This window comes from Albidovulum sediminicola, assembly GCF_025751575.1.
Lineage (GTDB): Bacteria > Pseudomonadota > Alphaproteobacteria > Rhodobacterales > Rhodobacteraceae > Albidovulum > Albidovulum sediminicola.
In genome coordinates this window covers 55,762-166,443 of the sequence record NZ_JAOWLA010000010.1, presented here as the reverse complement: position 1 = coordinate 166,443, position 110,682 = coordinate 55,762, and the positions used below count along the sequence as shown (strand labels likewise).

Genomic DNA, 110,682 nt, shown 5'->3' with positions numbered 1-110,682 from the left:
GGCGGTGACGTCCTGGATCTCCTCGTCGGTGAGCCCGTGACGCATCGCCTGCGCGATCAGACGCAGACGGTCCGGGGTCTGGCCCGAGATCGCCTTGACGATGGCGGTGCGTTCCGGCGCACCGGGGATCGCGATTTCGTCAAAACCGGTCAGCCCGGTTTCGAGCGAGGCGAGCGCCTTTTGCAGCGATTCATGGATCGTCCGACCGATGGCCATGGCCTCGCCCACCGACTTCATCGCGGTGGTGAGCTCGGGCTTCGATCCGGGGAACTTCTCGAAGGCGAAGCGCGGGATCTTGGTCACGACGTAGTCGATGGTCGGCTCGAAGCTTGCCGGCGTGACCTTGGTGATGTCGTTGTCGAGTTCGTCGAGCGTGTAGCCCACGGCCAGCTTCGCCGCGATCTTGGCAATGGGGAAGCCCGTGGCCTTTGACGCCAGCGCCGAAGAGCGCGACACCCGCGGGTTCATCTCGATCACGACCATGCGGCCGTCCTTGGGGTTGATCGCCCACTGGACGTTGGAGCCGCCGGTTTCCACCCCGATCTCGCGCAGCACGGCGATCGAGCCGTTGCGCATGATCTGGTATTCCTTGTCGGTCAGCGTCAGCGCCGGAGCGACGGTGATCGAATCCCCGGTGTGCACGCCCATCGGGTCCACGTTCTCGATGGAGCAGACGATGATGGCGTTGTCCGCGCGGTCGCGAACCACCTCCATCTCGTATTCCTTCCAGCCGAGCAGGCTTTCGTCGATCAGAACCTGCGCCACGGGCGAGGCATCGAGGCCCGAGCGCACGATCGCCTCATAGTCGTCCCGGTTGTAGGCGACGCCACCGCCGGTGCCGCCAAGCGTGAAGGCCGGGCGGATGATTGCGGGCAGGCCGATATGCTCCAGGTCCCCGATGGCCTGCGCCACGCCCGCGTTGATGTCATACTTGCCATTGGGCAGTTTCGGCGCGGCGACGATTGTCGCCTTGGGGTTTTCCAGCCCGATCCGGTCCATCGCCTCGCGGAAAAGCTTCCGGTCTTCGGCCATCTCGATGGCCTCACGATTCGCGCCGATCAGCTCGACATTGAATTTCTCAAGCACGCCCATGTCGGCGAGCGCGAGCGAGGTGTTGAGGCCCGTCTGGCCACCCATCGTCGGCAGAAGCGCGTCAGGGCGCTCCTTCTCGATGATCTTGGCGACGACCTCGGGGGTGATCGGCTCGATGTAAGTCGCGTCCGCAAGGCCCGGATCGGTCATGATTGTCGCGGGGTTGGAGTTCACCAGGACGACCCGGTACCCCTCTTCGCGCAGCGCCTTGCAGGCCTGGGCGCCAGAGTAGTCGAACTCGCAAGCCTGTCCGATGACAATGGGGCCTGCGCCGATGATCATGATTGATTTGATATCGGTTCTTTTCGGCATCGTCCCGGACCCCTCATGCGCAAATTGTCGGGGGTTATAGTCAAGACGCGCCGGGGCGCAAGAGCGGATGGCGGATTCAGTCCGCGCGTTCGGGCGCTCTTTGCCCGGCCAAGACCCAGATCAGCGCCAGAACCAGAAGCCAGACCACGGAAACCGTGATGTTCATGACGGTCCAGTCCCAGCCGAAAACCACGACCGAATTGATGTAGAGCGTCGAGGAGGTGAGCGCGCCGAACACCACGAGGGCCAGAATCGCCACCCGCGGCGACGCCCTGAACGCAAGCTGCGGCAGGAGAAGCAGGCTGATCGTGTAGTAATGCAGCCAGCCCACCGGGCTGAAAAGCGCGATGAGGACCGACAGCGCGAGCAGCCCGTAGGCCCGGCGCGTCCGTGGCGGCAGCGGCCATAGGCGGTAGGCGAACATCAGGGCCGCCGCCAGGAAGGCGATCCGCGCGGCCAGAGCCACGACCGGCACGGCCGGGAAAACCTGCGGCGACAGATAGGCCCCCACCCCCGTGATCGGGAGCGTGATGACCCCGAGCTTGTGCAGCAAAAGCAGGACCGACACCTGCACGGAGGCATTCGAAGGCACCACGGGCAGCGATGTTTCCACCCTGTCGACGGCCTCAAGGAACTCGGCGTGCAGCTCCGGACCGGCCAGAAGGAAGCTGAGCGCCACCAGCGCGCCCACGGTCGCGGCGAAGGCCGCGACAGCGTGCCAGCGCCGCTCGTAGAAAAATAGGAGAACGAAGACCCCCGGCAGGATCTTGATGGCGGCGGCCAGCCCCAGAAGTACGCCCGCCGTCCGATCCTGCCCCGCCTGAAGCCTTTCGAAGGCTAGCAGCGTCAGGAACATCACCGTGATCTGCGGTTGGTTGAAATAAAGCGCGGTTTGGGAAAAGACCGAGGTCTGGATCAGCGCGAGCGAGACCGCGACCCAGATCAGCGGCCGCACCCCCGCAGGCCGCGCGAGCCGCGCAGCCAGAACCACCGCACCCGCCAGCAGGCTTACCTGCAGGACCATCGCGGCGCGGGTGAAGGCAAAAGGCCCGACATGGGGCGTCACATAGGACAGAAGCTTCGCCCAGATCGGCGGATAGATATAGGGAAAGGCATCCTTCCAGGGCTGGCCCATGGCCGCGACGGTCTCCAGCCATTCCGCCGGGGTGCCGCCAACCAAGTGCGGCGGCGCCGAGTAGACCAGCTCCGGGCGCCCTTCGGCGAGGAAATGCCCCGCGAGGTAAAGTGGCGCGAGATCGGAAGATGGGCTCTGCCAGTGACCGGACAACGCCGCAAGCACCCAAAGCGTCAGCAGGAGGACGCAGAACCCCACGTCACGCGTGCCGTTCTGCGCGGAAAAGCCGGTCACGCCGATCCCCGCGACGGGGCCTCTTCACCGGCGATCCACCATAGCGTGGCCAGGACGGCGCCCCAGAAGATCACGAGCACAGAATTCGCGATCGGCCAAAGCAAGCCGAAGTCGACGATCGTGCTGAAGAACAGTTCGAATGACAGCAGGGTTAGAAGCGCCGCGAAAATCGCGGCCGAGCGGAGACTGTACCACCTGTCCAGAAGGACGGGCAGCATCATGACGGGAAGCAGATAGTAGTGCAGCCAGCCAATCGGGCTGAACAGAGGCAGGAGGATCGACAAGACCAGAACCGAAAGCGCGATCCTTTTCTGAAGCGGAAGCGGGCGCACCCGCACGAAGAACGACGCGGTGAGCGCAACAAGGCAAAACCGCGCGCCCCAGTTGATCAGCGGCAGCGAAGGCGTGTTGAGCTGCGTCAGGATTTCCCTGTTAGAGATATCGACCGAGGTGAGGACGCCCCACTGGTGCAACACGAAGGTTGCCACAAGCTGGGCGCTTCCGTTCACGGGCACCGCCGCCAGCTTGCCTGAAACCTTGGAAAGCGCTGCTAGGAAATCGCGGTGCAGGTCCGGCCCGGCAAGCAGGATGCTGGCGGCGAGCAGCGCGATCCCGGTCAAGGCGAAGGACCCGGCAGCGCGCCAGCGCCGCTCGGCAAGCATGATGATCACGAAGACGCCGGGCATGATCTTCATTGCCGCGCCAAGCGCCAGCAATGCCCCGGCGCTCTTGTCGGCGCCCGCCAGAAGGCGCTCGAAGGCCAGCAGGATCAGGAATGTCACCACGATCTGCGGCTGGTTGAAAAACAGGGCCGCGTAGGAAAAGACGGAGAACAGGAGGAGCGCGCCGGCCGTGACGCACCACAGCGGGAGCGACAATCTGACGGGCCGCACAAGACGCGCCGCGATAAGAACCGACAGCGCGCAAAGTGCGATGTTCACGATCAGGAATGCACGGCCGAACGCCTGCGGAGAGATATGCGGCGTGACCCATGACATGATCCAGGCCCAGATCGGCGGGTAGATGTAGGGGAACGCGGTATCGCTGGGCAGATCAAGCGCCGCCACCACCGCACCCCACTCCGGCGCGGTGCCGCCGAAGAACCCGTCGGGCGAGGCGTAGACGAGGTGCGGCTGCCCCTCGGCGATGAAATGGCCTGCCACATACAAAGCCCAAAGGTCGGAGCCTGGGGATAGCCAGTGGATATAGAGCGCGATGCAAGCCCAAACGATGACAATGGCCAGCACGGCCTGGGGGTTGCGGCGCGCCGGGTCGCCGAGGCGGTGGAAAAACTCGGACCACATGTCTTTTCGCGCAATCCCTCGTCGGCCGCGGCCTTCTTCCCGATCGAGCGCACTGTGGCCCGGATGAGACAGAAAGCCAAGGCCCACGCCGCGCCCGGGCCTTGACTTCGCGCGCGTCCCGCTGTGTATCGGCGCGGACCACGGGAACTCGCCTCTTGAAAGGGGATGCTCATGCACGCCTATCGCAGCCACACCTGCGCCGATCTCAATAAGTCCCATGCCGGGCAGACCGTCCGGCTCGCGGGCTGGGTCCACCGGGTGCGCGATCACGGCGGCGTTCTCTTCATCGACCTGCGCGACCACTACGGCATGACGCAGGTGCTGGCGGATAGCGACAGCCCGGCCTTCGCCGCGATCGAGAAGCTGCGCGCGGAAACCGTGATCCGTGTCGATGGCCGCGTGAAGGCGCGCGACGCAAGCCTCGTGAACCCCAAGCTCCCGACGGGCGAGATCGAGGTCTATGTGACCGAGGTCGAGGTTCTGGGCCCGGCCGAGGAACTGCCGCTGCCGGTCTTCGGCGATCTCGACTACCCGGAAGAGACGCGGCTGACCTACCGCTTCCTCGACCTGCGCCGTGACAGCCTGCATCACAACATGATGCTGCGCTCGAACGTGGTGCGGTCGCTGCGCAACCGCATGTGGGATATCGGCTTCAACGAGTTCCAGACGCCGATCATCACCGCGTCCTCTCCCGAAGGCGCGCGCGACTTCCTGGTGCCTTCGCGTCTTCATCCGGGCAAGTTCTACGCGCTGCCGCAGGCGCCGCAGCAGTTCAAGCAGATGATCATGGTCGCGGGCTTCGACCGCTACTTCCAGATCGCGCCCTGCTTCCGCGACGAAGACCCGCGCGCCGACCGCTCGCCCACCGACTTCTACCAGCTTGACGTGGAAATGAGCTTCGTCACGCAGGAGGATGTCTTCGCCGCCGTCCAGCCGGTCATCCAAGGCGTGTTCGAGGAATTCGGTTGCGGCCGCCCGGTTGATCCGGAATGGCCGCTGATCTCCTACGCGGATTCCGCGCTTTGGTATGGCACCGACAAGCCCGACCTGCGCAACCCGATCAAGATGCAGGTCGTGAGCGAGCATTTCCGCGGCTCGGGCTTCGCGATCTTCGCGAAACTCTTGGAAAATGAAGGGACCGAGATCCGCGCGATCCCCGCCCCCACCGGCGGCAGCCGCAAGTTCTGCGACCGCATGAACGCCTTTGCGCAGAAGGAAGGCCTGCCGGGGATGGGCTACATCTTCTGGCGCAAGGGCGAGGACGGCGCGATGGAAGCCGCAGGGCCGCTCGCCAAGAACATCGGGCCCGAACGGACCGAGGCGATCCGCGTGCAGCTTTGCCTGGGCGAGGGCGACGCGGCCTTCTTCCTCGGCGGCAAGCCCGAGGCCTTCGAGGGCGTCGCGGGCCGCGCGCGCACCGAGATCGGCCGCGAACTGGGGCTGACGGAGGAAAACTGCTTCAAGTTTGCCTGGATCGTCGACTTCCCGATGTACGAGAAAGACGCCGAAACCGGCCGGATCGATTTCAGCCACAACCCCTTCTCGATGCCGCAGGGGGGCATGGCGGCGCTTGAGGGCGATCCGCTGAAGGTGCTTGGCTACCAGTACGACCTGGCCTGCAACGGCTACGAACTGGTGTCCGGCGCGATCCGCAACCACAAGCCGGAGATCATGTTCAAGGCCTTCGAACTGGCGGGCTACGGCAAGGACGAGGTCGAGAAGCGCTTTGGCGGCATGGTCAAGGCGTTCCGCTACGGCGCGCCCCCGCATGGCGGCTGCGCGGCCGGGATCGACCGCATCGTGATGCTGCTGGCGGACACCGCGAACATCCGCGAGGTCATCATGTTCCCGATGAACCAGCGGGCTGAGGACCTTCTGATGGGCGCGCCGAGCGAACCCACCAACGAGCAGTTGCGCGAGCTTCGCCTGCGGGTTCTTCCGAAGGAGTGATCAGGGCGCGTTCAGCGCATCGACCTCTTGTTTCAGCCAGGTGCCGAAGGCGGCGATCCTGGGGTCCGCGACCGATGCCTTGGGCCAGACCAGGAAGGTGCCGTTGGTGCCGCTGACGGTTTCGGGATGCAACTGCACGAGGTGGCCGGCGGCCAGTTCGATGGCCACGAAGCGCAGATCGGCGAGCGCGGCCCCGGCCCCCGACAGCAGGTAGTCCAGGACCACCGCGCGGTTTTCCAGCGCGATCGGTTGGGGGCGCGCGGGGTTTTCCCGCCCCCGCGCGCGGAACCACCTGCGCCAGTCCCGGTTCGCCCCCGGGGAAACGGCATAGGGGAGTGCTGCGATTTCGTCATCGCCAAGCGGAAGCGGGCGGCCGGCCAGCAGGGCGGGGCTGGCCATCGGCGCCAGCAGGTCGCGAAAGATCAGCATCCCGTCGAGCCCCGGCCACGTTCCGGCGCCGTAGCGCAGCGCCGCGTCGAACCCCTCGCCGCCCAGGTCCGCAAGACCGGCATGCAGTTCGATCTCCACCTCGATCTTGGGAAATGCCTCGCGGAACTGTCCCAGCCGGGGCAGCACGAAGCGATACCCGAAGGCGGGCACCGCGGAGATGCGGATCACCCCCTCCGCCCGCGCATCCCGGACCAGGGCGGCCGCCTCCGCGATCCGGTCGAAGCTGATCCCCAGGCTTTGCGCGAACGCCGCCGCATCCGGGGCAAGTTCCACCTTGCGCGTGAGCCGATGAAACAGCGGTCGCCCGAGGTCTTCCTCCAGCGCCTTGATCTGGTGGCTGATCGCGGCGTGGGTGACGTGCAGTTCCTCGGCCGCGCTCTTGAAGCTCAGGTGCCGGGCCGCAGCCTCGAAGGCGCGAAGCTGGTTGAGGTTGGGCAGGCGGCGGTTCATCGCGCCCCCCTGACACGTTATCTTTCCTAACCGATGATGTGAGAAACCGTCGTTTGTTGTCAACGCGGCTGGGGCGTTATCCTGCATTCAACGGAACGCTCAAGCCATGGGAGGAAACGATGGCACCGCACCGCGAGACCCCGAAAATGACGGAACTGGACCTGCTGCTGCTCTGCGAGGGGGTTCACAGCTATTCCGACATGATGGCCCACTGCGAGGCGGCGGCCGCCGCCGATCCCGGTGAGACCCTGCGCCATCGCATCGCGGAGATGCTGCACGGGCTTGCGCAGCGCATAGATGGCGATTCAAGCGGCCCTGCGGCGGGACACCATTCCTGACCCGTGCGTGATGTCAGAAGGCCGAAGCCGCCGTTGCAAGAACGGAGAAGGCAAGCGTTCCCGCGCAGACCGCGAAGAAGGCCCAACCGACCGCCGGCTTTTCCACGATCTCAAGCACGCGCTGCTTCATCCCTTCACCCCGGCCCCGTGGCTCCCTTGTGTAAGGACGGACAATCCCCCAGAAATGCGGCAGGAATCTGATCCGAATGGTTCGGGAAAGGGGCGAAGATGGCAGAGGTGCGCGATATCGGTGAGCGTGTGCAGGGCTGGCGCCCGCCGGTCTGGCCAGGGTCTGCGGTGCTTGAGGGGCGCCATGCCCGGCTCGAACGCCTGACGGTCGCGCATGCGGAGGAGCTTGACGCTGCGGCGCGTGCGACCGATGCAGTCTGGGACTACATGCCCTATGGCCCCTTTGCCTCTTCAGCGGCCTATGGCGATTGGGTTGCGGGCATGGCCGCCAAACCGGACCCCTGGTTCTACGCGATCCGCAACCTCGACACCGGGCGGGCCGAAGGTGTCGCAAGCTGGCTGCGCATCACGCCCGAGGCGGGCTCCATCGAGGTCGGGCACATCCTGTTTTCACCTGCGCTGCAACGCACACGCGCCGCGACCGAGGCAATGTTCCTGATGATGGCGTGGGTCTTCGAGGCGGGCTACCGGCGTTACGAATGGAAGTGCAACGCCCAGAACCTGGCATCGCGCCGCGCGGCGGAGCGCTTCGGCTTCAGCTACGAAGGCATCTTTCGCCAGGCGGCGGTGATCAAGGGCCGCAACCGCGACACGGCGTGGTTCGCTGCGATCGACCGGGACTGGCCCGCCTTGCGGACGGCCTATCAAGCCTGGCTGAACCCCTCGAATTTCGATGCCGAGGGGCGCCAGAAGCAGTCGCTCGCGGCGCTGACGCGCCCGGTACTCGTCGCGCGCGATCCGCTTTTGACCCCCGCCTAGGTTTGGCCCCCGCCTAGGCGCCCGCGCGCAGCCGCGCGGTGACGAGCGCGCGCACCGCGCCGACACGGCGCGCGGCCTCCGCTGGTGGGACACCGCGCAGGGACTTGGCGGCGTCGAGAAGGTCGCTGTCGCTGGAACCCCGGCCGAGCCCGGCCAGGAACTGCGCGATATAGTCGAGCCGCGCGCCGCCCCCGGCCATCGAAAGCTGCCGGTCCGCCATCGCCAGATCTTCGTGCAACGTCAGCGGGTCGGGGCGGATTGTCACCTCCCGCACCGCGCGCCGGGACTTGCGGGCGTGGAGCGGCAGGGCCTCGATCACGGCGGACTGGAACGCCGCGAGGCTGTGGAGCGGCTTTGGCAGAAACCCCTGCGCCCCCGCGATACGGGCGGGCGTCTCCGCCGCCGGATCGCCACTGGTCGCGAGGATCACCGGAACCCGCGGCACCAGCGCGTCCAGCCCCCGGATCAGATCGAGGCCCGAACCGTCCGGCAGGCCGGGGTCGACGATCACGACCGAGGGGCGATAGGTCGCTAGGTGCCGCTCGGCCGAGCGCAGGCAATCGGCCCGGCGGATGCGCGCGCCGGAGCGCAGGCACATCAGGCGCAGCGCCTCGGAGGCGAAGCGGCTGTCTTCCACGACAAGAACCGTCAGCCCGGCCAGCGGGGCCTCTGCCGTGGGGCGGTGGAGCGGCCGGAAGGCATCGCATCCGTCTGTCATTCTCTTCCTCCTGCCATCATGTGGACGACTCATGGGGGAAGTGTCGGACCATCAAGGCTAACACCGGGTAAACGGGTTCCCGATGCGGCGCCCTGACGCTTGCGCGCGCCGTCCGCGCGCCCCATAAGGACTGCGAAGCGCCAGAGGAGATCCCCATGATCGGACGTTTGAACCATGTCGCCATCGCCGTTCCGGACCTGGAGGCCGCCGCGGCGCAATACCGCGACACGCTGGGCGCCAAGGTCGGCGCGCCGCAGGACGAACCCGATCACGGCGTGACTGTCGTCTTCATCGAACTGCCGAACACGAAGATCGAATTGCTCTACCCGCTGGGCGACAACTCTCCGATCAAGGGGTTCCTCGACAAGAACCCCGCCGGGGGCATCCACCACATCTGCTATGAGGTCGAGGATATCCTGGCCGCGCGCGACCGGCTGAAGGACCAGGGCGCCCGCGTCCTTGGGACGGGCGAGCCCAAGATCGGCGCCCATGGCAAGCCGGTCCTGTTCCTGCATCCCAAGGATTTCAACGGCTGCCTCGTGGAACTGGAGCAGGTCTGATGAACATCACGGGGGGCATCGTCCTTTTTGCGGTGATCTGGTTTCTGGTCTTTTACATCGTCCTTCAGATCCGCCCCGGCAGCCAGGCCGAATCCGGCGAGGTGACGCCGGGTACGCCCGCCAGCGCGCCCAGTGACGCGAAGATCCTCCGCAAGGCCAAGATCACCACGGTGATCACCATCGTCCTGTGGTCGGCGATCGCCGGGATCATCCTGTCGGGATGGGTGACGATCTACGACCTCGACTGGTTCGGACGGCTGCCCCCGCCTGCGAACTGAGGCACTCGCGCTTTGAGGCGGGGAGCCTCAGTTCGGCGTCCCGTTCAGGCGGTGGAAGATGTGGGTGAAGGTCGCGGCCCCCAGGACCGGGATGAAGAGGTTGACGATCGGCACCGTGAGCGGCGCCGCCATCAGCATTCCGGCGGCCAAAATGGTCAGCCGGTTGTCGCGGCGCAACTGGCGCGCCGCCTGCCGCCCGATCCGGCGCATCGCTGCCAGCTGGAAGTATTCCCGACCGATCAGGTAACCGTTCAGGGCCCAGAACACGAAGGGCGCGAACGGTCCGACGACGAACCACAGCATCAAGGCCAGCGCGTTCACCCCGATCAGCACGCCGGTGAAGTTCACGGCGTCGATGACGGCATCGCCCATCGGAACCTTGGGCGCGGGGGGCAGGTGCGGATAGTGGCGCGCCTCGACCGCCTCGGCCACGGCGTCGAGGAAGATCCCCGAAAAGGCGGCCGCGACCGGCACCATCAGGAAGATCGAAAGCACGATCATGACCAGCAACGACCCCCAGCCGAGCAGGGTGTGCAGCCCGTCGATCTCCCCCACCCAGGGAAGCGCGAAGCTGTCCGGGGTGAAGGTGTCGATCACCAGGATCAGCCCGCCGTAGAATGCCACCAGAAGCGCAGTTGAAAGCGCAACGCCCAAAAGCACCACGCGCAGGAAGCGCCGGTCGCCAAGCTGACCGAGGGCATCGAGGAAGGCGGTGAAGATCACGCCGCGACCCATTCGGTGATGGCGGCAATGTCGGGGCGGGGCCGGTCGGGCGGGGTGTTGGTTTCGGTCCCGATATGGATCATGCCCGCGACCCATTCATCGGCGGCAAGACCGAGGGCTTCCTGGCAGAAGGCCGCATCGTGAACGTGCCAGCCCGTCAGCCAGCTTGCCCCCCAGCCCGAGGCCAGCGCCGCGTTCAGAAGCCCCAGGCAGACCGCCCCGGCCGAGAGCGTCTGCTCGATCTCCGGCACCTTGACGGTGTCGCGTGGCACCTTCACGACCGCAACCGCGAGATGTGCGTCCGCGAACTGCAGGGCGCCCTTTTCGATCCGCTCCGGCTCCATCCCCATCTCGGCGCCGCGACGGCGGGCGGCATCGGCAAGGCGCAGAAGTGCGCTCCGTTCCAGGACGATGAAGCGCCAGGGTTCCAGCTTCCCGTGGTCAGGGACACGAGCCGCCGCAGTCAGGATCGGCATCAGATCCTCGCGCGTGGGGACCGGGGTCGTCAGGATCTTGGCGGGCCGGGAGCGGCGGGTCAGGAAGAACTCCATCGCGGCGGGATTGGGGGCGGGCATCTCGGTCTCCTCTATCGCATGCCTTCATGTCGGGCGCGCAGCGATCGGGGTCAAGGGCAGATGTCCGGCGGTTGGCCCTATCGGCCCGCGTAGCGCCGCCAGATCGCCACAGAGAGCGCAAGATCGCCAAGCGCGTGGCCGCGAAACAGGAAGGCCGTGCGGTCCTGCGGCGTGCGGCGCCCGGCGATGCGTCCCTGCACCAGTCCGGCCAGATCGCCGGAAACCCAGTCCGTTGGCGCCAGCGGGGTCGGCATGACCCGTTCCTGTTCCAGATCGTCGATAACGAGGCAGTCGAAGGCGGCAAGGCTCGACGGCTCCCAGGCGCGGCCAAGATCGACCATCGTGACGAAGGCGCCAGGCGCCAACAGCCGGGCATCGAGGCGCGGGGCGAAATCGCCCGAATGGGGGACCGAGCTGACGATGATCTCCGCCCCCTCGACCGCCTCGCGCGCGGTCGTGGCGGTGGTTGCCCGCAGGCCGAGGCTCTCGGCGAGGGTGTTGAAGGCGCGGGTGTTCTCGGCGCCCCGGCCGAAGGCGCGGACCTCGGTGAGGCCAAAGAGCGCGGCGAAGGCCGCGAGGTGACTGCGCCCCTGCACGCCGGTGCCGATGAAGGCGGCGCGGGTTGCGCCGGGCAGGGCTATCCGCCTTGCCGCACAGGCGCTTAGCGCGGCGGTGCGGACCGCCGTCACCCAGTTCCCGTCAAGCGTTGCCAGCGGCAGCCCCGTGCGGCTGTCGAGAAGCGTCACCACCGCGTTGATCGGCGCCAGTCCGTGGGCCGCGTTTTCCTGATTCAGGACCAGCGATTTGACCGCGAGCACCGGGGGATCGTCCGAGGCGGCGAGCGTCGCCATGATGTAGCGCCCGTCTGGCGTCTGTATCGTCGCCTTGGGCGCGGTCTGGACAGTTCCGGCCGCGGCGTTCCGAATGGCTTCTTCGATGCTGTCCACCGCTTCGGCGGGCGAGATGGCGAGCTTTTCCAGCGTTTCGGCGTCAAGATGGGGGATCGTGCTGCTCATCCGCTTCGCCCCCTCTCTACGGTAGGAAGTAGCTCGCCAGCGCGGCGATATGGGCCGAGACATGGGCCTGCCAGGCCGCCCCCGGCTGGCGCTTGCGCAAGGTCTCTGCCAGCGGGTCGGGGGCATGGGCGGCGCTGCCCGACATCTCCTCAAGCGCGGCGTGACCGCAGAAGGGGACATGCAGTTCGGAATAGCCGCCCTCATGCACCAGGACCAGCCGTCCGCCGCAGAGATCGCGCGCGGCCCCCATGACCTGGCGTGTCATCAGGCGGAAGGTTTCCGCCGTCGCCAGCATCCGCCCCAGCGGGTCCATGGCCGAGGCGTCATAGCCCGAGGCGACGATGATCGCCTCTGGCCGGAAGCGCGCCAGCGCGGGCAGCACGATCCGCTCCATCGCCTCAAGATAGCTCGCATGGCCGGTGCCCGGGGGCAGCGGCACGTTGATGTTGAAGCCGTGGCCCTTGCCCTCGCCCCGCACCTCGGCCCCGCCGGTGTCGAGCGGATAGTTGTGTTCCTGATGGAGCGAGATTGTCAGCACCTCGGGGTCGGAGATGAAGATCGCCTCGGTTCCGTTGCCGTGATGCACGTCCCAGTCGATGACCGCGATGCGGCGCGCAAGCCCCGCCGCCTGCGCCGCACGGATCGCGATGGCGATGTTGGCCAGAAGGCAGAAGCCGTTCGGCCAGTCTGGCAGGCAGTGGTGGCCCGGCGGGCGTGAGAGCGCATAGGCATTCTCCGCCTCGCCCTTCAGCACGGCGAAAAGCGCCCCCTTCGCCAGCCCGGCCGACAGCGCCGCGATCTCGTACCCGCCGGGGCCGAAGGGGGTGCGCAGGCCCAACTCGCCCCCGCCCGCGTCGGAGGCGGCCTTGAACGTGTCCAGATAGCTGGCCGGGTGGACCCGCAGCAGATCCTCGCGGGTGGCTTCCGGGGCGCTTTGGATGGCCAGATCGCGGGCGAGGCCCGAAACCTCGATCAGATTGCGCAGGCGCCGCTTGGTTTCGGGCGACTCGGGCAGCCCGCCGCCCGGCTCGACCAGCCCGCCCACGGGAACGGTCAGCACATAGTTGCCCCCGCCATGCCAGAAGCTGCGCTCGTCGGTGAAGAAGGCGGTGGTCATGGCGGGCTCCCTCTCGGTCGCGCGCAGTTTGACCGAAGGCGCGCGCCCGGCGCAAGGGCGGCAAGGCCGTGGCCGGTTGGAAATCAGGCGCCGTCGTGCCAGACAGGGCGCATGGACGACCTGACGCATATGGCCCGGCCCGGGGCCGAGATATCGGTCCGCGTAACGCCCCGCGCCTCACGCAATGCCGTCGTGGTCGAGGATGGCGCGATCCGCGTCTATGTCACCGTCGTTCCCGAAAGCGGCAAGGCCAACGAGGCGGTGCGCAAGCTTCTGGCGAAAGAGTTGGGGGTGGCGAAGTCTCGGCTGGTGCTGGTGCGCGGCCAGACGGCGCGCGACAAGATCTTTCGCCTCGCCGAATAAGGCGGAACCGGTCCTTTGGTCGCATAGGTCAAAGGCCCGGCAAGGCTTGACCGTTCGGGCCGATCTGCCAGCATGGGGCCACCGCAGGGGGGAGCCAGCGCAAGGTGACACGCATACCCGAATCCATCGAGGCCGTCGAACGGCTGCTGTCGGAGCAGGACTATGTCTGCGGACGCGCGCTGGCGACGGTCGTGTTCCTGTCGCTGAAGCTCGGCCGGCCGCTGTTCCTGGAAGGCGAGGCCGGCGTCGGCAAGACCGAGATCGCCAAGGCCGTCGCGGCCGCGCTCGGGCGCCGCCTGATCCGGCTTCAGTGTTACGAAGGGCTCGATGCGGCCTCCGCCGTCTGCGACTGGAACTTCGCGGCCCAGATGATCGCGATCCGCACGGCCGAGGCGGGGGGCGGGGCCGACCGTGACGCGCTGCGGACGGAACTTTTTACCGAGGACTACCTGATCGAGCGCCCGCTTCTGGCCGCGATGCGCCCCCAGCCGGGTGGCGCGCCGGTTCTGTTGATCGATGAGCTTGACCGCACCGACGAACCCTTCGAAGCCTTCCTGCTGGAGGCTCTGTCGGACTTCCAGGTCACGATCCCCGAGCTTGGCACGATCAAGGCGCCTGAGCCGCCGATCGTGATCCTGACCTCGAACCGCACGCGGGAGGTCCATGACGCGCTCAAGCGGCGGTGCCTCTACCACTGGGTCGATTACCCGAACTTCGAGCGCGAGATGCAGATCGTCCACGCCCGCGCCCCGGAGGCCACCGACCGGCTGAGCCGCGAGGTCGTGGCCTTCGTCCAGAAGCTTCGGACCGAGGACCTGTTCAAGAAGCCCGGCGTGGCCGAGACCATCGACTGGGCCAAGTGCCTGCTCGCGCTCGACGTGATCGCGCTCTCGCCCGAGGTCATCGCCGATACGCTGGGCGCGATCCTGAAGTATCAGGACGACATCCAGAAGATCGCCGGATCGCCCGCCAAGAAGATCCTCGACGAGGTGCGGGCCGAGGCCGCTGCCGTATAGGGGGCGGACATGACCGCAGGACGGCTCCTCGACATTCCCGAAAACGGGCGGCTGGCCGACAACATCACCCATTTCGCCCGCGCCCTGCGCAAGGCGGGGCTGAAGGTCGGACCGGGCCGCGTCGTCGATGCCATCCGCGCGGTGGAGGCGGCGGGCTTCACCGAGCGGCGCGATTTCTACTGGGTGCTGCACGCGGCCTTCGTCTCGCGCCCCGAGGAGCGGGCGGTTTTCGCGCAGATCTTCCGGCTCTACTGGCGCGATCCGCAATACCTCGAACACATGATGAGCCTGCTTCTGCCCAGCCTGAAGGGCGTGCAGGACGAACGCCTGGCCGCCGCCGCCGAAAAGCGCGCAGCCGAGGCGCTGCTGGACGGAATCGACCGTCCCCCGCCACCCCCGCAGGATGACCGCGGAGATGACATCCAGATCGACGTGGACGCCAGCGGAACCCAGTCCGAGCGGGAGCGCCTGCGCAGGCTCGATTTCGAGCAGATGTCGGTCGCGGAGATCGCCGAGGCCAAGCGGATGATCGCCCGGCTTTCGCTGCCGGTGCGCCCGATCCAGTCGCGCCGCAGCCAGGCCGATCCGCGCGGGCAACTGGCCGACTGGCGCGCGACGATGCGCGCCGCCCTGCGCCGGGGCGGAGAGGTTCCGGCCCTGTCGCTGCGCCGCCGCCGGACCCGCTGGCCCAATCTTGTTGTACTTTGCGACATCTCCGGGTCGATGTCGCAATACAGCCGCATGGTGCTGCATTTCCTGCATGCAGTGGCCAACCACAAGGGGGCGGGCTGGGCCAGGGTTCATGCCTTCACCTTCGGCACACGGCTGACGAACATCACCCGGCACCTCGCAGAGCGCGATGTGGATGCGGCGCTGGCCGCCGCCGGGGCCGAGGCGCAGGATTGGAAGGGCGGCACGCGTATCGGGTCCTGCCTGCATGCGTTCAACCGCGACTGGTCGCGCCGGGTGATGGGGCAGGGGGCGGTGGTCCTGCTGGTCTCGGACGGCCTCGACCGCGACGCGGAGGCCGATCTTGGTCGCGAGATGGAGCGGCTGCATCTGTCCGCCCGCCGTCTGGTCTGGGTGAACCCTCTCCTACGCTGGGACGGTTTCGTGCCCAAGGCCCGTGGCATCCGCGCGATGCTGCCGCATGTGGACGCCTTCCGCGCGGGCCATTCCATCGCCTCGCTGGAGGCGCTGGGCCGGGCCATTTCCGATCCGGGCGACCGGGGCGAAAAGGACCGCCTGATGCGCCTGCTGGGCGGCGGGGGATAGCCGGTGCCCCCGACCTTTTGCCACTGGCGGGCCGCTGGCGCCGGGCACATACTGGCCATCGGAGGTACGCCATGACCGAGCTGTCCCACGACGACATTCCCGAAATCGCGCTGACCTGGCATCGCGAAGGCCGCGGTGCGGCGCTGGCGACGGTGATGGAGACCTGGGGATCGGCCCCGCGCCCCACGGGCAGTCAGCTTGTCGTGTCGGGGCGGGGGGAGATGATGGGCTCGGTCTCCGGTGGCTGCGTCGAAGGCGCGGTGGTCGAGGAAGCGATCGCGGCGCTCGGCGACGGACGCCCGCGCGTCCTCAGCTTCGGCGTAAGCGATGAGGAGGCCTTTGCGGTCGGGCTGGCCTGTGGTGGCAAGATCAGCGTGCTGGTCGAACCCGTCGGCGCCGCGCTGCCCGAGGCGCTGCTGGCCGGGCTTGTGGCCGCGCGCGCCGCGCGCCAGCCTGTCGCCTATGTCGTCGATCTGGAAAGCTGGGACCGCCGCCTTGCAGGGCCCGGCGACGGTCTGGCCCCCCGGTTCCGCGCCGACAAGTCGGGGGTGGAAGAGGGCCGCTTCATCGCGATCCACAATCCGCCGCTGCGCCTTGCGGTCGTGGGCGCTGTCCACATTGCGCAGGCATTGGTGCCGATGGCCCGCGCCTGCGGCTACGACTGCCTGGTCATCGACCCGCGCGAGGCCTTCGGATCGCAGGCCCGGTTCCCGGGTGAAAACCTGTCCCACGACTGGCCGGACGAGGCGTTGGCGGCCTTTGGTCTCGATGCGCGCACGGCGGTGGTGACGCTGACCCACGACGCCAAGCTCGACGATCCCGCGATCCGCGCGGCGCTGGGGGCGGAGGTCTTCTACCTCGGCTGCCTGGGATCGACGCGAACCCATGCGAAACGGGTCGCACGCCTGACCGAGGCGGGGTTCGGGCCAGACCAGATTGCCCGGATCCACGCGCCCGTGGGTCTGGATATCGGTGCGAAGTCGCCGGCAGAGATCGCGGTGTCCGTGATGGCGCAGATCACGAAAGTGCTGAGGCAGGGCTGATGCGGTTCGGACCGGTCGCGAGCGATCAGGCGGAAGGGGCGGTGCTGGCCCATTCCATGCAGTTGAACGGACGAAAGCTGCCCAAAGGCACGCTGCTTGAGGCCGGGCATGTGGCGGATATCCTGGCGGCGGGGATCCAGGCGGTGACGGTGGCGCGGCTCGACCCCGGCGATGTGGGCGAGGACGCGGCGGCGGCGGCCCTTGCCTCGGCGCTGGTCCCTGACCCCGAGGCGGCGGGACTGACGCTCTCGCGCCCCCATGCCGGCCGCGTCAACCTGAACGCGGCGCGGCCGGGGATCGTCGAGATGGATGCCGCCGCCATCCACGCGATGAACCGCCTCGACCCGGCGATCACGCTCGCCACCCTCGCCCCGCTGACGCGGGTGACGCCGGGCATGCTGGTGGGCACGGTCAAGATCATCACCTACGCGGCGCCGGGTGCGGCACTTGAGGCCGCCTGCGCGGCGGCGGCCGGAACGATCCGCGTGCGCCCGGTCGAAATCGCCTCTGCCGGGTTGATCCTGACCGAGGTTTCGGGCGAGGACGGAAAGCTTGCGCGCAAGGCCGAGGCCACCGTGGCCGGGCGGCTCGACGCGCTGGGCATTGCACTGGAGGAGGTGCGCGCGGTCCCCCATCGGGAAGAGGCGATCGCCGAGGCGCTGGGCGTCATCGCCGGGGGGATGGTGCTGATCCTGACCGAGGCGGCGACCTCCGACCTTTACGACACGGCGCCGCAGGCCCTGCGCCGGGCCGGGGGGGCGGTGGCGCGCTTCGGCATGCCCGTCGATCCGGGCAACCTGCTGTTCCACGGCCGGCTGGGATCGCGCCCGGTGATCGGCCTGCCGGGCTGCGCGCGCTCGCCCGCGCTCAACGGGGCGGACTGGGTGCTGGAGCGGATCGCCTGCGGGCTTGAACTGTCCACCGACGACATCGCCGCCATGGGCGTGGGTGGCCTGCTGAAGGAGATCCCGATCCGGCCCCAGCCGCGTGAGGCCCGCCGCCGGGGATGATGGCGCCTAGTCCGCACCCAGGACGAAGGCCGCCAGCGCCGCCGCATCCACCGGCTTGCGCAGGATCGTGACGCCGGCCGCGGCACAGACCGCCTCCAGCGCCTGGGATCGCACGGCGGTGAGCAGGCGGGCGGAGACGGGGCCGTAGCGGTCCCGAAGCTGGCTCAGCAGCGCGAGCCCGTCGATGCCATCCCCCAGGTCGTGGTCGATCAGGAACCGATCCGGCAGGATGCCGATTTCATCGAGAAGCGACAGCGCCTCCTCTCCGGTTTCCAGGTCGATGACCTCAAGGCGCCATTTCTCAAGAAGGTGGCATAGGGCGCGACGCATGTCGGGGTCGTTCTCGACCAGGCAGACGATGCGCCCGTCGGGGTTCAGCGCGCCGTCGTCCGGGATGTCGGGCAGGGGGCTCCCGACCGGGTAGTCGGCCACCGCGCGCGGCAGCGTGAGGGTGAAGCGCGTGCCCCGCCCGGGCGCTGAGCGCAGCGTCAGAGGATGGCCCAGAAGGGTCGCGGCGCGTTCCACGATGGCCAGCCCCAGGCCCATCCCCTCGGAGGCCGAGGCGCGGGCGTTCAGGCGGTGAAACTCGCGAAAGACATTGGCTTGTTCGGCCTCGGGGATGCCCGGTCCGGTGTCGGCCACCTCGATCCTCAGGCCGCCCCCGGAGGGGCGCGCGCCCACCAGGACCCGGCCCCGCTCGGTGTAGCGGATCGCGTTGCCGATCAGGTTTTGCAGGATGCGGCGCAGGTAGGTCGGGTCCGAGGTCACGGTCGCGTTGCTGGGGCGGACCGTCAGGCGCAGCCCCTTGGCGGCGGCAAGGGGGGCGAATTCGTCCGCCAGCCGCGCAAGGATCTGGCCCACCGGAACCGGACCCACATCGACGGAGGCGCGACCGGATTCGAGCTTGGAGATGTCAAGGAGCGCGTCAAGGATCCCCTCGACGCTCAGAAGCGCGTTCTCGGCCTTGGCCAATGTCGCCTGCGCCTCGGGCGAAAGGCCCACATCGGTCAGTGAGGCCAGGAAGAGCTTGGCGGCGGAGAGCGGTTGCAGAAGGTCGTGGCTGGCTGCGGCGACGAAACGGGCGCGCGCGGCATTGGCCTGTTCGGCGCGGCCCAATGCCTCGGCCAGTTCCGCAGTTCGGCCCACGACACGGCGTTCGAGCGTTTCGTTCGCCTCCGCGATGTCGCGCAGCGCGCGCCGTTCGGCGGTGATGTCCGAAAAGCTCATCACGAAGCCGCCGTCGGGCATTTCCTCCGCCAGCACCGCCAGGACGATCTCCGCGCCGCCACGCAGTTCGAAGGTCAGCGCGGACCGGGGGCGCGATCCGTGGACCCAGGCCGCGATGCGCTCAAGCGTCATCCCGTCGTTGAGCGAAAACTGCGCCCCCAGCGCTTCGGACAGGGTGTCGAAGGAAACACCGATCCGGAACCGCCCAGCGGGAACGGCAAGCAGCGCCCCCAGCCGCCCGTTCCAGCCGACCAGCCGTGCCTGCGCGTCGAAGATGCCGACGCCCTGGCTGATGTGCTCAAGCGTCGCGCGGATCATCCGGGCCTGGTCGTCCAGAAGCTTTCCACGCTCCTGCCGTTCCAGCCGGATGATGTCGGTCACGTCGGTCTGAAGGATGACCGTCCCGCCATCCTGGGTGCGGTGTTCCGAGACCTGGAGCCAGCGGTCGCCGACGGTCTGGACGTTGAACATGACGTGGCGGTCGGCATGGCGCCGCATGCGCCCCACCGCCCAGCTTTCCGCGCTTTCGCCCGGCGGCAATTCCAGGAAGGCCGAGCGGCTGGCCAGTTCGACAAAGCGCGCGAAGGTGAGGCCCGGCACCAGATGGTCGCGCAGGTCGGACATGTGCATGCCGAAGCGCGAATTGCACATCACCAACCGGTCTTCGGCGTCAAACAGCGCAAAGCCTTCCTGCACCGTCTCGATCGCGGAAGCGAGGTTCTGGCGCGCGGCCTCAGCCTCCGCCGTCGCCTCGGCCAGGCGCGCGTTGGTCGCGTTCAGAAGGTCCAGCGCGCGTTCCAGTTCGCGTGTGCGCTCGCGCACCTCGTCCTCAAGCAGCACGGCCCGCTGGAACTGCTGATAGGCCCGCCCGCCGTCGTCGGTTTCCTGCTCGACCCGGCGCATCAGCACATCGACGATCTGAAGCAGCTTCTGGCGCTGCCGGTCGGGCGGGTCGGCGGGGTTGATAAGGGGATGGGTCACGGGCCGTCCCCCAAGGGCGGATAGATCGCGACGCCTGTCATGGTCTGGTTGACATGCATCGCACCCAACTGTTCGCCATAGGTCGAAAAGCCCACCACCCGGTTGTCGCGCAGAAGATCCGAGATGCGCCCGAACATCTGGCGATCCTGCGCCTCGATCCGGCGCAGGATGCAATCGCAGGCCAGGATCGCGGCCGGGGGCCCCGGCTCCGCCAGCCGGCGCAGCTCTCCGGCCAGGTGGTCAACCATGTCGCTGGGTTCGGCGAGCGTCAGCACCAGCCCCTCGTCGATGGCCGAGAAGAAGACCAGGTCGCCGTTCGGCAGCATCCGCTGGATCGAGCGGACGTGATGGCGCCCGCCGATGCGCACAACGACCGGATGGGCGGCGAAGGTAAAGGTGGTCAGCTGCGCGGGGTCCTTGCCCAGCAGGCGCGCGTATTCGAGCGCGGCAGGCTCAGCGTTGATCTGGCGGACGATGCGGCGGGCGGGGTCGGCCTCCGTCACGACCATGCGGGTGCGTGTCGGTTGCAGGTGATCCAGGCTGAAGACCTTCACCGGGCAGGCCGTGCGCACGAAGGTCAGCACCGCGGCGTTCTGAAGCGCGCGGCTGTCGTGAAACACGAAGGTTTCGCGAAATCGGGTCCCGTCGCCGGCGGAGCCGCCGAAAAGCGGTACCGGACCCAGGCCGGGCGCGATCGCGGCGGCCAGTTCGTCCTCTCGGATGGAAAGACCGTCAACCATGAGGAAGGCGAACTCCCCCTGCCAGTCGGGATGGGCGCGGGCGAGGCGCTGGCGCGCGCGGATCAGGAGCCCGGTCAGATGCTCGGCCTCCAGCCGATGCAAGTCCTCGATAAGGATCGACTCGGCGGCGAAGTGCTGGCTTGGCAGGGCGAGTGCGACGATCTCGCCCTCGCAGTAGCCCTGGGATGAGATTTCTCCGGCCGTGGTGCAGCCAATAACGGGAGTGCCCGCGAAGACGCTGGAGGCGCGCGCGGGCAGCGCAAGTGGCCCCGCCTCGGACGCGGCGAAGAGCAGGATGAGCGCAAAGGGCCCCGGACCCAGCTGGGCGGCGATCCGTTCCAGCGCATCGGGCGCGCCGGAAGGGGCGTGCGCGCTTGCCACGACGGGCAAGCCGCCATGCCCAAGCGCGATGGCATCTTTCAGCGTCGTCATCGGTGCCTCCCTTGCCGGAACGCTAGGGTCGGGCCGGTCCCGAGGCAAGGGGTGCGACGGACGCAAGCCGGGCCGCCGGGTTTCGGCCGTGTCAAGCGCCCGGACCCTGCTCCGTCAGAAGCGCCGCGAAATCGACCTCCTTGGCGATGAGGACCGCCTGCGTGCGGCTGAAGACGCCCAGTTTGCGCATGATCGCGGTGACATGGGCCTTCACGGTGGTCTCCGCGATCGACAGCTCCCATGCGATCTGCTTGTTGAGCTTGCCCTCGCAGATCAGTTGCAGGATGCGCGCCTGCTGCCGGGTCAGCAGCGACAGGCGCTTCAATGCCTCCTCCTGCGGCGTGTCGGAGCCGCTGTCGGCGACATGTACATAGGTTTCGGGCGTGTAGGGCCGCCCTTCCGCGATCGCGTCGAAAGCCGCGCGGAAGACCTCGCGCTGGCTGTGCTTGGGCACGAAGCCGGCCGCCCCCGCCTTCATCGCCGCGCCGATCACGCGAGCGTCGGCCATCGAGGAAACGACCACCACCGGGACCGCGCCCGCGACCCGGCGGATGCGCACCAGCCCCTCCATCCCGTTCACGTCCGGCAGGTTCAGGTCCAGGACAACGACATCGGGCAGCGCCCCTTCGCCCAGCCGGTCGATCGCCTGTTCAAGGCGGTCCGCCGTCTCGATCCGGCCGATGCCGACAAAGGCCTTGAGCGTCATGGCGAGCGCATCGCAGAACAGGGGGTGATCGTCGATGATCAGCGCCGAATGCATGGTCATGGCTTGCTTCCCGGCTGTGTTACCGGATCAGGATAGCAGTGCGGCTTGCCGCTGTAACCCGCGCCATTGGTCTTAGGGGACTACGACCATGGTCAGATAGCCAGCCCGCGCCGGCCGGACTATCGTGGGCCGGGAAGGGGAGGACGACATGGAACTCAAAGACACTCGTGCCATCGCCGCGCCGCCGGAGCAGGTCTGGGCGGCCATCCTTGACCCGGAGGTCCTGAAAGCCTGCATCCCGGGATGCGAAAGCATCAGCGGCTCTGCCGATGAAGGGTTCGAGGCGGTGGTCGTGCAGAAGGTCGGCCCGGTCAAGGCACGCTTCACCGGCGTCGTGACATTCTCCGACGTGGTCGCGGGCCAGAGCCTGACGATCAGCGGCGAGGGCAAGGGCGGCCCCGCGGGGTTTGCCAAGGGTGGCGCCAAGGTTCGGCTTGATCCCGAGGGCGAGGGCACTAATCTCAGCTACGAGGTCCAGGCGGCCGTGGGCGGCAAGCTCGCCCAGCTTGGCAGCCGGATCATCGACGGGTTCGCCCGCAAGCTGGCCGATGAGTTCTTCGCGCGCCTTCAGGGGGCGGTCGAAGCCCCCGCTACGGATGAGCCCGCGGCAGAGGGTGGGGCTGGCGAGGACGCGGCCGAGGGCGGCGAGAAGAAGAAAGGCTGGTTCCGGCGCCTGACCGGCGCCTGAGCCCGAAGCGACACAAAGGGAGGAAGGAATGACGAAGGTCACGATGACCGTGAACGGCCGTGCCGTTTCCGGTGAGGTGGAGGGGCGCACGCTCCTGTCCGCCTTTCTGCGCGAGGGGCTGGGCCTGACCGGCACCCATGTCGGCTGCGACACGTCCCAATGCGGCGCCTGCGTGGTGCATGTGGACGGGCAGCCGGTGAAAAGCTGCACCGTCTTTGCCTCGGACGTGGAGGGCGCCTCGGTCACGACGATCGAGGGGATGGCCAATCCCGACGGGACGCTGGGCCGTGTGCAGCAGGCGTTCCAGGATCATCACGGGCTTCAGTGCGGCTTCTGCACGCCCGGCATGGTGATGTCGGCGGCCGCCCTTCTGGCCGAAAACCCCAAGCCCACCGAGGCCGATGTGCGCCACTATCTTGAGGGCAACATCTGCCGCTGCACGGGCTACCACAACATCGTCAAGGCGGTGCTTGCCGCGTCCGGTCAGGACGTGAGCGGCCTGGCCGCCGAGTAAGGGAGGGGAGAACATGCCGAAGGATCATGGCATCGGCGCCAGCGTGAAGCGGCGCGAGGACGTGCGCTTCCTGATGGGGCTCGGAAACTATACCGACGACATGGCGATCGCGGGGCAGGCGCATGCCGTCTTCGTCCGCAGCCAGGTCGCGCACGGACGTATCAACAAGATCGACACCGCGGACGCGGCCGCGATGCCGGGTGTACTGGCGGTGTTGACGGGCGAGGATTTCAAGGACGTGGGCGGCAACCCGACCGGGTGGCTGATCAATTCGCGCGACGGCACGCCCATGCGCGAGCCCAAGCGCCCCGCCTTGGCCCACGGCAAGGTCCGCCACGTCGGCGACGCCTATGCCGTCGTCATCGCGGAGACCTATGCCCAGGCCAAGGAAGCCGCCGAGGCGATCGTGGCCGATATCGAGGAACTCCCGGCGATCGTCGATATGGCGGCCGCCGTGGCCGACCCCTCGAACCGGGTCCATGAGGAGATCCCCGACAACCTCTGCTACGACTGGGGCTGGATCGAGGACAACCGCGCCGCCGTGGACGAGGCGATCAAGAACGCGCCGCATGTCACCACGCTGGAGCTGGTCAACAACCGGCTGGTCCCGAACGCGATGGAGCCGCGCGCCTCGATCGGGGAATATTTCCCTGGCACGGGCGACTATAAGCTGACCACCACCAGCCAGAACCCGCACCTGACGCGGCTGCTGATCGCGGCCTTTGTTCTTGGCATCCCGGAAAACAAGCTGACCGTGGTCGCCCCCGACGTGGGCGGCGGTTTCGGGTCGAAGATCTATCACTACGGCGAAGAGGCGGTGGTGCTGACGGCGGCCAAGAAGCTGGGCCGGGCGGTTCGCTGGACGGCGGAGCGGTCCGAAAGCTTCCTTTCGGACGCGCATGGCCGTGACCATGTGACCAGGATCGAGCTTGCCTGCGAAAAGGACGGCACCTTCATCGCCTTCCGTACCGAGACGATGGCGAATGTCGGCGCTTACCTGTCTAACTTCGCCACCGTGACGCCGACCTTCCTGCACGGCACGCTGATGGCGGGACCTTACAAGGTGCCGAACGTCTACGTGAACGTGAAGACGGTCTTCACCAACACCGCCCCCGTCGATGCCTACCGCGGTGCGGGGCGGCCAGAGGCCACCTATTCGCTGGAACGCGTGATCGACAAGATGTGCCGGGAACTTGGCCTCGACCCGTTCGAGGTCCGGCGCAAGAACTTCATCACGACGGACATGTTCCCCTACACCACGCCCGTCGGGCTTGCCTATGACACCGGCGACTACCATGCCACGCTCGACAAGGCGATGGCGATGGCCGATGTCGCGGGCTTCGAGGCGCGCCGGGCGGCCAGCGCTGCCAAGGGCAAGCTGCGCGGCATGGGGCTTTCGACCTGGATCGAGGCCTGCGGCATCGCGCCCTCGCACCTCGTCGGCATCCTCGGCTCCCGCGTGGGGCTCTACGACGCGGCGACCGTGCGGGTGAACGCCACCGGCAACATCAGCGTGATGACGGGCGCCCACAGCCACGGGCAGGGGCATGAGACCGTCTTTGCCCAGATCGTGGCGGACAAGCTCGGCGTGCCGGAAGCTTCCGTCGAGATCGTCCATGGCGACACCTCGAAGATCCCCTTCGGCATGGGCTCCTACGGGTCGCGCTCGCTTGCGGTCTGCGGCTCGGCCGTGACGCGGGCGATCGACAAGATCGTGGCCAAGGGCAAGAAGATCGCCGCCCACATGCTGGAGGCTGCCGAAGAGGACATCGCCTTCGAGAACGGCAGCTTCACGGTGGCCGGGACCGACAAGGCCAAGACCTTTGGCGAGATCGCCTTTTCGGCCTATGTGCCCCACAACTACCCGCTGGAGACGCTGGAGCCGGGGCTGGAGGAGACGGCCTTCTACGACCCCGCCAACTTCACCTACCCGGCGGGCGCCTATATTTGCGAGGTCGAGGTGGACGCAGACACCGGCAAGGTGGACGTGGTCGCCTTCCACTGCGCGGACGACTTCGGCAACATCATGAACCCGATGGTGGTCGAAGGGCAGGTGCATGGCGGCGTGGGCCAGGGGATCGGCCAGGCGCTTTGCGAAAACACGGTCTACGACGAAAACGGCCAGCTGCTGAGCGGATCCTACATGGACTACGCGATGCCGCGCGCCGATGACGTGCCCTTCTACAACGTCGACTATTCCTGCCAGACGCCATGCACGCACAACCCCCTTGGCGCCAAGGGCTGCGGTGAGGCGGGCGCCATCGGGTCACCCCCGGCGGTGGTCAACGCGGTGATCGACGCGCTTCAGCGCGGCGGCCACAGCCATGTCACGCATATCGACATGCCGGTCTCGCCCGCGCGGGTCTGGGCGGCGATTCAAGGGTAAGGAGACGGGCCATGTATGCATTCGACTTCGAAAAACCGAAGACCGTGGCCGAGGCCGTCGAGGCGCTGTCGCGCGAAGACGCCATGGCGCTGGGGGGTGGGCAGACGCTGATCCCCTCGCTGAAGCAGCACCTGGCCGCGCCCTCAGCGCTGGTCAGCCTGACCGGCATCGCCGAGATGCGCGGGGTCTGCACCGGCACTGACGGCGCGCTTTGCGTCGGCGGCGCGACGCCTCATGCGGTGGTCGCGACGGAGGCAGCGGCCAAGTATCCGGCCCTGGCCGCGCTTGCCGGCAACATCGGCGATCCGGCGGTCCGCAACCGCGGCACCATCGGCGGCTCTCTGGCCAACAACGACCCGGCGGCGGACTATCCGGCGGCGGTTCTGGGATCGGGCGCGACGATCGTGACGAACACGCGGTCCATAGCGGCCGATGACTTCTTCGAGGGGCTCTTCACCACCGCCCTTGAGCCCGGAGAGATCATCGTCGAGGTGCGCTTCCCGATCCCGCAGCGCGCGGCCTATGCCAAGTTCCAGCAGCCCGCCTCACGCTTCGCGCTGACAGGCGTCTTCGTGGCCAAGACCGCGAACGGCGTCCGGGTGGCGGTCACCGGGGCGTCCGAAAACGGCGTCTTCCGCTGGAGCGAGGCGGAAGCGGCGCTGTCGGCCGATTTCTCGGCCGAGGCGATCGAGGGCGTGTCGGTCCCGGCGGAGGGCATGGTGGGCGATCTGCACGGCACGCCGGCCTATCGCGCCAACCTCGTGAAGGTGATGACCCAGCGCGCGGTGCGCGCGGCCTGATCCCGGCGCATGAGATCACGCGGCCCCTGCCCGATGGCGGGGGCCGTTTTGCATTGCGGCCCGTGAACCCTAGGGCTTGGGCGCCTTGCGCGGCGAGAGCCGGTAGACCCCTTCGGGTAGATCGAGGGCGGCGGCCAGCTCGCGGACCTGCGCCATCGACATGACGATCTTCACGACCTCATCCTGGCGCGGATCGTATTGCTCGATGGTGACGCATTCCTCAAAGGCCTGGATCGTCACGTCCTCTTCCAGATGAGGGCTGCCCTCATCGACGAGGGTGATCACGGTGGCGTCGAAGTCGTGCTCGATGGTGAACATGGGCCAAGCGTAGCGCGCGCCCCGGGCGGCGGCAATGGCCCTTGCGAGGTTTTGCCGAGGCCGCTGGTCGCCCCTTTCGAAGCGTCCCGCGCGGCGCTATCTACGGCGCCACGACACCATCAGGAGGCGCGGATGCGCGGGCAAGCCTACACTCTCTCGCTGATTGCGGCGCTGGCTCTGTCGGGCTGCATGGGGCCGATGGAAGAGGCCGTCTATCCGGTCGTGCCCGCCGCGCCCGTGGGGGCCCCGCTGGGGGTCGCGGCAGCGCAGGCGAACTTCGCCGAGGTGCTGGCGCGGATGGAGCCGGTGATCGAGGCCGAATGCCGGTCGCGTACGCGCGGGCTGAATTGCGACTACAAGATTTCGGTCGATGCGCGCCCCGGTCAGCCGGCGAACGCCTTCCAGACGCGCGACGGCGCCGGGCGCCCGGTGATCGCCTTCACCTCGGCCTTGATCGCGGAAGCGCGCAATCGCGACGAACTGGCCTTTGTCCTTGGCCACGAGGCTGCCCATCACATGGCCGACCACATTCCGCGCCAGCAGCAGACGACGCTGGCGGGCGCGATGTTCGGCGGGCTGGCGGCCACCTTCGCGGGCGCCAGCCAGGGGACGGTCGAACTGGCGCAGAATCTGGGCGCGACGGTCGGATCGCGGGTCTATTCAAAGAATCATGAGCTTGAGGCCGACGCGCTGGGAACGGTCCTGAGCTGCGCCGCGGGCTACAGCGCCCGCCGCGGGGCGGCCTATTTCGCCCGTATCCCCGATCCGGGCAACCGTTTTCTGGGATCTCACCCGCCTAATGGTCAGAGAATCGCAACAGTCGACCGGGTTTCCACGGATATCGGCTGCCCCTGAGGCTTGATCTGGATCATTGCGGTCATTCGTGGCAGGTTGCTCTTATCATGAGCATGCCTTCGAGGAGGATCGCATGGTGAAGAGTGCAGATGCCCGCGCCCCGCAAAGCTGCGGCCTGCCAGAACTGCCCTATTTCCTGACCCCGGATTTCGCCGAGCGTCATGGCGTCGATCTGGGCGGCGCCATTCACGGCGGGCTGCTGACGGTTGAGGATTTCGTGGCATTGCTGCAATCCTGCCGGGAATGCCAGGACGGTTCAGGCCGGCGCCACGAACACCCCGAAGCCGAGGAGGCCGCGCCCGACTGGTGTGCGAACCGCGCGGTGCTGGAGGGGCTTCGCGGGCTGGTCTGAGGGCCGCGCCCGCTTGAAACGCGGCGCATGACGGTCTATCCGGCCGCCATGCGAGTTCTGGAAAACGTGCTGAGCGACCGCGGGTCGAAATATGCCGTCTCGGGTGGGCCGGTGTCGAACCGTGCGGAGGCTGCGGCCTTTCTTGCCGAACTCAAGCGCACGAAGAAATTCGCCAAGGCCACGCATAACACCTGGGCGGTGCTCTTCGATGATGGTGGGCAGCCCGATCCGCAGAAGAACGACGATGGTGAGGCGGGCGCTGGCGCGGTCATCCTGCGGATGCTTGAGCGTGAAGGGCTGACCAATCACATCATTGTCGTCACGCGCTGGTATGGCGGGGTCAAACTGGGCGGCGACCGCTTCCGGCATGTCGCCGAAGCCGTGCGGATCTACCTTTCCGAAACGCGGTGAGGGGGGCTTGGGCGCCCTATTTGCCGATACGTTTCCGGCGTCCGGCGCCGGGTAATCCGCAAGGAGGATCGGTCGTACCGGGTGAAACCTGCCCGCCTTCCGGCCCGATAAGGCAGAGGCGGACAGGTGGGTGCCCTAGGTGGTCAGGCGTTCTTGAGGACGTTGACGCCGAAGCAGGCCACGCCGATCCAGATCGCGATTTCCGCAATCGGGGCGAGCGGCGCCATCTGGGCCTCCGCGATGTTCCCGGTCAGCAGCAGGATCAGCATGACCAGAAGCACGAGCGCCCCCCCCTGATGCAGCCAGAAATGCGCCTTGGCCAGGACGCCGTTCGCCATCGCAGGAATGACGCGATAGGCAAGGCCGAAGAGCGTCATCAAGGTGAAGCCCAGCAGGTTGATATGGGCATGCGCCGGCGCCAGCGTGTGGTCGCCGGACGCCCCCATGTGCATGCCAATGGCGATGCCGACCAGCAGATAGGCGACCGCGATCGCCAAGAAGTTCTTGGATATGCTCATTTATCTTCCCCTGTTCGCGCGGGCCGGGTTGTCCCGGTCCCTGCGGCGGACGATACACCCGATTACATTTTCGACAACCGCCAAAAGATCCGACGCCGCGGCGACGGGCTGCATTGGGCAGACAAGGGGAGGGCGTACTGCCCGTGCGCCGCTACGGCAGGTCGGAAACGCGGCGCCTCACCGACCACAGGCCCAGCAGCAACAATGCGAACCCTGCCGGCAGGTTGCTGGCGTCGGCGATATTCGGCAGCACCAGCGGCAAGAGCCATAGCGCGGCAAGGCATAGCCGTTCCCCCGGCATCCAACCCTGCCGTTGCGCCTGCCCCGCGATCAGGAGCGTCGCTGCCAGCGTCACGACCATGTCGTAGCGGAACCCGTAGGGCGGCACGAGGAGCGCCGCCATCAGAAGTCCGGCCAGCTTCAACTCGCCCGGGACCCTCGGGTCGCGCCAGAGCCGCCAGACGAAGATCACCGCCAAACCCGCCGAGACCACTTGCAAGGCGGTGGCGAACTCCGCAGGCAGGCCCATCAGCCGTCCGCCCGCGTATATCGTCACCATTTGGACCAGCGTTTCGCGCTCCGCGAAGATCCACCCGGTTTTGGATAGATGCTGGAAAGCCAGCGTCCAGCTTTGGGTCCCGAACACCGCACAAGGCGCGGCGAGGAAGATCAGCGTGACAAGACCGGCCCGCCAGATGAGCCTCCAGTCGCGGGCTGCCAGGAGCGCGACCGGGATAAGGATTGCGAGATGCGGCTTGATCGTGAGTGCCGCGATCAGAACGGCGGCCAGCCATGTCCTACCAGCTGCGCGCGCCGCGAAAGCGCCCAGCATAAGCGCGGCGACGATCGCGCCGTTCTGCCCCTGCACCAGCGTCAACCCCATGACCGGGGCGCCGAGCAGAAGGGCCCAGCCGATGCGGTCCTGCCCTTTGAGGAAAGGACGCGCGGCGAGAGCCAAGCCGCCGATGCCCACGCCTGAAAAGATCACCCAAGCCGCAGGGAAACCGAAGAATCCCAACGGCATGAGGGCGGCAAGGAATGTCGGGGGATAGAACCACGGCAATACGCCGCCACGCAGGATAAGCTCTTCCTGCATCGCGAAATAGATCGAGGGTTCGTAGACCGCTCCGGGTTGGCCCTCGACAGCCAGCCTAGCCGCGGACCAGAAAGCCACGAAATCATGACCGTAGGGAAAACGGCCGAACATGGCCGCGTTGGACCATATCTGGATCAGGTCGAACAACAAAAGCGCCGGGACGATCAGAATGCAGAGGATGCGAATGCGTTCGCGGGTGATCCAGCCTTCGATGGTTTGAATGAAATTCATCGAGATGTCCGTCACCTCAGCGGCAAGCCACGGTTGCTGGGATGGTGCCAGACCCGTGTCCAGCCCGTTTCGGCAGCGATCTTGGCCGCTTCCGGCCGGCAGCGAAAGCGGTCAGTTGCCCGCCCCGCGTTCGCGGGGGGCGATTGGTGTCCTCGTGGCAACGCGGCGCTTCGAAGGCTGTGAACGGAATGCTCAGACGACGCGGCCCCAGAGGTCGTATTCGCTGGCCTCGTCAACCTCGACCGTCACGAGATCGCCGGGGGCAAGTCCCTCGAACCCCTCGTCGATGAAGAGGTTGCCGTCGATCTCCGGCGCGTCGGCCTTGGTGCGGCAAGTGGCACCCTCATCGTCCACGCTGTCCACCAGGACCTCTTGCCGGGTGCCGATCTTGGCGGCGAGCTTGGCTTCCGAAATCGCCTGGGCCTTTTCCATGAACCGTTCCCAGCGGTCCTGCTTGACCTCGTCGGGGACGTGATCGGGCAGCGCGTTCGACCGCGCGCCTTCGACATTCTCGTACTGGAAGCAGCCGACGCGGTCGAGCTGCGCCTCATCCATCCAGTCGAGGAGCGTCTGGAATTCCTCCTCCGTTTCGCCGGGGTAGCCGACGATGAAGGTGGAACGCAGCGTGATCTCGGGGCAGACAGCGCGCCAGGCGACGATTTCGTCCAGCGTCTTCGCGGCTGCGGCGGGCCGGGCCATGCGTTTGAGCGTTTCCGGATGGGCGTGCTGGAAGGGAATGTCGAGATAGGGCAGCACCAGCCCCTCCGCCATCAGCGGGATCAGGTCACGCACATGCGGATAGGGGTAGACGTAATGCAGCCGGACCCAGGCGCCGAGACTGCCAAGGTCGCGCGCGAGGTCGGTGATATGGGCCCGGTGTTCGCGCCCGTCGCGCCCCGAGGAGGCCGCGTGCTTGATGTCCACGCCATAGGCCGAGGTGTCCTGGCTGATGACCAAAAGCTCCCTCACCCCCGCCTCGACCAGCTTTTCGGCCTCGCGCATCACGGCATGGGCGGGGCGGCTGACAAGACGCCCACGCATGTCGGGGATGATGCAGAAGCGGCACTTGTGGTTACAACCCTCGGAGATCTTGAGGTAGCTGTAATGGCGCGGCGTCAGCTTCACCCCGGTCGCGGGCAGAAGATCCACGAAGGGGTCGGGCGAGGGCGGTACGGCGACATGGACCGCGTCGAGCACCTGTTCGTATTGATGCGGGCCGGTGACGGCCATGACCGAAGGGTGGGCGCCGGTGATGTATTCAGGCTCCGCGCCCAGGCAGCCGGTGACGATCACCCGGCCGTTGGCGGCCAGCGCCTCGCCGATCGCCTCAAGGCTTTCGGCCTTGGCGCTGTCGAGGAAGCCGCAGGTGTTCACGATGACCGCGTCCGCGCCGTCATAGTCGGGGCTGATCGCGTAGCCCTCGGCCCGAAGCCGGGTCAGGATGCGTTCGCTATCGACCAGCGCCTTGGGGCAGCCAAGGGACACCATGCCGATCCGGGGCTGTCCGGGGCGGGCAGGGGTATCGAAGACGGGCTTCGGTGCAAGGTCGGGGCGAAGGTTCGGCGGGTTCTGGGACATGCGCGCGATATAGCGCGGCCCGGGCCTGCTGCCTAGGGGGAGGGCGGGGTGGCGGGAACCGCGGCAGCCGTGCGGACGTGATTTTCCCGAGAGCCTGGACTTACCAGGTGGGCGCCAGGTACGCGGACCACGATCCGCGCAGAGCCAGCTCCCTCGGAAATGATTATCGGCCACTGGAAAAGGGCCCGACACGAGAGGGGCAGAACCCGCCATCTGGAAAAGTAGGGCGGCGCGGCGGCGCGCGCAAGCCCCCCCGCGAATGGGGCTGTCGATGATATGCTGCGACGGCGCTGGCCAGATCCTGGCCAGGGGCTAGACAGGTGTTCATGTTTCGTTCATATTTTTTCCATGACCGAGACCTCGTCCCTTTCCGCGCTGCTACCCGGCCAGATCCTGGCGCGAGGCGTTTGCCGCCACCTGCTGCATCACGGCTTCGCGACGGTCGAGGAATTGGTGCCGTCGCCCGGCCTCAGGGTCGATGTGATGGGGCTTGGGCCGAAGGGAGAAATCTGGATCGTGGAGTGCAAGTCGGGCCGGGCCGATTTCACCTCCGACCGCAAGTGGCGCAACTATCTGGAATGGGCGGACCGCTTCTTCTGGGCGGTGGACGCCAATTTTCCGGTGGAGCTTCTGCCGGAGGAAACCGGCCTGATCCTGGCCGACGCCTACGACGCAGAGATCGTCCGGATGCCCGCGCCAAGCCCGCTGGCCGGGGCGCGGCGCAAGGTGATGGTGCAGAAATTCGCCCGCCACGCAGCCCTTCGGCTGCAAGGCTACCGCGATCCGGGCGTCACCGCGTCCGGGGTTTCCCCTTAGCGTCGCCAACGCCCCGCGCCGCCTCTGCCGCCGCGCGCAGTTCCTCGGCGATCTCCTCGGCTTCCTCGGGGTCGAAATCCAGCGGCAGTTCGACGCCTTCCGCCTCGATGTAGATGCGAACCATGCCGAGCGAGGTCGGGCCGATCTGAAGATTGGCGGCGATTTCGCTTTCCTTGTCGATGCCCATCGGGACCCTCCATGTCTTGCCTTGCGTTTAGGGGAGAGGCGCGCGGCAAGGCAAGCGCGGAAATACTTGCGAAACGCAAGTATCTGCGCCAAGCTCGGGCATGGACATCCCTGCCGACGACATCGACCTGGTGCGCGCGCTCAACCGCGACTGGACGCGCGCGCTGGGCCTTCTGGGGCGCAACTACCTCGGCTCGGGCCTCGGTGTGGCCGAGGCGCGCGTTCTGTTCGAACTGGCGCTAGGGGGCGGCGGCTCCGCCCGCGAGGTCTCGGGCCGGTTGGGGATGGATGAGGGCCACATGAGCCGCATCCTGGGCCAGTTCGAGCAGCACGGCTGGCTGTCCCGTCCACCCGATCCGCAGGATGGGCGCCGGCGCACCATCGCGATGACAGATGCCGGGCGTGCCGCGATGGCGCGGCTTGAGGCGGCCTCGCGCGCCGATATCGCCGCCCGGCTGACGCGGATGCCTGAGGCGGGCCGCCTGGTTTTGCTGGACGCCGCCCGCCATGCCGCGCCGATCCGGGCGGAAGAGGTGGCGTTGCGCGATCTTCAAGCCGGGGATGCGGGCTGGATCACCCAGCGTCACGGCACGCTCTACGCGAGGGACGAAGGCTATGACCTCAGCTTCGAGGCGCTGGTGGCCGGAATCGTCGCCGGGTTCCTCACGACGCGCGTTGCCGGACGGGATCGCGCCTGGATCGCCTGCCGGGGCGCGGAGCGTCTGGGCTCGATCTTCTGCGTCCATGAGGATGCGGATACCGCACGGCTGAGGCTCTTCCTGCTGGAGCCCAAGGCAAGGGGAATCGGCCTTGGCCGCCGGATGCTGGAGACCTGCCTGAACCACGCCCGCGCCTTCGGCTACAACCGGATGGTCCTGTGGACGCACAAGAGCCACGCCGCCGCCTGTGGGCTTTACGCCGCCACCGGGTTCCGCATGACGGGGCAACAACCCGCGCAGGCCTTCGGCCGCTCGGTGATCGATCAGATCTGGGAACTGGACTTGTGAGGGTGGCGCCCCCATCTGATGCGGAGAGAGGTGCCGATGGGCATTGGTTCCGATTTTCCGGTTGACCCCGACGCGCGAAAGCCCTAATCGGTCGCGCACCGCACGCCGGTCGTGCCGCCTTAGCTCAGTTGGTTAGAGCACCAGATTGTGGATCTGGGGGTCCCCCGTTCGAGCCGGGGAGGCGGTACCATCCTTCCCCCCGAAATTACATCGCTTTTCCGCGGGTCCGCGACTCGCCTGAGGTCGGGCTCGCGAGAGGGTTCGCTCGGGCGTCCTCGAACGGCTGACTTTCGCATGTGACGTGGCTGAGACCCGTGCCATCTAGCGCCCCAGGCTACCTGTCGCCGCTTTCTGTGTGTCCCATAAGAGCGCAGATGCATGGAACCGCCGAACCAGGTCCGATCGTGGTGTTCTAAGAGGCACCCTTGCCGGCTGGCGGCGCGGTACGCGGCGACGGCCCGCATGAGGACGCCACCCGCGTGAAGATCATACGGAGGCGCGGACGAAAATCTCCGGTTGCGGGTCAGACCTCCTGCCCGCTGCTCAGCATCCGATCTTGCGCCCTGCGGTGAACTGCGTGCAGATCTGCCTTCTTCCGCGCTCGCGGCGCGTAGGCGCCTGCTCAAACATTTCTGCGACAATTGAGTCGGACTCTTTCGGGCGGGGGTGAAGGTCGCGGCAATCGCGGCCGGTGAGTGACTCCCACGGAAGGGAGCTTCACATGGCCTTCGAAGGCAACATTACAAGGTTAGAGATCCATACGGTCGGCCAGGGTTTCTACCAGGGCTTTAACCCCGTTGTGGCGATGGCCACCAAGACGATCACTCTATTTCTGGTCGCGCTGCTTGTGCTTCTTCCAGGGGCCTCGGGCGCGGCGATCGGAACGCTTCGGACGCTGACGCTGAGCCTTTTCGGAGGCTGGTACATCTATCTGATGGCGGCGTTCGTCTTCTTCTGCCTGCTCCTGGTGGTCTTGCCGTCGGCGGGCCGGATCGTGCTTGGACCGGACGGTGCGATCCCCGAACACAGCACCCTTGCCTGGCTTTGCATGATGTTCTGCGCCGGGATCGGCGTCGGCATCCTCGTCTTTTCTGTCAGCGAGCCGGTCTCACATTTCGTCCGGAACCCGGAGAACCTCGGGGCCGCGACTAAGCTGAGCCCGTCGGAGCAAGCCGTCTCGGCGCTGCGCTTCGTCTACCTGCACTGGGGACTGTCGGCCTGGGCCTGCTACGCGGTGACGGGACTGGCGCTGGGGCTCGCCTGCCACAGGTACAACCAGCCGATGACCATGCGCTCCGCGCTGACGCCGCTCTTCGGGCACAGGCTGGAAGGTCCGCTTGGACACCTGATCGACATCATCTCGCTTCTGGCGATCATCGCCGGGATCACGACGACGATCGTGCTGGGGCTGGAGCAGATCTGCTCGGGCCTGTCGGTGTTGACGGGAAGCAGGTTTTTCGCCGATCAAGCCGGAAACCCGCCGCTGACCGCATTGCTGACCGCGCTGGTCGTCGCGATATCCATCGCGATCGCCAGCGTCGTTTCGGGGGTGGAGCGGGGCATCAAATGGACATCTCAGTTCGGAATTGCGCTTGCGTTCTGTGTGCTTACCGTCTTTGTCGCCTTCGGCGGCGGAACGCGGGTCGCCGGTTTGCTTCTTGAGGCCTCGGCCGATTACTTCACGCAACTGCCGGTGCTGATCACGACGCTCTATGATCCGGGCGCCTCTGCCGTCGCGGCAGAGCAGCGCGCCTGGCAGGGCGAGTGGACCATCTTCTACTGGGCCTGGTGGATCGCCTTCGCGCCCTTCGTCGGCGTGTTCCTCGCGCGGATTTCGCGCGGAAGAACCCTGCGGGAGTTCATCCTTGGCGCCATGTTCGTGCCCACCGCGATGTGCTTCGTCTGGTTCGCGGGCACGGGGGGCTCGGCGCTTCTGTTGGAAGGGGACGGAACAGCCGGAGGCAAGATCCTGGCGGCGGAGCATGCTTTCCGCATCTACCAGGCGGTTGACCTGATGCTTGCGCCCGAGGGCGCGCTGGTGATCAAGGCGGTACTCGTCTTTCTGTTCCTCGTCCTGATCGTCGCCTCCACCACCGCCGCGATCATCGCGATCAAGTCGATCGGCGCGGCGGGGAGCGATCTTGCCGAGACGCCGATGCATTCCATGCTCTGGGCGGTGGTGATCGCCGCCATCACGGGCGCGGTCATGGCCGTTGGCGGGGTCGCCTCGATTCGCGATGTGATGATCGTCGGCGCGGTTCCCTTCTCGGCGATCATGGCCTTGATGCTGGTCGCGGTGGTCATGATGATCGGGGCGGCCCGTCGTGGAGGCGAGAGGGCCTGACGGCCCGCCGCTTCCAGCCTGCGCGTTGGGGCAGCTAACCGAAAGGATCGGCGGCCCCTCCCTTTGCGGGGCGACGGGGCCTACGCGGCCTCTTGTAGCACCTGCGGCGACGTGAGAGCCTTCCTTCGTGGACCTCGTTGAGAGTTGCCGAAAGTGCCCCGACCCCTTTCACACGTTGACCTGACATTCCTGCTTCTGACCGTCGCCTTCTTCACCACAGCGGGGTGCGAGCGGATGGTCGATGACTACCACAAGGATCGCGGGATCATGAAGGTCGTGCGCGACCGGGAACTGCGCCTGGTCGAGGAGGCGTTCTAGCGTCGCGCAGTGCCGGGCCGCCACGATCCGTTCGGCTTGTTCCGGCCTGACTCGGCTGATATGCCGATGCGTCTGACGACTTGGGAAGGGCCACCCCATGATGCTCTACGGAATCGCCAACTGCGATACATGCCGGAAAGCGCGCAAAGAGATCGAAGCGGCGGGGTTGTCCGTCACCTTCCGCGATGTCCGCGCCGAACCGCTTGAATCGGCGGATATTTCCCGCTTCCTTGCCGCGTTCGGGGACAGGCTGGCAAACCGCGCCTCGACCACCTGGCGCGCGCTTGGGCCTGAAGAGCGCGAGCGCGATCCCGCGGATTTGCTTGCGGCGCATCCGGCACTGATGAAGCGGCCCGTTCTGGAACGTGACGGGGTCCTCGCGCTTGGCTGGACGCCCGAGAGCAAGGCCCTGATCCTCAAATGAAAGCGGCCCGCCAGGCGGGCCGCTACAAGCCGATTCGTGAAGGTCAGAGAAGCTTCAGGTCCGAGGCCGAGGACCGCCCGTCGCGGCCCGACTGGAGCTCGTAGGAAACCTTCTGGTTGTCGTTCAGCGACTTCAAGCCAGCCCGCTCGACCGCGGAGATATGGACGAAAATGTCCTTCCCGCCATCGTCGGGGGCGATGAAGCCATAACCCTTCGTCGAATTGAACCATTTCACGGTGCCGGTGGCCATCCGTTTACTCCCTGTTTAGTTCTCCGCCTGCGAGATTGCCGGCGGATCGTGCAGCCAGGTCTTTCAGTCAGTCCGGCTGCCCCGAAACGAGGGAGCGGTAGAAAGTCTGCGGTCACGCGGGTGAAGGATGAGCGATTTCGATAAAAAATCAAGGATTTTGACAGCAAAGTCAGTGGCCACTGCGACGGCGCAAAAGCCGGTCCAGCGACAGCGGTCCTGCCCCGAGGAAGACGAGCACCGCGAGCAGGAGCATCCAGAGTGCCCGCTGATCAAGGATCAGCGCATCCGAGGCCGCGTCGAACCAGCGCCCCAGATCGTCGCCCGCGACGTCGTGACCATAAACGTCGGTCAGGCTTTGCACGACGACGAAGCCCATCATCCCAAGCGCCGCCAGCCGGGTGAACAACCCCACCAGAATCAGGGCGGGCAGGGTCAGTTCCGCGAGCGTGCCCGCAAGGACCACGAGGTCATGGAAAAGGCTCAACTGGCTCACATCGTAGCCCACTGCGGCAACCGTCTTGGGAAAGATCTGGATATAGGCCCCGTCTCTGGGGTTCAGAAAACCCAAGGGGCCTTCGCCCAGCTTGCTGCGGGCCGAGGTCCAGAAGTAGACGAGCAAGACCCCCGCAAAGCCGAGGCGGGCGAGCGTCGGCAACGCGCCGGGCGCCAGGCGGTCTAGCAAGGCGGCGGCGCGGTCATGAAGGGCGAGGATGGCTTTCACGGGGCGTCTCCTTCCTGGATCTGGGCGATGGCGCCGCGCGCCATCAGGATCGTCAGGGTTGCGGTCAGATCGAACTCAGGGCCTTGCTCGATCGCTTCACCCAGGCGCGCGCCAGCAAGGAGCGCGGCGACGAAGTTGCCCGCGCCCGGCGGCAGAAGGACCGGTTCCGGGTCGTAGGAGGGGCGCGTGATCAGCGTGTCCTGCGGCGTTGCGGCGGTGGGCGGGGCCTCTCCCCTGGCGTTCGCGGCCCAGATCGCATGAACGGGCCAGCGCGACCGGATCAGACGCACGGCGGGGACGAAGACGATCCGGGCGCGCATCAGGCGATCAGGTCCCAGCGCGCCGAACAGTTCGGAAGGCATCGGGGGCGCTTCCGCCGCGTGGTAGGACTGCCGCAGGGCCAGTTCGAGGCGCGCGACGTCGGGAAGATATCCCAGGTGCCGGACCGGCGCGAACCCTTCAAGGAATGCGGGCATGTCCTCGCCGTAGAACATCAGAAGCGGCGACCGGGGCGGGTGCGCGCGCAGATGAACCTGCGCCATGGCGGTAAAGAATTCCTCCCCCACAAGGGCGCGGACGACGGGAAACGCCTGCCGCAACGCCTCGGTCAGGGATACGGTGACATTGTTGCGGTAGACGTTGAAACGCTTTGGCGCCGGACGCCCTTCCGGGTCGGTAAGGCCGGCCGGAAGCGGACCCTCGGGATCAAGGAGGGCCGCGCGGAACTCGGACTGTGTCATGCGGTCACCCTCTCAAGCACAGGGTCAAGGATTCGGGCCGCGCGGTGGGCCTCTGTCGCGAGAACCGGCCAGTCGGGCACATCATTGTCCCATTCAATCAGCGTGGGCTTGGGGCCGCCGAGTTCGATCGTGCGCGCGTAAAGCTGCCAAACGGGATCGACCACCTCTGACCCATGGGCGTCGATCAGCAAAGGCCGGCCGGAATCGTCGCGATCCTCGTCATGGCCGCCCAAGTGGATCTCTCCGACCAAGGCGTGCGGAAAGCGGTCGATGTAGTCCTCGGGGCTGGTGCACCGGTTGGTGCAGGACACGTAGACGTTGTTCACATCCAAGAGGAGGCCGCAGCCGGTGCGGCGGGCAAGTTCGCCCAGAAACTCGATCTCATCGAGGTGGGAGCCGCTGAAGGACAGGTAAACCGAGGGGTTTTCCAGAAGCATCCTGCGCCCCAGAGCCTCCTGGACCTCGTCGATGTGATCGGCGACACGCGTCAGCGTCGCCTCGGTATAGGGCAGCGGCAGGAGATCGTTCAGGAACTCCGCCCCGTGGGTGGACCATGCGAGGTGCTCGGAGAAACTCGCCGGGTTCAGCCAGTCGTTCAGGTGCCTGTGCCGGGCCAGATGCTCCCGGTCGAGCGGCCCTTCACCGCCGATCGACAGGCCGACACCGTGAACCGAGATCGGAAAGCGTTCGGCCAGGTGGCGCAGCTGGGCGATGGGGCGCCCGCCGTCGCCCATGTAGTTTTCTGCGTGGATCTCAAGCCATTTGACCGGGTCTGCACCGGCAATAATGTTCGAAAAGTGCTGGGGCTTGTAGCCAACACCGGGGCGCTGCGGGAGGTGGCGGGTTGTCGGGTCCATCGCGTCGGCCCCCTTTCGTTCGCGGACGGCCCCCCGCGCCGGGACGCGGGGGGAACGTGGTCAGCCCTGTGGCAGGTCGCGGTCGAGCGCTTCGAGAGAGCCCATGCGGCCGTCCGGAAGTTCCATCGTGGCGCAGGTGCCAGCGGGAACGAGCTTCCAGGAATTGCCCTGGTAATCCACCTTCGCGGTGCCAGCGCAGGTCGTGCCGGGGCCGGCTGCGCAATCGTTCTGCCCGGCGAGTGCTACGCCAAAGCACTTTTCCATCTCTTCGGCGGCGGCGGGCGTCGCGAACTGCGCGGCAAGCGCGGCCGCAAACGAACTGGCGACGGCGAGCGTTTTCATGGAGTGGGACATCATCTTCCTCTTGCAGTTGTTTTGCGTCGTTTCGTGTTCGACATGAGAGTCCTAGCCGCTCCGCATCGTCACGCGCCAGTAACGAGGCCGTGGCCCACGCGCGTGTGACCGGCTGAAACAAAGCCCAGGCACGGGTCACCTTTCGCAGGGGTCAAAAAAAGCGCCCCGTTTCGGAGGCGCTTTTATGTGTTCGTCAGTGCCGGGTCAGGTCCGGCGGGGACGCTTCGGCGACCAGCCCGGTCAGAGCGTCCTCCAACGAAAGGGTCTCGGTGCGCGTTTCGCCGAGACGGCGCAGGGAGACGGTCCGCTCCGCCACTTCCTTCATCCCGATGGCGAGGATCACGGGAACCTTGCCCAGCGAGTGTTCGCGGACCTTGTAGTTGATCTTTTCGTTTCGCGTGTCGGCTTCGGCGCGGATGCCCGCGTCGCGCAGTTTCGCGGCGACCTCGTTCACATACTCGTCCGCGTCCGAGACGATGGAGGCGACGACGACCTGGCGCGGCGCGAGCCAGAAGGGCATCTTGCCCGCATAGTTCTCGATCAGGATGCCGATGAAGCGTTCGAAGCTGCCCAGGATCGCGCGGTGCAGCATCACGGGGCGGTGCTTGGCCCCATCCTCACCCACATATTCCGCACCAAGGCGCACCGGCAGGTTGAAATCGGCCTGGAAGGTGCCGCACTGCCATTCGCGACCGATCGCGTCGGTCAGCTTGAAGTCGAGCTTCGGGCCGTAGAAGGCGCCTTCGCCGGGGTCGATCTCATAATCGTTCGTGACCTTGCGCACGGCGTTCTCCAGCGCCGCCTCGGCCTTGTCCCAGATCTCGTCCGAGCCCACGCGCACGTCGGGGCGCGTGGAGAGCTTCACGTCGAACTTGGTGAAGCCCAGATCCTGGTAGATGGAGGAGAGGAGCCCGATGAAGTCCGCGCATTCCTGCTCGATCTGGTCCTCTGTGCAGAAAATATGGGCGTCGTCTTGGGTGAAGCCGCGCACGCGCATCAGCCCATGCATCGACCCGGAGGATTCGTAGCGGTGGCACGACCCGAACTCCGCAAGGCGCAGCGGCAGGTCGCGGTAGGACTTCAGACCCTGGTTGTAGACCTGAACGTGGCAGGGGCAGTTCATCGGCTTGAGCGCGTTGATCCGCTTTTCCTTCGCGCCTTCCTCGTCCACCTCGACGATGAACATGTTCTCGCGGTAGGCCTCCCAGTGGCCTGAGCGTTCCCAAAGGATGCGGTCCACGACCTGCGGGGTCTTGATTTCCTTGTAGTTCGCGCGGCGCAGGCGGCGGCGCATGTAGTCTTCGAGCGTGCGGTAGACCGTCCATCCGTTCGGGTGCCAGAAGACCATGCCCGGGGCTTCTTCCTGCAGGTGGAAGAGCTCCATTTCGCGGCCAAGCTTGCGGTGGTCGCGTTTGGCGGCCTCTTCCAGCATGGTGAGGTAGGCCTTGAGGTCGTCGCGGTTCTTGAAGGCGACGCCGTAGATGCGCTGAAGCTGCTTCTTGGTGTGGTCGCCGCGCCAGTAGGCCCCGGCGACCGACATCAGCTTGAAGGCGTCGGCTGGAAGCTGGCCGGTGTGTTGAAGGTGCGGACCGCGGCAGAGGTCTTGCCAGTGGCCGTGCCAATACATGCGCAGCGGTTCGTCACCGGGGATCGCCTCGATCAACTCGACCTTGAAGGGCTCGTTCTTGCGAATGTAGTGCTCGATCGCGCGGGACCGCTCCCAAACCTCGGTCTTGACGGCGTCGCGTTCGTTGATGATCGCGCGCATTTCCTTTTCGATCGCGCCCAGATCCTCGGGGGTGAAGGGCGCGTCCCGGTCAAAGTCGTAGTACCAGCCGTTCTCGATCACCGGGCCGATGGTGACCTTGACCTCGGGCCAGAGCTTCTGGACCGCGCGCGCCATCACATGGGCGAAGTCGTGCCGGATCAGTTCGAGCGCCTGGGCGTCGTCCTTCATCGTGTGGATGGCGATCTGCGCGTCGGCCTCGATCGGCCATTGCAGGTCCCAGTGCTTGCCGTCGATGCTGGCCGAGATGGCGGCCTTGGCGAGCGAGGGGGCGATGGATTGCGCGACTTCGGCGGCGGTCACGCCACGGGCGTAATCGCGTTTGCTGCCATCGGGAAAGGTCAGGGAAATCTGGCTCATGGCCGGCTCCTCGTCGGTTTGGCGCCCACGGAACGCCCGGTTGCGGGTGATGTCGCGCCTTATTCCTCAATCGCGGCGGGGAAGTCAATCGCCGGGGGTTCCACCCCCGGACCCCCGGGGGTATTTGTCGCAATGAAGAAGCGGGGGGGCGGAATGAGCGAGTTTCTTGAGACAAGGCAGGGCCGGCGGATCGCCTATGACCGGCTGGAGGGGGCGGGGCCGGGGGTCGTCTTCCTGGGCGGATTCAAGTCCGACAAGGAAGGCACCAAGGCGCTGGCGCTGGAGGCGTGGTGCAAGGCGCGCGGGCGGGCCTTTCTGCGTTTCGACTATTCCGGGCATGGGGCGTCATCGGGCGATTTCCTGGATGGGGCGATCGGCGATTGGTTCGAGGATGCCTGCGCGGCGATCCTTGGCCTGACGGAGGGGCCGCAGATCCTGGTGGGGTCGTCCATGGGGGGGTGGATATCGCTTCTGGTCGCGCGGGCGCATCCGGAGAAGGTGGCGGGCCTTGTGACCATCGCCGCCGCGCCGGATTTCACCGAAACCCTGTGGGCAGGGCTGAGCGAGGTGGAGCGGCAGGGCGTCCTGGAATACGGGCGGTTGGAGCGGCCGTCGGAGTATTCGCCCGAGCCCTACATCTTTACCCGGCGGTTGATCGAGGAGGGGCGGTCGCGGTTGATCTTCGATCGACCGCTCGGCCTTGGCATGCCAGTTCGGATGTTGCAGGGCACCGCGGACGCGGATGTTCCGGTCGCCCTGGCCATGCGGCTTCTGGATCATATGGCGGGCCCCGACATCCGCCTGACCCTGGTCAAGGGCGCGGATCACCGGTTTTCGACGCCGGATTGCCTGAAACTGATCGAGGCGACCGTACTGAAGGTCGGCAACCGCGCGGCTTAGACCGCGCGGACGCTCGCCTTGCGCGTGGCCGAATTCGTGTCGATGAAGTCAAGCACCAGCGGCCGGATGTTGTCGCGCCAGGACTTGCCGGCGAAGATGCCGTAGTGGCCGGCATCCGGTTCGAGGTGCTGGGCCTTCTTTTCATCGGCAAGCCCGGTCAGCAGGTCGAGCGCGGCAAGACATTGGCCGGGGGCGGAGATGTCGTCCTTCTCGCCCTCGACGATCTTGACGGCGACATCGGTGATCTTGCCGAAATCGACCTTCTTGCCCGCGACGGTGAAGTCGTTGCGGGCGATTTCCCGATTCTTGAAGACCCGCTCCACCGTCGAGAGGTAGAATTCCGCAGTCATGTCCATGACCGACAGGTATTCGTCATAGAAGCGGTTGTGTGCGTCGCGCTCCGATGCCTCGCCCTTGGCCGCGCGCAGGATCTGTTCGCCAAACGCGGTGGTGTGGCGGTCCATGTTCATCGAGATGAAGGACGCAAGCTGCATCAGCCCGGGATAGACGAGACGGCCGGCGCCGCCGTATTTGAAGCCCACGCGCTGGATGACCATGTGTTCGAGCTGGCCCATCGTCACGCGGCGGCCGAAGTCGGTGACCTCGGTCGGGGCAGCATCGGGATCGATCGGGCCGCCGATCAGGGTCAGCGTCTTGGGCTGCGCGGCGGGGTCTTCGCCGGCGAGATAGGCCGTTGCCGCCAGCGTCAGCGGCACCGGCTGGCAGACCGCGACGATGTTCAGGTCGGGGCCGAGGACGCGGATGAAATCCACGAGGTAGAGGGTGTAGTCCTCGATGTCGAACTTACCCTCGGACACGGGAATGTCGCGGGCGTTCTTCCAGTCCGTCACATAGACTTCACAGTCCGGAAGCAAGCTTTTGACCGTGGAGCGAAGGAGCGTGGAGTAATGGCCCGACATCGGCGCGACCAGAAGGACGCGGCGCTTCATCGGTGCGCGCCCTTGGACGCGGAAATGGATCAGGTCGCCGAAAGCCCGGGTGACGAGCGTCTCGACCTCCACGATGTGGTCGCGCCCGTCGGGGCCGACGATCGTGCGGATGCCCCAGTCGGGTTTGATGACCATGCGCGCGAAAGAACGTTCGGTGATCCGGCCCCAGGCGGACATGACCTTGAACATCGGATGAGGTACCAGCCCCCAGACCGGGTAGGAAGCCATCGCGCGCGCGCTCGCGCCGAGCCATTCGTTCGTGTTGCGAATGCTTTCCATAAGGTCGTAGGTGGCCATTCCCTTCATCGTACCTCCTTTGCGGGGACTGGCCCTGCGGATATCATTGCTTTCGCGTTCTTTCCGGCGGCGTTATGCTGCACTGCGATAAAGATTAGGAGGAAGCGATAGGGATGACAACAGAAGTTACGGAATCCTCGCGCAACCTGGAGAAATTTACTTCGAATCTTGCGAAAATAGAGGACCTGACGCAACGTCTTATTGCTGCATTGCAGCATAAACGGATGCGAACCCCCGCCCTGGAGGCGCCCGGCCAGGAGCTTTACGGCAAGGCGGCAAGCGCATTCTGGGCCGAAGCGATGGCGAATCCCACCCGGATTCTGGAGCAGCAGGCCGAATTCTGGGGCAAGTCGTTCGAACACTACGTCGAGATGCAGAAGGCGATCGCGGGCCAGGCGGCCGAGGCACCGGAGGCCGGACAAGGACCGAAGGATCGACGCTTTGCCAATCCTCTTTGGCAAACCAATCCCTATTTCAACTTCGTCAAGCGGCAGTATGAGACCAATGTCGAGGCGATGGAGAAGGCCGTGCAGGGGCTGGAAGGGCTCGCGCCTTCGGACAAGCGGCGGATCGAATACTTCACGCACCAGATTATCGACATGATGGCGCCGACGAACTTTCTGGCCACGAACCCCGACGCGCTCGAACGCGCGGTCGCGACCGAGGGCGACAGCCTGGTGAAGGGCTTGGAAAACCTCGTGCGCGATGTCGAGGCGAATCACGGGGATCTTCTGGTTACGCTGTCGGACAAGGACGCCTTCGCGGTCGGCACCAACATCGGGACATCCGAGGGCGGCGTCGTCTTCCGCAACCGGATGTTCGAACTGATCCAGTATGCGCCGACGACGGAAAAGGTGCACAAGACCCCGCTGATCGTCTTCCCGCCCTGGATCAACAAGTTCTACATCCTGGACCTGAAGCCCGCGAACTCGCTGATCAAGTGGATCGTCGACCAGGGGTTCACGCTGTTCGTCGTCAGCTGGAAGAACCCTGACGCGAGCTATGCCGACGTCGGCATGGATGATTATGTGCGCGATGGTTACCTGGCCGCGATCGAGCAGGTGAAGCAGATCACCGGCGAGCCCAAGGTCAACGCGGTGGGCTACTGCATAGCCGGGACGACCCTGACCGCGACGCTGGGCCTGATGAACAAGCGCGGCGACAAGTCGGTGAACTCCGCCACCTTCTTCACGACGCTCACCGACTTTTCCGAACCCGGAGAGATTGGGGTTTTCCTCGATGACGACTTCGTCGGCGGGATCGAGGAAACGATCGCGAAAGAGGGCTATCTCGACAAGTTCTTCATGGCGCGGACGTTCTCTTTCCTGCGTGCGAACGATCTGATCTACACCCCCGCCATCCGCAGCTACATGCTGGGCGAGGCGCCGCCCGCGTTCGACCTGCTTTACTGGAACGGCGACGGAACCAACCTGCCGGGGCGGATGTGCGTGGAATACCTGCGCCAGCTTTGCCAGCAGAACCACCTGATCGCGCCGGGGTTCGATGTCGACGGGGAGCGCGTGACCGTCAAGGACGTTAAGGTTCCCGTCTGCGCGATCGCCTGTGAGACCGACCACATCGCGCCCTGGAAGTCCTCCTACAACGGCATCCGGCAGTTCGGCTCACGGGACAAGACCTTCATCCTGTCCGAAAGCGGCCATATCGCCGGCATCGTCAATCCGCCCGGCAAGGACAAGTACGGCCACTACACCAACGAGGGGCCGATGCGCCCAGTCGAGGAGTGGAAGGAGGGCGCTGGCTATCACAAGGGCAGCTGGTGGCCCCGCTGGCGTGACTGGCTTGCGGCGCGGTCCGGCCGGATGGTTCCGGCGCGTGCCTTGGGCGATTCGAAGCACAAGGTCCTTGCCCCGGCCCCCGGCACCTATGTGAGCGAGGTTCCGGCTTCATAGGCTTCGCAAAATTTTTTTCTGCAGCGCAGCAATCTTTACTTGAAATGCTGCGCTGCAGCATGTATCTAGGCTCCAGAAGCGAATGACATCCCCCGTCGCAAATGGAGTGACCACCATGACGAAGCAGCAAGATATCTCGAAAGTCCTTCAGGACATGGTTTCCTCGTTCCCGGTTGACACCGCCGCCCTGAAAGATGCCTACAAGAACTCCGCTGTCCTCAGCGAAAAGATGACCAAGGTTGCGCTCGAAGCCGCCGAGAAGTCGAGCGACATCTCCTCGAAGTGGACCAAGGAAGCTATCGCGAAGTTCGGCGAGCTGTCGAAAGCCAAGGCCGAGCCGGCCGACTACAGCAAGGCTTTCAGCGATTTCGCCTCGGCGACCGCCGAACTGGCCGCTGAAAACCTGGCCGCTTTCGCCGAAGTTGCGAAGAAAGCCCAGACCGAAACCGTCGAGCTGATGCTGGCCGCCGGCAAGGACTTCTCCGAAGAGGCGACCGCCGCCGTGAAGAAGGCCACCGCCGACGTGCAGACCGCCGCGAAGAAGGCCGCGACCGTCGCGACCTCCGCTGCGAAGTGAACTGACTGACCACGGCCGTTATCCTCCCCAACGGCAAGGTCGCACTGGCGGGCCCCTCGGGGCCCGCTTTTCTTTGCGGATGCAGCATCCCGGGGTTTTTCGGATGTTGTTTTTTTCGTGCCGCAGCTTAATCTTGCTGCAGCGCCAAAAAACGACCCCTTGGGAGGATTGCATGGCCGAAGATGCCAAGCCGCTGCTGATCAAGCGCTACGCGAGCCGGCGGCTCTACAATACCGAGACAAGCGATTATGTGACGCTTGAGGATATCGCGACATTCATCCGCGACGGCCGAGAGGTCCAGATTGTCGATCTGAAGACCGGCGACGACCTGACGCGCCAATACCTTTTGCAGATCATCGCTGAACACGAAAGCCGGGGCGAAAACGTGCTCCCGGTGGATGTGCTGACCGATCTTGTGCGCAGCTACACCACGAGCGCCCAAAGTGTCGTTCCGCAGTTCCTCGCCGCCTCGTTCGAGATGCTGCGTGAAGGGCAGTCGAAGCTGATGGAGAACATGAGCCATCTGCCGAATCCCATGGCCTCCATGCCTGGGTTTGAGGCGATGCAGCGCCAGCAGCAGGCCTTCCTGAAGTCGATGATGAGCGGTTGGACCCGCGGCGGGGACGAGGCCGGGGAGGCCGAAGAGCCCGCGAAGACCAAGGGAAAGTCGCGCGACGACGACGATCTGGCCGCGATCCGGAAGCAGTTGGCGGAGTTGCAGGCCAAGCTCTCGAAGCTGTGACAAGGGCCCCTCGGGGCCCTTTCTCATATCCCGAGGCGGTCGCGAAGGGAAAACCAGGTCATGGCAAGCACCAGAAGCGGCCATCGCATCGAGGGCCCACCGGGGAAGCGCGGCAGGTTGAGGTCCGAAAGGATGTCGAAGCGCCCGGCCTGGCCGCCGATGGCCTCCGCCATGATCTTCCCCGCGAGCGTCGCCATCGCGACGCCGTGGCCCGAATAGCCGGAGGCTGAAAGCACGTTTTCGGCGGGCCGAAGGAAGCAGGGCATGCGGTTCATGGTGATCGCGAGCGTGCCGCCCCAGGCGTAGTCGATCCGCACATCCGCAAGCCCAGGGTAAACCTTGAGCATCGGCGGCCGTACGGTCCGGATCACATCGGGAAAGCGGTAGCCATAGCTTTCCCCGCCCCCGAACAAAAGCCGCTTGTCGTCTGACAGGCGCCAGTAGTTGACCACGAATTTCGTGTCGCACGCGGCCACGTCTTGAGCCAGGACCTCGGCCGCGCGATCGCCGAGCGGCTCCGTCGCGATCACGAAGTTGTTGATCGGCATGACCCGCGCCGAGACCTTGCCGTCCAGCCCGCCGAGGTAGCCGTTGCAGGCCAGGACGACGTGGCCGCAGACGACCCGACCGCCCTCGGTTTCAACGACGGGGCGGGGGCCGGGCCGGACCGCGGTGACAAGGCTGTCCTCACAGATCCGCGCGCCCTTTGCAGCTGCCGCGCGCGCAAGGCCGATGGTGAAGTTCAGTGGATGGACATGGCCGGCGCCCCTGTCGATGTCGCCGCCCTTGTAGACGCCGGAGGGAATAAGGGCGGCCAGCCCTTCCTCATCAAGCGTTTCGACCTGATCGTAGCCGTAATCGCGCGCGAGCTTCTCGGCATAGGCATGGGAATGGCGCACCTCGCTGTCGTGCCAGCAGGCATGGGCGATGCCGGGCTTGAAGGTGCAGGGCATGTCATGCGTCGCGATCAGGTCGCGAACCAGCTGCTTGGACTCCTCCGCGAAGGTCCAGAGGCTGCGGGCTGTATCCAGCCCGTACATCCGCTCCAGCGCATCCTGTTCCAACCGCTGGCCGCTGCTGACCTGCCCGCCGTTGCGGCCAGAGGCGCCGAAGCCCACGCGGTGCGCCTCCAGCACGACGACGGAAAGACCCGCCTCCGCAAGGTGCAGCGCTGCGGAAAGCCCGGTGAAACCCGCCCCCACCACGCAGACATCGGCCTGCACCTCACCCCTGAGCTTGGCAAAGCGCTCGATCGGGGCTGCGGTGGCGGCATAGTAGCTCTGCGGGTATTCCCCGCGGCGGTCGTTGGCAAAGAGCAGATTCATACGTTCAAAAGCAGGTGCTCGCGTTCCCAAGGGCTGATGACCTGCAGGAACTCCTTGTATTCGTTGCGCTTGACCGCCTCGTAAATATCGCAGAACTCAGGCGAGAGCACGTCGCGCACCGGCTGGCACTCCGAGAAGAGGTCGAGCGCGTCGCCAAGGTTCGTGGGCAATTCGTCCGAGTCGATATAGGCGTTCCCGACCTTCTCGGGCCGGGGCATCTTCTTGTCCCGAAGGCCCAGGTAGCCGCAGACCATGGTGGCGACCATGCCTAGGTAGGGGTTGCAGTCCATCCCGGGCAGCCGGTTTTCCAGCCGCCGCGCGTGCGGCTCCGAGATCGGCACCCGCAGGCCCGTGGTGCGGTTGTCGCGGCCCCATTCCAGGTTAATCGGCGCGGCAAAGTCCGGCACGTAGCGGCGGTAGGAGTTCACATAGGGCGCCATCAGCGCGACGACCGCCGGAAGATAGGTCTGCATGCCCGCGATGAAGTGGAAGAATTCGGGCGTCTCCTGCCCGTTCTCATCGCAGAAGATGTTCGCGCCGGTCTTCATATCGACGACCGACTGGTGGATGTGCATGGCGGAGCCCGGTTCGCCCTCGATCGGCTTCGCCATGAAAGTGGCAAAGCAGTCGTGGCGCAAGGCGGCCTCGCGGATCAGACGCTTGAAATAGAAAACCTCGTCGGCCAGTTCGACCGGGTCGCCGTGGCTCAGGTTCAGTTCGACCTGGCCCGCGCCGCCTTCCTGCACGATGCCGTCGATCTCAAGCCCCTGGGCTTCGGCGAAGTCGTAGATGTCATCGACGACCTTGCCATATTCATCCACGGCCGACATGGAGTAGGCCTGATTGGCCATCACCCGGCGGCCTGAACGGCCAACCGGCGGGATGATCGGCTGGTTCGGATCGACGTTGCGGGCGACGATGTAGAACTCCATCTCCGGCGCGACGATGGGACGCCAGCCTTGCTCGGCGTAAAGCTGCACCATGCGCTTGAGCACGTTGCGCGGCGCCATCTTCACGGGTTCGCCCTTCTGGTCGTTCACGTCGTGGATCACTTGAAGGGTGATGTCGGCCGTCCAGGGCACCGCGGTCGCGGTGGTGAAGTCGGGCACCAGCACCATATCGGGTTCCGTGAACTCGCTTTCATCGGGCATGTCGGCGTAGTCGCCGGTAATGGTCTGGGCAAAGATCGAGTTCGGAAGGTGAAAGAACTTCTGCTTGCCGAACTTGGAGGCAGGCATGGCCTTGCCCTTGGCAACGCCGGCAAGATCGGAGACGAGGCATTCGACCTCGTCCAGCCTGCGGCCGGCAATATAGTCCCGTGCTGCTTCGGGCAGTTTTTCGGTCCAGTCGGACATGGGATCACGCTTTTTCAGTTACGGGTTTGCTTGAAGAAATCCGCGATACGGTCGGCGATCGCGGTCGAGGAGTTACGGTCGGAGAAGCGGGCGCGCGCCTCCTCCATCAACTGGTCGGGCACGAGGCCCTTGCCCCGGGTGCGCATCAGCCCGTCGATGAAGTCATCGCCGTACTCGGGATGCGCCTGCACCGTATAGGCGCGGTCGTCGTAAAGCAGCGCCGCGTTCTCGCAAAAGGCGTTGGTGCCGATCCGTTCGGCCGCTGCGGGACGTTCGACCACCTGGTCCTGGTGCCAGGCGTTCAGCTTCACCGTTTCGCCGCCGAAGTCGTAATCCTGCGGGCCGACAGCCCAGCCGCCCTTGAACTTCTCGACCTTGCCGCCGAGGGCCTGGGCGATGATCTGGTGGCCGAAGCAAATGCCGACGACGGGAACCCGCTCGGCATAGGCCTTGCGGATGAAGTCCTCCAGCGGCTTGATGAAGGGATGATCCTCATAGGCGCCGTGGCGCGACCCGGTGATCAGCCAGCCATCGCAGTCGTGAACGCCGGAGGGAAACTCCATCCCCTCCACATGGAAGGTCTTGAAGGTCAGCCCGCGGTCGGCGAGCAGGCGCATGAACATATCTGGGTAGTCGCCCATTGCGGTCCTGAGGACGTCGGGCGCCTGTCCGGTCTGGAGGATGCCGATCAGCATGGCTGTCTCTTGTTGGCTTTGATCAAACTAGGCCGCCCCCCGCCACCTGGCAAGGGGCGGTGCGGGTTACACGGTGTCGAGGTAGATCTCGGTCTGTTCGACGGGCGTCAGTTCGGCCATGTAGTGCATTTCCTGCCGCTTCGTCATGACGAGGTTGCGGATCAGCTCCGGCGCAAAGATCTGCGGCATGATCGTGCTTTTCTCGAAAGCGTCGATGGCGTCGGCCCAGTTGTCGTGGATCAGGGGCAGGTCCATCGCGTAGGCGTTGCCCGTGATCGGCGGGGGCGGCGTCAGCTCCTGCTCGATCCCCAGGAGGCCCGCGCCCAGGATCGCGGCCAGCATCAGGTAGGGATTGACGTCCCCGCCCGCGACGCGATGTTCGATCCGGCGCGCGGCCGGATTGCCCGAGGGGACGCGGATCGCTGCCGTGCGGTTCTCATAGGCCCAGCAGAGCGCGTTCGGCGCATGCGCCTCGGGCACCAGGCGGTCGTAGCTGTTGGCATGAGGGGCGAAGATCAGCGTCGAATCCGACATCGCGTTCAGACAGCCGGCAATCGCCTGGCGCAGCTTCGGCGATCCCTCCGGTCCGCCGTTCGAGAAGATGTTGCGCCCGTCCCGGTCGAGGACCGAGAAATGCGTGTGAAGCCCGTTGCCGGAATATTCCGGATAGGGCTTGGCCATGAAGCTCGCCGCGAAGCCGTGGCGGCGGGCCAGGCCCTTGACCAGCAGCTTGAAAAGCCAGGCGTCATCGGCCGCGCGCAGCGCGTCTTCCTGGTGCATCAGGTTGATTTCGAACTGGCCAAGCCCGGATTCCGAGATCGCGGTGTCGGCCGGAATGTCCATCTCCTCACAGGCGTCATAGAGGTCGGTGAAGAAGGTGTCGAAGGCGTCGAGCGCCCGGATCGACATGATCTCCGCCGCCTTGCGCCGCTTGCCCGATCGCGGGCTCGGCGGCACCTGGAGCGTCTTGCCGCTGTCGTCGATCAGGAAGAATTCCAGCTCCATCGCCGCGACGGGCGTCAGGCCGTGCGCCTTGTAGCGGTCGACCACACGGGCCAGCGCATGGCGCGGGTCGCCTTCGTAGGGTTTGCCGTTCTCACGGTACATCCAGATCGGCAGGAGCGCGGTCGGCGCCTCCAGCCAGGGCATGGGCATGTAGCCACGCTCGGTGGGCTTCAGGACGCCATCTGCATCGCCGGTGTCGAAGACAAGCGGGCTGTCCTCGATGTCCTCACCCCAGATGTCGAGGTTCAGAACCGAGAAGGGAAAGCGCGTTCCCTCCGCCGTGATCTTTTCCGCGAAGCGGGTGGGGATCCGCTTGCCGCGGGGTTGTCCGTTCAGGTCTGCCGCGGCTACACGGATCGTGCGCACCTGCGGGTGTTTTCTGAGCCAGTCCTTCATCATCGCACCGGGAGACCTGGGCATTCGGAGCGCCCCGCACTGGCCCCGTAGGGCAGGGGGCGGAATGGCCCGGTCTTTATCCTTCCGTTTATCTGATCAAATCGCGATCGGGTGGCCGACATGGCAGCCCATGGCCCATTTGTGCCACGGAAACTTCACCCGAAGAATTTGATCAAATAAGAGATACTACCGGACCAGCATCGGACGCAAGCGAATTTTGCCGCGCTGGGTTTGGGGCAGGTGCCGGTTCAATCGCCGGTTCACTGTGCCGAACAATCCGATGACGGTCAGGGTCAGCGCGATGAAGTAGCAGGCCAGGATCGGATAAGGGATGAAGGGGTTGAAGGTCTTGTCCGCGAAATAGTTCGCGTAATAAAGCGCGTCCCCCATCTGTTGCGTGGCCGGAAAGCCCGAGAAAAACACCAGCGCCGTGGCGTGGAAGAGGAAGATCGCCTCGTTCGTATAGGCGGGCCAGGCGAGCCGCAGCATGGTCGGCCAGATGATCCGGTGGAAACGTGGCCAGCCCGACATGCCATAGGCGTCCGCGGCCTCGATGTCGCCCTTGGGGATGGACTGCATTGCGCCGTAGAAGATTTCGGCCGAGTAGGCGGAGGTGTTGAAGAACAGCACCACCAGCGCCCCCGCCCAAGCGGACGTCAGGGGCGAAAAGACCGGAAACACGCCCTTGAGGCTCAGAAACAGGAAGTAGGCGAAGAAGAACTGGATGAAAAGCGGCGAGCCGCGGAAAACGAAGATGAACCACTCCGCCGGCTTGCGCAGCAGGGGCGAGTGCGCGGCCTTGGCCATGGCGAGCGCGGTTGCGAGGAAGAACCCCGACAAGAGTGCCAGAACGCCGAAATAGATGTTCCAGATCATGCCCGAGCCGATCAGCGTGATCTGCTGGCAGATGGTGAAATCGGCCCTCGGAAGAAGCCTTTCGCCGATGCCCACGCTGCGCAGCGCATAGTCGGCGACCGTGTCCCAGCAGCTCATGCGGCGGCCTTTCGTTGCGCTTCACCAGCCATGGTCGCCTGACCGCGCGTCAGGCGACGCATGATCCGGTCAAGCACGACCTCGGAGACCTTGGTGAAGAGAAGGTAGAAGATCAGAAGCGCCGCGAAATACCACATGCGCCAGTCGCCATGGGGATAGTCGGTGAACTTCGGCGTCTTGGTTCCGCCAAGCTCGCGCGCCCAGTAGACGATATCCTCGACCCCCAGAAGGAACAGCAGCGGCGTCGCCTTGATCAGCACCATCCAGAGATTCGAGAGGCCGGGCAGCGCGTAGACCCACATCTGCGGCACCAGGATGCGCCAGAAGGCCTGACGGTGCGACATGCCATAGGCCTCCGCGGTCTCGATCTGCGCCCGCGGGACCGCCTGCATGGCGCCGTAAAGCACGTTCGCGGCAAAGGCGCCGAAGATGATGGAGAAGGTCAGCACCGCCAGGAGGAAGCCATAGACCTCATGCACCCATTGCGCGGCGTCGCCCAGCGGCAGTTTCGCCGCCGCGCAGACGACGAAATCGTTGCCCTGCCGGATCGGCTGGTCCCAGTCCGGGCATTTGATCTTGTGGCGCACCCACTCGAACCCCTGGTCCAGCGCGATGACGAAGAACAGGAAGAACGCGATGTCCGGAACTCCGCGCACGATCCCGATATAGGCCTTGCCCAGCCAGGACAGCGGCGCGAAGCGCGACCGGGCCGCGCTGGCGCCGCCGAAGCCGAAGACAAGCGCGACAGGCGCCGTGATCGCCAGAAGGGTCAACACCGTCCCGAAGGACAGGTAAAGCGAGGTGTGCTTGCCGGTGGTCAGGTAGCAGGACAGCCACGTCAGGCCGGAAAGCGCATCAGGTTCCGAACAGTATGAAAACATGCGGGTCCGAGGCGGGGTCTGAGCGACCCCGCCTCCCTTTTCCGGTCAGAAGGTTTCGCCGATTTCCCACTTGGTGATCAGTTCGTTCAACGAACCGTCATCCTTCATCGACTGGATCGCGGCGTTGAACTTCTCCTTCAGTTCGGTGTCGGATTCGCGCAGGCCCATGCCCACGCCGCCACCGATCAGGACCGAGTCGCCCGCGAAGTCGAGGTCGGCATCTTCCGCCGCGATCGGCTCAAGGTAGGCCCGGTCGGCCAGAACGGCATCGGCTTCGCCGTTGCGAACGGCGCCGACCGTTTCCTCGGGCGTGGCGAATTCCAGCAGCTTCGCGCCCGATTGCGCCACGAACGAGGCCTGGATCGTGCCGGTTTGCGCCGCGATCACGCCCCCGGTCAGATCGACTTCGGCGCCCGCCTTGGCGAGATAGGCCGAGGGATCGGGCTGCGTGTAGCTCTGGGTGAAGTCGATGACCTCATCACGCTCGTCGGTGATCGACATGCCCGCGATGATCGTGTCGTAGTTGCCCGAGACGAGGTTCGGGATGATCGAATCCCAATCGTTGGTGACCCATTCGCAGGTCAGCTCGGCGCGCTTGCAAAGCTCGTCGCCCAGTTCGCGCTCGAAGCCAGCGACCTGGCCGTTGTCGTCGATGTAGTTGTACGGAGGGTAGGCGCCCTCCGTTCCCATGCGCACGGTCTGCGCCTGTGCCGCACCCGCGGCGAGGGCCGCCGCCGCGATCAGAAGGTATTTCATCGTTTTCTCCTTGTTGGTTGTCGGATTGGTCTTGTTATTCTTCTTGCTTCGGGCCGCGCTTGCGCCGTGGCAAATGGTCCTGCGCGGGGCGTCAGGCCGGGGAGGTCGCGCTCAGGAACTGCCTAAGACGCTCGGTCTTCGGGTTGCCGAACAGCTCCTCGGGGGCGCCTTCCTCCTCGATCAGGCCGCGGTGCAGGAACACCACATGGTCTGATACATCAGCGGCCAGACGCATGTCATGCGTGACGATCAGCATCGTCCGCCCCTCTTCCGCCAGTGCCTTGATGACCTTGACCACTTCTTGTTCCAGTTCGGGATCGAGCGCCGAGGTCGGCTCGTCGAACAGTAGTGCGGTCGGTTCCATGCACAGCGCCCGCGCGATCGCGGCGCGCTGCTGCTGGCCGCCCGAAAGCTGGGCGGGGTAGGCGTCGCACTTGTCTCCGATGCCGACCTTTTCCAGATAGACGCGCGCGGCCTTCTCGACCTCGGCCCGGTCGCGGTGCAGGACCGTCACCGGCGCCTCCATCACGTTTTGCAGGATCGTCATGTGCGACCAGAGGTTGAACTGCTGGAAGACCATCGACAGGTTGGTCCGGATGCGGATGACCTGCGCACGGTCGGCCGGGTGACGTCCAAGACCGTGTCCGCGCCAATGCACGGACTCGCCCTTGAAGATCACGTCGCCCTGCTGGCTGTCCTCCAGCAGGTTGCAGCAGCGCAGCAGCGTGGATTTGCCCGATCCGGAGGAACCGATGAGTGAGATGACCTCACCCTTGTGGGCGGTGATCGACACGCCCTTGAGAACTTCAAGCGGGCCGTAGGATTTGTGCAGGTCCCTGATCTCGATGACCGGTGCTTCTTGTTCTGTCACTGTTCGCCTATCCCCTGGTTGGCGCCCAAGTGTGCGAAAATAACGGCGCCATGCAACGCCCGATGTGGGGCGTTTTGCATGAACTTGTTCAATCCGGATAGAAAAACTGCGCAAAATGTCATTTGCGCTGCGGCACGGGAACACTCATGTAGGCGTCCTTGCCCAATGCGACGAGGCCGGTGAGGCCAAGTGCGGCGCGATCGGCGGGCGAGAGCGCCTCGATGGCCTCGGCAATGGCGCGGGCGATCACGGCGCCGTCGCGGCCTGACGCCGTGATATAGGGCAGGCCCGGGGTCGGGGGGGCGGTGCGCCCCAGCACCCGCAGCGCGGAGGCCATCTCGGGCCGGTGGGCGCTCAGCAACCGCCAGGTCACCGCATCGATCGCGGCGATATCCGCGCGACCTTCGATCACCACGCGCGCGCTTTCCAGATGGGCGCCGGTGGTGACCGTTTCCCCGACCTCGACCCCCAGAGAGGCGGCGAAGTTGAGCGGTGCGGCCCAGCCCGACTGGCTGTCGGTGCCGTTGATGGCAAGCCGGCGGGTCAGCAAATCCGAGAGCGCGCCGGTCTCTTCGGCGCGCGCGACCATCTGAGAGTAGTAATAGCCCGCCGGCGCATCCGGCAGCGCGTAGTCGGGGGTGGCTACCAGAACCACGCGGTCGTGCAGTCGCGTCCGGTAGGGAAAGCCGCAGGTCTGCCCCAGCAGCAGATCGGGGCTTTCCCAGGCCTCCCAAAGGTCCATGTCGCGTGTCAGTGCCTCTGGCGCGTCGATTCCGCGCGTGCGCAGACCGTCCCGGATCAGCATCCAGTAGCGGTCGGTGGCGCCCCGGACTTCGTTCCAGTCGTACATCGGCAGCATGGCGATCATCTGCGGGTCTCCGTTCTTTGGCGCGCCATGGCGCTTTCGGCGTCGGAAACGCCGAGAAGGTTGGTGGCGAGCCGGATCACGGCGTCTTCTTCCGGGGCGCGTTCGCCATCGGCAAGCGCCACCGACCAGAGCGATTCAACAAGCGCGATGCGCGCTTCGTGCGGCACGGCATCCTTCAGCGCACGGGTGAAGCGCACGGTATCAGGGGCCTCGACCTCCAGACCCTCGGCGCTTTGGCGAAGGCTTGCGGCCTCGAAAGGCGAAAGCTGGTGACGGTCGGTCAGCACGCGGTCGATCCGCGTGGCCTCCAGCTGGGTATAGACGCCGTCAGCGCGGGCAATCCGCACCAGCAGCGCCGCGAGAGCCAGACGCGCATCATCCGGGGGAAGCGAGGGAGAGGGCGCCATCAGCGCCGAAAGGAGTTTTCCGAACATGTCCGGCATATAGCGATCCCGAACGTTCGGGAAAAGCGTCTTGACCCTATCGGGAGCCGACGCGCGCCGCGTGGCCGCCGTCCTTGGCCATGGCCTTGGATACGACATGGAGGCCTGCCAGCCCCAGCACCGTGAACACCGCGCCGCCGAAAGACCACAGGAGGAAACCAACCCAGAGCGACGCGCCGTAAACAAGAGTAGCGACCAGCCCCAGGGCCAGCCCCAACGTCCACCCAATGATCAGCATTCCCAGATACATTCTGCGCCCCCGCGTCAGGTTGTGATCTTAGTTCAGGTTGCGCGGGGATTTGGGCAAAATTTTGGTCGCCTGCGAAAAAGCGCCTTCCAAACAGGCGCTTTCGGCAAGATGCGGCCTAGAGGGCTTATTTTCGAAGTGGAAACAACATGTTTTCGTCCCGGAAACGCCACGCGTTCATGGTACGTTCCCGTTACCCCGATGCAACACTCCGCCCGCAAAGAGACGTCGGGGCGAAGACGGAGCGTGGCAGGGCGCGATTCAGCACCTTTCAGGCGCCGAATTTCAAATCACTCCGATCGCCGTGGCGCTCGATTTGGGCGCGCGCGGCGCGACCCTCCTGTCCCGTCCGGATTGATCCCCGGGCAGGCCGATCACACCAGCCGTTCGACCTCCTTCGCGGCACGGATGAAATCGGCGAAAAGCGGATGGGGGGCGAAGGGCTTGGACTTCAGTTCCGGATGGAACTGGACGCCGATGAACCACGGGTGGTCCTTCCATTCCACGATTTCAGGCAGCCGGCCGTCGGGGCTCATCCCCGAAAAGATCAGACCGCAGCTTTCCAGCTTGTCGCGGTATTTCACGTCCACCTCGTAGCGATGGCGGTGGCGCTCCTCGATGACCGCGGCGCCGTAAACCTGTTCCACCCGGGAGCCGTCCTTCAGATGCGCGGTATAGGCGCCCAGCCGCATGGTGCCGCCCTTGTCGTCATCGACCTTGCGCGCGACGGTGTGGTTGCCCTGCACCCATTCCTTCAGGTGATAGACGACCGGCTCGAACCGCTTTTCGCCCTTTTCGTGGTCGAATTCCTCGGACCCGGCGCGGGCGACGCCGGCCATGTTCCGCGCCGCCTCGATCACCGCCATCTGCATGCCAAGGCAGATGCCGAGGTAGGGGATGTTCTTTTCGCGGGCGAACTGGGCGGCCTTGATCTTGCCTTCCGTCCCGCGTTCGCCGAAGCCGCCCGGGACCAGGATCGCGTGGAAGCGTTCGAGATACGGGGCCGGGTCCTCGCGCTCGAAGATCTCCGCGTCGATCCATTCCGCCTTGACGCGGACGCGGTTGGCCATGCCGCCATGGGTCAGCGCCTCGGCGATGGATTTGTAGGCATCCTCAAGCTGGGTGTACTTGCCGACGATCGCGACGCGCACCTCGCCCTCGGCGTTCTCCAGCCGGTCCATCACGTCTTCCCAGCGTTCCATATTGGGTCTGGGCGCGGGGGCGATGCCGAAGGCGTCGAGCACGGCCTGGTCAAGGCCGACCCGATGGTAGGCCAGGGGCGCCTCGTAGATCGACTTCAGGTCATAGGCCGGGATGACCGCGTCCTTGCGGACGTTGCAGAAGAGCGCGATCTTTTCCCGTTCGCGATCCGGGATCGGGTGTTCAGACCGGCAAACCAGCACGTCGGGCGCCAGGCCGATCGATTGAAGTTCCTTCACCGAATGCTGGGTCGGCTTGGTCTTCAACTCACCACTGGCCGCGAGGTAGGGCAGAAGCGTCAGGTGCATCAGGATCGACTGGCCGCGGGGGCGTTCGTGGATGAACTGGCGGATGGCCTCGAAGAAGGGCAGGCCCTCGATGTCGCCGACGGTGCCGCCGATCTCGCACAGCATGAAGTCGACCTCCTCCTCGCCGATGCGGAGGAAGTCCTTGATCTCGTTGGTGACGTGGGGAATGACCTGGATCGTCTTGCCCAGGTAGTCGCCGCGGCGCTCCTTCTCCAGCACGTTGGAATAGATCCGGCCAGAGGAGATGGAATCGGTCTTGCGTGCGTGGACCCCGGTGAAACGCTCGTAATGGCCGAGGTCGAGGTCGGTTTCCGCCCCGTCGTCGGTCACGAAGACCTCGCCGTGTTCGAAGGGCGACATCGTGCCGGGATCGACGTTCAGATAGGGGTCAAGCTTGCGCAGCCGCACGGAATAGCCGCGGGCCTGCAACAGCGCGCCAAGCGCCGCCGAGGCGAGGCCCTTGCCAAGCGAGGAAACCACACCGCCGGTGATGAAAACGTAACGCGCCATGGTTCGGATGCCCCCGTGAATGCCTCAAGATTCTTGGATTTGCCAAAGCGTCCGAGCTTCGGCATCACGGGATTCAAGCCTTATCAGATTCGCAGCCTGCCCGCAACAGGACCGCAAGCTCTAGTGGTGCGCCAGGGCGCTGAAATCAGATGTAGTGGTCAGTTGGCCGGCGGCGGTGCCAGCGGCGCATCGTCTGCCGCAGGGGCCTGGCCATCGCCAGCCGAAGCGGGCGGAAGCAGGTCGCCGGTCGGGACGATCGGGGTCACGGGCGCTTCGGCAGGCGCTTCCGTGCCGGGTTGATCGACGACGGAGATTCCCTCGGATTTCTGGGCCGCGACCAGCGTCAGTGCGATCGAGGTGGCGATGAAGGCTACCGCCAGCGCCCAGGTCAGCTTGGTCAGCGCGTTCGCCGCGCCGCGCGCGCTCATCGCGCCACCCCCCGAGAGCAGTCCGCCACCCTCCGACCGCTGAAGCAGCACCACGCCGATAAGCATGAGCGCAAGGATCAGGTGGACGGTAAGAATGACATTTTCCATCGGGACCGGGTCTCGTTTCGGGCTGACGCGCCTATCTAGGCGCATGAGGACCGGGGCGCAAGCCCGGATGCGGAGGGGACTGACCGCCTTCGCGGCAAGAAGCGTCGCTTTCGCGCTTTTGCGCGGAACGCGCTACGGCGATAAGCTTGCACGAAGGAGACCGCCATGTATGTCCTGCACTACGCGCCAGACAACGCCTCATTGATCGTCCGGCTGGCGCTCCTGGAACTCGGGGCGCCGTTCGAGACGGCGCTCGTGGATCGGAGCGTGCGGGCCCAGGACGGCCCGGCCTACCGGCGGCTCAATCCCAACGGGCTCATTCCGGCGCTTGAGACGCCCGAGGGCGCGCTGTTCGAGACCGGGGCGATCCTGCTGTGGCTGTCGGAGCGCCATGGTGCACTGGCGCCTGCGCCGGGAAACCCTGAGCGCGGTCATTTCCTGAAGTGGCTGTTCTTCGTGTCGAACACGCTGCATGCCGATGCGCGGCTTTTCTTCTATGCCGAGCGTCACGCAGGGCAGGGCGCAGATGTCGCGGCCTTCCGCGCAGCCACGCGGGATCGGATCGCGGGCCATCTCGGCCTTCTGGAGGCCATGGCCGCCACCCGCCCGGCGTGGTTTTCGCCCGACACGCCATCGGTCCTGACGCTTTATGTCTGCGGGCTCCTGCGCTGGATCGCGCTTTATCCGGTCGAGATGGCCGGATGGCTCGACCTGGCGCGTTACCCCGCGCTGCGCGCCATCGCCGCCGCGACCGAGGCGCGGCCATCTGCTGCCGAGGCCGCCCGGATGGAAGGGCTTGGCACCACGATCTTCACTCAACCGTCTTATGCCTGCCCGCCAGAGGGCAGCGCGACCTGAAAGGACCGCCCGATGTTTCTGTCTGTCTTCGACATGTTCAAGGTGGGTGTGGGGCCTTCGTCCTCTCACACGATGGGGCCGATGGTCGCCGGGGCGCGGTTCCTTGAGTTGCTGCGCGGGTCGCCCTTCCATCCCGCCGGGCTGAGGGCCTCGCTGCACGGCTCGCTCGCCTTCACCGGCAAGGGGCATGCGACGGATCGGGCGACGATCCTGGGGCTGGCAGGGTTCCTGCCCGAAAGCTACGACCACGAAAAGGCCGAGGCGGCGCTGGCCGCGATCGCGCAGACCGGCACGGTGACCCCCCCGGGCCTGCCGGCGCTGCGCTTCGATCCCGCGAACGACCTGGTTTTCGACTATGGCCCCTCGCTGCCCGGGCACGCCAACGGCATGATCCTGATGGCGACCGACGCCCAGGGCGACGTGATCCTGCAGGAGACCTATTACTCCATCGGTGGCGGTTTCGTGCTGACCGAGGCTGAAAGCGAGAATGCCGGGGCCGTGGCGGCCAAACCCTCCGGCTGCCCCTATCCGTTCCAGAACGCGGCGGAAATGCTGGACATGGCGAAAGCGTCGGGCAAGTCCATCGCCCAGATGAAGCGCGCCAACGAGCTGCATTTCCGGTCCGCGAAGGAACTTGAGGACGGCATGGCGCGGCTCTGGCAGGTGATGAACGACTGCATCGAGCGTGGCCTTGTCACCGACGGCATCCTGCCCGGCGGCCTCAAGGTCCGCCGCCGCGCCAAGGGCATCCATGAGGCGCTTCTGGCCGAACGCGGCATGAACCTGACCGCGCCGCACACGATCAACGACTGGATGAGCGTCTACGCCATGGCGGTGAACGAGGAAAACGCCGCCGGCGGGCAGGTCGTGACCGCCCCCACCAACGGCGCGGCGGGGGTGCTGCCGGCGGTGATCCGCTACTGGCTTGATCATGTGCCGGGCGCCAGCGCCTCCAGGGTCGGGGATTTCCTGCTGACCGCCGCCGCGATCGGGGGGATCTGCAAGCACAACGCCTCGATCTCCGGGGCCGAATGCGGCTGCCAGGCGGAGGTCGGCTCGGCCGCGGCCATGGCGGCGGCGGGGCTTTGCGCGGTCATGGGTGGCACACCTGAACAGGTTGAAAACGCGGCGGAAATCGCGCTGGAACACCATCTTGGCATGACCTGCGACCCGGTGAAGGGCTTGGTTCAGGTGCCCTGCATCGAACGCAACGGGCTTGGCGCGATCAAGGCGGTCAGCGCTGCGTCGCTCGCGCTGCGCGGGGATGGCCAGCACCTCGTGCCGCTGGACGCCGCCATCGAGACGATGTGGCAGACCGGCCGCGACATGCACGAGAAGTACAAGGAAACCTCGCTTGGCGGCTTGGCCGTCAACGTCCCGAACTGCTAAGCGTCCGGGCCGCGCGCTCTTCGACCATGCCGGCGTGGCTGTGCATCAGGACGGCGGCCAGAACGATGGCCCCGCCGCCCCAGGTCAGGAGCGGCGGCCATTCGGCCAGAAGGAGCGCGGCGAGCGCGATGGCCACGGGCACCTCCGCCCCGCCAAGGAAGGCGGCCTCGGCCGGGGGAATGCGCCGCGCGCCTTCGGTCAGCAGGATGGTCGCCAGCGCGAAGGAGGCGCCGAAGCCCGCCAGCAAGGCGACGTCCGGCAACGAGACCGCCAGCGGATTGCCGAACGCAACCCCGGCAAGCGTCAGCGGAATGGCGGCTGCCGCCATGGCGCGCAGCACGGGCACATCGCCGGAGCGTCGGATCAGGATCGTCGTGGCCGCCATGAGGGCCGTCATCACGAGCGCAAGCAGGTCGCCCGCGACCCGTCCCTGACCGAGCCCGCCCGTGACGACCAGCGCCACGCCGAGGCAGGACATCAAGGCCGCCCGCATCACCCTTGCCCTGATGGGCTCCCGGCTTGTCACCCAGTCGAGCGCGGCGGCAGCGAAGGGCGCCGTCGCATAGATCAGCGACACATTGGCGACCGAGGTCAGCCGGAACGCTGACAGGAATGCCACGCTTGCCGCGCCCGAGACACAGGCGAGCAGCCAACCCCGCGCGCGCATCGGCCGCGCACCCTCGCGCCACAGCGCGTAGACCAGGACCAGTCCGCCCCCGATCAGGCCCCGCCAGGCAAGGATCGTCCATATGTCGGTCGTGATCGCCCGCGTGAAGATCCCGGCCAACGCGAAGGGCAGCGTCGAGGCCAGGACCAGAAGCACGCCCGCGCGGTGCCGCGTCATGATCCGCGCTTCCAGTCGCCGGTGGTGTTCCACCAGCGGTTCGGATTGTCGCGGTCGTCGCGCCCCTTGGACCGTGCGGTCAGGATTTCGCTTAGCCGAATGACCGGCTCCTGGTAGCAGTGGGCCTGGAAGATCGTCTCGATCACCTCGGCGAGGGTGTCCTGGCCCGAGGTGAGTTCAAAAATGACACGCACCACGCCGGGTCTTTCCCTCACCTCTTCCTCCACGCCCGCGACGGCGCCTTGGCGCGGGCGGTAGCGTTCGATCCCGGGGCCGGTCAGAAGGGCGTTGTTGTCGTAGGCCGGGGTCATCGCCAGCGGGTCGATCGCGGCAACGGCGGCCAGGATCCGCCGCGCATCGGCTTCCGGTGCCTGAACCTCGATCTGAACCGCCTTGACCATCGCGACCGAGGTTGTCTCGAACGCTGCCAGCATCGCGTGCCTCCCATCTTGCCTCGCCCGCCTCTTGGCACGATCCTGCTGCCATCTAGCTGTCAGTAGGGAATCGCCGGGATAAGTTGATGAAGCCGATCCGCATGCTTGAACTCATTGCGCTTTTCCGTGCCCACCGGCGGGCGCTGACGGCCGCCGAAATCGCCGAGCGCCTCGGCGCCTCGCGCCGCACGATCTATCGCGACATCGCGGGCCTTCAAGCGATGGGGGTGCCGATCGACGGGGCGGCGGGCCTTGGCTACGTGCTGCGGCCGGGCTTCGATCTGCCGCCGCTGAACTTCACGCCGGAAGAGATCGAGGCGATCATCGTCGGCCTGGCGCTGCTGCCGCGCACGGGGGACAAGGGGCTTGTCGCGGCCGCGCAGTCCGTCGCGGCGAAGATCGAGGCGGCGCAGCCTGCCCGCAAGCGGGCCGATGTCGGGGCCTCGGGCTGGCACGCGATGCCACCCGCGCGCACCGAGCCCGCGCTTTTGCGCCGCGCCATCCGGGAAGAGCGGCGGCTTGCCATCGCCTATCGTGACGGGGCGGGTCAACTGACCCACCGCGCGGTCCTGCCGATCGCGCTCATCTACTATGTCGATGCGGTGATCCTCGCGGGGTGGTGCGAGTTGCGTGAGGACTTCCGGCATTTCCGCCTTGACCGGATCGAGGATTGCGTGCTGCCGGGGGGCGGTTTTGCCGGGCGGGGCGAGGCGCTGCGCGCGCAGTGGAATGTGGCCCTCGCTCGCGAGGCCGAGACATGCGGGTCCTGAGGCGCTGGGCGTTCATCGACAAATTCCGGGCTCAGGTCGTTTTCAGGATGGCGCGCGCCCGTCGGCGTTGATAGCGCAAGCGGCATGAGCCTTGCCATGACCCCCAGTGATCGCATCCTGCCCGGTGTCGCGCTGATGATCGCGTTTTGCGTCATCGCGCCGCTGATTGACGTGGCCGCCAAGCTGGCGGCCGCAACCGTATCGGTCGGGGTCATCGCAGTGGCGCGCTTTATTGTTCAGGCGGTCCTGATGTACCCGGTGGTCAAGGCGCTTGGGCTTTCGCTGAGGCTGACGCCGCTGGCGCTGCGGCTGACCGCCATCCGCGCGGCGATGCTGATCCTGTCCACCTACTGTTTCGTCGCCGCGCTTAGGGTCATGCCGATTGCCGATGCGCTGGCGATCGCCTTCGTCGAGCCCTTCGTCATCTTGCTGATCGGGCGGCTCGTCTTCGCCGAGCAGGTGGGCCCGCGCCGCCTGATCGCCTGCGCGGTGGGGTTCGGCGGATCGCTGATGGTCATCCAGCCCTCGTTTGCCGCGTTCGGCGCGGCGGCGCTGTTCCCGCTTGGGACGGCGGTGTCCTTCGCGCTTTACATGCTGGTGACGCGGCGGCTTTCGCGCATCCAGCACCCGGTGACAATGCAGTTCCAAACCGCTCTGGTCGCGGCGCTGGCCTGCCTGCCGCTTCTGGCCCTTGGCACGACGCTCGGTGAAGCATCGCTGACCGTCACGATGCCGCAGGGCATCGTCTGGCTCTGGCTCATCTGTGTCGGGCTGGCCGCGTCGGTGAGCCACATGGCGATGACCTATGCGTTGACCTTCGCGCCGTCTTCGACCCTCGCGCCGCTGCACTATCTTGAGATCGTGACCGCAACGCTCTTCGGTTATGCGGTTTTCGGCGACTTTCCGGGCGGGCTTACCTGGGCGGGGATCGCGGTGGTGGTGGGTTCCGGCCTCTACGTCATCTTCCGCGAACGCCAGCTTGCGCGGCAGGAACGGCTTGCGCGTCGAACCCCGGTCGCAGCGCCGCAATCGCCGCTCTGAGTGCAGCGCGCGGCAGGATCACCAGCATCCCGTCCGTGTCGAACGCCATCGTCACCCGGCCCATGGCCTCGTTCGAGGTGCCGATGCGTCCCCCCGGCGCCAGCGTGAGACCCGCGATGGGCCAGCGCAGACCCTCCGAGCGGCCGGTGATCTCCGTCATCGGGAACAGCGAGACCCGCGTACCGGGAACGAGGTCGAGCGAGAGGCGCGGCGGCGCGTGGAAGATGACGTCATCGCGCCCGACCAGGAGGCAGGCTTGGCCGGGATGCCGGACAAGCGCGTTGCAGGCCGCCAGCGAATGATCGAATCGCAGTCCCGTGAACCCCAACCCCAGGAGGAAGGGCGCCCGGACCCGCATCAGGCATTTTTCGAAGTCCGTCGTTTCCTGTTCGGCGACAAACAGCACACGGGAGGGGTCAAGGTCGGCGATGTTCTGCCGGTCGGCGCTGTCGAGGTCGCCAATCACCCATTCGGGCCGCTGTCCGAAGGCTCGCGCCACATTGGCGCCACCATCCGCCGCTACGATTTGAGGCGCGAGCAGCAGGGCTTCCGCGAAGGCCTCGCGGTCCACTTCGCCCCCTCCGAGGAGCGTCACGGGTTGCGAGAAATGAGGCAATATTGGTGTCATGGCCGCATTGATGACGATTGAGGCGAAGAATGGCCGTTCAGGCCTGAAAGAATCCTTCCTTTCTCCTATATGTCATCATTCTAGGGGATGAGTAGTTGGCGAGTATGCTCCAAGCGCGTTTTGTGTTGGTAGAGAATGTCCATGGTCGGTGCTAACAAGATCCTTACGGTTTCCTACGGAACCTTCTCCTGCACGCTGGAGGGGTTTGAGGAGCCGTTTGGCACGATGCGGGCGATTGCGGAATATTTCCGCGATCTCGCCTCTCAGGATCGTTATTTCGGCGCCGAGCCGCCCACCCCCGATACCGAGATGCTCCACCGGATCGCCGAGCGCCAGTTGCGGGGGCCCGTCGAGGCGCGGGTCGATGCCGACGGCATCACCCTGCGCGCCGCGCAGCCCGAGCCTGAGGCGCTGCCGCAGGAAGAGTCCGCGCCAGAGGCGGAGGCCGCAGTGATGCAGGCCGCGCCGGAGCCCGACGCCGCCCCCGAACCGGAACCCGAGGTGGAACCGGAGCCCGAGGTGGAACTGGAATCCGAGGCGGAACCGGAGCCTGAAGCGGTGCCGGCTCCGGTCGAGGCCAGCCGGGAAACCCCCGCAGAAACTCCGGCGGAGCGGATCAGGCGCCTGCGCGCTGCGCTTGCCGAGGCTGAGGCGGAAGCGGAAGCCGAGGCAGCGGCCGCTCGGGACGATTGGTCCGAAAGCCGGGATGGTTACGAGTCCTCGGCGCCAGCTGCGGATTTCGGATTTGAACTGGAGGGCGAAAGCCAGGCGGAGGAGGACGCGCCCGTCGAGCGCGAAGAGGCCGATGCCGAAGAGGTGATCGGCGAGGCCGCAGCGGAATCCTCACCTGCGCCTGCCACCCCGTCCGCGCCCGAGCGCGTCGTGGTGGAGCGTGAGGAGCCTTCCGACCGGACGACGCTTCCCAACCTCGCAGCGCGCCTGCGCGCCTACGAGGCCGAAGCACCCTATCTGCGGGGCGGGCCGCGCCCCCCGGCGACGCCCCGTCCGGCCCCGAAGATCGACGAGGACCTTCTGCGCAAGGTGACGGAGGAAAGCCGGACGCCGCAAGAAGATCGCGCGCCGGAAGGTCAGGCCGAAGACGCCCAGCCCGCACGCTCTATCCTCGAAAAGACCCCCGCCGACGACGAGGCGGCGGTCGCACGCCTGATGAGTGAGGCTCGCAGCAAGCTTGAGGGGCCGGAGAACAAGCGCAAGTTTTCGGCGATCTCGCACCTCAAGGCGGCGGTTGCCGCGACCGTGGCCGACCGCCGCTTGAAGGCCGGTGAGGACTACGAGGAAGATGCGGAGAAGGCCGAGGAAGATACCCAGATGGATCGCTACCGCGAAGATCTGTCGCGCGTGGTGCGCCCGAAGTCCCGCGCGAGCCAATCCGCAGGCGCGCAGAAAGAGGCCGATGCGGCGGCCCTGTCAGCGACGAGCGCGCCCGAAACTGCCGACGAGCCGCCCGCAACACCTGCGGCCGGGGCAGAGATCCCCTCGGGCAAGGGCATTGCCGCCGAAGCTGCAGGGGACCTGGCATCGGAAATGGCCAAGCCGGAGCCTGCCGCGCGCGCCGAGCCCGAGCCGCTCGTCCTGATCTCGGAGCAGAAGGTGCAGAAAGCGCCGCCGCCGGAGGAGCCGGACCGGCCCCGTCGGCGGTCGGAAATGCCGACCCGCATTCTTCAGGAAGACGAATTTGTGGTGCCGCGCCGCCAAGTGCAGCCCAACGATGCCGGAAGCTTCGCCGAGTTTGCCGAAATGCTGGGCGCAACGGGCCTTTCTGAGCTTCTGGAGGCCGCGGCGGCCTATACCGCGGCCATCGAAGGGACGCCGCATTTCTCGCGCCCGCAGCTTCTGCGCAAGGTCGCGGCCGTGGCGGACACGCCCGATTTCAGCCGCGAGGACGGGTTGCGGTCCTTTGGGATGCTCTTGCGTCAGGGAAAGATCCAGAAGGTGCGCCGGGGGCAGTTCATGATCTCCGACGCCTCGCGCTTCCTGGGCGAGGCGCAGCGGAGCGCGCGCTGAGTGAACCTATGGGGCCAGTCTAAGGTACCCGCCCGTGGGGGTCAGTCCTTCGGCGCGTCCGGGTCATCCTTGCCGACGCCGCGGAAGATCGAGCGGAACGGCAGCGCCCAGAGGAAGCCGAGGCCAACGTAAAGCGCGACTTCGGCCCAGATCGGAAGCCGTCCGAAGCGCGCGTCGAGCCAGTTGGCGAGCGTCACCGCTACCACGATGTAAAGCGGCAGCCCGACGAGCAGGATCAAAAGCGACAACCTGCGGCGCGCACGGTAGGACAGCATCGGCTCAGTCCTCGAACGGGTCGGTCACCAGGATGGTGTCGTCGCGCTCCGGGCTGGTGGAGAGCATGGCCACCGGGCACTGGATCAATTCCTCGATCCGCCGGACATACTTGATCGCGGCGGCCGGAAGCTCAGCCCAGCTGCGGGCGCCCTCAGTGCTTTCCTGCCAGCCCTCGATCTCTTCATAGATGGGCACGCAGCGCGCTTGCTGGTCGGCGGCCGTCGGAAGATAGTCCAGCCGCTGGCCGTCGAGGTCGTAACCGACGCAGATCTTGAGCGTGTCGAAGCCGTCCAGAACGTCGAGCTTGGTCAGCGCGATGCCGTTGATGCCGGAGATCGCGCAGGTCTGGCGCACGAGCGCGGCATCGAACCAGCCGCAGCGGCGCTTGCGCCCCGTGACCGTGCCGAATTCATGCCCGCGCGTGCCCAGCCGCTCGCCATCGGCGTCATGCAACTCGGTCGGGAAGGGGCCTTCGCCGACGCGGGTGGTATAGGCCTTGACGATGCCCAGGACGAAGTCGATCGCGTTGGGGCCCAGGCCCACGCCGGTCGCCGCCTGGCCCGCGATCACGTTCGAGGAGGTGACGAACGGGTAGGTGCCGAAGTCGATGTCCAGAAGCGAGCCCTGCGCGCCCTCGAAGAGGATGCGCTTGCCCGCGCGGCGGGCCTCGTTCATCACCTTCCAGACGGGGGCTGCATATTTCAGGATCTCGGGCGCGATCTCGTTCAGCTGCGCCAGAAGCGCGGCGGCGTCGATCGGCTCAAGGCCGAGGCCCGCACGCAGCGCGTTGTGATGAACAAGCGCGCGCTCGATCCGAAGCTCCAGCGTCGCGGCGTCCGCCAGGTCCGCGACCCGGATCACGCGGCGGCCGACCTTGTCCTCGTAGCAGGGGCCAATGCCGCGGCCGGTGGTGCCGATCTTGGCCTTCGACCCGGTCGCCTGCGCCTCGCGCGCGCGGTCAAGCTCGCCGTGGTAGGGCAGGATCAGGGGCGTGTTTTCCGCGATCATCAGGGTGTCGGGAGTGATCTCCACCCCCTGTTCGCGGATCGAGGCGATTTCCTTGACCAGGTGCCAGGGGTCCAGAACCACGCCATTGCCGATGACCGACAGCTTGCCGCCCCGCACCACGCCCGAGGGCAGCGCGTTCAGCTTGTAGACCTTGCCGTTGATGACAAGCGTATGGCCTGCGTTGTGGCCGCCCTGGAAGCGTGCGATCACGTCGGCGCGTTCCGACAGCCAATCGACGATCTTGCCCTTGCCCTCGTCACCCCACTGGGCGCCCACGACAACCACGTTGGCCATGATCCTGTCCTTGCAACTAAGTCAAACCCCGCGTCCTATAGCGGCGGCGACCGCCGGGCGAAACAGCAAAATGGCGGCAGGAGGGCTTCTGGAGATCATGTTTCACTACCTGACAGTCGGGACCAACGATCTGGACCGGGCGCGGCGTTTCTATGACGCGGTCATGCCGACGCTCGGATTCGAGAAGGGCGCGGAGCGGGAGGAGGAGATCGGCTATCGCCGCCCCGGCGAAGCCATGCGCTTTTGGGTGACGCGACCCTTTGACGGGCGCCCCGCCACGGTCGGGAACGGCTCCATGCCCGCGTTCGAGGCGCCCGACCGGGCCGCGGTCGATGCCTTCCATCGCGCGGGCCTGGCGCAGGGGGGAAGCGACGAGGGCGCGCCGGGTGTCAGGCCCTATGGCGCGCATTTCTATGCCTGCTACCTGCGTGATCCCGACGGCAACAAGCTGTCTGCGCTATGCCTGCGGGAAGCGGACGGCTGAGGCCGACAACATCGGGAAGGGGCGGCAGCGCGGATTCCCGGGCTTCCGGCCCGGCGGGCGGCAATTGCCGCTCGCACCCGGCGCCGACATTTTCTATAAGGCCCGCGACACGTTCCAGGAGAATGCCACCATGTCCGATACCCTGTCTCCCATCGATCAGGCCAAGGCAAACGCGGCCCGCAAGGCGGTCGAATTCGTCGAAGACGGCATGAAGGTCGGGCTTGGCACCGGCTCCACCGCCGCCTGGATGGTCCGGCGCCTGGGGGAACGCGTGCGCGAGGAGGGGCTGCGCATCGTCGCCGTGCCGACTTCCAGCCGTACCGCGGCGCTTGCGCGCGAAGTGGGCATCACCGTGATCACCCTCGATGAGGCCAAGTGGCTCGACCTGACCATCGACGGCGCGGATGAGTTCGACGCCGAGATGAACCTGATCAAGGGTGGCGGCGGGGCGCTGTTGCAGGAAAAGATCGTGGCCACCGCCTCGGACCAGATGGTGGTCATTGCGGACTCGGCCAAGGAAGTCGCGCATCTGGGCGCCTTCCCCCTGCCGATCGAGGTCATTCCCTTCGGTGCAGAAGTCACTCGCGGCCTGGTCGAGGAACTGCTGGGCGCCTTCGACGTCATGGGCCGGCGCACGACCGTCCGCATGAGCGGGGCCGCGCCCTTCCGCACGGACGAGGGCAACCTGATCCTTGACCTGCACCTTGGGCGCATCGGCGACCCGCGCCAACTGGCCCTTATGCTCAATCAGGTACCCGGTGTGGTTGAAAGCGGGCTCTTCGTAGATATCTGTGACAGGGTGGTGATCGGACATTCCGATGGCCGGGTCGAGGTGCGCGATATCCACGACCTGTCTGTCAAAGTGATGGAACTTCCGGTTGGGGACACCACGAACATCTTCTCCAACATCGGAGACTGAGGGCTTATGGCATTCGACTACGACCTGTTCGTCATTGGTGGCGGCTCCGGCGGGGTGCGCGCGGCGCGCGTCGCGTCGAGCGAATACGGGGCGAAGGTCGCAATCGCCGAGGAATACCGGATGGGCGGCACCTGCGTCATCCGGGGCTGCGTGCCGAAGAAACTGATGGTCTTCGCCTCGTCCTTCGCCGGTCAGATGGAGGACGCGCGCGCCTATGGCTGGGATGTCTCCAACGGCGGGTTCGATTGGCCGTCCTTCCGTGCCAAGCTCGATGCCGAGCTTGACCGGCTTGAGGCGGTCTACCGAAGGGGTCTGGTGAACGCGGGCGTCACCATTCACGACGACCGCGCCGTGCTGGAGGATGCCCATACCGTGCGCCTTGCCGGTGGCGCGCGCTTCACCGCAAAGCATATCCTGATCGCGACGGGCGGCTTCCCTGCTGTCCCCGAGCCCGCGCGGGCCGCCGGGGTGATGACCTCAAACGACGTGTTCAAGCTGGATCGGCTGCCAAAATCGATCCTGATCGTCGGCGGCGGTTTCATCGCCTGTGAATTCGCCTGCATCCTGAACGGGATGGGGGTCGAGGTCACGCAGTTCTATCGTGGCGAGCAGATCCTGCGGGGCTTCGACGGCGAGGCGCGCGGCCATATCGCGGAGCTTATGCGCGAGTCCGGCGTGAACCTGCATGTCGGCACCGACGTGATCGAGATGCGCAACGATCCGGACGGCACCTGGGTCAAGTCCACCGACGGGCGCGAACGGGTCTTCGAAAAGGTCCTCTACGCAACCGGGCGCGGCCCCAGTACCGCGGGTCTTGGCCTTGCGGAGGCGGGCGTCAAGCTTGGCCGCCGGGGAGAGGTGGTCGTGGACGCGTGGAGCCAGACCTCCGTGCCGTCGATCTATGCCGTGGGCGACGTGACGGATCGCGTCAACCTGACGCCGGTCGCGATCCGGGAAGGCCACGCCTTCGCCGACACCGTCTTCGGCGCCAAGCCGACGAAGCCCGATCACGAGCTTGTCGCCTCTGCCGTTTTTACCCAGCCGGAGTTCGGGACCGTCGGCCTGACCGAAGAGGAAGCCCGCGACAACGGCCCGATCGAAGTCTATGCGACCTCGTTCCGCGCGATGCAGACGGCCTTTGCCGGGCGCGCGGACCGGGTGATGATGAAGCTGATCGTCTGCGCCGACACGCGCCGGGTTCTGGGCTGCCACATCGTCGCGCCCGTCGCCGGAGAGATGATCCAGTTGGCCGCCGTCGCCATAAAGATGGGCGCCACGAAAGAGGATTTCGACCGCACCGTCGCCGTGCATCCGGTGATGGCCGAGGAACTGGTAACATTGCGCAAACCGGTCAGGACGGCTTGATTTTCCTGTCAGAAGTCCCAGTTGGGATGCAAGATGCACGAAATCGCAAGAATAGAGGGTAGGCATAGATGAGTGGAAGCGGAGGCCCCTGGGGGGGTGGCGGATCTGGCGACGGGGATGACGGGGATCGTCCGACCCGCGGACCCCGGCGCCCGGTCGGGGGGGCGCAGATCCCCGAGATTGACGACATCATGCGCAAGGGCTCCGAGCGTCTGCGCGTGCTGATGGGCGGCAAGGGCGGATCGGGCCGGGGGACAGGCGGGGGCGGCGACCACCCGGGCCTGCCGCGCAGCACCTTCGCCCTGGCGGCCTTGGCGGCGCTGGCGCTTTGGTCCTACGAAAGCTTCTATACGGTGAAGCCCGAAGAACGCTCGGTCGAGCTGTTCCTGGGCAAGTGCAACTCTCCCTGTATCGGCGAGCCGGGGCTGAACTTTGCCCCCTGGCCGATCGTCATTCCCGAAAAGGTGCAACTGTCGACCGAACGGACCGAGGATATCGGCGTCGGCCGCGGCGGCAAGGATGACAGCGGGCTGATGCTGACGGGTGATGAAAACATCGTCGACATCGACTTCCAGGTGGTCTGGAACATCTCCGACCCCGAGAAATACCTGTTCAACCTGCGCGACCCGCAACTGACGATCAACGCCGTGGCAGAGTCTTCCATGCGCGAGATCATCGCGCAGTCGCAACTGGCGCCGATCCTGAACCGCGACCGCGGCGCCATCGCGGAACGGCTGAAGGACCTGATCCAGACCACGCTAGACGGCTATGACTCCGGCCTCAACGTGGTGCGCGTGAACTTCGACCGCGCCGACCCCCCGCGCGAGGTGATCGAGGCATTCAAGAACGTGCAGTCCGCCGAACAGGAACGCGACCGTCTTCAGAAAGAGGCCGACGCCTACGCCAACACCGTTGTCGCGGGTGCGCGCGGTCAGGCCGCGCAGCTTCTCGAAGAGGCCGAGGCCTATCGCGCCCAGGTCGTGAACGAGGCCGAGGGCGAGGCGAGCCGCTTCTCCGCCGTTCTGGCCGAATATGAAAAGGCGCCAGAGGTCACGCGCAAGCGTCTTTATCTTGAAACCATGGAAGAAGTGATGGGTCGCGTCGACAAGGTCATCATCGACGAAAACCAGAGCGGCCAGGGCGTGGTGCCCTACCTGCCGCTCAACGAACTGGGCCGCAAGCCGGCTGCGGAGGGCAACTGATGAACCGCGCAGCTCTTATCCTTCCCGTCCTCGTCTTCATAATCGCTGGGGCGCTTTCTTCCGTCTTCATCGTCGATGAAAAGGAAAAGGCGCTGGTCCTTCAGTTCGGCCAGATCAAGGCTGTGCGCGAAGAGCCCGGCTTGTACTTCAAGATCCCGATGGTCCAGGAAGTCGTGCGCTATGACGACCGCATCCTTGGCCTTGATGTCGAGCCGCTGGAGGTCACGCCGCTCGATGACCGCCGGCTGGTGGTGGATGCCTTCGCTCGTTTTCGGATCACCGACGTGCAGCGCTTCCGCCAGGCCGTTGGCGCCTCCGGTCTGACGTTGGCAGAGAACCGCATTGACACCATCCTCCGCGCCCAGACGCGCGAGGTTCTGGGTGGTGTGACCTCGTCCGAAATCCTCTCGGCTGACCGCGCCGCCCTGGCCGCGCGCATCCGGGACGCCTCTCGCAACGAAGCCTCCACCCTCGGGGTGGAAGTCATCGACGTGCGCCTCAAGCGCACCGATCTGCCGGTGCAGAACCTTGACGCGACCTTTGCGCGGATGCGCGCAGAGCGCGAACGCGAAGCTGCCGACGAGGTTGCACGCGGCAAGGAAGCTGCGCAGCGCCTGCGCGCCCAGGCCGACCGCACCAAGGTGGAACTGGTCTCTGACGCCCAACGCCAGTCGGAAATCATCCGCGGTGAGGCCGACGCGCGGCGCAACGCGGTCTTTGCCGAAGCCTATGGCGCGGACCCGGAGTTCTTCGACTTCTACCGCTCGCTCGCGGCATATCGCGCCTCGCTTCTGGGCGGGAACTCGACGATGGTCATGGCGCCGGACAGCGAGTTCTTCAACTACCTCAAGTCCGATCAGAGGCGATAGGCGATGGGGGGCTTTGCTCTCCTGATTCTTGGCTTCGGTCTGGTTCTACTGCTGGAGGGGCTGGCCTTTGCGCTGGCCCCTTCGCGCATCGAGGAGGTGCTGGACCTTCTGCGCCGCCTGCCTGCCGAGACCCGCCGCACCATCGGGATCGCGGCCATGGCCCTTGGTCTTGCGCTCATTTGGCTTGCCCGTCACCTTGGGGCCTGAAACAGTGGCGCCAATCACGCTTGTGTGACGCGGACGGTGTGGGTTTGATTCCGGCGGGGACATGCCTACCTTTTAGAACGCATGAAGGCGGCCCGCAGCGCTGCCGCAAACGACAAGGGGTAACGGGAGTGAGATCTGGGGTGAATAGAGTTGCAGCCGCGCAGGCCGATGCGTCGCTGAACCTGCGGTTTTTCTGGGCATTGGCCACAGGCCTGTTGCTGGCGCTGGCGCTGGCCGTCCAGGCAAGCGCCCGGGCGGCCCCTGACAGCTTCGCCGACCTGGCCGAAAAGGTCAGCCCTGCGGTCGTGAACATCACCACCTCGACCGTCGTCGCCGCGCCGACCGAGGGCAGCCCGCTCGTGCCGGAAGGTTCCCCGTTTGAGGACTTCTTCAAAGACTTCAACGCGCCTGGCCCCAACGGGCCGCGCCGATCCAACGCGCTGGGCTCGGGCTTCGTGATTTCCGAGGATGGCTACATCGTCACCAACAACCATGTGATCGAGGGCGCGGACGAGATCGAGATCGAATTCTTCAACGGCAAGCGCTTGGACGCGCAGCTGGTCGGAACCGACCCCAAGACCGACATCGCGCTGCTGAAAGTCGAAAGCGACGCGCCGCTGCCCTTCGTGAGCTTCGGCGATTCCAACCTGATGCGCGTGGGCGATTGGGTCATGGCGATGGGCAACCCGCTGGGGCAGGGGTTTTCGGTCTCGGCCGGGATCGTCTCGGCCCGCAACCGTGAGCTGAGCGGCACCTACGACGACTTCATCCAGACCGACGCCGCGATCAACCGTGGGAACTCGGGCGGGCCGCTGTTCAACATGGACGGGCAGGTGATCGGGGTGAACACCGCGATCCTCAGCCCCAATGGCGGTTCCATCGGGATCGGGTTCTCGATGGCCGCGAACGTGGTGTCGCGCGTCGTCGATCAGCTGCGCGAATTCGGTGAAACCCGGCGCGGCTGGCTTGGCGTGCGCATTCAGGACGTGACCCCCGACGTGGCCGAGGCGATGGGCCTTGCCCATGCCAAGGGCGCACTGGTCAGCGACGTGCCCGATGGTCCGGCCAAGGACGCAGGCATGCAGCCGGGCGACCTGATCGTCAGCTTCGACGGGCTCGAAGTCGCCGACACGCGCGAACTGGTGCGCCGCGTGGCCGAGGCCGATGTCGGCAAGGCCGTACGCGTGGTCGTCCTGCGTGACGGCAAGAATGAGACGCTCTTGGTCACGCTGGGCCGGCGCGAGGCCGCCGAGGCTGAGGGCGGCGAAGTCCCTGCGGCGCCTGAGAACGCACCCGAGCCGGTTGAAAAGGACCTCCTGGGCCTGACGCTGACGCAGATGACGCCGCAACTGGCCGTTGACCTCGGGCTGCCCGAGGGCAGCACTGGCCTCGTCGTCACCGGTATCGACGAGACCAGCGAGGCTTATGGCAAGGGCCTGCGCTCCGGCGACGTGATCACCGAGGCGGGCCAGCAGGCGGTTGAAAGCCTGTCCGACCTCGAATCCCGGATCGAGGAGGCGAAGGAGGCGGGCCGCAAGTCGCTTCTTCTGCTGATTCGACGCTCCGGCGATCCGCGCTTCGTGGCGCTCTCCGTCGATTGAGGGCTTGTCAGACGATACACCCGGGCGCCCTGGCAGGGGCGCCCGCTTCATTTTGGCCATGACGGGTGGCGCGGCAGCGCTACCGGGGCCCCTTGGGGGCTGGAACCCGGACGGGTCACGGACTAGATAGCCAGAGAAAGCGGTACGAGGAACGCAAGATGGCAAAAATCACCTATGTGGAATTCAGCGGCACGGAGCATGTGGTGGACGTGGCCAACGGCATGACCGTGATGGAAGGGGCCCGCGACAACGGCATTCCGGGGATCGAGGCGGATTGCGGCGGCGCCTGCGCCTGTTCCACCTGCCATGTCTATGTGGATGCTGGCTGGGTCGATCGCGTTCCGGCCAAGGACTCGATGGAAGAGGACATGCTGGACTTCGCCTATGAACCCGATCCGGTCCGTTCGCGCCTGACCTGCCAGATCAAGGTCACCGACGCGCTGGACGGGCTGAAGGTCTTCATGCCGGAAAAGCAGATCTGATGCGCGCGGCGGCGTTTGCCCTTGTCCTGGCAGGCGCCGCAGCGGCCGCTTCGGCTGAGATCGTCGAGGCGAGCTATGAGGCCCCCACGGCGCGCTACGACCATGGCGCATTGGGGGACAAGATCGAATGGGGCGCGCTTGAGCTTCGCACGACCGGGGAACGGTTGCGCGTCACCTTGCCCGAGACGCGCGTGTTTGAGGACACCGCCCCAAGGCTTGCCGACCTGGACGGCGACGGCGCGCCAGAGGTGATCGTCGTCGAAACCGATCTTGCCCGCGGCGCGCGCCTGTCGGTCTACGGTGAGGCCGGACTGATCGCCGCGACGCCCTTCATCGGGCGGACACATCGCTGGCTTGCCCCAGCCGGGATCGCCGATCTGGACGGCGACGGGCAGGCCGAGATCGCCTATGTCGAAACCCCACACCTCGCCATGGTCCTGAAGATCGTTCGCCTGGAAGACGGGAAACTGGTCCCTGTCGCCGCGGCGCGGGGGCTGACCAACCACCGCAACGGGGATGCGTTCATTCAAGGGGGCGCCTTCCGCTGCGGTGGACGCTGGGTGGTCGTCACGGCCGATGCCGGATGGTCGCGTGTAATGGCAACCCAACTCACGGACGGCCGGTTGGTGTCGCGCCCGCTCGGTCCCTATCTTGGACCTGAAAGCCTGGACCGGCCGAAAGGCTGCAACTGATCCCTCAGCCCGCGCTGCGGCGGGCGGCGTCAAGGGCGGCGGGCAAGGCGGCCTCGAAGGCCGCAAGGTCCTCTGCCCGACCGGCGCTCACGCGGATGCAGCGGTCATGGGGGGCGACGAAGGGCATGCGCACGAAGATGTCCCGCGCGATCAGCTCTGCGAGAACCCGGCGCGCGAATGCCCCGTCGCCACCGCAGTCGATGGTCACGAAATTGGTGGCCGAGGGCAGGGGGGCAAGCCCGTTCGCCCGCACGATCGCCGCGATCCTGTCACGGGCTTCGGCGACACGGGTCTGGACCTCGGCCAGCCAGGCCTGGTCGGCCAGCGCTGCAAGGGCCCCGGCCTGGGCGATACGGCTCATGCCGAAATGGTTGCGGATCTTGTTGAAGCCCTCGATCAGGGGCGCCGACCCGATGGCATAGCCGACCCGCGCGCCAGCCATTCCGTATCCCTTGGAGAAGGTTCGCATCCGGATCACGCGCGGGTCCTCGGGGGTGATCGCCGGCGCGGTGCCGGCGGGGGCGAGGTCGACATAGGCCTCGTCCAGCACCAATAGTGCGCCCTCGGGCACCGCCTTGATCATGCGGGCGATGGTGGCGGCATCATGCCAGGACCCCATCGGATTGTCGGGATTGGCCAGATAGATCAGCTTCGCTCCGGTCTCCGCCGCGCGGGTGATCAGCGCGTCGGGGTCTTCGTGGTCGCCCTTGTAGGGAACCTTGTGCAGCACGCCGCCGAATCCCGCCACATGGAAGTTGAAGGTGGGATAGGCCCCCTCCGAGGTCGCGACGGCATCGCCCGGCGCGATCAGCATGCGCACGAGGTAACCCAGAAGCCCGTCGATCCCTTCGCCCACGACGACATTGTCCGCGCCGACGCCGTGGTGCGCGGCGAGCGCGTGGCGCAGGTCGTGATTTTCCGGGTCGCCATACATCCAGACTTCGCGCGCGGCTTGCGCCATGGCCTCAATCGCGCGCGGTGAGGGGCCAAAGACGTTTTCATTCGCGCCAAGGCGTGCGGCAAAGGGACGGCCCCGGGCACGCTCCTGCGTCTCGGGTCCGATGAAGGGAACGGTCGCGGGCAGCGCCGCGACAAGCGGGGTGTAGCGTGGGCCAGTCATGGCGCGAGTGAAAGCCGAATCCACGGCCCTCGGCAAGCGCTCAATCGCGCATGAACTTGCGGCGCGCCTCCTCGGCCACGGCGATCTTCAGTTCGAGCGTGGCGATCCGCTTCATCGCGACATGCCGTTCATCCTCGGATGTCGCCGCCGCGTAGCCTGCCTTGGCGGCGGCCAGTTCCTGCTTCAGGACCACTTCCTCGGGCAGGGCGCCTTCTTCGGCCATCCGCCGAAAGCCAAGCGCGGTGCCGGCATCGACGAATGCGTCGCCCGGGCGCTCAGGAAGCGGCTGGCCGGACCCAGCGAGGTGATCAAGCGTCCCTTCCGCGTTCGCTTTGAGCATGCGGCGCTCGGCAATCCGGTTAAGCCAGTCAGACATGGGAAACCTCCTGCTTCCAAGATGGGAAGCAGAGGGGCTCGCCGCAAGGTTCCGGGGGCTTCACCCCCGGACCCCCGAGGGTATTTGGGCAATGAAGAAGGCTCAGCCGACCTCGGACAGGCGGGCAAGAGCGGCCTTGAGCTTGCTGGCCTCCTCCTCGCCCAGAGCGAGTTTCTCGCGGGTTTCCTCGACGATCTCCTCGGGGGCGCTGTCCACGAACTTGGGGTTCGAGAGCCGCCCGCGCAGGCCGCCCAGATCCTTGGCCAGCTTCTCCAGCGTCTTCGACAGTCGCGCCTTTTCCTCGGCGATGTCGATGACGCCCTCCAGCGGGATCGCGAAGCTGCCACCTTCGACCGCGACGGTGATCGCGCCCTTGGGGGCGGTGCCCTCGGTCATGCTGTCAAGCCGTGCGAGGCGGGCGATCATCGGTTCATTGCCCGCCCAGGCGGCGCGGCCCTTGTCGTCCATCGCGGTCATGACGATGGGCAGCTTCAGGCCCGCCGGGACATGCATCTGCATCCGGGCGGAGCGAATCTCCTCGATCAGGCCGATGACCCAGTTCATTTCCCGGTCTGCGTCCGCGTCGATCAACTCCGCGCCGTAAGCGGGCCAGTCGGCATGGACCAGCATCTTGGCACGCTCACCCGTCTGGCCCCAAAGCTCCTCGGTGATGAAGGGCATGAAGGGATGGAGGAGGACGTAGCACTGGTCCAAGACCCAGGCCATGGTGGCGCGGGTTTCGGCCGCCTGGTCGCCGTCCATGAGCGGTTTGGCGAACTCGACATACCAGTCGCAGACCTTGCCCCAGACGAAGGCGTAAAGCGTGTTGGCCGCGTCGTTGAAGCGATAGGCAGAGAGCGCCTCGTCCACGGCCAGGCGGGCGCGGGCCACCTCTCCGATGATCCAGCGGTTCACGGTATGGGTGGCCTGCGGCAGCTCGGCGGTGCCGATGTCGCGGCGCAGCGCGCCGTTCATCTCGGCAAAGCGGGTGGCGTTCCAGAGCTTCGTGGTGAAGTTCCGGTAACCGGCGATGCGGTCCTTCGAGAGCTTCAGGTCGCGTCCCATGGCGGCCATGGCGGTGAGCGTAAAGCGCACCGCATCCGCGCCGTATTCGGCGATGAGGTCGAGCGGGTCGAGGACGTTGCCGAGCGACTTCGACATCTTCTTGCCCTTCTCGTCGCGGACGAGGGCGTGGACATAGACGGTGTGGAAGGGGACCTGATCGACGACCGCCAATTGCATCATCATCATCCGGGCGACCCAGAAGAAAATGATGTCGAAGCCGGTGACGAGGACGTCGGTCGGGAAGTATTTCCTCAGTTCCTCGGTGTCCTCGGGCCAGCCGAGCGTGCCGATGGGCCAGAGACCGGAGGAGAACCAGGTGTCGAGGACATCGGGGTCGCGCACTATAAGCACGTCGGTTTCCTTGTAGGAACCCGACACCAGCATGTGGTCTTGGCTTAGTCCGTTAATCTTTTCCCCCGCCCTCAGAAATTCGACGTCTGTTGAGGTCACAGTACCCGGTCCCCAAGGCATGTGCTTGCGGTAGAACTCCTCAGCCATTCTCTCGGCGTCGCGTTCTGTCGCAGCGCAGAACATCACGCCGTTCTGGAGAACGTCCGTCAAGGAAGTCTTCTGTATATTCGGTTGCGGTCCATACCAAACCGGGATCTGATGCCCCCACCAAAGCTGCCGCGAGATGCACCAGGGCTCGATGTTTTCCAGCCAGTGGAAATAGGTCTTGGCGTCGCGTTCGGGCAGGATGCGGGTGTAGCCGGCGTTTTCGTCGAAGGTTCCGGCCTCATGCGCGGCCATGCCCTTGCGCACCGCGTCAAGCGCGGGTTCGACGATCTTTGCAGTGTCCACGAACCACTGGTCGGTCAGCATCGGTTCGATGACCACTTTCGAGCGGTCGCCATGCGGCTGCATCATCCTGTTCTGCTCGACGAAGGGCACGCGCTCCAGGTGTTCGGCGCCGGTTTCCTTGTCGATCGACTTTTGCAGGAGGGTGACGGCCAGCCCCTCGGACGTGATCTGGTCGATCACGCGGCGGCGGGCCTCATACCGGTCAAGGCCGCGCAGGTCGTCGGGGACGAGGTTGATGGCGTCCACCTCGGCCTCGGAAAGTTGCCGTTCGCCCTTGGCTACTGACATTGCAATGGCAGCAGCCTCGGCGTAAGGCGCACCGTCGGCGCGCATCTGTGCCTTGGTGTCCATCAGCCGGTAGCACGGGATATTGCCGCGCTTGGCCACGCCGTAGTCGTTGAAGTCATGCGCGCCGGTGATCTTGACCGCGCCGGAGCCGAAGGTCGGGTCGGGGTATTCGTCGGTAATGATCGGGATCAGGCGGCGGTGTTCCTTGGGGCCGACCGGAATCTCGCAAAGCTTCCCGACGATTGGCGCGTAACGCTCATCCGAGGGGTGAACCGCAACCGCGCCGTCGCCCAGCATGGTTTCGGGCCGGGTCGTCGCGATGGAGATGTAGTCGCGCGTTTCGCGGAACGTGACGTTGCCGTCCTCGTCCTTCTCGACGTATTCGTAGGTCTGGCCGCCCGCGAGCGGGTACTTGAAGTGCCACATGTGGCCCTGCACCTCGACCTGCTCGACCTCGAGGTCAGAAATCGCGGTCTCGAAATGCGGGTCCCAGTTCACCAGCCGCTTGCCGCGGTAGATGTAGCCCTTGTTGTAGAGGTCGACGAAGACCTTGATCACCGCGTCGTGGAAGTTGCCCTCTTCGCCCGCGGGCGCGCCGGGGGCGCCAGACATGGTGAACGCGTTCCTCGACCAGTCGCAGGAGGCGCCGAGGCGCTTCAGCTGGTTGATGATGGTGTCGCCGGACTTGCCCTTCCATTCCCAGACCTTGGCAAGAAACGCCTCACGCCCCATCTCGCGGCGGGTCTGGTTGGACTTGTCCTTGGCCAGCTCGCGTTCCACGACCATCTGGGTCGCGATGCCGGCGTGGTCCTGCCCCGGCTGCCAGAGCGTGTCGAAGCCGCGCATCCGGTGCCAGCGGACGAGAATGTCCTGAAGCGTGTTGTTGAACGCGTGGCCCATGTGGAGCGAGCCGGTCACGTTCGGCGGCGGGATCATGATGCAGAAGGTATCCTCGCGCGAGGCATTGGCGCCGGCCTTGAAGGCGCCCGCGCTTTCCCAGGCCTCGTAAAGGCGGGTTTCGGCCTCGGCGGCGTTGAAGGTCTTTTCCATCGGCATGTCGTTCGTCCCGTCATTCGCTCGGGTTTCCCTTAGCGAATGGGCGGGCGAAGGGGAAGGGGCGGCTATTCGGCCGAGGTTCCGAAGATCGCCATCATGGCACCGAGCCCCGCCAGCGCGGCATAGGCAAGGGCCTGCGGGCGGGACGTTTCGCGCGCCCCGGCGGCGGCGATCAAGGCCTGGATCGCATAGTAAAGCGCGAAGGCGCGCGAGGCGTAGGCAATGATCGCGAAGATATCGGCGGCCCAGGTCAGCGCCAGCCCTGCGGCGACAAGCACCAGATAGGCGCTGCGCGTCGGGATACGACCACGGGTCAGTTCGCTGACCAATCCGCCGGCGCCACCGGTATCGGCAACGGCTGCCGAAAACTGCGCCGCCAGCGCCGCCGCGACCAGGAGCCCCGGTAGCACAGGCGCCACGATCCGCATCATGTCGATGATCGCGGTTTCCGAAAGCTGCGCCTCGTCCGGGGTGAAGAGATAGGCGATCAGCCCGATATAGGCGAGATAGATCGCGGTCGAGAGCCATTGCGCGATGCGCATCGCTTGCCGCCGCGTCGGCGCGTCATATTCGGCGCCCAGATACCGCGCGGTCTCGAACCCCTGGACCGTGACGATCAGGCCGAAGGCCAGTTGGACGGCAGGCCAGCCGGTCAGCGTCGGCGGGTCGAAGACAAGGCCGCCGTCCGAAAGCTTCCCGCCGAAGTAGAAGGCGAGCCCGGCAAGCATGGCGGCGATGATGGCCAGCTTGATGCCGACGGAGATCTGCTCCATCCGCTCCAGCGCCCGGAACCCGTGCAGCCAGCCGGTGGCAAGGATGACGCCGAAGACCGCCGTGGTGACGATCCGGCCCCCAAGGGCGCTCGCGAAGGGTGTCAGGCTGACCGCGAAGGCGCCGAACAGGTTCAGGTAATAGGCGACCGAGATCACATAGGCGAAGGCCAGCGCCCAGGAGGCGAGCGTTTCCAGCCGCTCCTCGGCCGCGCTGCGGTGGCCCTTGCCGTCCATGCGGCGGGTGATGTTGAAGCGGATCGCGCCGCCGAAGGCATAGGCCGCCAGGCAAAGCAGCGCCATCACGAAGGGTGCGTAGACCCCGTAGCTGTGTTCCAGCACCGGCCCGAGCACGAGAAACCCTGACCCGATGATGGACGCCAGCGGCGTCACTGTCGCACCCCAAAGCCGGGCCCGCGCGAGGCGGGGCCAAAGGAGCAGCCCGGCGGTGCCGAGGCCAGCAGCGAGGATGAGCGCGTCGATCAGCATTGAAGCGGAATTCCCGCCCGCAGTCGAAACGGATCAGCGCCTGAAACGTAAGGTCGGATACGCGGACTGGCGCCGGGCTCAGCGCGTTGCCGCGACCGCCGCATCCGTCAGGGGGACCCGCTCGCCACGCCGAATGACCGATGGGTCATAGGGTTTGCGGTCGAAAACCTCCCGCACCATGGGGGCGAAGAACTCGATCGGCAGATCCTCGTAGTCGGGATCGAAGCTCGCCTGGTCCCAACGCTCGCAGAACTCCGCGCAGTCGTCGAAATAGGGGTTCCCCCGGTGGCGTTCGCGCTTGTTCTGGTCGAAGCCCTCCAGGTGGTGCCCGTAATAGAGCATCTGGAAATCGCCATGCGTCTGCACGCACCAGGTGCATTGTTCGCGCACGAAGGGCTTGAGGATCGTGGCCGCGTACTCGTCGTGGTTGTAGGGCGCGTAGATGTCGCCGATGTCGTGGAGCAGCGCCGAGACCACCCAGTCGATGTCCGCCCCGTCGCGCCAGGCCCGCGTGGCGGACTGGACCGAATGGCCAAGCCGGGTGATCTTGTAGCCCGACAGGCTCTTGTCCAACTCGACGAGAGCGCTCAGCAACCGGTCGGCGGTATGTTTCGTATGGTCGATCTCATGCGCCGTCAGGAATTCGTACTCTTCCTTGGTACCGTCCTTCATCTGGGTGAAGTTGACCGTCTTCATGCGCGTTCCTCCGCGTAAAGTCCCTTGTCGTTCTTGGTGCCCCGCATCAGGAACTTGCCCTGAGCGGAGCGGATTTCCTCGTAAAGCGCAAGGCTTTCGGGGCTGAAATTCGACACCGGCGGGGCATAAAGGGTGAAGTTCCCGACCCTGTCCGCGCCGCGCGCCAGCATGGCGTAGTCCCGGTCGCCGACCTCTTGCGCGACCTCGGGGCGCAGGTAGCGCACCACGGCGCCGATGCGGCGGTCGTCGGTGGTGTTGGGGCCCGACCCGTGGATCGTCAGCCCGTGGTGCAGGCTCAACTCCCCCGGCATCAACTCGATCGGCACCCGGTCCTCGGGGGCGACATCGACCCTGACCTCCTGCCCGCGGCTCAGCAGGTTGTCCTCGGCAAAAGTGTCCTCATGCGGTAGGATCGGGTTGCGGTGGGACCCGGCCACGAACTCCATGCAGCCCGAGGCGCATGTGGCGGGCGAAAGCGCCAGCCACATCGTCACCATGCCGTCGATGGCGCCAAGCCCCCAGTAGGTCAGATCCTGGTGCATGGAGACCTTGTGGCGTGTGTGCGGCTCCTTGATGAAGAACTCGACCCCGTAGATCAGCAGGTCCGGGCCCAGCACCCCCTCGACCACGTCGAGAATGCCGGGGTGGGTGGCGATCCGGTGGGCCAGCGGCATCACGCAATTCGCGTTGACGCGCTTGTAGGTGTTGAGCGGCAGGGGCAGCCCGGCATCGAGCCAGTCCCGCTCGATCTCCTCCAACTCGGCGCGCCACTGGGCCGCCTGCGCCGGGCTGATGGCCCGGATGGGGTGCAGATAGCCGTCCTCCCAGTAGCGTTCGACCGCCGCCTTGCCGAGCCGGCCGCCGGATAGCGGTATGTTCATGCGTCCCTCCCGTTCGTCGCGCTGGGGGAAAGCTACGCCGGGACGGGCGCGGCTCAGAGCGGTATCTCTTGTCGGTCAGGTTAAGCTGAGCTTATCCTTGCGCATGGAACGTACCCGCATCCCCTCGCTCAACTGGCTCCGTGTCTTCGAGGCCGCGGCGCGCACCGAAAGCTTTGCCCGTGCGGCGGCGGAGTTGAACATGTCGGCCCCGGCCGTCAGCCAGCAGGTCAAGGCGCTGGAGACGCACCTGGGCACCGCGCTTTTCATCCGCCACGCCCATGCCGTGCGCCTGACAGAGGCGGGTCGCGCCTATCTGCCCTCCGTTCAGGCGTCGCTGGTGTCGCTGGAAACCTCGACTGCGGGCCTTTTCGGCCGCGCGCGGGAAGAGCGGCTTTATGTCCAGGCGGTCCATATCTTCGCGCAAGGGGTCTTGGCGCCGCTCTACACCGATTTCACGACCCGCCACCCCGATATCGCGCTCATGCTGACGACGGGAAACGCGGTGGGCGATTTCATCCATGCCTTCAGCGATCTGAAGATCATCTTCGGCGCGCCGTCGGCCTTCGGCCCCGCGCATGACCGGCTGATCGGGGAGACACTTTATCCCGTCGCCCGGCCAGAGATCGCGGCAACGATCCGCACGCCCGCCGATCTGTTGTCCCACCCGCTGCTTGAGGTCGCGACCCATCGCGCGGGATGGCCGCATGTCTTTGAGACGCTGCGCATCCTTGGGGCAGGGGCGCGGTTCCGGATGGTCGATTCCACGGTCATGGCGGCGGCGCTGGCGGGGCAGGGGGCGGGGGTGGCGCTTGCCCGCGCGCCGGCGAGCGACCCGATCATGGCGGCCCAAGGTCTTGTCCCCTGCCTGCCGGGTGTCGCGGTGCCGGGGCTGGAGTTCTACCACCTCGTCTATCCCGACGCGGGCACGCTGCGCCGCCCCGCGCGGGCCTTCCGCGCCTGGCTCATCGACCGGATGGCGGATTACGCCGCGCGGTCGATCTTGGTCGACAGGTGAATGAGGCTTTCGGAGCTTTTCACCCCGGTCAGCGCGCCGATCTGATCCAGGACATTGTCGAGGATCGTGGTCGAGGCGGCGGCGACATGTAGCAGCAGATCGACCCGGCCCGAGGTCGTATGGGCCCGCTCGACCTCCGGGATGGTCTTGAGCCGCGACAGAACCGCCGCCTGTGCGCGCGGCTCGATGTTGAGAAGGATCGTCGCGCGGATGCGATCCTGGCGGGCGGCCTCGCCCAGCTTGACGGTGTAGCCCGCGATGACGCCAGTGCTCTCCAACCGCTCAAGGCGTGCCTGGACGGTCGACCTTGCAACCTTCAGTTTGCGCGCCAGCGTCGCCACCGAGATGCGGGCATCCGCGCCCAGTTGGGACAGAATGGTCTTGTCGAGTTCATCCATGGCGGGCACCGGCGTTATGACTTCATATTCCGTCATTTTAACAGGAAATTTTGACGAATACACTCTTCAGATCGGTCGGAATGCGCCCATGTCGCGGCGCACGTTCAGGAAAAAGGGCTGCTCATACGCACCTTACCTGGTTTGGTCAAATGCGTAAGCGCTTTACAACCGTGGTGTCGGGGTATGAGGTGGCTGCGCCTTGTTGGCAGGAGAACGCCGATGGGGCTTTCCTCGACGATCTGGGTGAATCGTCCGAATTTCTGCGCACGCAACGGCCGGACGCGCCGGTGATGTTCTTTTCGCCCACGGTTCTTCAGGCGACCGCCTGGCGCTTTGTCGGCGGATTTCCGGGGATGGTCACCTATGTGGTGACGTCGAACCCGGAGGAGATGGTGATCCAGAACCTCGTCGCCGCAGGCGTCAAGGGGTTCGACGTGGCCTCCCCCGCCGAGATCGAGATGGTTGCAGGCCTCGCTCCCGGTGCCGCGATGCACTACGACGACCCGATCCGCGCCCGGCATGGGGCTTCGTCCCTGCGCTCACCTTCCACCCCGGCACGCAATGTACCGATCCGATGGCCTGGGACGCCTATCTGCGCGCGGCGGCAGAGATCTGCCGGGTCTCGGGCGTCAGCGCCCGACGGCTGAATGTCGGCGGCGGCTTCCCTTCGCACCGCCGTCAGGCCGAGCGCCCGCAGCTTGACGCGATCTTCGCGCTGATCGGGCGCGTGGCGCAGGAAACGTTCGAGGGTAACCCGCCGGCGCTGGTCTGCGAGCCGGGGCGCGGTGAGCCGCGGTGCGGCGCGCCCCGCGACCACGTCGTCTTCGGTCCGACCTGCGACTCGGTCGACCGTCTGCCGGGGGACCTTCCCCTGCCGGACGATATGGAGGAAGGCGACGACCTGATCTTCGCCGGAATGGGTGCCTATTCGACCGCGACCAACACGCGGTTCAACGGTTTTGGCGACCTGTCGATTGCCACGGTGATGTCGCTCGCGCAGTGACCGGGCCTCTGCCGGGTCCGAGCCCCCGCACGAGGCCCGCCCCGTGGGGGTTTTGTTCATGAATTCCCAGCATTGTTGCGCTCGCGAACACGACACGGAAACGTCACGGGATCTTTGCTGGACGGATGGGCTGCGGACGGTGATGATGGTCCCCAGGGGGGTAGCCGGGAAAGGAGACGGCAGGACCATGCGCGATGTTGCGCGCAGGCTTTGGGGCTTGCTCAGGCTCGGCCGCCGGGCCGCGGTCGAAGTGAGGGCGCCCGCGCGTGGCCGCGGTCCCACCGACCATGTCATCCTGATCGACGGCACGATGTCCTCGCTCGATTTCGGGCAGGAAACCAATATCGGCCGGATCTACCGCACATTGCGTGCCGTACCGCAGTCGGCCCGCGTGTCGCTTTATTACGAGCCCGGCGTGCAGTGGCGCAGTTGGCGCGACGCGCGCGATGTCGCCATGGGCAAGGGTATCAACCGGCAGATCCAGCGCGCCTACGGCTGGCTTGCGACGCGCTACCGCCCGGGCGACCGGGTGTTTCTGTTCGGATTCTCGCGCGGGGCCTTCGCGGTCCGCTCGCTTGCCGGCATCATCGACGCGGTCGGGCTCTTGCGCGCCGACTGCGCGATCGAGCGTAACGTGCAACTGGCCTATCGCTATTATCGCCGGGCCGACCGGTCCGCCGCCCGCGATATCTTCGTCCGCAAGACCTGCCACGAGAAGGTCTCGATCGAGATGATCGGCGTTTTCGATACCGTCAAGGCGCTGGGTCTCAGGCTGCCGTTCCTCTGGAGCTGGACCGAACCCCAGCATGAGTTTCACAGCCACGCGCTGGGCCCTCATATCCGGCATGGTTACCACGCGCTCGCGCTCGATGAGACGCGCGCGGCCTACGATCCGCTCTTGTGGGATACGACCGCAGGTGCCGCGCCCGGCCAGGTCGAACAGGTCTGGTTCAGGGGGACCCATGGTGACATTGGTGGCCAGGTCGGGGAGTACCAATCCGCGCGACCGCTGACCAACATCCCGCTGGTCTGGATGCTGGAAAAGGCAGAGGCGCGCGGGCTGGTATTGCCGATCGATTGGCGGGGCGATTTTCCCACGGACGTCAAGGCGCCGTCGGTCGGGTCCTGGACCGGTTGGGGCAAGGCGTTCCTGCTGCGCGCGAAACGCGAGATCGGCCGCGACCCGTCCGAGGCACTTCACCCCAGTGTACGCAGCGTTGCGCGGGGCGCGCGCGGGGATCTGGCCCGCCTGATGCATGAGGTTTGATCCGCACCGTCAGGGCACAAAAAGACCCCGAAGCCGAGGCTTCGGGGTCAGCGCAGTGACGGAGCCTCAGGCCACGTTCTGCAGGGAGACTTCGGGCGCAATTCCCAGCGCGCAGCAGACATCGCGGGTCAGTTGCGGGCGGTTCAGGGTATAGAAGTGCAGGTCCTCGACCCCGGCGCCGATCAGGTCGTCGCAAAGTTCCGCCGCGATCGCGGTGGAGAGCAGCGCTTCGTGCCCGTCCCGGATGGCGTGGGCGTAGGCCTCGTCCAGCCAGACTGGAATGGCGGTGCCGCAGCGCTGGGCAAAGCGCTTGACGCCTTCCCAGGAGTGGATCGGCAGGATGCCCGGAATGATCGGGGCGTCGATCCCGGCCTTTTCGCAGGCGTCGCGGAAGCGCAGGAAGGTTTCGACCTCGAAGAAGAACTGGGTGATGGCGGAGGTCGCACCGGCGTCGATCTTGCGCTTCAGCCAGTCGATGTCTGCGGCGGCGTCCGCCGCTTCGGGGTGCCGTTCGGGATAGGCGCCGACGCGGATGTTGAACTTGCCAGTGTCGGCCAGTGCCTCGACCAGTTCCACGGTGTCGCGGAACCCTTCGGGGTGGGGGCGGAAGGCGCCTTCGCCCTTGGGCGGGTCGCCGCGCAGGGCCACGATCTCGGTCACGCCAGCCGCCGCGTATTCGGCGGCAATCTCAAGCGTTTCGGCCTTCGAGGCCTCGATGCAGGTCAGATGCGCGGCGACGTTCAGGCCGAAATTCTGGCCGATCGCGCCGACGGCCTCATGCGTCAGCTTGCGGGTGGTGCCCCCGGCGCCATAGGTCACCGAGACGAAGTTCGGACGCAGCGGTGCCAGGTTCTGCGCGGCATCCCAAAGCCGGAATGAGGCGTCCAGCGTCTGCGGGGGGAAGAATTCGAAGGAGATGCGGAGTGTCATGGGAACCTCATGTTGCTTGCCCCTCTTGTGCCGGGTTTTGCGATGTGAGACAAATTCATAATTCTCATCATTAATATGAGTCACACAACAAGATGCATCTGGAGCTGCGCCATCTGCGGACGATCAAGGCGATCCATGACGCGGGCGGTCTTGCCCGCGCGGCCGAGACGCTCAACATCACCCAATCGGCGCTTTCGCATCAGATGAAGGGGCTGGAGGACCAGGCGGGTGTGGAGCTTTTCGTGCGCCGCACGAAGCCGCTCAGGCTCTCGGCGGCGGGGATGCGGCTGCTGCGGGCGGCCGAGCGCATTCTGCCCGAGCTTGAGGCGCTGACCGAGGACTTCCGGGCGCTGCGCGCGGGCCGCTCCGGGCGGCTCCACATCGCGATGGAATGCCACGCCTGTTTCGACTGGCTTTTCCCCGTGCTGGAAAAATTCCGCCACGCTTGGCCCGATATCGACGTGGACATCCGCGCGGGTCTTGCCTTCGACGCGTTGCCCGCCCTCATGCGGGAGGAGGTCGACCTTGTTATTTCGTCCGACCCGGACGGGCCGGGGGGCGCGGTCTTCAACCCGCTTTTCGACTATTCGCCGACGCTGGTGGCGTCGGCCTCGAACCCGCTGGCCGCGAAGGCGTGGATCGAGGCCGAGGATCTGCGCGACCAGGTCCTGATCACCTATCCCGTGGACCGCAGCCGGCTGGATGTGTTTTCCACCCTGCTGACCCCCGCACGGGTCGAGCCGCTGGGGCTGCGGCAGGTGGAACTGACGGCGGTGATCCTGATGCTGGTCGCCTCCGATCGCGGGGTGGCGGTGCTGCCGGACTGGGTGCTGCGCGACGTGAAGCGCCAGGACGACTACGTCACGCGGCGGCTGACCGAACAGGGCGTGGTCAAGCGCATGTATGCCGCAACGCGGGAAGAGGATGCGACGCGCCCCTACATGGCGCATTTCCTTCGGCTGGCGCGGACGGAGGCCGTGAAGCTTCAGCGCGCCTGACGCTTGACCCCGCCGCGCGGTCAGAGGAACCTGACCCGCGCGATATGGGAGGGCAGCATGGCGGGCGATCAGGGACGGGTGACCTCGACCCATTGGGGGGCGACGCGCATCTTCACCGAAGACGGGCGCATCCTGCGCGCCGACCCGTTCGAGGAGGACCCCGACCCTTCGCCCATCGCGCGCATCCTGCCGAATGCCGTCCACCATGCGGACCGGGTGGCGCGTCCCTCGGTCCGGAAGGGATGGCTCAGGGGCGACCGCGCGCGCGGCGCCGGGCGCGACGACTTCGTCGAGATGCCCTGGGACGAGGCGCTCGACATCGCGGCGCAGGAGATCGGCCGCATCCGCCGTGTCCACGGCAACGGTGCGATCTTCGGCGGCTCTTATGGCTGGTCGAGCGCGGGGCGGTTTCATCACGCGCAAGGCCAGTTGCACCGCTTCCTGAACTGCATCGGCGGTTATGTCGCGCAGAAGGGCACCTATTCCCTTGCCGCGGCAGAAGTGATGTTGCCGCATATCTTCGGCATGACCGAGATCGAGTACCGCCACGGCGCGCAGGAGCGCTGGTCGCGGATCGTCGCGCATACCCAGACGCTGGTGGCCTTCGGCGGGATCAACACCAAGAACACGCAGACCATTGCCGGCGGCACCGGGGCGCACCGGACGGCCGGACATTTGCGCGCCTTTGGCGCCAAGGGCGGCACCCTGATCAGCATCAGCCCGCAGCGGGGCGACAGCCCGGACTTCGCGCGCTGGCTGCCCATCATCCCCGGGACCGACACCGCCCTGATCCTCGGCCTCGCGCATGAGCTGGAGCGGACGGGCCGCGTGGATCGGGATTTCCTCGCGCGCTGCACGGTCGGCTATGACCGGTTCCGCGCCTACCTTCTGGGCGCGACGGACGGGGTTGCGAAGGATGCCGCCTGGGCCGCCGCGATTTCCGGTGTCGCGGCGGAAGAGATCGCGGCGCTTGCCGAGCGGATGGCGACGACGCGCACGATGATCGCGCTCGCCTGGTCGGTGCAGCGGGCGGAAAACGGCGAACAACCCTACTGGGCGGCGGCGACGCTGGCGGCGATGCTGGGGCAGATCGGCTTGCCCGGCGGCGGCCTGGGCGAGGGCTACGGCACCACCGACAGCGGTGGCACCGGGCCGCTGCGGCAATTGACGGGCGGTGCCCTGCCCCAAGGCGACAACCCTGTCGGCGTCACCATCCCCGTCGCGCGCATCGCCGACATGCTGCTGAACCCCGGCATGCCCTATGCCTACAACGGCGAGGAGCGGACCTATCCCGACATCCGGCTTGTCTACTGGGCGGGCGGGAACCCCTATCATCACCACCAGGACCTGCGGCGGCTGGAAAAGGCCTGGGACCGGCCCGATTGCGTGATCGTGAACGAGCCCTGGTGGACCGCAACCGCGCGCCGGGCCGATATCGTCTTTCCGGCGACCACCCCGTTCGAGCGTGAAGACTACGGGCGCGAAAACGGCGACCCCTACCTTTTTCATATGCCGCGCCTGATCGATCCCCAGGGCGAGGCGCGCGACGATTTCGCGATCTTCAGCGGGCTGGCGGCCCGGCTGGGGGCAGAGGCGGCGTTCACCGAAGGGCTGGGCGCGGGGGCTTGGATCGCGCGGCTTTATGACGATTTTCGCATCAAAAGCGCGGCGAGCGGCGTCGAGGTGCCAGAGTATGAAGAGTTGAAGGCGCGGAACTGGTCGCGGATCGACGCCGCGCCCCAGCCCGCCGAAAGTGCGTTCGATGCCTTCCGCCGCGATCCCGAGGCGCATCGCTTGCGCACCCCCTCCGGCCGGATCGAGCTCTTCTCGGGGACCATCGCGGCGATGGGCTATGCGGCGTGTCCCGGCCACGCCGTCTGGATCGCGCCGACAGAATGGTTGGGTGCGCGCGACCGGTTCCGTCTGCACCTGCTGTCGCCGCAACCCGCCGACAAGCTGCATTCGCAGCTTGAGGCGGCGCTGGCGGACGAACCCGGCGCCCGGCCGATGCCGGTCGCACTGCACCCGGAGGAGGCCGCTGCCCGTGACATCGAGGACGGCGCACTGGTGGAGGTCTTCAACGACCGCGGCGCCTGCCTTGGCCGCGCGCGGCTTACCCCGGACGTGATGCCCGGCGTGCTGATCCTGCCCACCGGCGCCTGGTACCGTCCCGACGGGCAGGGGCGCGACACCCAAGGCAATCCGAATGTCCTGACGCGCGACATCGGGACCTCTCCGATCGCGCAGGGGCCGACGGCGCAGACGACCTTGGTCGATCTTCGTCCGGTCTGAAGCGGGGGGCGGATGCAGTCAGCCGAAAGCGACTATGTAACCTGGGCCGAGGTTTTGCGCGGGCGCTACGCGGCCTCGGTGCTACTCTGCTGCCTTGGCGTCTGGCTCCATGCCGCCGATGCGCTGGTGGTGACGACGATGATGCCCGCGATCGTGGCCGAGATTGGCGGCGACCGGATCGTGGCCTGGAATTTCGCGCTTTACGATACCGGCTCCATCGTCGCGGGCGCCGCGACAGGGCTTGTCGCGCTGCGCTTCGGGATCCGGGCGCCGATGATCGCGGCGGCGCTCCTGTTCGCCTCCGGCTGCATGTTGAGCGCGGCGGCGCCGTCGATGCCGGTCCTGCTGGCCGGGCGTGTGGCGCAGGGGCTGGGTGGCGGGGGGCTGGTGTCGCTTTCCTTCGTCGCGGTGACGCGGATCTTTCCCGAACGGATGATGCCGCGCGCCTTCGCGGCGATGTCGGTGGCCTGGGGCGCCTCGGCCTTTGCCGGGCCGCTGGTCGGTGGGGTCTTCGTGACCTATGGCAGCTGGCGGCTCGGGTTTGTCGCCTTCGCGGTGCAGGCCGCGCTTCTGGCGCTTTGGTTCCGGTTCGGGATCGGCAAGGGGGCGGCGCCAGAGGGCACTGCTGGCGCCGCGCAACTCCCCGTCCGGCGGCTCGCGCTTCTGTGTGGCGCGGTGCTCGGTGTCGCCTATGCGGGCATCGCGGGGTCCGTCGTGTTCATGGCGATCTCGCTTGCGCTCGGTGTCGCGGCGCTTGCGCTTTTTGCCTGGCTCGACGGACGAAGCGGTGCGGATCGGCTCTGGCCGCACCGGGCCTTTGACCTGCGCCATCCGACCGGTGCGGCGCTGGTGATGATCCTCGCGATGAATATCGCGACGATGGGGCTTGCGGCTTACGGGCCGCTCCTGATGGATCTGATCCACGGGACAGAGCCGCTGGTCGCGGGGTATATCGTCGCGATCATCTCGATTGGCTGGACGTTGTCGGCGGTCGTGGTCTCGGGCCAGCCCCCGCGCCGCGACCCGGTGTTCATCTTTGTCGGCATGACGCTGATCCTGTCCAGCGTGGCAGGGCTTTGCTACGCGGTCGCCGCGGGGCCGCTGTGGCTCATCGCCGTTTGCGCCGCGGCCGAGGGGGTCGGCTATGGCATGGCCTGGACCTTCATCGTCCGAAGGGCCGGGCGGCTTGCCGTGGCCGGGGACGGTGACCGCCTGACCGCCGCCCTGCCGACCATCGGACGGCTTGGCTACGCGCTCGGGGCCTCGACCATGGGGATCTTCGCGAATGCTGCGGGTTTCGACGCTTCGGCCAGTGCGGCGGAGGCCGGTGGCGTTGCCCGGGCGATCTTCCTGGGCAGCCTGCCGATCGCCGCCCTCGGCTGGCTGGCGATGCTGCGCTTCGTCACCTTCCGCGGGCAGGGTAATGTTTGACCGGCGCCCTCACCGTGGCTAGGCTTCCTGCAGGCAACTGCAATGGGAGGCCGCGATGACTTACCGCGTGACGCGGCGATTGACCCACGGTCCTGTCCTTGCCCCGCATGGCGTGATGCGGGGCGGCGCGGAGAGCTAAACGAACCTCGTCTGCCCCTTGGGCCGATGCCCCGGCATCGACCCGATGTTGACCCGGATGCACCTGCATCCCCTGGCGGACGATATGAACATGAGCCTTCTATCCGTTTCCGGTCTTGGCCTGACCTTGGGCGAGACGCTTTTCACCGGCCTTTCCCTGACCCTTCAGCCCGGCGACCGCGTGGGCCTCGTCGCCGCGAACGGGCGGGGCAAGTCCTCTCTCCTGCGGGTGCTCGCGGGGCAGGTCGATCCGTCGCAGGGCAGCGTGACGCGCGCCCGCGGCGCCTGCGTCGCCCTGGTCGCGCAAGAGGTTCCAGGGCCGCTCCTGCCGCTGACGATGCGGGCGGCGGCGCTGGGCGCCCTTCCGGCCGAGGCGCGCGATTACGACGGGTGGCGTGTCGATGTGGCGCTTGACGACTTGGCGGTTCCGCCGGAGTTGCGTGACCGTCCGCTCGCGGCGCTGTCGGGGGGATGGCAGCGGACCGCGCTTCTGGCCTGCGCCGCCGTCACCGAACCCGATGTCTACCTTCTGGACGAACCCACCAACCACCTGGATCTTGCGCGGATTGGGGTCCTGACGCGCTGGTTGGCGGCCCTGCCACGATCGGTCGCGGTGTTGGCCGTCAGCCATGACCGCGCCTTTCTCGACACGGCCACGGCGCGCACGGTCTTCCTGCGCGAAGTCGCCAGCCGGGACTTCGCGCTGCCCTATTCCGCCGCCCGCGCCGCGTTGGAGGGGGCCGACGAGGCCGATGCCCGCGCCTACCAGAACCGTATGCAGGAGGCGCAGCACCTGCGCCGGCAGGCCGCGAAGCTCAAGAACATCGGCATCAATTCGGGCAGTGACCTTCTGAAGGTCAAGACGCGGCAACTGACCGAGCGGGCGGCGCGGATCGAGGCTGAGGCGCGCCCCGCGCATCGCGAGGGCGCCGCCGGGGCGATCCGTCTGGAGGGCAGCGCGAGCCATGCCCGCGCCCTTCTGGCCTTCGAGGATGCGGCGATCGCGGCACCGGACGGACGGATCCTTTTCCGTACCGGGCAGAAATGGATCGTGCCGGGTGATCGCGTTGTCCTGCTCGGTCCGAACGGGGCGGGCAAGAGCCGGATGATGGCGGCCGTTCGCGCGGCCCTGTCGGGCGCGGGTGAGGGTGTCCGCGCCGCGGCCTCGGTCCGGGCCGGGATCTCCGACCAAGACCTTGGGCAATTCGACGCCAACCGGACCCCGCATGAGATCCTGTCGGCGCGCTTCGACCTGGGGGATCAGGCGATCCGGTCGGCGCTGGCGGGCGCGGGCATCGCCATGGCCCGACAGGCGGCGCCTGCGCGGAGCCTTTCGGGTGGGCAGAAGGCGCGGCTTGCCATGCTGATCCTGCGGCTCGAACGGCCGAACCTTTACGTGCTGGACGAGCCGACAAACCACCTCGACATCGAGGGTCAGGAGGCGCTGGAGGAGGAGATTGCGCGCGACGCGGCGGCCGCGCTCATCGTTTCGCATGACCGGGCCTTCGTGCGCGCGGTCGGGACCCGGTTCTGGCGGATCGCTGGACGGCGGCTCGACGAGGTCGAAAGCCCCGAGGATTTCTTTCGCGAGGCAGAAGCCGGGGGTGGCTGAGTCCCGGCCCCCGCGATGCGGCCGGCAATCGGAAATTTTCCCCCCTCGCGCCCTTCACAAGGGCGCGGGGGCCGCGTATAGGCAAGCGCTGATCCAGGAGAAGCCAGCGATGCAGGGCAGTGCCAATCTCAACGTGATGATCAAGGCCGCGCGCAAGGCGGGCCGCAGTCTCGTGAAGGACTTCCGCGAGGTCGAGAACCTTCAGGTCTCGTCCAAGGGCGCGGGCGACTTCGTGAGCCGCGCCGATATCGCGTCGGAAAAGATCATTCGCGACGAACTGATGGCCGCGCGGCCAAGCTATGGCTGGCTGGGCGAGGAAACCGGCGCGGCCGACGGCCAGGACCCGACCCGGCGCTGGATTGTCGATCCGCTGGACGGGACCACGAACTTCCTGCACGGACTGCCGCACTGGTCGGTCTCCATCGCGCTCGAACACAAGGGCGAGATCGTTTCGGGCGTGATCTTCGATCCGGCCAAGGACGAGCTGTTCTGGGCCGAGAAGGGCGCGGGCGCCTGGATGAATGACAGCCGCATCCGCGTCTCGGGCCGCCGGGTCATGGCCGAGGCCGTGTTCGCCACCGGTATCCCCTTCGGCGCGAAACGGACGCTGCCCGCCACGATGCGCGATCTTGCGCGCCTGATGCCCGCCTGCGCGGGCGTGCGGCGTTGGGGTTCGGCATCGCTCGACATCGCCTATGTGGCGGCGGGGCGCTACGACGGATACTGGGAACGTGAGCTCAACGCCTGGGACGTGGCGGCCGGGCTGGTTCTGGTGCGCGAGGCAGGCGGCTTTGTTTCGGGTGTGCGCGAGGATCAGGATATCCTCGACAGCGGCTCCGTCATCGCGGCCAATGGCCAGCTTTACGAACAGTTCGCCGGTATCCTGCGCGCCCCGGCCTGACGGGCTGGGCCGCCGCCGCGGTTCCTACCACTTGCGCCGCTTCACGCGCGGGATGCGTGTGTGGGTATATTCGGCCTCCGGATGCGGGGGACGGCCCTGTGTCCGTTCCCAGTAACCTGCCGCGCCGCGCTTGAACCAGGCGGGCAGGGTCAGGATAAGCCCCATGGCGAAGCCGCCGACATGCGCCCAATAGGCGACCCCGCCGACATCCGACGGCGTGCCAAGACCCGAAACGACCTGGATCGCGAACCACAGGCCCAGCATCAGCCAGGCGGGCACCGCGATCACGCGGAAGAAGATCACGAAGATCAGCAGAACGTCGACCCGCGCACGGGGAAACAGCAGCACATATCCCCCCATGACCCCGCCGATCGCGCCGGATGCGCCCACGGTCGGGATCGTCGACATCGGATCGGCCGCGATCTGCGCCAGCGCCGCGGCTACGCCCGAGGCGAGGTAGACGAACAGGAACCCCATGTGGCCCAACGCGTCCTCAAGATTGTCGCCGAAGATCCATAGGAACAGCATATTGCCCGCCAGATGCATGAGCCCCGCGTGCAGGAACATCGAGGTCACGATGCCGGCGTATTCGCCGCGCTGCGTAACGGCGGCGGGGAACAGCGCCCAGTCCCGCAGGAACGCCGCCTGCGCCCGGGGGGAGCCGAGGTAGCCCAACTCGACCAGGAACACCAGGATGTTCGCAGCGATTAACGCCCAGGTTACCCAGGGCGTTGAACCGGATGGATTGTGGTCGCGGATCGGGAACATCGCCCGACGCTTTCCGATCCGCGTCCCGTCGTCAAGGGGTCAGGCGGCACCGGCCTCGGCCAGCAGCGCCGCGTTCCCGCCCGAGGCGGTGGTATCGACACAGACATGACGTTCCAGCACCACATGGCCGAGATCCGGCATGGCCGTGATCAGGGGCAGGATCGCCCCGCTGCGCGCCGCCAGCGCCTGCGCGTAGGCGCGGCCCTGATCCTCATCCCCCCACCAGAGCGCCCCGGCAAAGCCCGACAGCGCCGTCAGTTCGGCCGGCGCAAGGAGGCCCTCGACCGGCACGGCCAGACCACCTAGCGCCTGCACGGTCTCGGCCTGTGTCTTCGCCGCGGCGCCGGGGCCGAGGCAGAGGAAAGGCGCACGGGGGGCGAGCGTCAGCTGGTTCGATTCGCCGGTCGGGCCGGGCAGGTCGATCTTGGTGATCTGGGCGCCGGTTCCGGCCTTGGAAAGTGCTGCGCGAACGGCGTCCGGATTGGCCTTGGCCTTCGTGCCCGCCGATGCCGGGGCGGGTTCGGGCCGGGTGAAGCGGGACAGGTATTCCGGCCCGCCCGCCTTGGGGCCCGTGCCCGAAAGACCCTCGCCACCGAAGGGCTGGCTGCCCACGACGGCGCCGATCTGGTTGCGGTTGACGTAGATGTTGCCGACGTGGAGCGCCTCGCACACTTCTTGCACACGGTTGTCGATGCGGGTGTGGAGGCCGAAGGTCAGGCCGTAGCCGGTCGCGTTGATATCCGCGATGACCTTGGGCAGGTCCTCCGCCCGGTAGGTGGCCAGATGCAGCACGGGGCCGAAGATCTCACGGCCAAGGTCGGCGATGCCCCGGACCTTGACCACCGTCGGCGCGATGAAATGCCCGCCCCGCGGCGTCGAGAGCTGACGCAGCATCCGCCCTTCCTTGCGGGCCTTTTCAATGTGGGCGCGGATGCCTGCCTCGGCCTCGGCGTCGATCACGGGGCCGACATCGGTCGACAGCGCCCAAGGGTCGCCAAGCGTCAGTTCCTCCATCGCGCCGAAGAGCATCTCGGTGAAATGGGGGGCGATGTCCTCCTGCACATAGAGGCAGCGGAGCGCCGAGCAGCGCTGGCCCGCGGACTGGAAGGACGAGGCGATCACGTCGCGCACCGCCTGTTCGGGCAGCGCCGTGGAATCGACGATCATCGCGTTCAGACCGCCGGTTTCCGCGATCAGCGGTGCACCGGGGGCCAGGTGCTTGGCCATGGCGCGGCGGATGATCAGCGCGGTTTCGGTCGAACCGGTGAAGCAGACGCCGTTGACCCGCGGGTCGGAGGTCAGCCGTGCCCCGACCGTCGCCCCGTCGCCCGGCAGGAGTTGCAGGGCAGAGGCGGGAACCCCGGCCTTCAGCATGAGGCCGACCGCGAAGCTCGCGATCAGCGGGGTCTGCTCGGCGGGTTTCGCCAGGACGGCATTTCCGGTGGCAAGCCCGGCAGCGATCTGGCCGGTGAAGATCGCCAGCGGGAAGTTCCAGGGGCTGATGCAGGCGAAGACGCCGGCGGGGGCGGCGGTGATGCCTTGCGCGCGGGCTGCGTAGTAGCGCAGGAAGTCCACCGCCTCGCGCAGTTCAGCGACCGCGTCAGCCAGCGACTTCCCGGCCTCGCGCGCCAGCAGCGCGAAGATCGGGCCGAAGTTTTCCTCGTAAAGGTCGGCGGCGCGATTCAGGATCTTGGCCCGCTCCTCGACCGGGGCGGCCCAGGGGCGCGCGGCGGCCAGCGCGGTCTCGACATCCTCGGCCGCCGCATCGGTCACGCGGCCCACGCGGGCCCCGGTCGCCGGGTTCTGCACGACGCGCGCCGTCAGCCCCTTGACCTTCCCCGCGATCATGGGCTGGCCGGTGAAGTCGGTCGTCGCATGTTCGTCACGCGCCGCGTCGATATGCCGGAGCGTCGGCGCATCGGTCAGGTCGAACCCTTCGGAGTTGCGCCGCTCCGGCGCGAAGAGTGCCGGGCCCTTGCGGATCACCCGGTTCGCGACATCGGGCAGCATCGCCTGGACCGCGTCGAAGGGATCGGCGGCGACGACCTCTGGCGCGACCTCCAGATCGACGATCTGGTGCACGAAGGAGGAGTTGGCGCCGTTTTCCAGTAGGCGCCGCACCAGATAGGCCAGCAGGTCGCGATGCGCGCCGACGGGGGCGTAGATGCGGCAGCGCGTGCCCTCGTCACGGTGAACGATGTCGTGCAGCCGCTCGCCCATGCCGTGAAGGCGCTGGAACTCGAACACCGACTTGTCGGCCGCCATGTCGAGGATTGCGGCAACGGTATGGGCGTTGTGGGTCGCGAACTGCGGATAGATGCGATCCGTCAGCGCCAGAAGCTTGCGGGCGTTGGCGATGTAGGACACATCGGTCGCCTCTTTGCGGGTGAAGACCGGGAAATCGGTCAGGCCCATGACCTGGGCGCGCTTGACCTCCGCGTCCCAATAGGCGCCCTTGACCAGGCGGATCATGATCTTGCGGTCAAGCTTCGCGGAAAGCGCGTGGAGCCAGTCGATGGCAAGGCCCGCGCGCCGCCCGTAGCCCTGGACGACCACGCCGAAACCGTGCCAGCCCTCCAGTTCCGGATCGGACAGAACCGCCTCGATCACCTTCAGCGACAGGGTCAGGCGCTCCGCCTCTTCCGCGTCGATGTTGAAGCCCATGCGCGCCTTCGCGGCCTGCCGCGCCAGGTCGCGGACCACGGGCACGAGCTCGGCCATCACGCGCGCCTCTTGCGCGATCTCGTAGCGGGGGTGCAGCGCCGAGAGCTTGACCGAAATGCCGGGGTTGACCCGGATGTCGTCGGACCGGCAGGCCGAGGCGATCGCGGAGATCGCGCGCGAATAGGCCGTCGCATAGCGGCTGGCGTCGTCGGCGGTCTTCGCCGCTTCGCCCAGCATGTCGTAGGAGTAAGTATAGCCCTGGGCTTCCATGTCGGCGGCGCGTTCCATGGCCGAGCGGATCGTCTCGCCCAGGACGAACTGCTTGCCCATTTCTTTCATTGCGCGGGACACGGCCTTGCGGATGACCGGTTCACCCAGGCGGCGGACCGCGTTGCGCAGGTGGCCGACGACGCCCGGCTCCTTCTCCTCCAGCACCTTGCCGGTCAGGAGGAGCGCCCAGGTCGAGGCGTTGACCAGCGGCGAGGCCGACTGCCCCAAGTGCTTGCCCCAGTCGGAGGGCGCGATCTTGTCCTCGATCAGGGCGTCCATCGTTTCCGCGTCGGGCACCCGCAGCAGCGCTTCGGCCAGACACATCAGGGCGATGCCCTCTTCGGTCGAAAGTCCGTATTCGGCCAGGAAGACCTCCATCAGGCCGGGCCGGACGTCGGCGCGGATGCGGGTGACCAGATCTGCGCCCTTGGCGGTGATGCGCGCCCGGTCCTCCGCCGAAAGCGCGGCCTGGGCGATCAGGCGTTCGAGAAGCGGGCCTTCCGGGGCCAGAGAGCCGGTTTCAATGTCGTGCCAGATCGCGTCCATGGTTCCCTCCTGACGTTTGAACCATAATATCGCTTGTATGAAGGGCAATCTTCCCAAAGAATTGCCAAACATAGGCGAAGTGACTATTATTGATCCAATGAATATGCCAAACGAACTTTCCGAGATCGACCGCTACGACGCCGCGATTCTGCGGGAGCTTTCGTCGGACGGGCGAATGCCCGTGACCGAGCTTGCGCGCCGCATCGGGCTGTCGAAGACGCCGACGCAGGCACGGGTCAAACGGCTTGAGGAGACTGGCGTGATCGCCGGGTATCGCGCGGTTCTGAACCCGATACGCCTTGGCCTGGCCAATGTCGCCTTCGTCGAGGTGCGCCTGTCCGATACCCGCGAAAGCGCGCTGCAAGCCTTCAACCGCGCCGTGCAGGGCGTGGCCGAGATTGAGGAATGCCACATGATGGCATCAAGCTTCGACTACCTGCTCAAGGTGCGTACCGGAGATATCGCCGACTACCGCCGCGTCCTGGGGGAGCGGATATCGTCCCTTCCCCATGTCGCCTCGACCTCGACCTATGTGGTGATGGAGGCGGTGAAGGAACGCGGTCTGTGACCCTTGCCCGGGCCGCGCATTCGGCTATGTTCGCCACGGCCCTTGGCCCGCGTGGTGGAATGGTAGACACAGGGGACTTAAAATCCCTAGACCGAAGGGTCATGCCGGTTCGAGTCCGGCCGCGGGTACCAGTTGCAGGGCCAACGCCCGTCATGCGGAGTTTATTGCGTTTTCCGGCAGATTCGCCTATGGTGCGCGCCGCGACGTTACCTCTATCGACCACTGTCTCCGTCTTCGGCCCAGTCTCGATCTTGCACTGACTGCGCCGGACCGCCGCATATCGCGGGCGGGATTTGACAGGAGAACGCACGATGGCCACCGGCTCCGTGAAATGGTTCAACGCCACCAAGGGTTACGGCTTCATCGCCCCCGAAGGCGGAAACAAGGACGTGTTCGTCCACATCACCGCTCTTGAGCGCGCGGGCATCCGCGAGCTGAAGGACGGCCAGAAGGTCACCTACGACGTTCAGGCCGGCCGTGACGGCCGCGAGAGCGCGATCAACATCGCCCTGGCCTGAGGCCAAGGCGACGGGGAGGGCGCTAGCCCTCCCTCAGCCGTAATGCGAAACCGGCGTGCCCGCGATCGCGGACATGTTCAGAAGGCCCCGCGCCGAGATCGATGGCGTCACGATATGGGCCTTGTTCCCCATCCCCATCAGGATCGGCCCGACCTCAAGCCCGCCGGCGCGCAGCTTGAGCATGTTGCGTGCGGTGCTGGCGGCGTCCGTGTAGGCGAAGACCAGGATATTGGCCGGCCCGTCGAGCCGTGAGTTGGGAAACACCCGCGCCCTGAGTTCGGGATCAAGCGCGTTATCCGCCGACATCTCGCCCTCATAGGCGAAATCCACGCCCTTGGCGTCCAGGATCTCCATCGCCGCGCGCATCCGGGCGCCGGAATCGGTCTCCAGGTTGCCGAAGTTGGAATGCGAGCAGAGCGCCACCTTCGGCACCAGGCCGAACCGGCGCGCATGACGCGCCGCCCCGCAGATCGTGGTGGCGATCTGCTCGGGCGTGGGCACCGCATTCACATGCGTGTCGGCAATGAACAGCGGCCCGTCTTCCTGGATCATCAGCGACAGCGCGCCATGCGGGCTGAGCCCATCGCGCGCCAGCAGCTGCGAGACGTAATTGAGGTGCCAGAGGTATTGCCCGAAGGTGCCGCAGATCATGCTGTCGGCATCGCCCCTGTGTACCGCGATCGCGGCGATTGCGGTGGTGTTGGTGCGCACCACGGCGCGCGCGATGTCGGGCGTCACGCCCCGGCGTTCCATCAGCTGATGGTAGGTTCCCCAGTAATCGCGATAGCGGGGATCGTGTTCGGGGTTGATGATCTCGAAATCGCGGCCGGGCCGGATCGGCAGGCCCGCGCGTTCGCAGCGCCGTTCTATCACTTCGGGGCGGCCGATCAGGATCGGGCTGTCGGTCATCTCCTCCAGCATCGCGTTGGCGCAGCGCAGGACGCGTTCGTCCTCGCCCTCGGAGAAGATGATCTTGCGCGTGGCGCCGCGCGCCGCCTCGAACACGGGCCGCATGATGAGGGCAGAGCGGAAGACCGAGCCGTCGAGCTTCTGCTTGTAGGCGTCAAGATCCGCGATGGGGCGCGTTGCGACGCCGGTCTCCATGGCGGCCTTGGCAACTGCCAGCGCGACGACGCCGATCAACCGCGGGTCGAAGGGCTTGGGGATCAGGTAATCCGCCCCGAAGCTCAGCTTTTCGCCGCGATAGGCCGCTGCGGCCTCGGCGCTCGTCGTGGCGCGGGCGAGGGCGGCGATGCCCGAAACGCAAGCCAGTTCCATCTCGTCATTGATCGTTGTCGCGCCAACATCCAGCGCGCCGCGGAAGATGAAGGGGAAACACAGGACGTTGTTGACCTGATTCGGGAAATCGCTGCGGCCGGTCGCGATGATCGCGTCCGGGGCGACGCCGCGCACCTCGTCCGGCAGGATCTCCGGCGTGGGGTTGGCCAGCGCGAAGACGATCGGACGCGGCGCCATCTTCTTCACCATCTCGGGGGTGAGGACGCCGGGCCCCGATAGGCCAAGGAACAGGTCCGCGCCCTCGATCACTTCGTCCAGTGTCGCGGGCGCGGTCCCCTGCGCGTATCCGGCCTTCTGCGGGGTCATCTGTTCTTCCCGGCCCTCATGGACCAGGCCCGCGAGGTCGCAGAGCCAGACGTTTTCCCGCTTCGCGCCCAGCTTCAGCAGCATGTCGAGGCAGGCGATGCCCGCCGCGCCGCCGCCGGTCGAAACGATCTTGATATCCTCGAACCGCTTGCCCGCGACATGCAGCGCGTTGGTTGCGGCCGCCCCCACCACGATCGCGGTGCCATGCTGATCGTCGTGAAAGACCGGAATGCCCATGCGTTCCCGGCAAAGTCGTTCAACGATAAAACAATCCGGCGCCTTGATGTCCTCAAGGTTGATCGCGCCGAAGGTCGGCTCCAGCGCGCAGACGATGTCGGCCAGTTTTTCCGGATCGCTTTCGTTCACTTCGATGTCGAAGCAGTCGATGTTGGCGAACTTCTTGAAGAGCACCGCCTTGCCCTCCATCACCGGCTTGGAGGCCAGCGCGCCGATGTTTCCAAGGCCAAGGACCGCCGTTCCGTTCGTGACCACCGCGACCAGGTTGCCGCGCGCGGTATAGCGGCTAGCAGTCGCGGGTTCCGCCTTGATCTCAAGACAGGCCTCGGCGACGCCGGGGGAATAGGCGCGCGACAGGTCACGGCCGTTTGCCATCGGTTTGGTCGGCCGGATCTCGAGTTTCCCGGGCTTGGGGAATTCGTGGTAGTCGAGCGCAGCCTGCCGGGCGCTGTCGTGACGGGCCTCTTCCATGATGTCTCCCTATCTAGTTTAACGTTAAACTAGCATCGCCGCTTCGGCCTGCACTTACCACGCCGCTCTCCTGACGCCTACAAGTTTCTGCTACAATGGCACTTGGGGGCCACAAAAGCAGAGTGTCCCCTCGGCGGGAGCATACGATGAGAGCGACGCGCGCCGAAGCCCTTTTGCCACCCCTGCGGCCCGTCCTTTTTCGCCGGGCGCGATCACGGCCCGGCCTCGGCGCTTGCCCGATCGGCGGAATGGCGCGATACATGACCAGATGGTCAAGAAAGGGGTTGCCCATGTCCTCCGCCGACGCCGATCTTGTCGATGCCGCCCGTGCGGTGCGCGAAAACGCCTACGCGCCCTATTCGCATTTCAAGGTCGGGGCGGCGGTCCGCGCGGCCTCCGGCCGTGTCTTTTTGGGCTGCAACGTCGAAAATGTCGCCTACCCGGAAGGGACCTGCGCCGAAGCGGGGGCCATCGCGGCCATGGTCGCGGCGGGAGAGACCGAAGTGACCGAGGTTGCCGTCATCGCGGACAGCGCGGCCCCGGTGCCGCCCTGTGGTGGTTGCAGGCAGAAACTGGCCGAGTTCGCGCGCCACAACACGCCGGTCACGCTTGCCACGACCGAGGGGGCGCGGCTCGAAACGACGGTGGGTGAGCTTCTGCCGGGGCGGTTCGACGCGAGCCACATGGATCGCGCGTGATGGACGCGCGCGGCATCGTTGCGGCGCTTCGCGACGGGCGCGGGTTGTCCGCCGAGGCCGCGCAATGGTTTGCGGCGGGGCTCGCCTCCGGCGATGTGACCGATGCGCAGGCCGGCGCCTTTGCCATGGCCGTCTTGCTCAAGGGGCTGGAAAAGCCGGATCGCGTCGCCCTGACGCTGGCGATGCGCGATTCCGGACAGGTCCTCGATTGGTCCCTGCCGGGACCCGTCGTCGATAAGCACTCGACCGGCGGTATCGGGGATTCCACCTCCTTGTTGCTGGCTCCGGCGCTGGCGGCCTGCGGCGCCTATGTGCCGATGATCTCGGGACGGGGGCTGGGCCACACCGGGGGGACGATCGACAAGCTCGAATCCATCCCCGGCTACGGCACCGATGTCGGTCCCGCCGAGCTTCACCGGATCGTCGCAAATGTTGGCTGCGCGATCGTCGCGGCCTCGGCCGGGATCGCGCCTGCGGACCGGCGCCTTTACGCGATCCGCGACGTGACCGGCACGGTGGAAAGCATCGACCTGATCACCGCCTCGATCCTGTCGAAGAAGCTTGCCGCCGGGCTTGAGGCGCTGGTGCTGGACGTCAAGGTGGGCTCCGGCGCGTTCATGAAGAGCATGGCGGACGCCCGCGCGCTGGCGCAGTCGCTGGTCGAAACCGCGAACGGCGCGGGGTGCCGGACATCCGCGCTGATCACCGACATGAGCCAGCCGCTGGCCTCGACCGCCGGCAACGCGCTTGAGGTGCTGGAGGTGATGGAGACCTTGACCGGCACGGCCGTAAACCGCGCGCTTTGGGACGTGAGCGTCGCGCTGGGGGGCGAGGCGCTGGTTCTGGCCGGGCTTGCCGGCGACACGGGCGAGGGCGCGGACCAGATCAGCGAGGCGTTGGAATCGGGCCGCGCCGCAGAGACGTTCGGCCGCATGGTCGCCGCGCTGGGCGGCCCGTCGGATTTCGTCGATCACTACCCCGACCGTTTGCCCGCGGCCCCCATCGTCAGGGATGTTCCGGCGCAAACCGATGGTTTCGTTTCGAAAATCGATACGGAAGCCCTGGGCCACGCTGTCGTGCACCTGGGCGGCGGGCGGCTGCGGGGCGGTGACAGGATCAACCCCTCGGTCGGGCTGTCGGATCTTCAGCGCCTGGGCGCCCCCATGGCCCGGGGTGAGACCTTGGCCCGCGTTCACGCCGCCGACGAAGATGCGGCGGAGCGCGCCGTGGTCGCCGTGCAGGCCGCCTTCCACTTGGCCGAGGTCGCGCCGGAACTGCCGACGCTTGTCCACGAAAGGCTGGGATGATGGCCCGCGCGTTTCTGATCGTGATGGATAGCGTCGGCTGTGGCGGTGCGCCGGACGCGGGGGCGTTCTTCAATGGCGCTGTGCCAGACACCGGCGCCAACACCCTGGCCCACATCGCGGCGACCTGCGCCGCCGGGCGGGCGGAGGAGGGGCGTTCAGGCCCCCTTCACATGCCCAATCTCGATACGCTGGGGCTTGGCGCGGCGGTCACGCTCGCGTCGGGCGCCCCCGTGCCCGGCTTGGGCGCGAAGCCGAGCGGGTTGTGGGGTGCTGCGACCGAGGTGTCGAAGGGCAAGGATACGCCTTCGGGTCACTGGGAACTTGCGGGCGTGCCGGTGCCTTGGGAATGGCACTACTTTCCCGACACTTGCCCGGCCTTCCCTCAGGACCTCATGGATCTTGTCGCGCGGTTGGCCGGCACCAAGGGCACGCTTGGGAACTGCCACGCCTCCGGCGTTCCGATCATCGAGGAACATTGCGCCGAACATATGCGGACCGGTTGGCCCATCTGCTACACCTCTGCCGACAGCGTGTTCCAGATCGCCGCGCACGAGGAGACCTTCGGCCTCGACCGGCTGCTCAAGCTTTGCCAGGATCTCGCTCCGACCCTTCACGCCATGCGCGTGGGCCGCGTGATCGCCCGCCCCTTCGTCGGCACGACCGGAAACTTCCGGCGCACCGCCAACCGGCACGACTACGCGATCGACCCGCCTGCGCCCACACTATGCGACTGGGTTTCGGGGGCCGGGCGCAGGGTCTACGGCATCGGAAAGATCGGCGACATCTTTTCCGGCCGCGGGATCACCGAGGTGCGCAAGGGGACGGATGCTGCACTTTTCGAACATTTGCTGACCTTGTCTGAGGATGCTTTGGATGGTTCCTTGACATTTGCCAACTTCGTTGAGTTCGACAGCCTCTTTGGCCATCGCCGCGACGTGTCGGCCTATGCCCGCGCGCTGGAGTGGTTCGATCGCATCGCGGGGGAGTTCATCGCCAAGCTGCGGGATGGGGATCTGGCGATTTTCACAGCCGATCACGGCAACGATCCGACCTGGACCGGGACGGATCACACCCGCGAAAGGGTGCCTGTACTGGGCTTCGGGCGTGGAACGCGCGCGATCGGGCATGTGGGCTTCGTGGATGTCGGCGCTTCGGTCGCCGATCACCTTGGCGTGCCCGCGCAAGGGCCGGGGAGAAGCTTTCTGTGACACCGCGAACGATGCGCGCGACCCGGCGGCGCAAGGATAGGGACGGATGACCATGCTGCCGAAGATCGAGCTGCACCTGCATCTTGAGGGCGCCGCGCCGCCCGCCTTCATCCGTGGGCTGGCGGCGGAAAAGAAGATGGACATCTCAGGCATCTTCGACGCGCGCGGCAATTACAGCTACGCCGACTTCTGGCACTTTCTGAAGGTCTATGAGGCGGCGACCGAAACGCTTCAATCCCCGCGCGACTACTACCGGCTGACCCGCGCCGTGCTTGAGGAAAGCGCGGCAAGCGGTGTGATCTACAGCGAAACCTTCCTGTCGCCTGACTTCTGCGGCGGCCGTGATCTCGGGGCCTGGCGCGAATACCTGCATGCGATCCGCGAAGCGGCAGAGGAAGCCGCGCGTCAGGACGGCATCGTCTTGCGCGGGATCGTCACCCCGATCCGGCATTTCGGCCCTGAGAAGGCGCGGGAAACGGCGATCTGCGCGGCGGAGACGGCGGGCGACTGGATCGTGGGATTCGGCCTCGCGGGGGATGAAAAGATCTGCAAGCCCAAGGACTTTGCCTGGGCATTCGATGCCGCGCGTGAGGCCGGGTTGCGCCTGACCTGCCATGCGGGCGAATGGGCCGGGCCCGAAAGCGTCAGGGACGCGATCCGCGACCTTCGGGCCGAACGGATCGGGCACGGCGTGCGCGCGATCGAGGATCTGGCGCTGGTCGACGAACTCGCCGAACGGGGCGTGGTGCTTGAGGTCTGTCCCGGATCGAACATCGCGCTCGGCCTTTATCCGGGCTGGCGCCAGCACCCGATCGGGCAGCTTTACGACCGTGGGGTGAAGGTGACGGTCTCGACCGATGACCCGCCGTTCTTTCACACGACCATGGCGCGAGAATATGACCGCCTGGCCGATGCCTTCGACTGGGATGCGGGTGTTTTTGCGACCATTGCCAGGACATCGGCCGAGGCTGCATTCTGCGACCCGACCACCAAGGAAAAGATTCTGAAGAAACTGGAGCCCGCGCATGCTTGAACACCTCAACGTCGTCCGCCACCCGCTTGTCCAGCACAAGCTGACCATCATGCGCGACAAGACGACCTCGACCAACACCTTCCGCCGCCTGCTGAGGGAGATCAGCCAGCTTCTGGCCTACGAGATCACGCGCGAAATGGAGATGACGACGCGGACCATCGAGACGCCGCTGTGCCCGATGGAGGCTCCCATGCTGGCGGGCAAGAAGCCGGCGCTGATCTCGATCCTGCGGGCGGGCAACGGGCTTCTGGACGGGGTGCTGGAGCTTATGCCCGCGGCGCGCGTCGGGTTCGTCGGGCTATACAGGGACGAAAAGACCCTTGAGCCGGTCCAGTACTACTACAAGGTGCCCTCGGAGATGGAGGAGCGTCTGGTGATCACCCTCGACCCGATGCTTGCGACGGGCAACTCCTCGGTCGCGGCGATCGACCTGCTGAAGAAATCGGGCGCGCGGAACATCCGCTTTATGTGCCTTCTGGCGGCGCCAGAGGGGATCGCGCGCATGCAGGCGGCACATCCGGATGTGCCCATCGTCACAGCGGCGGTGGATGAGCGGCTGAACGAGCACGGCTATATCGTGCCAGGGCTTGGCGATGCGGGCGACCGCATGTTCGGGACCAAGTAGGCGGGGCTTTACGCGCCTGCGGCCCTGCGTCATCCTTGCCGTGAAGGCGGAGGGTTGGAAATGCGGGGCAGGGCGTGGCTGATGGCGATGTCTGCGGTGGCTGCGGTGGCTGCGGTGTCGGTGTCCGACGCCGGTGCCGTCCCCGTGTCGGAGGTCTCCGGCCCGGCGGAGCCTGCGCCAGAGGGCTACCAGGGCAGGCAATTCGTCGACAGCACCGGCTGCATGTTCGTGCGCGTCCCTGGCAGTGACGGAGGCTTTGTCTGGGCACCTGTGGCGACCGCTGAGGGGGAACACCTTTGCGGCCACAAGCCCACGGCAACGCTGAACCTGAGCGTCGATGCCCCTCCGCCACCCCAGGAACCAGCGCCCGCACCGGAGCCGCTGCCGAAGGCCACGCCGGACGCCATCGAAGAGCCCGCGGAGCCGCAGGACGCGGTTGCCGAGCCCTTGCCAGCACCCGCGGGGACAGAGATCGCGCCGCCTGAGTCCGTGTCCACCTCAACCCGGCCATCGCGGCTCTTGTCGATCACGCTGGTTCCGCGCACGGCCACCGAGTGCGCGGGCGCGGCCGAGGTCGTGGAAGCCTATCTGCTGGCGGATGGGCGCGAGCCGCTGCGATGCGCGGGGCCATCCGACGATCCGCTGACCGAACTGGTTGCGCGCGGGTATCTCAAGGCCCCCGCGCGCGCGCCCGCCGTGCCGAAGGGCGCGCGCTACCTGCAATTGGGCGCCTTCGGCCAGGCCCTCCACGCGGATCGCTGCGCCGCGCTTGTCGAGCGGTTGGGTTTCGCGGCGGAGCGGCGGGCCCGGCGCGGCAGTTCGCTGACGCTCGTCCTCGCCGGGCCGTTCGATGACCCCGAGGACCTCCGCGCGGCCTGGGTCGCATTCCATACGGCGGGTTATCGCGACGCCTTCTACCGCTGATCCTCAGCCCGAGCAGATCCCCTGGATCGCCACCCAGTCGCCGTCGCTCAGCACAGGCTCCGTGGCGGCGCCGCTGCGGAAGGGGTCAGCCTCGATCAGGGCCAGCGTCGCCTCGCCGCTGGGGTCGATCGCGTAGGCGTAGGGGGTGGAGGGAACGCCCGCCTCGGCAAAGGCGCCGACCAGCGCCTCGGCCCGAACGGGGGCAAGCGGGGCGGTCAGGAAGGTTTCGGCATACCCATGGACCGCGCCATCCGACAGCTCCCCCGTGGTCAGGAGCCGCAATGCGGTTGCAAGGCCCGCCCAGTCAAGCAACTCACGCACCGGGTCGGCCTGATCGGCGCGCAGCCGCGCGGCCAGAAGATGGCCCGCCAGCACCTCGGGCGGGGCGTCGGATTCGGCGAAGGTCCGGGGAAGAACAATGCGACCGCCCGGCAGCGATCGCGGCGCATCGAGCCCGGTTGGCAGCACCAGGAGCGCACCGCGTCCGGCACCCAGAACCCGCGTCGCGAGCCGCGCCAGTGCCGCCTCGCCCTCGGGCGTGGAACAGGGCGCGCCCGTCAGCCGGCCAAGGTCGGCCAGCACCCGCGATCCGATGTC

General features: G+C 66.5%; 109 protein-coding genes, 2 tRNA genes and 1 pseudogene (2 of these 112 cut by a window edge). 58 read left to right on the top strand and 54 right to left on the bottom strand.

Annotated features, from left to right (window positions below; translation table 11 throughout):
• The 3 genes from carB to OE647_RS12250 all read right to left on the bottom strand — a co-directional run.
• A protein-coding gene (gene carB / locus OE647_RS12260) for a carbamoyl-phosphate synthase large subunit (protein ID WP_263722016.1) crosses the window boundary here: on the bottom strand, nt 1–1,404 show its beginning. 1,926 nt of this gene lie to the left of the window's left edge; the window shows 1,404 of its 3,330 coding nt (coding positions 1–1,404); the start codon lies at nt 1,402–1,404; the stop codon falls past the left edge of the window.
• Nucleotides 1,405–1,480: 76 nt separating this feature from the next.
• Nucleotides 1,481–2,773 (bottom strand): glycosyltransferase family 87 protein, encoded by a 1,293-nt coding sequence (locus OE647_RS12255; protein WP_263722015.1) that lies wholly within the window; start codon nt 2,771–2,773, stop codon nt 1,481–1,483.
• The gene (locus OE647_RS12250; RefSeq protein ID WP_263722014.1) at nt 2,770–4,077 is read right to left on the bottom strand and encodes a glycosyltransferase family 87 protein; all 1,308 of its coding nucleotides are present in this window, start codon (nt 4,075–4,077) and stop codon (nt 2,770–2,772) included. Before OE647_RS12250 ends, OE647_RS12255 begins: the two co-directional genes overlap by 4 nt.
• Before the next feature lie 171 nt (nt 4,078–4,248).
• Between OE647_RS12250 and aspS the strand changes: the two genes are divergently transcribed.
• Nucleotides 4,249–6,027, top strand: coding sequence for an aspartate--tRNA ligase (aspS, locus tag OE647_RS12245; RefSeq protein ID WP_263722013.1), 1,779 nt, complete (start codon nt 4,249–4,251; stop codon nt 6,025–6,027).
• Here the strand turns inward: aspS and OE647_RS12240 are convergent, their stop codons facing one another.
• Entirely contained in the window at nt 6,028–6,927 is a 900-nt protein-coding gene (locus tag OE647_RS12240; protein WP_263722012.1) for a LysR substrate-binding domain-containing protein, read from the bottom strand.
• Between the two features lie 119 nt (nt 6,928–7,046).
• On the opposite strand from OE647_RS12240, the gene OE647_RS12235 reads away from it, so the two are divergent.
• Both OE647_RS12235 and OE647_RS12230 read left to right on the top strand, forming a co-directional pair.
• A complete protein-coding gene (locus OE647_RS12235) occupies nt 7,047–7,265 on the top strand; it encodes a hypothetical protein (RefSeq protein WP_263722011.1) in 219 nt (72 codons plus the stop codon).
• Between the two features lie 228 nt (nt 7,266–7,493).
• Nucleotides 7,494–8,213, top strand: coding sequence for a GNAT family N-acetyltransferase (locus OE647_RS12230; protein ID WP_412174950.1), 720 nt, complete (start codon nt 7,494–7,496; stop codon nt 8,211–8,213).
• A gap of 13 nt (nt 8,214–8,226) precedes the next feature.
• On the opposite strand, the gene OE647_RS12225 is transcribed toward OE647_RS12230, so the two are convergent.
• On the bottom strand, nt 8,227–8,931 hold the full coding sequence (locus tag OE647_RS12225) for a response regulator (protein WP_263722010.1): 705 nt from the start codon (nt 8,929–8,931) through the stop codon (nt 8,227–8,229).
• 155 nt (nt 8,932–9,086) lie between these two features.
• On the opposite strand from OE647_RS12225, the gene mce reads away from it, so the two are divergent.
• Together mce and OE647_RS12215 are read left to right on the top strand one after the other, a co-directional pair.
• On the top strand, nt 9,087–9,491 hold the full coding sequence (gene mce, locus OE647_RS12220) for a methylmalonyl-CoA epimerase (protein WP_263722009.1): 405 nt from the start codon (nt 9,087–9,089) through the stop codon (nt 9,489–9,491).
• Nucleotides 9,491–9,769 carry a DUF1467 family protein gene (locus OE647_RS12215; RefSeq protein WP_263722008.1) on the top strand — a complete coding sequence of 93 codons (279 nt, stop codon included), beginning with the start codon at nt 9,491–9,493 and terminating at the stop codon, nt 9,767–9,769. The genes mce and OE647_RS12215 overlap by 1 nt, the downstream gene beginning before the upstream one ends.
• Nucleotides 9,770–9,796: 27 nt before the next feature.
• Here the strand turns inward: OE647_RS12215 and OE647_RS12210 are convergent, their stop codons facing one another.
• The 4 genes from OE647_RS12210 to OE647_RS12195 all read right to left on the bottom strand — a co-directional run bounded on the left by OE647_RS12210 (nt 9,797) and on the right by OE647_RS12195 (nt 13,200).
• Nucleotides 9,797–10,489 carry an EI24 domain-containing protein gene (locus OE647_RS12210; protein WP_263722039.1) on the bottom strand — a complete coding sequence of 231 codons (693 nt, stop codon included), beginning with the start codon at nt 10,487–10,489 and terminating at the stop codon, nt 9,797–9,799.
• Nucleotides 10,489–11,067, bottom strand: coding sequence for a nitroreductase family protein (locus tag OE647_RS12205; RefSeq protein ID WP_263722007.1), 579 nt, complete (start codon nt 11,065–11,067; stop codon nt 10,489–10,491). The genes OE647_RS12210 and OE647_RS12205 overlap by 1 nt, the downstream gene beginning before the upstream one ends.
• Nucleotides 11,068–11,144: 77 nt before the next feature.
• Complete coding sequence (locus tag OE647_RS12200; protein ID WP_263722006.1) at nt 11,145–12,083, bottom strand: ornithine cyclodeaminase family protein; 939 nt, start codon at nt 12,081–12,083, stop codon at nt 11,145–11,147.
• Nucleotides 12,084–12,099: 16 nt separating this feature from the next.
• Nucleotides 12,100–13,200, bottom strand: coding sequence for a class II histone deacetylase (locus tag OE647_RS12195; RefSeq protein ID WP_263722005.1), 1,101 nt, complete (start codon nt 13,198–13,200; stop codon nt 12,100–12,102).
• 111 nt (nt 13,201–13,311) lie between these two features.
• Here OE647_RS12195 and OE647_RS12190 point away from each other — a divergent pair, with 111 nt between their 5' ends.
• From OE647_RS12190 to OE647_RS12170, 5 genes are all read left to right on the top strand, one after another.
• A complete protein-coding gene (locus OE647_RS12190) occupies nt 13,312–13,563 on the top strand; it encodes a DUF167 domain-containing protein (protein WP_263722004.1) in 252 nt (83 codons plus the stop codon).
• 104 nt (nt 13,564–13,667) lie between these two features.
• The gene (locus OE647_RS12185; protein WP_263722003.1) at nt 13,668–14,579 is read left to right on the top strand and encodes an AAA family ATPase; all 912 of its coding nucleotides are present in this window, start codon (nt 13,668–13,670) and stop codon (nt 14,577–14,579) included.
• 9 nt (nt 14,580–14,588) lie between these two features.
• Nucleotides 14,589–15,854, top strand: coding sequence for a vWA domain-containing protein (locus OE647_RS12180; protein ID WP_263722002.1), 1,266 nt, complete (start codon nt 14,589–14,591; stop codon nt 15,852–15,854).
• 71 nt (nt 15,855–15,925) lie between these two features.
• The gene (locus OE647_RS12175) at nt 15,926–16,897 is read left to right on the top strand and encodes an XdhC family protein (protein ID WP_263722001.1); all 972 of its coding nucleotides are present in this window, start codon (nt 15,926–15,928) and stop codon (nt 16,895–16,897) included.
• The gene (locus OE647_RS12170) at nt 16,897–17,907 is read left to right on the top strand and encodes a molybdopterin-binding protein (RefSeq protein WP_263722000.1); all 1,011 of its coding nucleotides are present in this window, start codon (nt 16,897–16,899) and stop codon (nt 17,905–17,907) included. The genes OE647_RS12175 and OE647_RS12170 overlap by 1 nt, the downstream gene beginning before the upstream one ends.
• Nucleotides 17,908–17,913: 6 nt before the next feature.
• Here the strand turns inward: OE647_RS12170 and OE647_RS12165 are convergent, their stop codons facing one another.
• The 3 genes from OE647_RS12165 to OE647_RS12155 all read right to left on the bottom strand — a co-directional run bounded on the left by OE647_RS12165 (nt 17,914) and on the right by OE647_RS12155 (nt 22,053).
• Entirely contained in the window at nt 17,914–20,115 is a 2,202-nt protein-coding gene (locus OE647_RS12165) for a PAS-domain containing protein (RefSeq protein ID WP_263721999.1), read from the bottom strand.
• Nucleotides 20,112–21,287, bottom strand: a complete 1,176-nt coding sequence (locus OE647_RS12160; RefSeq protein ID WP_263721998.1) for an FIST N-terminal domain-containing protein — start codon at nt 21,285–21,287, stop codon at nt 20,112–20,114. Before OE647_RS12160 ends, OE647_RS12165 begins: the two co-directional genes overlap by 4 nt.
• 91 nt (nt 21,288–21,378) lie before the next feature.
• Nucleotides 21,379–22,053: a response regulator transcription factor gene (locus OE647_RS12155; RefSeq protein ID WP_263721997.1), complete on the bottom strand. Its 675-nt coding sequence runs from the start codon at nt 22,051–22,053 to the stop codon at nt 21,379–21,381.
• A 148-nt stretch (nt 22,054–22,201) separates the two neighbouring features.
• Here OE647_RS12155 and OE647_RS12150 point away from each other — a divergent pair, with 148 nt between their 5' ends.
• The 4 genes from OE647_RS12150 to OE647_RS12135 are packed head-to-tail and all read left to right on the top strand — an operon-like array spanning nt 22,202 to nt 26,441.
• A complete protein-coding gene (locus tag OE647_RS12150; protein WP_263721996.1) occupies nt 22,202–22,741 on the top strand; it encodes a CoxG family protein in 540 nt (179 codons plus the stop codon).
• 28 nt (nt 22,742–22,769) lie between these two features.
• Nucleotides 22,770–23,255 (top strand): (2Fe-2S)-binding protein, encoded by a 486-nt coding sequence (locus tag OE647_RS12145; RefSeq protein ID WP_263721995.1) that lies wholly within the window; start codon nt 22,770–22,772, stop codon nt 23,253–23,255.
• Nucleotides 23,256–23,268: 13 nt separating this feature from the next.
• Nucleotides 23,269–25,641 (top strand): xanthine dehydrogenase family protein molybdopterin-binding subunit, encoded by a 2,373-nt coding sequence (locus OE647_RS12140; RefSeq protein ID WP_263721994.1) that lies wholly within the window; start codon nt 23,269–23,271, stop codon nt 25,639–25,641.
• Between the two features lie 11 nt (nt 25,642–25,652).
• A complete protein-coding gene (locus OE647_RS12135) occupies nt 25,653–26,441 on the top strand; it encodes an FAD binding domain-containing protein (RefSeq protein WP_263721993.1) in 789 nt (262 codons plus the stop codon).
• A gap of 69 nt (nt 26,442–26,510) precedes the next feature.
• On the opposite strand, the gene OE647_RS12130 is transcribed toward OE647_RS12135, so the two are convergent.
• Nucleotides 26,511–26,759, bottom strand: a complete 249-nt coding sequence (locus OE647_RS12130; RefSeq protein WP_263721992.1) for a hypothetical protein — start codon at nt 26,757–26,759, stop codon at nt 26,511–26,513.
• Between the two features lie 132 nt (nt 26,760–26,891).
• On the opposite strand from OE647_RS12130, the gene OE647_RS12125 reads away from it, so the two are divergent.
• From OE647_RS12125 to OE647_RS12115, 3 genes are all read left to right on the top strand, one after another.
• Entirely contained in the window at nt 26,892–27,614 is a 723-nt protein-coding gene (locus OE647_RS12125; RefSeq protein ID WP_263721991.1) for a M48 family metallopeptidase, read from the top strand.
• A 73-nt stretch (nt 27,615–27,687) separates the two neighbouring features.
• Entirely contained in the window at nt 27,688–27,966 is a 279-nt protein-coding gene (locus OE647_RS12120) for a DUF6455 family protein (protein WP_263721990.1), read from the top strand.
• A gap of 48 nt (nt 27,967–28,014) precedes the next feature.
• Nucleotides 28,015–28,377 (top strand): YigZ family protein, encoded by a 363-nt coding sequence (locus OE647_RS12115; RefSeq protein ID WP_263722038.1) that lies wholly within the window; start codon nt 28,015–28,017, stop codon nt 28,375–28,377.
• Between the two features lie 143 nt (nt 28,378–28,520).
• On the opposite strand, the gene OE647_RS12110 is transcribed toward OE647_RS12115, so the two are convergent.
• The 3 genes from OE647_RS12110 to rimO form a co-directional block, all read right to left on the bottom strand.
• Entirely contained in the window at nt 28,521–28,895 is a 375-nt protein-coding gene (locus tag OE647_RS12110) for a hypothetical protein (RefSeq protein ID WP_263721989.1), read from the bottom strand.
• A gap of 151 nt (nt 28,896–29,046) precedes the next feature.
• Nucleotides 29,047–30,222, bottom strand: coding sequence for a glycosyltransferase family 87 protein (locus OE647_RS12105; protein WP_263721988.1), 1,176 nt, complete (start codon nt 30,220–30,222; stop codon nt 29,047–29,049).
• A 192-nt stretch (nt 30,223–30,414) separates the two neighbouring features.
• Nucleotides 30,415–31,800 (bottom strand): 30S ribosomal protein S12 methylthiotransferase RimO, encoded by a 1,386-nt coding sequence (rimO, locus tag OE647_RS12100; RefSeq protein WP_263721987.1) that lies wholly within the window; start codon nt 31,798–31,800, stop codon nt 30,415–30,417.
• 348 nt (nt 31,801–32,148) lie between these two features.
• Here rimO and OE647_RS12095 point away from each other — a divergent pair, with 348 nt between their 5' ends.
• Nucleotides 32,149–32,616 (top strand): MmcB family DNA repair protein, encoded by a 468-nt coding sequence (locus OE647_RS12095; protein ID WP_263721986.1) that lies wholly within the window; start codon nt 32,149–32,151, stop codon nt 32,614–32,616.
• On the opposite strand, the gene OE647_RS12090 is transcribed toward OE647_RS12095, so the two are convergent.
• The gene (locus tag OE647_RS12090; RefSeq protein ID WP_263721985.1) at nt 32,591–32,803 is read right to left on the bottom strand and encodes a DUF6324 family protein; all 213 of its coding nucleotides are present in this window, start codon (nt 32,801–32,803) and stop codon (nt 32,591–32,593) included. The genes OE647_RS12095 and OE647_RS12090 overlap by 26 nt on opposite strands.
• 100 nt (nt 32,804–32,903) lie before the next feature.
• On the opposite strand from OE647_RS12090, the gene OE647_RS20145 reads away from it, so the two are divergent.
• From OE647_RS20145 to OE647_RS12060, 5 genes are all read left to right on the top strand, one after another.
• Nucleotides 32,904–33,809 (top strand): bifunctional helix-turn-helix transcriptional regulator/GNAT family N-acetyltransferase, encoded by a 906-nt coding sequence (locus OE647_RS20145; RefSeq protein WP_318527944.1) that lies wholly within the window; start codon nt 32,904–32,906, stop codon nt 33,807–33,809.
• 113 nt (nt 33,810–33,922) lie between these two features.
• Nucleotides 33,923–33,999 (top strand) — tRNA-His (locus tag OE647_RS12075).
• A 531-nt stretch (nt 34,000–34,530) separates the two neighbouring features.
• Nucleotides 34,531–36,153, top strand: a complete 1,623-nt coding sequence (locus OE647_RS12070; protein WP_263721984.1) for a BCCT family transporter — start codon at nt 34,531–34,533, stop codon at nt 36,151–36,153.
• Between the two features lie 153 nt (nt 36,154–36,306).
• Nucleotides 36,307–36,471, top strand: a complete 165-nt coding sequence (locus OE647_RS12065; RefSeq protein WP_263721983.1) for a hypothetical protein — start codon at nt 36,307–36,309, stop codon at nt 36,469–36,471.
• 97 nt (nt 36,472–36,568) lie between these two features.
• Nucleotides 36,569–36,895: an ArsC/Spx/MgsR family protein gene (locus OE647_RS12060; RefSeq protein ID WP_263721982.1), complete on the top strand. Its 327-nt coding sequence runs from the start codon at nt 36,569–36,571 to the stop codon at nt 36,893–36,895.
• 43 nt (nt 36,896–36,938) lie between these two features.
• Here the strand turns inward: OE647_RS12060 and OE647_RS12055 are convergent, their stop codons facing one another.
• The 6 genes from OE647_RS12055 to thrS all read right to left on the bottom strand — a co-directional run bounded on the left by OE647_RS12055 (nt 36,939) and on the right by thrS (nt 41,963).
• The gene (locus OE647_RS12055; RefSeq protein ID WP_263721981.1) at nt 36,939–37,145 is read right to left on the bottom strand and encodes a cold-shock protein; all 207 of its coding nucleotides are present in this window, start codon (nt 37,143–37,145) and stop codon (nt 36,939–36,941) included.
• 169 nt (nt 37,146–37,314) lie between these two features.
• Nucleotides 37,315–37,866 carry a DoxX family membrane protein gene (locus OE647_RS12050; RefSeq protein WP_263721980.1) on the bottom strand — a complete coding sequence of 184 codons (552 nt, stop codon included), beginning with the start codon at nt 37,864–37,866 and terminating at the stop codon, nt 37,315–37,317.
• A complete protein-coding gene (locus tag OE647_RS12045; protein ID WP_263721979.1) occupies nt 37,863–38,606 on the bottom strand; it encodes an HvfC/BufC N-terminal domain-containing protein in 744 nt (247 codons plus the stop codon). Before OE647_RS12045 ends, OE647_RS12050 begins: the two co-directional genes overlap by 4 nt.
• Nucleotides 38,603–39,463 (bottom strand): MNIO family bufferin maturase, encoded by an 861-nt coding sequence (gene bufB / locus OE647_RS12040; RefSeq protein WP_263721978.1) that lies wholly within the window; start codon nt 39,461–39,463, stop codon nt 38,603–38,605. The genes OE647_RS12045 and bufB overlap by 4 nt, the downstream gene beginning before the upstream one ends.
• Before the next feature lie 60 nt (nt 39,464–39,523).
• Nucleotides 39,524–39,817: a BufA1 family periplasmic bufferin-type metallophore gene (locus OE647_RS12035; RefSeq protein ID WP_263721977.1), complete on the bottom strand. Its 294-nt coding sequence runs from the start codon at nt 39,815–39,817 to the stop codon at nt 39,524–39,526.
• Nucleotides 39,818–40,010: 193 nt separating this feature from the next.
• A complete protein-coding gene (gene thrS / locus OE647_RS12030; RefSeq protein ID WP_263721976.1) occupies nt 40,011–41,963 on the bottom strand; it encodes a threonine--tRNA ligase in 1,953 nt (650 codons plus the stop codon).
• A 153-nt stretch (nt 41,964–42,116) separates the two neighbouring features.
• Here thrS and OE647_RS12025 point away from each other — a divergent pair, with 153 nt between their 5' ends.
• On the top strand, nt 42,117–42,863 hold the full coding sequence (locus OE647_RS12025) for an alpha/beta hydrolase (protein ID WP_263721975.1): 747 nt from the start codon (nt 42,117–42,119) through the stop codon (nt 42,861–42,863).
• On the opposite strand, the gene phaZ is transcribed toward OE647_RS12025, so the two are convergent.
• A complete protein-coding gene (phaZ, locus tag OE647_RS12020; protein ID WP_263721974.1) occupies nt 42,860–44,119 on the bottom strand; it encodes a polyhydroxyalkanoate depolymerase in 1,260 nt (419 codons plus the stop codon). The genes OE647_RS12025 and phaZ overlap by 4 nt on opposite strands.
• A 104-nt stretch (nt 44,120–44,223) precedes the next feature.
• Between phaZ and phaC the strand changes: the two genes are divergently transcribed.
• The 3 genes from phaC (at nt 44,224) to phaR (ending at nt 47,339) form a co-directional block, all read left to right on the top strand.
• Complete coding sequence (gene phaC, locus OE647_RS12015) at nt 44,224–46,020, top strand: class I poly(R)-hydroxyalkanoic acid synthase (RefSeq protein ID WP_263721973.1); 1,797 nt, start codon at nt 44,224–44,226, stop codon at nt 46,018–46,020.
• A 115-nt stretch (nt 46,021–46,135) separates the two neighbouring features.
• Entirely contained in the window at nt 46,136–46,597 is a 462-nt protein-coding gene (locus tag OE647_RS12010; RefSeq protein ID WP_263721972.1) for a phasin, PhaP, read from the top strand.
• A gap of 172 nt (nt 46,598–46,769) precedes the next feature.
• On the top strand, nt 46,770–47,339 hold the full coding sequence (gene phaR, locus OE647_RS12005) for a polyhydroxyalkanoate synthesis repressor PhaR (RefSeq protein ID WP_263721971.1): 570 nt from the start codon (nt 46,770–46,772) through the stop codon (nt 47,337–47,339).
• Nucleotides 47,340–47,362: 23 nt separating this feature from the next.
• Here phaR and OE647_RS12000 read toward each other — a convergent pair whose 3' ends face one another.
• The 13 genes from OE647_RS12000 to secG form a co-directional block, all read right to left on the bottom strand.
• Nucleotides 47,363–48,664 carry an NAD(P)/FAD-dependent oxidoreductase gene (locus OE647_RS12000; RefSeq protein ID WP_263721970.1) on the bottom strand — a complete coding sequence of 434 codons (1,302 nt, stop codon included), beginning with the start codon at nt 48,662–48,664 and terminating at the stop codon, nt 47,363–47,365.
• Complete coding sequence (locus OE647_RS11995) at nt 48,661–50,019, bottom strand: glutamine synthetase family protein (protein WP_263721969.1); 1,359 nt, start codon at nt 50,017–50,019, stop codon at nt 48,661–48,663. Before OE647_RS11995 ends, OE647_RS12000 begins: the two co-directional genes overlap by 4 nt.
• 14 nt (nt 50,020–50,033) lie before the next feature.
• On the bottom strand, nt 50,034–50,714 hold the full coding sequence (locus tag OE647_RS11990; RefSeq protein WP_263721968.1) for a type 1 glutamine amidotransferase: 681 nt from the start codon (nt 50,712–50,714) through the stop codon (nt 50,034–50,036).
• 66 nt (nt 50,715–50,780) lie between these two features.
• The gene (locus OE647_RS11985; protein ID WP_263722036.1) at nt 50,781–52,115 is read right to left on the bottom strand and encodes a glutamine synthetase family protein; all 1,335 of its coding nucleotides are present in this window, start codon (nt 52,113–52,115) and stop codon (nt 50,781–50,783) included.
• 186 nt (nt 52,116–52,301) lie between these two features.
• Entirely contained in the window at nt 52,302–53,108 is an 807-nt protein-coding gene (locus OE647_RS11980) for an ABC transporter permease (RefSeq protein WP_263721967.1), read from the bottom strand.
• Nucleotides 53,105–53,989 (bottom strand): ABC transporter permease, encoded by an 885-nt coding sequence (locus OE647_RS11975; protein WP_263721966.1) that lies wholly within the window; start codon nt 53,987–53,989, stop codon nt 53,105–53,107. Before OE647_RS11975 ends, OE647_RS11980 begins: the two co-directional genes overlap by 4 nt.
• 45 nt (nt 53,990–54,034) lie before the next feature.
• Nucleotides 54,035–54,745, bottom strand: coding sequence for a transporter substrate-binding domain-containing protein (locus OE647_RS11970; protein WP_263721965.1), 711 nt, complete (start codon nt 54,743–54,745; stop codon nt 54,035–54,037).
• 91 nt (nt 54,746–54,836) lie between these two features.
• Entirely contained in the window at nt 54,837–55,616 is a 780-nt protein-coding gene (locus tag OE647_RS11965) for an ABC transporter ATP-binding protein (protein ID WP_263721964.1), read from the bottom strand.
• Between the two features lie 118 nt (nt 55,617–55,734).
• Nucleotides 55,735–56,484: a phosphate/phosphite/phosphonate ABC transporter substrate-binding protein gene (locus OE647_RS11960; protein WP_263721963.1), complete on the bottom strand. Its 750-nt coding sequence runs from the start codon at nt 56,482–56,484 to the stop codon at nt 55,735–55,737.
• A complete protein-coding gene (locus tag OE647_RS11955) occupies nt 56,481–56,918 on the bottom strand; it encodes a tellurite resistance TerB family protein (protein WP_263722035.1) in 438 nt (145 codons plus the stop codon). Before OE647_RS11955 ends, OE647_RS11960 begins: the two co-directional genes overlap by 4 nt.
• Nucleotides 56,919–56,964: 46 nt before the next feature.
• Complete coding sequence (locus OE647_RS11950) at nt 56,965–57,177, bottom strand: hypothetical protein (RefSeq protein WP_263721962.1); 213 nt, start codon at nt 57,175–57,177, stop codon at nt 56,965–56,967.
• Nucleotides 57,178–57,548: 371 nt separating this feature from the next.
• Complete coding sequence (locus tag OE647_RS11945) at nt 57,549–59,192, bottom strand: CTP synthase (protein WP_263721961.1); 1,644 nt, start codon at nt 59,190–59,192, stop codon at nt 57,549–57,551.
• A 158-nt stretch (nt 59,193–59,350) separates the two neighbouring features.
• A complete protein-coding gene (gene secG / locus OE647_RS11940; RefSeq protein WP_263721960.1) occupies nt 59,351–59,728 on the bottom strand; it encodes a preprotein translocase subunit SecG in 378 nt (125 codons plus the stop codon).
• Nucleotides 59,729–59,893: 165 nt separating this feature from the next.
• On the opposite strand from secG, the gene OE647_RS11935 reads away from it, so the two are divergent.
• Both OE647_RS11935 and OE647_RS11930 read left to right on the top strand, forming a co-directional pair.
• The gene (locus OE647_RS11935) at nt 59,894–60,586 is read left to right on the top strand and encodes a glutathione S-transferase family protein (protein WP_263721959.1); all 693 of its coding nucleotides are present in this window, start codon (nt 59,894–59,896) and stop codon (nt 60,584–60,586) included.
• 12 nt (nt 60,587–60,598) lie between these two features.
• The gene (locus OE647_RS11930) at nt 60,599–61,975 is read left to right on the top strand and encodes an L-serine ammonia-lyase (protein WP_263721958.1); all 1,377 of its coding nucleotides are present in this window, start codon (nt 60,599–60,601) and stop codon (nt 61,973–61,975) included.
• Here OE647_RS11930 and OE647_RS11925 read toward each other — a convergent pair.
• Both OE647_RS11925 and OE647_RS11920 read right to left on the bottom strand, forming a co-directional pair.
• Complete coding sequence (locus tag OE647_RS11925; protein WP_263721957.1) at nt 61,956–62,819, bottom strand: DMT family transporter; 864 nt, start codon at nt 62,817–62,819, stop codon at nt 61,956–61,958. The genes OE647_RS11930 and OE647_RS11925 overlap by 20 nt on opposite strands.
• Entirely contained in the window at nt 62,816–63,253 is a 438-nt protein-coding gene (locus OE647_RS11920; protein WP_263721956.1) for a YqfO family protein, read from the bottom strand. Before OE647_RS11920 ends, OE647_RS11925 begins: the two co-directional genes overlap by 4 nt.
• Before the next feature lie 86 nt (nt 63,254–63,339).
• Here OE647_RS11920 and OE647_RS11915 point away from each other — a divergent pair, with 86 nt between their 5' ends.
• The gene (locus tag OE647_RS11915) at nt 63,340–64,023 is read left to right on the top strand and encodes a helix-turn-helix transcriptional regulator (RefSeq protein WP_263721955.1); all 684 of its coding nucleotides are present in this window, start codon (nt 63,340–63,342) and stop codon (nt 64,021–64,023) included.
• A 96-nt stretch (nt 64,024–64,119) separates the two neighbouring features.
• Nucleotides 64,120–65,064 (top strand): DMT family transporter, encoded by a 945-nt coding sequence (locus OE647_RS11910; RefSeq protein ID WP_263721954.1) that lies wholly within the window; start codon nt 64,120–64,122, stop codon nt 65,062–65,064.
• On the opposite strand, the gene OE647_RS11905 is transcribed toward OE647_RS11910, so the two are convergent.
• Nucleotides 64,982–65,692 carry a thiamine diphosphokinase gene (locus OE647_RS11905; protein ID WP_263721953.1) on the bottom strand — a complete coding sequence of 237 codons (711 nt, stop codon included), beginning with the start codon at nt 65,690–65,692 and terminating at the stop codon, nt 64,982–64,984. The genes OE647_RS11910 and OE647_RS11905 overlap by 83 nt on opposite strands.
• Before the next feature lie 141 nt (nt 65,693–65,833).
• On the opposite strand from OE647_RS11905, the gene OE647_RS11900 reads away from it, so the two are divergent.
• Complete coding sequence (locus OE647_RS11900) at nt 65,834–67,717, top strand: hypothetical protein (protein ID WP_263721952.1); 1,884 nt, start codon at nt 65,834–65,836, stop codon at nt 67,715–67,717.
• Between the two features lie 41 nt (nt 67,718–67,758).
• On the opposite strand, the gene OE647_RS11895 is transcribed toward OE647_RS11900, so the two are convergent.
• Both OE647_RS11895 and OE647_RS11890 read right to left on the bottom strand, forming a co-directional pair.
• Nucleotides 67,759–67,992 (bottom strand): DUF2842 domain-containing protein, encoded by a 234-nt coding sequence (locus OE647_RS11895; RefSeq protein WP_263721951.1) that lies wholly within the window; start codon nt 67,990–67,992, stop codon nt 67,759–67,761.
• Between the two features lie 4 nt (nt 67,993–67,996).
• Nucleotides 67,997–69,295: an adenylosuccinate synthase gene (locus OE647_RS11890; RefSeq protein ID WP_263721950.1), complete on the bottom strand. Its 1,299-nt coding sequence runs from the start codon at nt 69,293–69,295 to the stop codon at nt 67,997–67,999.
• A 70-nt stretch (nt 69,296–69,365) separates the two neighbouring features.
• Between OE647_RS11890 and OE647_RS11885 the strand changes: the two genes are divergently transcribed.
• The 9 genes from OE647_RS11885 to OE647_RS11845 all read left to right on the top strand — a co-directional run bounded on the left by OE647_RS11885 (nt 69,366) and on the right by OE647_RS11845 (nt 77,116).
• On the top strand, nt 69,366–69,779 hold the full coding sequence (locus OE647_RS11885) for a VOC family protein (RefSeq protein ID WP_263721949.1): 414 nt from the start codon (nt 69,366–69,368) through the stop codon (nt 69,777–69,779).
• A gap of 130 nt (nt 69,780–69,909) precedes the next feature.
• Nucleotides 69,910–70,698 (top strand): ribose-5-phosphate isomerase RpiA, encoded by a 789-nt coding sequence (gene rpiA / locus OE647_RS11880; RefSeq protein ID WP_263721948.1) that lies wholly within the window; start codon nt 69,910–69,912, stop codon nt 70,696–70,698.
• Between the two features lie 6 nt (nt 70,699–70,704).
• Entirely contained in the window at nt 70,705–72,063 is a 1,359-nt protein-coding gene (gene gorA / locus OE647_RS11875; RefSeq protein WP_263721947.1) for a glutathione-disulfide reductase, read from the top strand.
• A 68-nt stretch (nt 72,064–72,131) separates the two neighbouring features.
• Complete coding sequence (hflK, locus tag OE647_RS11870) at nt 72,132–73,265, top strand: FtsH protease activity modulator HflK (protein WP_263721946.1); 1,134 nt, start codon at nt 72,132–72,134, stop codon at nt 73,263–73,265.
• On the top strand, nt 73,265–74,134 hold the full coding sequence (hflC, locus tag OE647_RS11865) for a protease modulator HflC (RefSeq protein ID WP_263721945.1): 870 nt from the start codon (nt 73,265–73,267) through the stop codon (nt 74,132–74,134). Before hflK ends, hflC begins: the two co-directional genes overlap by 1 nt.
• A gap of 3 nt (nt 74,135–74,137) precedes the next feature.
• The gene (locus OE647_RS11860) at nt 74,138–74,341 is read left to right on the top strand and encodes a DUF2065 domain-containing protein (protein WP_263721944.1); all 204 of its coding nucleotides are present in this window, start codon (nt 74,138–74,140) and stop codon (nt 74,339–74,341) included.
• 140 nt (nt 74,342–74,481) lie between these two features.
• The gene (locus OE647_RS11855) at nt 74,482–75,942 is read left to right on the top strand and encodes a DegQ family serine endoprotease (protein WP_412174949.1); all 1,461 of its coding nucleotides are present in this window, start codon (nt 74,482–74,484) and stop codon (nt 75,940–75,942) included.
• Between the two features lie 158 nt (nt 75,943–76,100).
• Nucleotides 76,101–76,424: a 2Fe-2S iron-sulfur cluster-binding protein gene (locus tag OE647_RS11850; protein WP_263721943.1), complete on the top strand. Its 324-nt coding sequence runs from the start codon at nt 76,101–76,103 to the stop codon at nt 76,422–76,424.
• Nucleotides 76,424–77,116, top strand: coding sequence for an FG-GAP repeat domain-containing protein (locus OE647_RS11845; protein WP_263721942.1), 693 nt, complete (start codon nt 76,424–76,426; stop codon nt 77,114–77,116). The genes OE647_RS11850 and OE647_RS11845 overlap by 1 nt, the downstream gene beginning before the upstream one ends.
• A gap of 4 nt (nt 77,117–77,120) precedes the next feature.
• Here OE647_RS11845 and OE647_RS11840 read toward each other — a convergent pair whose 3' ends face one another.
• The 6 genes from OE647_RS11840 to OE647_RS11815 form a co-directional block, all read right to left on the bottom strand.
• Complete coding sequence (locus OE647_RS11840; protein WP_263721941.1) at nt 77,121–78,236, bottom strand: pyridoxal phosphate-dependent aminotransferase; 1,116 nt, start codon at nt 78,234–78,236, stop codon at nt 77,121–77,123.
• A 40-nt stretch (nt 78,237–78,276) separates the two neighbouring features.
• Nucleotides 78,277–78,612 carry a DnaJ family domain-containing protein gene (locus OE647_RS11835; protein ID WP_263721940.1) on the bottom strand — a complete coding sequence of 112 codons (336 nt, stop codon included), beginning with the start codon at nt 78,610–78,612 and terminating at the stop codon, nt 78,277–78,279.
• Nucleotides 78,613–78,714: 102 nt separating this feature from the next.
• Nucleotides 78,715–81,822: a valine--tRNA ligase gene (locus OE647_RS11830; protein ID WP_263721939.1), complete on the bottom strand. Its 3,108-nt coding sequence runs from the start codon at nt 81,820–81,822 to the stop codon at nt 78,715–78,717.
• A gap of 65 nt (nt 81,823–81,887) precedes the next feature.
• Complete coding sequence (locus OE647_RS11825; RefSeq protein ID WP_263721938.1) at nt 81,888–83,081, bottom strand: APC family permease; 1,194 nt, start codon at nt 83,079–83,081, stop codon at nt 81,888–81,890.
• Nucleotides 83,082–83,159: 78 nt separating this feature from the next.
• Entirely contained in the window at nt 83,160–83,777 is a 618-nt protein-coding gene (locus tag OE647_RS11820) for an HD domain-containing protein (RefSeq protein WP_263721937.1), read from the bottom strand.
• On the bottom strand, nt 83,774–84,658 hold the full coding sequence (locus tag OE647_RS11815; RefSeq protein WP_263721936.1) for a phytanoyl-CoA dioxygenase family protein: 885 nt from the start codon (nt 84,656–84,658) through the stop codon (nt 83,774–83,776). The genes OE647_RS11820 and OE647_RS11815 overlap by 4 nt, the downstream gene beginning before the upstream one ends.
• 103 nt (nt 84,659–84,761) lie before the next feature.
• On the opposite strand from OE647_RS11815, the gene OE647_RS11810 reads away from it, so the two are divergent.
• On the top strand, nt 84,762–85,673 hold the full coding sequence (locus OE647_RS11810; RefSeq protein WP_263722033.1) for a LysR family transcriptional regulator: 912 nt from the start codon (nt 84,762–84,764) through the stop codon (nt 85,671–85,673).
• On the opposite strand, the gene OE647_RS11805 is transcribed toward OE647_RS11810, so the two are convergent.
• Nucleotides 85,640–86,071: an Lrp/AsnC family transcriptional regulator gene (locus OE647_RS11805; protein ID WP_263721935.1), complete on the bottom strand. Its 432-nt coding sequence runs from the start codon at nt 86,069–86,071 to the stop codon at nt 85,640–85,642. The genes OE647_RS11810 and OE647_RS11805 overlap by 34 nt on opposite strands.
• A 219-nt stretch (nt 86,072–86,290) precedes the next feature.
• Here OE647_RS11805 and OE647_RS11800 point away from each other — a divergent pair.
• Both OE647_RS11800 and OE647_RS11795 read left to right on the top strand, forming a co-directional pair.
• A pseudogene (locus OE647_RS11800) lies at nt 86,291–87,074 on the top strand (type III PLP-dependent enzyme domain-containing protein).
• A 187-nt stretch (nt 87,075–87,261) separates the two neighbouring features.
• A complete protein-coding gene (locus tag OE647_RS11795) occupies nt 87,262–88,341 on the top strand; it encodes a DUF2235 domain-containing protein (protein WP_263721934.1) in 1,080 nt (359 codons plus the stop codon).
• Between the two features lie 66 nt (nt 88,342–88,407).
• On the opposite strand, the gene metF is transcribed toward OE647_RS11795, so the two are convergent.
• Nucleotides 88,408–89,271, bottom strand: coding sequence for a methylenetetrahydrofolate reductase [NAD(P)H] (gene metF / locus OE647_RS11790; RefSeq protein ID WP_263721933.1), 864 nt, complete (start codon nt 89,269–89,271; stop codon nt 88,408–88,410).
• A gap of 92 nt (nt 89,272–89,363) precedes the next feature.
• Here metF and OE647_RS11785 point away from each other — a divergent pair, with 92 nt between their 5' ends.
• The 5 genes from OE647_RS11785 (at nt 89,364) to OE647_RS11765 (ending at nt 96,643) form a co-directional block, all read left to right on the top strand.
• Nucleotides 89,364–90,269: a LysR family transcriptional regulator gene (locus tag OE647_RS11785; protein WP_263721932.1), complete on the top strand. Its 906-nt coding sequence runs from the start codon at nt 89,364–89,366 to the stop codon at nt 90,267–90,269.
• A 57-nt stretch (nt 90,270–90,326) separates the two neighbouring features.
• On the top strand, nt 90,327–92,561 hold the full coding sequence (locus OE647_RS11780) for a molybdopterin-dependent oxidoreductase (protein ID WP_263721931.1): 2,235 nt from the start codon (nt 90,327–90,329) through the stop codon (nt 92,559–92,561).
• A 12-nt stretch (nt 92,562–92,573) separates the two neighbouring features.
• Nucleotides 92,574–93,992, top strand: coding sequence for an MFS transporter (locus OE647_RS11775; RefSeq protein WP_263721930.1), 1,419 nt, complete (start codon nt 92,574–92,576; stop codon nt 93,990–93,992).
• Between the two features lie 229 nt (nt 93,993–94,221).
• Complete coding sequence (locus OE647_RS11770; protein ID WP_263721929.1) at nt 94,222–95,742, top strand: ABC-F family ATP-binding cassette domain-containing protein; 1,521 nt, start codon at nt 94,222–94,224, stop codon at nt 95,740–95,742.
• Nucleotides 95,743–95,851: 109 nt separating this feature from the next.
• The gene (locus tag OE647_RS11765; RefSeq protein WP_263721928.1) at nt 95,852–96,643 is read left to right on the top strand and encodes an inositol monophosphatase family protein; all 792 of its coding nucleotides are present in this window, start codon (nt 95,852–95,854) and stop codon (nt 96,641–96,643) included.
• 24 nt (nt 96,644–96,667) lie between these two features.
• On the opposite strand, the gene OE647_RS11760 is transcribed toward OE647_RS11765, so the two are convergent.
• Together OE647_RS11760 and putA are read right to left on the bottom strand one after the other, a co-directional pair.
• Entirely contained in the window at nt 96,668–97,411 is a 744-nt protein-coding gene (locus OE647_RS11760; protein WP_263721927.1) for a rhomboid family intramembrane serine protease, read from the bottom strand.
• Nucleotides 97,412–97,450: 39 nt separating this feature from the next.
• Complete coding sequence (putA, locus tag OE647_RS11755; RefSeq protein ID WP_263721926.1) at nt 97,451–100,891, bottom strand: bifunctional proline dehydrogenase/L-glutamate gamma-semialdehyde dehydrogenase PutA; 3,441 nt, start codon at nt 100,889–100,891, stop codon at nt 97,451–97,453.
• Between the two features lie 103 nt (nt 100,892–100,994).
• On the opposite strand from putA, the gene OE647_RS11750 reads away from it, so the two are divergent.
• The 3 genes from OE647_RS11750 to OE647_RS11740 all read left to right on the top strand — a co-directional run bounded on the left by OE647_RS11750 (nt 100,995) and on the right by OE647_RS11740 (nt 101,977).
• Nucleotides 100,995–101,459: an Lrp/AsnC ligand binding domain-containing protein gene (locus tag OE647_RS11750; protein ID WP_263721925.1), complete on the top strand. Its 465-nt coding sequence runs from the start codon at nt 100,995–100,997 to the stop codon at nt 101,457–101,459.
• Nucleotides 101,460–101,504: 45 nt separating this feature from the next.
• Nucleotides 101,505–101,590: transfer RNA gene (locus OE647_RS11745), tRNA-Leu, on the top strand.
• 180 nt (nt 101,591–101,770) lie between these two features.
• Nucleotides 101,771–101,977, top strand: a complete 207-nt coding sequence (locus tag OE647_RS11740; RefSeq protein WP_263721924.1) for a cold-shock protein — start codon at nt 101,771–101,773, stop codon at nt 101,975–101,977.
• Nucleotides 101,978–102,010: 33 nt separating this feature from the next.
• Here OE647_RS11740 and OE647_RS11735 read toward each other — a convergent pair whose 3' ends face one another.
• Complete coding sequence (locus tag OE647_RS11735) at nt 102,011–104,290, bottom strand: NADP-dependent malic enzyme (RefSeq protein ID WP_263721923.1); 2,280 nt, start codon at nt 104,288–104,290, stop codon at nt 102,011–102,013.
• Between the two features lie 290 nt (nt 104,291–104,580).
• Between OE647_RS11735 and OE647_RS11730 the strand changes: the two genes are divergently transcribed.
• The 6 genes from OE647_RS11730 to OE647_RS11705 all read left to right on the top strand — a co-directional run bounded on the left by OE647_RS11730 (nt 104,581) and on the right by OE647_RS11705 (nt 110,085).
• The gene (locus tag OE647_RS11730) at nt 104,581–104,988 is read left to right on the top strand and encodes a cytidine deaminase (RefSeq protein WP_263721921.1); all 408 of its coding nucleotides are present in this window, start codon (nt 104,581–104,583) and stop codon (nt 104,986–104,988) included.
• Nucleotides 104,988–106,295, top strand: coding sequence for a thymidine phosphorylase (locus OE647_RS11725; RefSeq protein ID WP_263721920.1), 1,308 nt, complete (start codon nt 104,988–104,990; stop codon nt 106,293–106,295). Before OE647_RS11730 ends, OE647_RS11725 begins: the two co-directional genes overlap by 1 nt.
• Nucleotides 106,295–107,503 carry a phosphopentomutase gene (locus OE647_RS11720; RefSeq protein ID WP_263721919.1) on the top strand — a complete coding sequence of 403 codons (1,209 nt, stop codon included), beginning with the start codon at nt 106,295–106,297 and terminating at the stop codon, nt 107,501–107,503. Before OE647_RS11725 ends, OE647_RS11720 begins: the two co-directional genes overlap by 1 nt.
• Nucleotides 107,504–107,549: 46 nt before the next feature.
• Nucleotides 107,550–108,536, top strand: coding sequence for an adenosine deaminase (locus OE647_RS11715; protein WP_263721918.1), 987 nt, complete (start codon nt 107,550–107,552; stop codon nt 108,534–108,536).
• Entirely contained in the window at nt 108,529–109,161 is a 633-nt protein-coding gene (gene upp, locus OE647_RS11710; protein ID WP_263721917.1) for a uracil phosphoribosyltransferase, read from the top strand. Before OE647_RS11715 ends, upp begins: the two co-directional genes overlap by 8 nt.
• Before the next feature lie 81 nt (nt 109,162–109,242).
• Nucleotides 109,243–110,085 carry an SPOR domain-containing protein gene (locus OE647_RS11705; RefSeq protein WP_263721916.1) on the top strand — a complete coding sequence of 281 codons (843 nt, stop codon included), beginning with the start codon at nt 109,243–109,245 and terminating at the stop codon, nt 110,083–110,085.
• Nucleotides 110,086–110,088: 3 nt separating this feature from the next.
• Here OE647_RS11705 and OE647_RS11700 read toward each other — a convergent pair whose 3' ends face one another.
• Nucleotides 110,089–110,682, bottom strand: partial view of a hypothetical protein gene (locus tag OE647_RS11700; RefSeq protein ID WP_263721915.1) — the 3' portion only. It continues 429 nt past the right edge of the window; the window shows 594 of its 1,023 coding nt (coding positions 430–1,023); its start codon lies off the right edge, out of view — the gene reads right to left on this strand; its stop codon occupies nt 110,089–110,091.

Excerpts from the sequence above, each read along its gene's own strand:
- OE647_RS12250 (WP_263722014.1), bottom strand. The coding sequence starts at position 4,077 with ATGTGGTCCGAGTTTTTCCACCGCCTCGGCGACCCGGCGCGCCGCAAC.
- aspS (WP_263722013.1), top strand. The coding sequence starts at position 4,249 with ATGCACGCCTATCGCAGCCACACCTGCGCCGATCTCAATAAGTCCCAT.
- OE647_RS12240 (WP_263722012.1), bottom strand. The coding sequence starts at position 6,927 with ATGAACCGCCGCCTGCCCAACCTCAACCAGCTTCGCGCCTTCGAGGCT.
- OE647_RS12235 (WP_263722011.1), top strand. The coding sequence starts at position 7,047 with ATGGCACCGCACCGCGAGACCCCGAAAATGACGGAACTGGACCTGCTG.
- OE647_RS12230 (WP_412174950.1), top strand. The coding sequence starts at position 7,494 with ATGGCAGAGGTGCGCGATATCGGTGAGCGTGTGCAGGGCTGGCGCCCG.
- OE647_RS12225 (WP_263722010.1), bottom strand. The coding sequence starts at position 8,931 with ATGACAGACGGATGCGATGCCTTCCGGCCGCTCCACCGCCCCACGGCA.
- mce (WP_263722009.1), top strand. The coding sequence starts at position 9,087 with ATGATCGGACGTTTGAACCATGTCGCCATCGCCGTTCCGGACCTGGAG.
- OE647_RS12215 (WP_263722008.1), top strand. The coding sequence starts at position 9,491 with ATGAACATCACGGGGGGCATCGTCCTTTTTGCGGTGATCTGGTTTCTG.
- OE647_RS12205 (WP_263722007.1), bottom strand. The coding sequence starts at position 11,067 with ATGCCCGCCCCCAATCCCGCCGCGATGGAGTTCTTCCTGACCCGCCGC.
- OE647_RS12200 (WP_263722006.1), bottom strand. The coding sequence starts at position 12,083 with ATGAGCAGCACGATCCCCCATCTTGACGCCGAAACGCTGGAAAAGCTC.
- OE647_RS12195 (WP_263722005.1), bottom strand. The coding sequence starts at position 13,200 with ATGACCACCGCCTTCTTCACCGACGAGCGCAGCTTCTGGCATGGCGGG.
- OE647_RS12190 (WP_263722004.1), top strand. The coding sequence starts at position 13,312 with ATGGACGACCTGACGCATATGGCCCGGCCCGGGGCCGAGATATCGGTC.
- OE647_RS12180 (WP_263722002.1), top strand. The coding sequence starts at position 14,589 with ATGACCGCAGGACGGCTCCTCGACATTCCCGAAAACGGGCGGCTGGCC.
- OE647_RS12175 (WP_263722001.1), top strand. The coding sequence starts at position 15,926 with ATGACCGAGCTGTCCCACGACGACATTCCCGAAATCGCGCTGACCTGG.
- OE647_RS12170 (WP_263722000.1), top strand. The coding sequence starts at position 16,897 with ATGCGGTTCGGACCGGTCGCGAGCGATCAGGCGGAAGGGGCGGTGCTG.
- OE647_RS12160 (WP_263721998.1), bottom strand. The coding sequence starts at position 21,287 with ATGACGACGCTGAAAGATGCCATCGCGCTTGGGCATGGCGGCTTGCCC.
- OE647_RS12155 (WP_263721997.1), bottom strand. The coding sequence starts at position 22,053 with ATGACCATGCATTCGGCGCTGATCATCGACGATCACCCCCTGTTCTGC.
- OE647_RS12150 (WP_263721996.1), top strand. The coding sequence starts at position 22,202 with ATGGAACTCAAAGACACTCGTGCCATCGCCGCGCCGCCGGAGCAGGTC.
- OE647_RS12145 (WP_263721995.1), top strand. The coding sequence starts at position 22,770 with ATGACGAAGGTCACGATGACCGTGAACGGCCGTGCCGTTTCCGGTGAG.
- OE647_RS12140 (WP_263721994.1), top strand. The coding sequence starts at position 23,269 with ATGCCGAAGGATCATGGCATCGGCGCCAGCGTGAAGCGGCGCGAGGAC.
- OE647_RS12135 (WP_263721993.1), top strand. The coding sequence starts at position 25,653 with ATGTATGCATTCGACTTCGAAAAACCGAAGACCGTGGCCGAGGCCGTC.
- OE647_RS12130 (WP_263721992.1), bottom strand. The coding sequence starts at position 26,759 with ATGTTCACCATCGAGCACGACTTCGACGCCACCGTGATCACCCTCGTC.
- OE647_RS12125 (WP_263721991.1), top strand. The coding sequence starts at position 26,892 with ATGCGCGGGCAAGCCTACACTCTCTCGCTGATTGCGGCGCTGGCTCTG.
- OE647_RS12120 (WP_263721990.1), top strand. The coding sequence starts at position 27,688 with ATGGTGAAGAGTGCAGATGCCCGCGCCCCGCAAAGCTGCGGCCTGCCA.
- OE647_RS12115 (WP_263722038.1), top strand. The coding sequence starts at position 28,015 with ATGCGAGTTCTGGAAAACGTGCTGAGCGACCGCGGGTCGAAATATGCC.
- OE647_RS12110 (WP_263721989.1), bottom strand. The coding sequence starts at position 28,895 with ATGAGCATATCCAAGAACTTCTTGGCGATCGCGGTCGCCTATCTGCTG.
- OE647_RS12105 (WP_263721988.1), bottom strand. The coding sequence starts at position 30,222 with ATGAATTTCATTCAAACCATCGAAGGCTGGATCACCCGCGAACGCATT.
- rimO (WP_263721987.1), bottom strand. The coding sequence starts at position 31,800 with ATGTCCCAGAACCCGCCGAACCTTCGCCCCGACCTTGCACCGAAGCCC.
- OE647_RS12095 (WP_263721986.1), top strand. The coding sequence starts at position 32,149 with ATGACCGAGACCTCGTCCCTTTCCGCGCTGCTACCCGGCCAGATCCTG.
- OE647_RS12090 (WP_263721985.1), bottom strand. The coding sequence starts at position 32,803 with ATGGGCATCGACAAGGAAAGCGAAATCGCCGCCAATCTTCAGATCGGC.
- OE647_RS20145 (WP_318527944.1), top strand. The coding sequence starts at position 32,904 with ATGGACATCCCTGCCGACGACATCGACCTGGTGCGCGCGCTCAACCGC.
- OE647_RS12070 (WP_263721984.1), top strand. The coding sequence starts at position 34,531 with ATGGCCTTCGAAGGCAACATTACAAGGTTAGAGATCCATACGGTCGGC.
- OE647_RS12060 (WP_263721982.1), top strand. The coding sequence starts at position 36,569 with ATGATGCTCTACGGAATCGCCAACTGCGATACATGCCGGAAAGCGCGC.
- OE647_RS12055 (WP_263721981.1), bottom strand. The coding sequence starts at position 37,145 with ATGGCCACCGGCACCGTGAAATGGTTCAATTCGACGAAGGGTTATGGC.
- OE647_RS12045 (WP_263721979.1), bottom strand. The coding sequence starts at position 38,606 with ATGACACAGTCCGAGTTCCGCGCGGCCCTCCTTGATCCCGAGGGTCCG.
- bufB (WP_263721978.1), bottom strand. The coding sequence starts at position 39,463 with ATGGACCCGACAACCCGCCACCTCCCGCAGCGCCCCGGTGTTGGCTAC.
- OE647_RS12035 (WP_263721977.1), bottom strand. The coding sequence starts at position 39,817 with ATGTCCCACTCCATGAAAACGCTCGCCGTCGCCAGTTCGTTTGCGGCC.
- thrS (WP_263721976.1), bottom strand. The coding sequence starts at position 41,963 with ATGAGCCAGATTTCCCTGACCTTTCCCGATGGCAGCAAACGCGATTAC.
- OE647_RS12025 (WP_263721975.1), top strand. The coding sequence starts at position 42,117 with ATGAGCGAGTTTCTTGAGACAAGGCAGGGCCGGCGGATCGCCTATGAC.
- phaZ (WP_263721974.1), bottom strand. The coding sequence starts at position 44,119 with ATGAAGGGAATGGCCACCTACGACCTTATGGAAAGCATTCGCAACACG.
- phaC (WP_263721973.1), top strand. The coding sequence starts at position 44,224 with ATGACAACAGAAGTTACGGAATCCTCGCGCAACCTGGAGAAATTTACT.
- OE647_RS12010 (WP_263721972.1), top strand. The coding sequence starts at position 46,136 with ATGACGAAGCAGCAAGATATCTCGAAAGTCCTTCAGGACATGGTTTCC.
- phaR (WP_263721971.1), top strand. The coding sequence starts at position 46,770 with ATGGCCGAAGATGCCAAGCCGCTGCTGATCAAGCGCTACGCGAGCCGG.
- OE647_RS12000 (WP_263721970.1), bottom strand. The coding sequence starts at position 48,664 with ATGAATCTGCTCTTTGCCAACGACCGCCGCGGGGAATACCCGCAGAGC.
- OE647_RS11995 (WP_263721969.1), bottom strand. The coding sequence starts at position 50,019 with ATGTCCGACTGGACCGAAAAACTGCCCGAAGCAGCACGGGACTATATT.
- OE647_RS11990 (WP_263721968.1), bottom strand. The coding sequence starts at position 50,714 with ATGCTGATCGGCATCCTCCAGACCGGACAGGCGCCCGACGTCCTCAGG.
- OE647_RS11985 (WP_263722036.1), bottom strand. The coding sequence starts at position 52,115 with ATGAAGGACTGGCTCAGAAAACACCCGCAGGTGCGCACGATCCGTGTA.
- OE647_RS11980 (WP_263721967.1), bottom strand. The coding sequence starts at position 53,108 with ATGAGCTGCTGGGACACGGTCGCCGACTATGCGCTGCGCAGCGTGGGC.
- OE647_RS11975 (WP_263721966.1), bottom strand. The coding sequence starts at position 53,989 with ATGTTTTCATACTGTTCGGAACCTGATGCGCTTTCCGGCCTGACGTGG.
- OE647_RS11970 (WP_263721965.1), bottom strand. The coding sequence starts at position 54,745 with ATGAAATACCTTCTGATCGCGGCGGCGGCCCTCGCCGCGGGTGCGGCA.
- OE647_RS11960 (WP_263721963.1), bottom strand. The coding sequence starts at position 56,484 with ATGATCGCCATGCTGCCGATGTACGACTGGAACGAAGTCCGGGGCGCC.
- OE647_RS11955 (WP_263722035.1), bottom strand. The coding sequence starts at position 56,918 with ATGTTCGGAAAACTCCTTTCGGCGCTGATGGCGCCCTCTCCCTCGCTT.
- OE647_RS11950 (WP_263721962.1), bottom strand. The coding sequence starts at position 57,177 with ATGTATCTGGGAATGCTGATCATTGGGTGGACGTTGGGGCTGGCCCTG.
- OE647_RS11945 (WP_263721961.1), bottom strand. The coding sequence starts at position 59,192 with ATGGCGCGTTACGTTTTCATCACCGGCGGTGTGGTTTCCTCGCTTGGC.
- secG (WP_263721960.1), bottom strand. The coding sequence starts at position 59,728 with ATGGAAAATGTCATTCTTACCGTCCACCTGATCCTTGCGCTCATGCTT.
- OE647_RS11935 (WP_263721959.1), top strand. The coding sequence starts at position 59,894 with ATGTATGTCCTGCACTACGCGCCAGACAACGCCTCATTGATCGTCCGG.
- OE647_RS11930 (WP_263721958.1), top strand. The coding sequence starts at position 60,599 with ATGTTTCTGTCTGTCTTCGACATGTTCAAGGTGGGTGTGGGGCCTTCG.
- OE647_RS11925 (WP_263721957.1), bottom strand. The coding sequence starts at position 62,819 with ATGACGCGGCACCGCGCGGGCGTGCTTCTGGTCCTGGCCTCGACGCTG.
- OE647_RS11920 (WP_263721956.1), bottom strand. The coding sequence starts at position 63,253 with ATGCTGGCAGCGTTCGAGACAACCTCGGTCGCGATGGTCAAGGCGGTT.
- OE647_RS11915 (WP_263721955.1), top strand. The coding sequence starts at position 63,340 with ATGAAGCCGATCCGCATGCTTGAACTCATTGCGCTTTTCCGTGCCCAC.
- OE647_RS11910 (WP_263721954.1), top strand. The coding sequence starts at position 64,120 with ATGACCCCCAGTGATCGCATCCTGCCCGGTGTCGCGCTGATGATCGCG.
- OE647_RS11905 (WP_263721953.1), bottom strand. The coding sequence starts at position 65,692 with ATGACACCAATATTGCCTCATTTCTCGCAACCCGTGACGCTCCTCGGA.
- OE647_RS11900 (WP_263721952.1), top strand. The coding sequence starts at position 65,834 with ATGGTCGGTGCTAACAAGATCCTTACGGTTTCCTACGGAACCTTCTCC.
- OE647_RS11895 (WP_263721951.1), bottom strand. The coding sequence starts at position 67,992 with ATGCTGTCCTACCGTGCGCGCCGCAGGTTGTCGCTTTTGATCCTGCTC.
- OE647_RS11890 (WP_263721950.1), bottom strand. The coding sequence starts at position 69,295 with ATGGCCAACGTGGTTGTCGTGGGCGCCCAGTGGGGTGACGAGGGCAAG.
- OE647_RS11885 (WP_263721949.1), top strand. The coding sequence starts at position 69,366 with ATGGCGGCAGGAGGGCTTCTGGAGATCATGTTTCACTACCTGACAGTC.
- rpiA (WP_263721948.1), top strand. The coding sequence starts at position 69,910 with ATGTCCGATACCCTGTCTCCCATCGATCAGGCCAAGGCAAACGCGGCC.
- gorA (WP_263721947.1), top strand. The coding sequence starts at position 70,705 with ATGGCATTCGACTACGACCTGTTCGTCATTGGTGGCGGCTCCGGCGGG.
- hflK (WP_263721946.1), top strand. The coding sequence starts at position 72,132 with ATGAGTGGAAGCGGAGGCCCCTGGGGGGGTGGCGGATCTGGCGACGGG.
- hflC (WP_263721945.1), top strand. The coding sequence starts at position 73,265 with ATGAACCGCGCAGCTCTTATCCTTCCCGTCCTCGTCTTCATAATCGCT.
- OE647_RS11860 (WP_263721944.1), top strand. The coding sequence starts at position 74,138 with ATGGGGGGCTTTGCTCTCCTGATTCTTGGCTTCGGTCTGGTTCTACTG.
- OE647_RS11850 (WP_263721943.1), top strand. The coding sequence starts at position 76,101 with ATGGCAAAAATCACCTATGTGGAATTCAGCGGCACGGAGCATGTGGTG.
- OE647_RS11845 (WP_263721942.1), top strand. The coding sequence starts at position 76,424 with ATGCGCGCGGCGGCGTTTGCCCTTGTCCTGGCAGGCGCCGCAGCGGCC.
- OE647_RS11840 (WP_263721941.1), bottom strand. The coding sequence starts at position 78,236 with ATGACTGGCCCACGCTACACCCCGCTTGTCGCGGCGCTGCCCGCGACC.
- OE647_RS11835 (WP_263721940.1), bottom strand. The coding sequence starts at position 78,612 with ATGTCTGACTGGCTTAACCGGATTGCCGAGCGCCGCATGCTCAAAGCG.
- OE647_RS11830 (WP_263721939.1), bottom strand. The coding sequence starts at position 81,822 with ATGCCGATGGAAAAGACCTTCAACGCCGCCGAGGCCGAAACCCGCCTT.
- OE647_RS11825 (WP_263721938.1), bottom strand. The coding sequence starts at position 83,081 with ATGCTGATCGACGCGCTCATCCTCGCTGCTGGCCTCGGCACCGCCGGG.
- OE647_RS11820 (WP_263721937.1), bottom strand. The coding sequence starts at position 83,777 with ATGAAGACGGTCAACTTCACCCAGATGAAGGACGGTACCAAGGAAGAG.
- OE647_RS11815 (WP_263721936.1), bottom strand. The coding sequence starts at position 84,658 with ATGAACATACCGCTATCCGGCGGCCGGCTCGGCAAGGCGGCGGTCGAA.
- OE647_RS11810 (WP_263722033.1), top strand. The coding sequence starts at position 84,762 with ATGGAACGTACCCGCATCCCCTCGCTCAACTGGCTCCGTGTCTTCGAG.
- OE647_RS11805 (WP_263721935.1), bottom strand. The coding sequence starts at position 86,071 with ATGGATGAACTCGACAAGACCATTCTGTCCCAACTGGGCGCGGATGCC.
- OE647_RS11795 (WP_263721934.1), top strand. The coding sequence starts at position 87,262 with ATGCGCGATGTTGCGCGCAGGCTTTGGGGCTTGCTCAGGCTCGGCCGC.
- metF (WP_263721933.1), bottom strand. The coding sequence starts at position 89,271 with ATGACACTCCGCATCTCCTTCGAATTCTTCCCCCCGCAGACGCTGGAC.
- OE647_RS11785 (WP_263721932.1), top strand. The coding sequence starts at position 89,364 with ATGCATCTGGAGCTGCGCCATCTGCGGACGATCAAGGCGATCCATGAC.
- OE647_RS11780 (WP_263721931.1), top strand. The coding sequence starts at position 90,327 with ATGGCGGGCGATCAGGGACGGGTGACCTCGACCCATTGGGGGGCGACG.
- OE647_RS11775 (WP_263721930.1), top strand. The coding sequence starts at position 92,574 with ATGCAGTCAGCCGAAAGCGACTATGTAACCTGGGCCGAGGTTTTGCGC.
- OE647_RS11770 (WP_263721929.1), top strand. The coding sequence starts at position 94,222 with ATGAGCCTTCTATCCGTTTCCGGTCTTGGCCTGACCTTGGGCGAGACG.
- OE647_RS11765 (WP_263721928.1), top strand. The coding sequence starts at position 95,852 with ATGCAGGGCAGTGCCAATCTCAACGTGATGATCAAGGCCGCGCGCAAG.
- OE647_RS11760 (WP_263721927.1), bottom strand. The coding sequence starts at position 97,411 with ATGTTCCCGATCCGCGACCACAATCCATCCGGTTCAACGCCCTGGGTA.
- putA (WP_263721926.1), bottom strand. The coding sequence starts at position 100,891 with ATGGACGCGATCTGGCACGACATTGAAACCGGCTCTCTGGCCCCGGAA.
- OE647_RS11750 (WP_263721925.1), top strand. The coding sequence starts at position 100,995 with ATGCCAAACGAACTTTCCGAGATCGACCGCTACGACGCCGCGATTCTG.
- OE647_RS11740 (WP_263721924.1), top strand. The coding sequence starts at position 101,771 with ATGGCCACCGGCTCCGTGAAATGGTTCAACGCCACCAAGGGTTACGGC.
- OE647_RS11735 (WP_263721923.1), bottom strand. The coding sequence starts at position 104,290 with ATGGAAGAGGCCCGTCACGACAGCGCCCGGCAGGCTGCGCTCGACTAC.
- OE647_RS11730 (WP_263721921.1), top strand. The coding sequence starts at position 104,581 with ATGTCCTCCGCCGACGCCGATCTTGTCGATGCCGCCCGTGCGGTGCGC.
- OE647_RS11725 (WP_263721920.1), top strand. The coding sequence starts at position 104,988 with ATGGACGCGCGCGGCATCGTTGCGGCGCTTCGCGACGGGCGCGGGTTG.
- OE647_RS11720 (WP_263721919.1), top strand. The coding sequence starts at position 106,295 with ATGGCCCGCGCGTTTCTGATCGTGATGGATAGCGTCGGCTGTGGCGGT.
- OE647_RS11715 (WP_263721918.1), top strand. The coding sequence starts at position 107,550 with ATGACCATGCTGCCGAAGATCGAGCTGCACCTGCATCTTGAGGGCGCC.
- upp (WP_263721917.1), top strand. The coding sequence starts at position 108,529 with ATGCTTGAACACCTCAACGTCGTCCGCCACCCGCTTGTCCAGCACAAG.
- OE647_RS11705 (WP_263721916.1), top strand. The coding sequence starts at position 109,243 with ATGGCGATGTCTGCGGTGGCTGCGGTGGCTGCGGTGTCGGTGTCCGAC.